This is a genomic window from Buchnera aphidicola (Cinara curtihirsuta) (assembly GCF_900698895.1).
GTDB classification, from domain to species: domain Bacteria; phylum Pseudomonadota; class Gammaproteobacteria; order Enterobacterales; family Enterobacteriaceae; genus Buchnera_F; species Buchnera_F aphidicola_AX.
The window spans coordinates 173,014-288,356 of record NZ_LR217700.1 but is presented as its reverse complement, the minus strand read 5'-3'; the positions used below and the strand labels follow the sequence as shown (position 1 = coordinate 288,356).

Sequence of the window (115,343 nt, the reverse complement as noted above, 5' to 3'; positions counted from 1 at the left end):
TAAAAATTTCATTATATGGTCTTTAATTTTAATTATAGGAATATCTTTATTTCAAAAAATAAATAATTATTATTTAAATAATTATGAAGTTAATTATTCTACTTTTTTAGTAGAAGTTAATAGAAATAAAATTCGTGAAGTTCGAATTAATGGAAATAAAATTTCAGTTATTAGAAAAGATATGTCACATTATATTACATATATCCCTATTCATGATTTTAGACTATTAGATGTATTATTAAGTCATAAGATTAATATTATAGGTGATTATCCTAATAAAGGTCGAGGTATTTTTTTATCTATTTTTATTTCTTGGTTTCCTTCTTTTTTTTTAGTAGGTATATTAATTTTTTTTATAAATTATATACAGGTTAATGGAAGTAAAGGAGCATTTTTATTTGGAAAAAGTAGAGCTAAAACATCATTGAAAAATAAAGTTAAAACTACTTTTTCGGATGTTGCTGGATGCGAAGAAGCAAAAGAAGATGTATCTGAATTAGTTGAGTATTTGAAAGAACCAAATAGATTTAAAAGACTTGGCGGAAAAATTCCTAGAGGGATATTAATGTCTGGCCCTCCTGGAACCGGAAAAACATTATTAGCTAAGGCAATTGCTGGTGAAGCTAATGTTCCTTTTTTCGCAATATCAGGTTCTGATTTTGTGGAAATGTTTGTAGGTGTTGGCGCTTCTAGAGTTAGAGATATGTTTGAAAATGCAAGAAAATGTGCGCCTTGTATAATTTTTATTGATGAAATTGATGCGGTTGGAAGAAAAAGAAGTATACATGCAAATAATAGTCATAGTGAAAGAGACCAAACATTAAATCAAATATTAGTAGAAATGGATGGTTTTGGAGGTAATGAGGGTATTATATTAATTGCAGCTACTAATCGTCCCGATGTTCTTGATCCCGCTCTCTTAAGGCCTGGTAGATTTGATCGACAAGTTACAGTTTCTTTGCCGGATATTAGGGGAAGAGAAGAAATATTGAAAATTCATATACGAAAAATTCTTGTTTCCAATGATGTAATTCCTATTATTATAGCTCGAAGTACTCCTGGTTTTTCAGGGGCAGATCTAGCTAATTTAGTTAATGAGGCAGCTTTATTAGCTGCTAGATTTAATAAATCTGTAGTTAGTATGTTAGATTTTGAAAAATCTAGAGATAAAATCATAATGGGTTCTGAAAAAAAATCTATTATAACAACAGAATTCCAAAGAGAATCTACTGCATATCATGAATCTGGGCATGTAATCATTGGTAGATTAGTTCCTAATCATGATCCTGTACATAAAGTTACAATTATTCCTAGAGGAAATGCTTTAGGTTTAACATTATTTTTACCTTTATCTGACACACGTATTTTAAGTCGTCAAAAATTAGAAAGTAAAATATCTACTTTATATGGCGGACGTTTAGCTGAAGAAATTATTTATGGTTTCAATAAAGTTTCAACTGGTTCTTATGGTGATATAAAATTAGCTACTAGTTTAGCAAGAAATATGGTTACACGATGGGGTTTTTCAGAAAAATTAGGACCTTTATCATATGTAGAAGAAGAAAAAGAAGTTTTTTTAGGTCAGACTATAGAAAAAAATAAATATATTTCAGATAAAACAGCTCAAATTATTGATGAGGAAATAAAGTTACTAATTAAAATCAATTATAAAAGAGCAAAGAAAATTTTAAGTAAAAATATAGATATTTTACATGCAATGAAAGATGCTTTAATGAAATATGAAACATTAGATTCTTTTCAAATCGATGATTTAATGTCTAGAAAACCAGTTCGTGTACCAGATGGGTGGTATTTACGTTAAAAATTATTTTTATAGAAAGAAATTTTTTTATTTTATTAAAAAATTAATTTATTTTATATAGTGATAGTTATTTTTTTTTATAAAAATATAAATATTATTACTTATAATTATTTTTAAAAATAATTTATATAAAATTTATAATTATTAAAAATATTATTATTATAATTTAATGATATCTATTTTTATAATAGATATCATTAATAAATTAACTATTTATAAAAAATATATATTTTTTTATTTTAAAAAAATAATTTCATGTATTTTATTAGATAAAACTGTTTAATAATTACTAAAAAATAAAATTTATACATATTTTATTAAATACTTGTATTTTTTATAAATATTTACTTACATATATATTTTTATAAGAAATTATTTTAATACTTTAAAAGTAAATAAAAATTATTTATATACTATTTTAATTAGTATATACTATTTTTTAATATATAAAATTTTTATAAATTTAAATTAATAATAATTAATTATATAAATATTTTATATAAATTATATTTTAAGTATTAAAATAATATATGGTGCTTTATATGCATTTGTTTTTATTAATAATTTTTGTTTTTATTTCTTTTATATTAATTTCTCTTATTATATTTCAATTTAGTTCTGGAAGTAATTTATCTTCTAATGTCAGTGATTATTCCTCTCAATTATTTACTGAACATTCGAAAAGTTATGTAATGACATATACAATAATAGTATTATTAATTTTATTTTTTGTAATAAGTTTAATTTTATGTAAATTTAATTATTGGACTCAATATAGTTTAAATATATAATTATTTATATAAATCATTTTATTTTTATAATTATGCTTATTTATTAAAATATTTATACTATAATAATAATATAAAGATCTTAACCGAAGTGGTGAAATTGGTAGACACGCTATCTTGAGGGGATAGTACTTAATTTTAAATAAGTATACGGGTTCAATTCCCGTCTTCGGTATAAATTATGTTTCTTTTTTCTTTCTTTTTTTTAATTTTTTATATTAAATATATTTTTTATTAAAATGGAAATTTAATATTTTAACCCCGAAATTTTCGGGGTTTTTTATTACAACTATTTAATAAATAAAAATTTTTCATTAGAAAATATCTATTGTAAAAATTTAGCATATTTAAAAATAATTTTGTGTATAAAAAATCATTTTTTTTATTTTGATTAACAGAATTTCTTTTTCTTTGAATTATTTATTTAGTTGAATATATCCATTTAAATTTAAGGATAATTGATATGAATAAAAAAATATTATCTGTAGTAGATGTTGTTTCGCATGAAAAATCTATTCCCAGAGAGAAAATTTTTGAAGCTTTAGAAAGCGCCTTATCAATTGCTACAAAAAAAAAATATAATCAAGATATAAATGTTAGAGTATGCATAAATCGTAATAATGGTAGCTTTAATACATATCGAAGATGGTTAGTAGTAAAGACTGTATCTAATCCAACAAAAGAAATTACATTAGAAGCTGCTCGATTTGAAAATAATACTATAAAATTAAATGATTATGTAGAGGACTGTATTAATTCTGTAACTTTTGATCGTATTGCAACTCAAATAGCTAAACAAGTTATTATACAAAAAGTAAAAGAAGCAGAAAGAGAAATTATTATTAGTCAGTTTTATGAAAAAAAAGGTCGAATTATTATAGGAATTGTTAAAAAAATTAATCGAGATTATATTATCTTGGATATTGGTAATAATATTGAAGGTATAATTATGCGTGAAGATATGTTACCAAGAGAAAATTTTAGAATTAATGATAGAGTACGAGGTGTATTATATAATATTTCTTGTGAATCTAGAGGTGTACAACTATTTATTAGTAGATCAAGATCAGATATGTTAATTGAATTGTTTCGTATTGAAGTTCCTGAAATAGGAGAAAAAGTAGTAGAAATAAAGGCTATTGCTCGAGATCCTGGTTCAAGATCAAAAATAGCTGTTATGACATATGATAGTAGAATTGATCCTGTAGGTGCTTGTGTTGGAATTCGAGGAGCCAGAGTTCAAGCAGTTTCTAGTGAACTAGGAGGAGAAAGGATTGATATAATTTTATGGGATCATAATCCAGAAAAATTTGTTATTAATTCTATGGCTCCTGCTGATGTATCATCAATTATTTTAGATGATTATAATCATACTATTAACGTGTCTGTTGAAGAATATAATTTAGCTCAAGCAATTGGAAGAAATGGACAAAATGTTCGTTTAGCATCTCAGTTAACCGGATGGGAATTAAATATTATGACTCCAGATACTCTAATAAAAGACAATAAATTAGAAAAAAAAGATTTTTTTTATATTTTTAAAAATCAACTTCAACTTACAGAAAATGATATTTCATTATTATTTCATTCAGGATTTTCTTCTATACAATCCATTGCTGATGCATCTATACATCAATTATTATCAATTAAAGGCATTAAAAATAATATTATTTTAAAAATAAAAAGAAAAGCAAAACTAATTTTAAAAAATGATCAAGAAAAACTAGTAAAAATATTTTGTAAGCATTATTCAAATTCAGAACTATCTTGCTTAAAAAATATTAATGAAGTTGTAATTCAAAAATTAATAGAAAAAAAAATATATACTTTAGAACATTTAGCTGAAAAAAGTATTGATGATTTAAATGATATTTCTATATTAACAGCTATACAAGCAGGTCAATTAATAATGGAAGCACGTAATATTTGTTGGTTTAATGAAAATAAATAAAATAAAATATAATAGTAATTATAATAACAAATTTTTTAAAAAAATAAAATCATTTTTAAAAAATTTGGTAATATTTTTTTAAATAAAAATATATAAATTTTTAATAAAATAATTTTTTTTATTAAGAATTATAAAATGTAGATTATATCAAATAATTTTTTAAAAAAATAGTAATTTAAATATATTTAAATAAATATGTTTTTTATATATATTAAATAATTGAATAAAAAATAGTATTTATTAAATATATTTTTTGATATATTATTTTAATAAAATTTTTATAATATTAATCTTTAATTGAATTTACACTTAAAATAAAAGAGATAATTTTACCAGTGAAATTTAAAAAAACAAGATACAAAAATAACGATCAATTATTACAGAAAGATAAGAAAAAAAAATTATCAATTAATAAAAAAAAATCAACAAATTTAGTGCGTTCTAAGTTTATTGAATCAGATCTTCCTTTTCAAAATATAAATAAAAAAAATACTAGTACTATATTTAAAAAAAAAATAAAGAAGAAAATATCTATTTACAACCCATTAAATAAAAAAAATATTTTAAAAAATAAAAAATCAGATTCTGATATTTTAATAAATGAAAATAAAAAAAATATACAAAATAACCAGGATTCTAAAAAAATAAAAAAAAATTATATTGATAATAAATTAAATAGATTATCTGGTAATAATAAAAATAATAAAAAAAATGTTATTTTTTCTTCAAAAGCATCTGATAAACGTTTTTTAAATTATAAAAAAAAAAATAAAGAATATAGAATAAAAAATTCTATATTACATCAAAAGTTTAATAAACCTTCCAAGAATTTTAATAAGCCAATTATCATTTTTAATGATATTTCTGTATTAGAATTATCTAATAAAATGTCAGTTAAAAGTATTAAAGTTATTAAAAAATTATTAAGCTTAGGTATTTCAGCTACTATTAATCAAATACTAGATAAAGATACAGCTCAATTAGTAGCGGAGGAAATGGGTCATAAAGTTCTTATTCGTCATGATGATGAATTAGAAATATCTTTAATGAAAAATCGTAATTTAGATAATTTAATAAAAAAAACAAGACCTCCTGTTGTTACTATAATGGGACATGTAGATCACGGAAAAACATCTTTATTAGATTATATTCGATCTACTAAAGTAGTTTCAAAAGAATTAGGTGGTATTACTCAGCATATTGGTGCTTATCATGTAAATACACCACATGGAATTATTACTTTTTTAGATACCCCAGGTCATTCTGCCTTTACTGCTATGAGAGCACGAGGAACTAAAATTACCGATATAGTTGTTTTAGTAGTTGCTGTAGATGATGGTGTAATGCCTCAAACTATAGAAGCAATTCAGCACGCAAAAAATGCAAATGTTCCAATTATAGTAGCTATTAATAAAATTGATAAAACTAACGTTTATGTAGAAAAAATTAAAAAAGATTTAGTTAAATATTCTGTTATTTCTGAAGAACTTGGTGGAGAAAATATATTTGTATTAGTTTCAGCAAAAACAGGTTTTGGAATTGATGAGTTATTATCTGTAATTTTACTTCAGTCTGAAATGTTAGAATTAAAATCAGTATATAATGGAATGGCTTCCGGTGTAGTAATTGAATCTTTTTTAGATATAAAATGTGGACCTGTAGCTACAGTATTAATAAAAGAAGGAACTTTACATTTAAATGATATTATCATATGTGGTACAGAATATGGAAAAATAAAATTACTTAGAGATGAATTTCATAAAAATATTTTATCGGCTAGTCCTTCTATACCAGTAGAGATATTAGGATTATCTGGAGTTCCGAATATAGGAGATATATTAACAGTTGTTCATAATGAAAAAAAAGCAAAAGCAGTTTCTATTTATCGAAAAGTAAAAATTAAAGAAAAAAAATTTTTTAATCAAAAAAAAACCGATATAGATAATTTATTTACTAAAATTAATACGAATAAAATATCAGATTTAAATATTATTTTAAAAGCAGATGTTCAAGGTTCTTTGGAAGCAATATTAGATTCATTAAGATTATTATCTGATAAGACTATTAAAATTAATATTATAATGTCTGGTGTAGGAGCTATTACAGAAACTGATGTATATTTAAGTATTACTACTTCATCTATTCTAATAGGTTTTAATATAAGAGCTAATATTTCTGCAAAAAAAATTATAGAATCAGAACGTTTGGATATTCGATATTATTCGATAATATATGATTTAATTGATGATATTAAAAAGATTATGTCTGGTTTGTTAATTCCTATACATAAACAAAAAATTATTGGTTTAGCAGAAGTAAGAAGTATATTTAAATCTCCTAAATTTGGATTAGTTTCTGGTTGTATAGTTATAGAGGGTGTTATTAAAAAGACGAATCCAATAAGAATCTTGAGAAATAATATTGTTATTTATGAAGGAGAGTTAGAATCATTACGTCGTTTTAAGGAAGATGTTGTAGAAGTATATAGTGGAATTGAATGTGGTGTTGGAGTAAAAAATTATAATGATATTCATATCGGTGATATTATTGAGGTTTTTCAAGTAATTAAATAAATAATTTAATAATTTTATACATAAAAATATTGTTATTATTAGTAGGAAATAATATGTTAAAAGATTTTAGTCGATCTATGCGATTAGAACGTAGTTTACATAAAGAAATTGCTACAATTATTCAATTTCGTTTAAAAGATCCAAGAATTAATTTATTAATAACAATTTCGGAAGTAAAGTTATCATTAGATTTAAGTTATGCTAAAGTATTTATTACTTTTTTACAGTATAAAAATAAAAAATATATTGAATTAATATTAAATATATTAAAAGGAGCGGAGGGATTTATTCGTTCATGTCTCAATAAGAATATATACTTACGTATTGTTCCAAGATTATGTTTTATTCATGATGTTTCTTTCATTAATGGTATTTTTATTTCAAAATTAATTAGTAATCGTATATTGAACTAATTAATAATTTAGTATTAAAGTAATATAAATATAGGTTTAAAATGGATTATAGAAACAGTATGAATTATACTGGAATATTATTGCTAGATAAACCAAAAGGAGTTTCTTCTAATTGTGTATTACAGCAGATTAAAAGAATTTTTTTTGCTAAAAAAGTAGGTTATTCAGGTTCATTGGATCCTCTAGCTACTGGTATGCTACCTGTTTTATTTGGTAAGGCAACAAAATTTTCAAAATATTTAACTGATTCAGTAAAAAAATATCATGTAATAGCCAAATTAGGAGAAAGTACTGTTACTGGAGATTTATCTGGAGAAGTATTAGAGACTCAATCAGTATGTGTTAATATTAATGATATAACTGAAATTCTAAAAAATTTTATTGGAGAAATTCACCAGATTCCACCTATGTTTTCAGCTATTAAACATAATGGAATACCATTATATAAATATGCTCGGATAGGTATTACAATTCCTCGTCATAAAAGAAAATTAATAATTTATCAATTAAAATTTATTAAATTTATTAATTGTTTTTTAGAATTTACAGTTGTATGTTCTAAGGGAACATATATTCGTAGTTTAGTATATGATATTGGAAGAAAATTACATTGTGGAGCACATGTAATTTTTTTACGCCGTTTAAGAGTAGGTCCTTATAATTCATCACAATTAATTACATTATCTGATTTATTTTTTATTAATAAAAAATATATACAAAAAGAAAATAAATTATGTATTTTTAATACATTAAATACGTTTTTATTGCCTGTTAGTTCAGTATTTTTAAAATATCCTAAAACAAAACTACTTGAAAAAGATGCTAAAGATTTTCAGAAAAATAAATGTATTTTTTTAATTTTACCTTTTAATACTGGTTTAGTTCGGGTTTTTAAAAAATTAAATAATATATTTTTAGGAATTGGGAGAGTAAATACATCAGGTTTATTAAAACCAGAATGTATTTTTCATAATTAATTATAATTTTTTATAAAAAATTATAATATTATTCTATTTAATAAAAAAGTATATAAGGTATATTTATGTTAAAAGATAAATTAGCAATAAAACATTTAATTATAAAATATGGAAAATTATATAGCAATAGTGGAAATTCTTCAGTTCAAGTTGCATTATTAACTAAAAAAATAAACCATTTACAAAAACATTTTTCTATTAATAAAGATGATCATTGTGGTCGTAAAGGATTATTGAATATGGTTGCTCGCCGTAGAAAATTATTAGATTATATAAAATCTAAAAAACATAAACATTATCTATATTTAATTAAAGATTTAGGTTTACGTTATTAAAATATTAAATAATTGTTATTATATAACATTAAAATATAATAGTAAATAGAGTATAATTATATATATAGAAAAGAGCTTTCACGGCTCTTTTTTTATATCTTTATATTTGTAAGAGATAAAAATATTTTTTTGAATTCTTAATGTAAAGAGTTATTTTTAATAAAATATAAATATTTTTTTAAATCATTTTTAAGGATGTTGATTTTGTTAAAACCAATTACACATAAATTTAAATATGGTAATCATTCTATTGTTTTAGAAACTGGAGTGATAGCTCGGCAAGCTACTGCTGCAGTTTTAGCTAGTATGGATGATACGACCGTTTTAGTTACTATAGTTAGTGATACTTCAGTTCCAATAGGACAAAAATTTTTTCCTTTAATTGTAAACTATCAAGAACGTACTTATGCTGCTGGTAGAATTCCAGGAGGTTTTTTTCGTCGTGAAGGTAGACCTAGTGAAAATGAGATTTTAATTTCTAGATTAATTGATAGACCTATACGTCCTTTGTTTCCTAAGGATTTTTTAAATGAAGTGCAAATTATTGTAACAGTTATTTCAGTAAATCCTCAAATAAGTCCAGATATAATTTCTATTATAGGTTCTTCTGCAGTTTTATGTTTATCAGGTTTACCTTTTCTGGGTCCAATAGGTGTAGCGCGTGTTGGATTGATAAATAATAAATATATATTAAATCCTTCTACAGAGGAAATTAAAAAGAGTTTTTTAGATTTAGTTGTTTCAGGTACTGAAGATACTATTTTTATGGTTGAAGCTGAAGCTAATATATTAGCTGAAGAAGAGATTTTAAATGCTATTTTATTTGGACACGAAAATCAAAAATTATTAATTGATAATATTTATTTATTTTCTAAAAAAGCAAATAAAATTCCAAATATTAATTCTAATATATATAGACCAGATAAAACATTATATAATTTAATTTCTAAAAAAATTAAAAAAGATATTGATCAAGCATATCATATTTTTACAAAAAAAGAGAGATTAAAAAAATTAAGTGATATTAAACAAAAATTAATTATAGATTTATTAAATAATGATAATACTTTAACAGCAGCTAAAATTGAAGAAAATATATATTTATTAGAACGTAATATTGTACGAAAACGTATTTTAAAAGGAAAATTAAGAATTGATGGTAGAGAAAATGATGTAATTAGGTATATTGATGTAAGAACGGGCGTGCTTCCTAGAGTTCATGGATCTGCTTTATTTACTAGAGGTGAAACACAAGCTTTAGTATCTGCTACTTTAGGAACATCTAGAGATGCACAAAATTTAGATGATCTTTTGGGAGACAGGACTGATAATTTTTTATTTCATTATAATTTTCCGCCATATTCTGTAGGTGAAATTGGAATTGTTGGATCACCCAAAAGAAGAGAAATAGGTCATGGAAAGTTAGCTAAACGTAGTTTTTTAGCTGTAATGCCTAATATTGAAGAATTTCCTTATACAATTCGTTTAGTTTCTGAAATTACAGAATCAAATGGTTCTTCTTCAATGGCTTCTGTATGTGGTGCATCTTTAGCTTTAATGGATGCTGGAGTACCTATTAAATCAGCAATTGCAGGAATTGCTATGGGTTTAATAAAAGAAAATGATTCTTATGTGATTTTATCAGATATTTTAGGAGATGAAGATTATTTAGGTGATATGGATTTTAAAGTTTCAGGTAGTAGAGTGGGTATTACTGCCTTACAAATGGATATAAAAATTTCTGGCATTACAATTAATATTATTAGGGACTCTTTGTATAAAGCGAGGGTAGCAAGATTAAAAATTTTAGATATTATGGAAACAACTTTACAAATTCCTAGAAGTGATATTTCAAAATTTGCTCCTAGAATTTATACAATAAAAATTAATCCTGAAAAAATAAAAGATGTAATTGGTAAAGGCGGTTCTATAATTAGAATGTTGACAGAAGAAACTGGAACTATTATTGAAATTAAAGATGATGGAGTAGTAAAAATATCAGCAACTATTGGAAAAAAAGCTAAAAATGCTATTCGTAGAATTAAGGAAATTACTGAAGACATTAAAATTGGAAAAGTTTATTCGGGAAAAGTAACTCGTATTCTTGATTTTGGTGCTTTTGTATCTATTGGTCTAGGAAAGGAAGGTTTAATACATATTTCTCAAATTTCAAATAAAAGAGTAGATAAAGTAATTAATTATTTAAAAATCGATCAAATTATTTCCGTAAAAGTATTAGAAGTAGATCGACAAGGTCGTATTAGATTAAGTATGAAAAATATTAATGAAAAATAAAATAATTTATAATATATACACAATTAATATTTTATATAGTGTATACTATATTATTATATATTTTTATTGTATAATAAATATTTTATTAGTTCATTTAAAAATATTAAGTATTTTAATTTATAGTTTTTTTTTATTAAAATTATTTATTATTTTTTTTAAAAAAATTATATATATTCAATTTAGCCGGTTCATACTCTTTAATGAAAATAGATAGAAATTTTCATAATGAGTTATGTAGTATACTGGCCATTTTCGAAATATAAGAGGCTTATACTTTACATGACTCAAATTCATCATTCTTTTTCCGTTTTTGGACTTAATTCTTTTTTATTAAAATCTCTTGAATCATTAGGATACATTAAACCGTCTCCCATTCAATCTATTTGTATTCCTTACTTATTATCAGGAAAAGATGTATTAGGAATGGCACAAACTGGTAGTGGAAAAACAGCAGCATTTGCATTACCATTGTTAAATAATATAAAAATTTCTTTAAGATCTCCACAAATTTTAATTTTAGTTCCTACTCGAGAATTAGCAATTCAAGTAGCTAAAGCTTTTTCTGATTTTTCTAGATATATTATGGGAATACAAGTACTGGCCTTATATGGAGGTCAGAGGTATGAAATTCAATTACAAGCTTTAAGAAAAGGTCCTCAAATTATTGTTGGAACACCAGGTCGTTTATTAGATCACTTAAAAAGAGGAACATTAAATTTAATTAATTTAAGTAGCCTGGTTTTAGATGAAGCAGATGAAATGTTACGCATGGGTTTTATAGAAGATGTAGAAACTATTATGTCAAAAATTCCTAAGAAACATCAAACTGCTTTATTTTCAGCAACAATGCCTAATATTATTCGTAGGATATCTAGGCGTTTTATGGATTCTCCACAAGAAGTTAAAATACAGTCTACAGGAATTACTCGCCCTGATATACAGCAAAGTTATTGGATAGTACGTGGTAAAAAAACTGAAGCTTTAATTCGTTTTTTAGAAGTAGAAGATTTTTCTGCTGCTATTATCTTTGTTCGTACAAAAAATGCTACAGTAGAAGTATCTGAAGCTTTAGAAAAAAATGGATATAATAGTGCAGCATTAAATGGTGATATGAATCAATTATTAAGAGAGCAGACATTAGAACGTTTAAAAACAGGAAAATTAGATATATTAATTGCTACTGATGTTGCAGCTCGAGGATTAGATGTTGATAGAATTAGTTTTGTTATTAATTATGATATCCCTATGGATGCTGAATCATATATTCATCGTATTGGTCGAACTGGTAGAGCAGGCAGAACAGGTCGAGCATTGTTATTTGTAGAATATCGTGAACGAAGATTACTTTATAATATTGAAAGAATAATAAAACATTCTATTTCAGAAGTAGAATTACCTAAATCTGAATTATTAGTAAAACATAGACTAAAAATTATTTCAGAAAAAGTACAAAACCAATTAAATAGTAATGATTTAGATTTATATAAAAAATTATTATTACAGTTAAATTTAAAAAAAGGCTGGAATTTTGAAGAATTATCAGCTGCTTTATTAAAATTAGCTCAAGGCGATCGTCCATTAATTATCCCACCTGAAAAACAGCATTCTTTTTTATCTTTTAGAAAAAATAATCTTTTATCACCTTATAATAAAGGTAGATTTAGTTATAATAAAAAATCTATAAATAATCGATTTATTAAAAATAATAAAAAATTAGAAGATATGATTATATATCGTTTAGAAGTAGGTCGTAACGACAAAATAGAAGTACGCCATATAGTAGGAGCTATTGCTAATGAAGGGAATATTAATAGTCGTTTAATTGGAAATATTAGATTATTTTCAAATTATTCTACTATTGAATTACCTAGACAATATTCTAAAAGTTTACTAGTACGTTTGTTACATACTCGTATTTTAAATAAACCAATTAAAATTAAACCTGTACTTTTTTCTAATGTATCTTCAAAAAAAAAGACATAATATTAATAAATAATATTTATTATAAAAAATAATAAAATTTAATATAAATAATTGTAATGTAAGATATACAATATTTTTTATTATTAAATTTTATGCCACTAAGTGGCATAAATATATTATATTGATGCTATTGCTTCAATTTCTATATTTACCTTTTTAGGTAATTCTGATACACCTATACACGATCTAGCAGGATACTTATCTGTATATTTGTCAAAAAAATTTTTATAGGATAAATTAATTTCTTTTAATTTATCCATTGTTGTTGTAAATATAGTTGTTTTAATAATATTTTTTATTTTCAATTTATAATTTTTTAATAAAAAATAAATATTCATTAATATTAAATCTGTTTGTTCACTTATTTTTTTTGGTATTATTCCTGTATTTTTATCTATTGGAATTTGCCCGGAAATAAAAAATAAATTATTTATTTGAAAAATAGGTGAATATGGTCCAAATATTTTATTTGACATATTTTTTTCTTTTAACATAACAATCCCATAAATTATATTTATATTTTTTAATAATTTTTAAAAAAAAGATTTTTTTGATAAACAAGACACAAGTAAAGCCTTAATAGTATGTAACTTATTTTCTGATTGTTTAAAACTAAGATTTATATTAGAATTAAATATATCATTAGTAATTTCTAATCCATTATTAATATGAAATTTATTATGTATTTCATATCCTAACATAGATTTTTTATCATGAAGTGCCGGTAAACAGTGTAGTATTTTTATATTTTTATTATTTGTCATTTTTAGCATGTTTTTATTAATTTGATATGGATATAATTCTTTTATTTTTTTTTCCCATATATTTTTTTTTTCTCCCATTGATACCCATACATCTGTATAGATAAAATCAACGTTTTTAACCCCTTCTTTTATATTTTCTGTACATATTATGTTTTTATTTTTTTTTATATATTTTATTTTTTTAAATAGGAATTTTTTTTTAGGCCAGTATATTTTTGGAGCTACGATGTTAATTTTTAATCCTACAATATTAGCTGCTTCTAATAATGTATTTGCTATATTATTTTGAGCATCTCCTACATATGCACATTTAATTTCTTTTAATGATTTTTTAGGTTTGATTTCTTGAATAGTAAGTAAATCAGCTAAAATTTGAGTGGGATGAAATGTATCAGTTAAACCATTCCAAACAGGTATTTTAGAATATTTCTTAAAATCTTTGATAATTTTATCATTATGACCTCTGTATTGTATTGCATCATACATTTTTCCTAATACTTTTGCTGAATCTTGAATAGATTCTTTATACCCGATATGCGTGTCATTAGGTCCTAAATATGTAATATTTGCTCCTTGATCATAAGCTGCTATTTCAAATGCACATCGAGTTCTTGTTGATTCTTTTTCAAAAATTAATACTATATTTTTTCCTTTTATATATTTATTTTCTTTTTTATTGTATTTTTGTTGTTTTAAAAATTTTGATAATTTTATTAAATAAATAATTTCTTTATTTGTATAGTCAGATAAGCTTAATAGGCTTTTTTTATATAATGTTTTCATGATATTTTTCTTATATATTAGAAATTTAAATCTTTTATTAATGAAATTTAATTTTTATGTGAAAAATTTTTAATTATTATAAAATATTTTTTTATATTTATAATATAGATTATATATAATATATTTTATTAAAAATTTTTTTATTTAATTGATAATAATAAAATTTTATTTTACAATATATATTTATATATGTATATAAATGAAAATTTTATTGAAAAATAATTCAATTTTTATATTAAAAATAATTTGTTTTATTATTTTATTTATATTAATTTTAATTATATATATAATTATATTTTATATATATATTTTTTTTAATAAATATATTTCAATTATTATTTTAAATTTACAGTATAATTTTTATTATTTTATTTTAAATAAAAATATACACACAATTGTAGAAAACTATGGATAAAAATTATAATTTTCATTTAATAGAAAAAAAGATACAAAAATATTGTAAAAAAAATAAGTTTTTTTTTCATAATAATAATTTTTTAAAAAATGATAATTTTTGTATTATGGTTCCACCGCCAAATATAACTGGTTATTTACATATGGGTCATGCTTTTCAACAGACTATAATGGATACATTAATACGATATCATCGTATGTCTGGAAAAAATACATTATTACAAATGGGTACAGATCATGCTGGTATTGCTACACAAATGGTAGTTGAACGTTATTTATTAATGAAAGAAGGTAAAGATAAAAATTCATATACTCGAAAAGAATTTATAAAAAAAATTTTTAATTGGAAAAAAAAGTCTGAATTAGTTATGTTTAATCAAATTAAACGTTTAGGTCATTTAATTGATTGGAAAAATGTTCGATTTACATTAGACTCTAATTTTTCAAAAGCAGTAAAAAGTGTTTTTATTACTTTATATAAAGATGGATTAATTTATAGACGTAAAAAATTAGTATATTGGGATCCAAAATTTCAGACAGTAATTTCTGATTTAGAAGTGGAAAATAAAGTATATAAAAATAAAATGTGGTATATTAAATATTTTTTCACAGAAAATTGTGATATTTTTAATAATAAAAAATATCTTACAGTAGCTACTACTAGACCTGAAACATTATTAGGAGATACAGCATTAGCTGTGCACCCTGATGATAAAAGATATAAAAAATATATTGGTTATTTTGTTAAAGTTCCTATATTAAATAGGTCTATTCCTATTATTAGTGATAGATCTATTGATATATCTAAGGGAACTGGATGTATGAAAGTAACCCCGGCACATGATTTTAATGATTATAATATTGGTCAATGTAATAAATTACCTATGATTAATATTTTTACAAAAGATGGTAAAATATTAAAAAAATTAAATATTTTTAATTATAAAGGAAAGAAAGAAAAAATATTTAATGATTTTATTCCTAAGAATTTACATAACTTAGATCGATTTATTGCCCGAAAGAATATTTTATTTTTATTAAAAGAAGAGGGTTTTTTAAGTCGAGTTATTTCTTATAAAATGAATGTTCCATATGGGGATAGAAGTGGTGTAATTTTAGAGCCTATGCTGACTAATCAGTGGTATTTAAGTACTAAAATATTATCTATAGAAGCAATTAAGGCTGTTAAAGAAGATAAAATTATTTTTATTCCCAAGCAATATAAAAATATGTATTTATCTTGGATGAATAATATTCAAGATTGGTGTATATCTCGTCAATTATTATGGGGACATAGAATTCCAGTTTGGTATGATTCATTTAATAATATTTATGTAGGTGAAAACGAGGAATCGATTCGAAAAGAATATTCTTTGAAAAAAAATATTCTTCTTACACAAGATTCTGATGTATTAGATACTTGGTTTTCTTCTAGCTTATGGACATTTGCTGGTTTAGGTTGGCCTGTAGATATGAAAAAAATAAATATGTTTCATCCCACAAATATTTTGGTCTGTGGTTTTGATATTATTTTTTTTTGGATTGCTCGTATGATTATGATGACTATGTATATTTTAAAGGATAAATTAGGTAATTCACAAATTCCTTTTAAATATATATATATTACTGGTTTAATACGAGATGAACAGGGTCAAAAAATGTCAAAATCTCATGGTAATATTTTAGATCCATTGGATATGATTGATGGAATTAGTTTGAAAAAATTAATAGAAAAAAGAACAAAAAATTTAATAAATTCTAAACAGATAAATATAGTTAAAAAAAATACTATAAATAGTTTTCCAAAAGGAATTTTGGCTCACAGTGCCGATTCTTTAAGGTTTACTTTTTTATCTATAGCATCTACAAGTAGAAGTATTAACTGGGATATGAATCGTTTAAAAGGATATCAAAATTTTTGTAATAAAATTTGGCATGCTAGTCGTTTTGTAATAAAAAATATTTCTAAAAATATACTTCAAAAAAAAAATATTTCTTCATTATTATTAAATCAATGGATTTATATTGAATTAAATAAAGTTATTAAAAAATATCATTATTTTTTAAAATTATTTCGATTTGATCAACTATCAATTTTATTATATAAATTTATATGGAATAAATTTTGTGATCAATATTTAGAAATGATAAAACCAATATTACAGTATGGTTCATTATATGAAATTAATTCTATTAAAGTATCTTTGTTTTTTATTTTAAGTAAAATTCTTTTGTTAGTACATCCTATAATGCCATTTATCACTGTATATATTTGGAGTATTTTACAGAAAATAAACACAGTATTTCACCCTATAATAATTTTAAATTCTATACCTCAATATAATAAAAATTTAAAAAATTTATATATTACTAAATTTATAAATTGGTTTCAAAAAGTTGTTTCTGTTTTACGTTCAATTAGAGTAGATTCTAAAGTAGAATATACAAGATTATTAAAAGTTTATTATAAGAATATTTCTTTACGCAAGAAAATTTTTTTACAGGAAAATAACGTAATTTTAAAAAAAATTGCTTATTTAAAATGTATAGTTGAGATTCAATCATCATTAAATTTATCTTCTGTAATAATGCGTATTATTGATGGTGTACAAATATTTGTTTCTATTGATTCATGTTTTGATATTAAAATTGAATTACAGCGTTTAGATAAAAAAATTCTTTTACTTAAAAAGGAAATTCATAAAATAAATTATTTTTTATTAAATAAAAAAATTTTAATGAATGCACCTTCATGTTTTATTTTAGAAAAAAAATCTTTATTAAAAAGTAATTTTGACGTTTTAAAAAAAATTAATAATCAAAAAAAAATCTTATTAAAAAAAATATTAATTTAAATAGAAAAATTGTTTATCTATAAATTATTTTTATTAAATAATATTTAATTTATTTGTTAAATTAGAGTTATCTATTTTATAGTTATTATTTTTTTACTAACAGAATATATTATATATGTATAAAATAAAAAAAATAGTTTCAAATAATAATTTAAAAAATATTTATTCACATTATTTATATAATAAAAGGTTTATTTTATCTTTTTATAAATATTTTTTTATTTTAAATCCTAAAAAATTACTTTTTTTTCTTCAGTTAAATTTAGAAAATAAAAATATTTTAGGTCGTATTTATATTTCAAAAGAAGGAATTAATGGTACAGTTAGTATTCCTTTTGATAAATATAAGTATATTAAACATTTATTTAAAAGCATTCATTCTAAAACGAGAAGAATGTATATTAATTATACTATTGAAAATAAAAGAATGGCTTTTTGGAATTTAAAAATAAAAATTAAAAAACAAATTGTTTCTAGTAAAATTAAAAATTTTTGTTTTTCACGTAAAAAAATTGGAATTTATTTGAATGCTTTTCTAGTAAATAAATATTTTTTTAATAAAAATTTTATTTTTGTTGATATGCGAAATAGTTATGAATATGAAATTGGACATTTTTATAATTCAATAACTGTTCCATCTCGAACATTTCGAGAACAATTAGAAAAATTACCTAAATTTTTAGAATTTTATAAAAATAAAAAAATTGTTTTGTATTGTACGGGAGGAGTGCGTTGTGAAAAAGCTACTGCTTTATTAAAGAATAATGGTTTTTCTAAAATATATCATATTTATGGTGGAATTTTGAGTTATATTAAACAAGTAAAAAAATATAATCTTCCTAATTATTTTCGAGGAAAAATTTTTGTTTTTGATAATCGTTTATCAGAAAAAATTACTAATGATATATTTTCTCAGTGTATTAATTGTAAAAAATATACAGATCGTATACATATAAATTGTTTAAATGATTTTTGTAACCGTTTGTTTATTCAATGTAGAGTATGTTCTATAAAATTAAATTCATGCTGTTGTTTAAATTGTAAAAATAAATTATAAATATGATATTTTTTTAATAAAAAAAATTAATTGTGTTTATATACAGTAATAGAAATTACTTATTAGTAAATTTATTTTTAGATATGTTTATATATAAGGAATTTATGTTTTTATATAAACAAAACTTTTTATTTAGATAAATTTATTTTCAAGAATATAAGTTGTTTTTTTTTTATAATATTAAATTTTAAATATTTATATTTTATATATTAGGAAATAGTTATGAAAAAAATTTCTATATTAGAAATTTATACAAAAAATAATTATTTAAATAAACAAATTACTATTGGTGGATGGGTAAGAAGTAAAAGAATATCAAAAATAGGAATATCTTTTTTAACTATATATGATGGTTCATCTACACGATCTATTCAAGTAATTGCTAAAAAATCTTTATTTAATTATTCTACCGAGATTATTAAATTAACTATCGGTTGTTCAGTAATAGTATCTGGTAATTTAATTTTATCTCCTAGTGATTTACAAACTTATGAAATTAAAGCTAATCATGTTGAAATAATAGGGTGGATAGATCGTCCTGATTTATATCCTATGTCAGCTAAAAAACATACAATTGAATATATTAGATATTTTTGTCATTTGCGTCCTCGCACTAGTTTAATTGGCGTTATTGCAAGAATTAGAAATGCAGTTTTTCAATCTTTAAATGAATTTTTAGTTAAAAATGGTTATTTATGGGTATCAACTCCTATTATTACTAGTATTGATACAGAGGGTTCTGGATCAATGTTTCAAGTATCTATGTTAGATATTAATAATCAAGTTAATATTAAAAAGAACACTAATAAAGAAAATTATTTTTTTGGAAAAAAAGTATTTTTAACTGTCTCTGGTCAATTAACTTTAGAAGCCTATGCTTGCGCTTTATCTAAAGTTTACTCTTTAGGACCTACTTTTAGAGCGGAAAATTCTAATACTAAAAAACATTTAACAGAATTTTGGATGTTAGAAGTAGAAAAAGCTTTTTCAGATATTAATGATATATCTATTTTTGCAGAAAAATTATTAAAAAATTCAATTAACTTTGTTTTAGATAACTGTGTTTCTGAATTATTATTTTTGCAAAAAAAAGTTGATAAAAATATTATTTTTCGTTTAAATAATTTTTTAAATATTAATTTTGTTAATATTGAATATAATGAAGCTATTAATATTTTATTAAAAAATAATCATATTATTAACGAGAAAATCTTATGGGGTGAAGATTTATCTTCTCATCATGAAAAATATTTAGTAAATAATTATTTTAAATCTCCGGTAATTATAAGAAATTACCCGAAATTATTAAAAGCTTTTTATATGCGCATGAATAAAGATAAAAAAACAGTATCTGCATTTGATATATTAATTCCTCAAGTTGGTGAAATTATAGGTGGTTCAGAGAGAGAAGATAGAATAGATTATTTAGAGAATAGAATGATAGAGATGGGATTAAATAAAGAAAATTATAATTGGTATAAAGATTTAAGAAAGTATGGTACAGTTCCTCATTCTGGTTTTGGTTTAGGTTTAGAGCGATTAATATTATTTATTACTGGAATTAAAAATATTCGAGAATCAATTCCATTTCCTAGAACTATAGGACATGCAGATTTTTAAATATTTTTTATATTTTATAATAAAAAACTATAAATAGTAAAATATAAATTTATGTAAATAAAATTTTTTTTTATTTGTTAAAAGTATATAAAAATCATTTTTTAATGTTTTTTTTTATTATGTTTTTATGTATATATTATTTTTTATTTTAAATAATGTATAGAAATTTTTTTTTAATATTTTAGAAAATGTTAAAAAATCTATTTTTAAACATTTTTGAATTAATTTAGCAGTATACCATAATAAATATGGTTGGTTTATTTTGCCTCTATATGGTTCAGGAGATAAATAGGGCGAATCTGTTTCTATAAATAATCTGTTTAAAGGTATAAATTTTAAAATGGATCTTAAATTATGTGATTTTTTAAATGTAATTATTCCAGAAAATGAAATATAAAATCCAATATCTAATAATTGTCTTGCAAAATCTATTGTTCCTGTAAATGAATGTATTATTCCTGAATATAGTTGGTTTTTATGAGTATTTAAAATACTTATTATTTCTTTATCTGCATTTCTATTATGAATAATAATAGGTTTTTTAGTTTTTTTAGATATATAAATATGATGTTGAAAAAGTTCAATCTGTCTTTTTTTTTTTTTTGATCTATAAAAATCTAACCCAGTTTCACCAATAGCAATCACTTTATTATATTTAGATATTAATTCTATATTTTTTAAATCGTTTTTATGATGATTATAATTTGGATGTAAACCACAAGATAAAAAAATATTTTTATAAAAAAAAGTATGTTGAAACATATGATAAAAATCTTGAATAGAAGTTGAAACGGATAAAAATAATCTGACATTTTTTTTATAAGCTTTTTTTAAAATATTATCTATATTGCAGTTTTTTTTACTATTATCTATATTATTAATGTGACAGTGAGTATCAATTAAAAACATTTTTTTTATCCTTATATATTATTTAAATTATATATTAGTATTATTTAATATATCATTAGTTAACAATAGAATTTGTTCTGTAAATATTAATTTTTTATCAATATGATATGAACTAGATAATATTTTTTTACATTGAATCCAAGATCTTAAATGTTGGATTAATATGTTAAAATTATTTTTTTTTGCTATTTTTTTTATTAATTTAATTTGATCTAAATTTTGAACTTTATATTTTTTACATATAATATATTTTATAACATCTAGAATTAGATAACAAACCCATATAATTATTTTTTTTTTTCTATAATTTAATATTATTTTTAATAAATTAATATATTTTTTATTAATCATGTATTTATATATTGCTATCATAAATATGTTTCTTTCATTTAATTTTTTATTATTTAAGAATTTGTGTGTGATTATAGGAGCATTATTATTTATTCGTAAAGCTGTTAATAGTTGAATAGAAGTATAAATTTTGTTTTTTTCTTTTAGCCAATTTAAGGTGTCTTTTTCTCTAGGTAAATTTATATAGTAAATAGTGGATCTGCTTGTAATAGTACTAAGAACTGTTTTTATATTATTTGTATTTAAAAAAAATATAGTATTTTCTGGGGGTTCTTCTAAAATTTTTAATAAAGAGTTTTGTGCTTCTATAGTAAGTCTATTAATAGATGAAAACCAAATAATCTTAGCTCCTCCTTGCTGTGAGGTTTGATAAATGTCATCTATAATAGTACGAATAATATTTATTCCGATATATTTATTTTTTGAATCATAATTAGAATTATAAAAATCAGGATGTTTTTTTTGATTTATTAAGATACAAGATAAACATCTTTCACAGCTTTTTTCTTTTTTTTTATTTGAACACAGAATCCATTGAGAAATATTAAAAATTAATCGTGAAACTCCAAAACCAATACGTGATTGAATTAAAATTATAGGATGTAGTTTATTATTATAATATTTTTTTACTATTTTTTTATATTCGCTAACTAACCAGGGGTAATTTTTCATGGGCAAATTTTCTATTTTTATTTTTTGATTTTTTTTATGATGTACTTTTTAATATCTTTTATTGTTTTAATTTTTTCTATTTCTATGTCAAATAATTCAACTTTAAATTCTTCTTCCAGTAACATGATTAATTCTATAAAATCTAATGAATCCATATTAAAATCTTTTTTTAATTCATTATCTAATGAAATATTTTTTTCTTTTATTTGAAATTGTTTTTTAATTATTTTCTTTATACGTTCAATAATATTATTCATGTGTATATCTCGATGATTATTTTGAATAGTAAAAATTTTTTATAAATATTTTTTATGTAGCAAGGTCAACATACATTCCTCCATTTACATGAATATTTTGACCTGTAATATATGAAGATTTTTCTGATGATAAAAAAGATACAACATAAGCAATATCTTTTGTTTTTCCAAAAACCCCCATTGGTATTTTTTTTAATATTTTTTTTTTATTAAAAGATAAAATTTTTTTTGTCATATCTGTAATTATATATCCTGGAGAAACCAAGTTAACTGTAACTCCTTTTGATGCTACTTCCAAAGCCAAAGATTTTGAGAAACCAATTAAACCAGCTTTTGATGCTGCATAATTTGTTTGTCCTATTTGTCCCGTGTGACTAACCAGTGAACTAATTATAATTATTCTTCCATATTTTTGTTTGATCATTGGTATTAAAATTATTTTTGTTATATAAAATATAGAAGACAAATTAATATTAATTACATTATTCCATTCTGAATTTTTCATAGTAATTAATAATTTATCATTTATAATTCCTGAATTGTGTATAAATATATCAATTTTTTTAAACTTATTAATTAATTTTTTAATTTTTATTTTAATTGTTGAAATTTTTAAAAAGTTTATTAATATTCCAGTTCCATTATTTTGTAAATTTTTTTTAATTATTTCTACGCCTTTTTTTGTAGTAGAAGTACCAATCACAAATATATTTAAAGATATCAATTCTGTTGAAATTTTTTTCCCGATTCCTTTATTGGCTCCGGTTACTAAAGCTATTTTTTTTTTCATAATTTTTTTATTATATCCATAACTAATAATAATTTTTTATACTCATTTGTTGAGTAAGAAAATATATTTTTATTTTCTTTATTTAAATTAGTTAATATATTACCAAGTCCTACTTCGATAAAAATATTTACTCCCATAGAGATAATTTTTTTTATACTTTTATTCCATTGTACTGTTTTATATATTTGTTTTATTAATGAAGAATATATTTCTTTTTTAGATAAAATAATATTTGCATTATGATTACTAATTATAGGATATTTTCCTTTAAATATTTTTATTTTTTTTAAATAATAAGAAAATTTTTCTTTATAATTTTTCATTAATAAGCAGTGAGATGCAATTGACATTGGTAATCGAATTACTTTAGCATAAAATTTTTTTTTAAATATTAAACCGACAGAATATACTACAGAATAATTTCCAGTAATAACTATTTGTTTTTTTGAGTTAATAATAGAAATAAATACTTTTTTTTTTTAGTAGAAAGTAATAAACAAGTTTTTTTAATAAGATTATAATTTAATCCAATAACTACTAATGTTAAAACTCGAGTATTTTTTACTGCTTCTAACATAATTTTATTACGTATTTTAATAATATTAATTGCTTCTTCAAATAATATATTTTTATTACAGACTAAAGCAGAATATTGACCTATACTATGTCCAGATATTATATTTGGTTTAATATTTATTTCTTTTTCTAAAACTCTATATATAGCTACTGAAGAAATAAATGTTAGTAAATATATATTTTTATTATGAAAAATAAAATTATTCTTTTTTTTAAAAAAGTTGTTATATATATTATAATTTAATATATCAGATGCTTTTTTAAATGTTTTTCGAACTATATGATATTTTTTTAAAAATGATTTTAAAAATTCTATATTATATAATCCATATCCGGGGAAGATTACTGAAAATTTTTTCATAAATTATAACTTAACCTTTTTTATTCTATATACTACTACTTATATAGTATATAGAAAAATATTTTTATTATATAGATAATTTTAATTTAATGATTTTAAATATTTATAGTTATAAAAATATTTTAAAAAAAATATTTTTTATTTAAAAAGTATATTTTTAATATAATTATTAATATTTATAAAATTTTTATTATTGATTTAATGTTTTTTCAGATCTTTTATTAAATAAAAATGTTTTTTTTCCTTTATAATATCCACTGTGCGTTATATGATGACGAATGTGTATTTCCTTTGATGTTTTATCTATAGATAACTGATTTTCTGATATAAGATCATGAGATCTTCTCATTCCTCTTTTTGATCTACTTGGTTTACTTTTTTGTACTGCCATTTTTTTTCCTTATTTCTTTAAAAAAATTATTTTTTTGAAAAATATTTTAAGCAATATTTAAATTTTTCATCTAATGGAGCTATTATACAAATTTTTGTTTTTTCTTTTGGATGGATAAAAGAAATTTTATATGAATGTAATAATAATCTATTATTTTTTTTTAAAATATATTTTTTTTCTTGTTCTGTATTTCCATATTTTTTATCAAAAATAATAGGATGTCCAAATTGTGAAGTATGTACTCGAATTTGATGAGTTCTTCCGGTAATAGGTACAGCTGATATTAAAGTAGTATTATTAAAATATTTTTTTACTTTAAATTTTGTTTTTGAAGGTTTTCCATTTTCATGAACATACACTTTTTTTTTTTTTTTAACATCTTTTCTTTTTGATAAAGGCAAACAAATTATTTTGTTTTTATGAGACCAATAACCGTGTGTTAATGCTAAATATTCTTTATATATTTTTTTTTTACGTAAATTTTCATGCATTTTTTTTAAAATAGAACGTTTTTTTGCAAGAATTAGTATGCCAGAAGTATCTCTATCGATACGATGTACGAGCTCTAAAAATGTCAATTTCTTTCGAATTTCTCTAAATATTTCTATTACTCCATAATTAATCCCGCTACCTCCGTGTACTGCAAATCCATGCGGTTTGTTAAAAACGATTAAATATTTATCTTCAAATAATATATTTTTTAAAAATAAATTAATTATTGATTTTTTTAAATAAATTTTTTTTTTTTTATATCTATTATAATAGAGTGTGTTGTAACGCAATCATTGATTTTAAGTTTATAAAACGGTTTTATTTTTTTTTTATTTATTTTTATTTTTCCTATTCTTATACTACGATATATCATACTTTTTGGTAATTTTTTAAAATGTTTAAATAAAAAATTATCAATTCTTTGACCTGACATATTTTTTTGTATTATAATTGATTTTTTTAATAATTCTTTATTATTCATATAGTTTTCTTATATATAAAATATATTAATAAATATATATAATTATATATTATATTTTTTTTTATGTATATTTTTTTTAGATGGTATATCTATATTAAATATATGAAATAAAATTTTATTTTGTAAAATTTTATTTTTTGGTATATTTAATTGTATAGTGTTAAAATCAATAATAGTTGCAATATTATAATATTGCATATTAATAGTGTTACATATTTTTTTTAATAAAGACCAATTATTTCTTATAGATTTTAAAATTATAATTCCGTGATGATATTTATCAAATTTATTAGAAGTAGATTTTTTAATAATTGCTCCGCGAATTATTTTTTTTCTATTTAATAAATCTTTATTATATTTTTTAAAGTATATTTTTTTTTCTTGAAAATTTGTTGATATATTACCTTGAGCAATAGCATAAGTTTTTTTATCTACACCCATTAATGGAGTCATTATTAATGTTCCTCCATTTAAATTGCTAGCATTTCCAATAGAAGAAACTGTAATATCAATCTTTTGTCCGATATAATTTAATGGTGATATAGTAGCGGTTACTATAACGGCGGCTGTGTTTTTTGTTTGTATATTTTGACTATTATTAGTATAAATTCCAAATTTTGTTAACATATTATTTAATGATTGATATGTAAAGGGAATTTGAGCGGTTGTATCACCTGTACCATTTAAACCAACTACTAGACCGTATCCGATAAGTTGAGTATCTTGAATTCCTACAATATTTATTAGATTATGAATTTTTTTTGCAGATATTAAAGATTTGTTATTTAATAAAATATACAGAATAATAATTATATATTTAAATTTTGATATAATTTTCATATAATTTTAATTATATATAGTAATATATATACTATAATTAAATAGTATATATTTTTAATTTTAAAAAATAAAATATTTTTTTAAGTAAAAAAAAATGTTTTTTTTGAAATTTTGATTTGAATACTCAATTTTAAAATTAGAAATTTTAGAAGAGTTTATAGAATTGTTTAAATTGATTTTTTTAGGATTAATTATTCCATAGAATTTTATTTTTTCTATATGATTATTATTAAAAAATTTTTTTTCACCTAAAATTTTTAAATATTTATTTTTTAATATTGCTACCACTCTAACTGATAATTTTAAATTTATATTTTTTTTTATATAAAAATTTTTTTTATTAATTAATTTCTTTATTTTTTCTATATTTCCAATGTATGTATTTATTTTTTTAACAATAAATAATTTAAAATTATATATATAATATGATTGTTTAATTATATATTTTTTTATACTATAATTAATATTATTCTTTTCATTAAATAAAACAGTAATATTATCTCCGATTTTATAATTTTTATAATTTGTAAACCAAGATGAATAATTATTTTTTTTTTTTTTTTATTTTTTTTAATTATTTGAATGGGTTTTAAAAAAATTTTTTTATTTATTATTTTCTTACATGAAAAAATACTATTATTTATAGTAAAAATAATTAGTATTATAAGTATAATATTTTTAAGTATCTTATAAAATGATTTGATCATTAATTATGTTACCTTTAATAACATAAATATATTTTTACTTTAGAAAAAAATTTTTTTTATTTTTTCTATTTTTAGAAATGAAAATGATTATTTTTTATAATTAAATTTATATTTCATACAATAAATATGTAATATATTTTATATATCTAAAATTACTAGAAACTAGTATATTACTAGTTTCTAATTTATTTTATAAAAAATAAAATATAGGTTTTATTGAAAGATAATTAATAAATTTAATATAATTAAAAATTATGTAATTTTTTATCTTTAAAAAATATAAGTATTTTTTTTATATTATTTAATTTTTCTTTAATTTTGACAATGAATTAAATTCATAAGATCTAATTAAATTTATTTTTTTAATTAAACTCCTAGTGGCTTTTTCATTATTTTCAATAATTTCTTTACTAGATAAAAATTGATACTTAATATCTAATTCATTTTGTTTATATTTTTCTAAACCTAAATCATTTAAATCATATACTTTATTATATTTACGTGCCACAACATCATTTTTATTTAATGAAATAAATTTTAATTGTCCTAACACTGTCGGTTTATTTGTTTTTTTATCATCATCTTCTTTTATTACAATTAAACCTTCAGATTTAACAAGTATTTTTTTATTTTCAGGAACTTTAATGACTGTATCTTTAATATTTAATAAAGGATAACCATTCATTGTTACTTCACGATTTTTATTTATTCTTATACGTCCTTCTATTAAAAATCCTTCACATCCTTGATCATCTAAAATAGAAAAAAAACCTATTTCTGAATTATCATTTTCTTTTATATTTTTATTTTCTTGTAATGGTTTAATATGAATAGTATCTGATTCTATATCTTGTTTTTTTATTATTTTTTTATTATCAGAATTTATTTTAATATTGTATACATTTTTTATTTGTAAGTCTGTTTTAACAGAATCTGTTTTTTTTTTTGTTTCAGTATTATCTGGAAGTAGATGTATATCAGTAAATGTAATAATTGGATGTATTGTATTGTTCATATATAACCTCATTTTATAGAAATATAAATATTTTTTATTATTAATATTTTCAAATTTTTTTTAAAAATTATTTTAAAAAGTTATTTTATCATATTTTTATTAAAATAAAAAAGTATTTATTTTAAAATAAAAAAACTTTTATATAGATTCATAATCTCTTTTTTTATATAGTTAATCATTTATTATTTTAATAGTTTTATTTTTTAAATTTATGTTTTTATATACTATGGTATTATTTATATTTGATCTATTTAAAGATTTAATACTTAATAAAATTAAGTAATTTACTTATTATATAAAATATATTATTTTGAATAAATAATTTATAAAATATATTTATTACATTATATAATAATAAAATTTATAATAAAGTATTTATTATTTTATTTTTTAAAAATAGTTTTTATATTTATTATTATAATGATATATTTATAAAAAAAATTTACAAAGAATAAATTTTTTTTTATTAAGAAAAGTAATTTTTATTAATATTTTTTTTATTATTTTAATAAAATATTTATTTAAATCATATGAATAACAGTATAATATAATTTATAATTATATATTTTAAAAAATATTTTTATATATAAATATAAATTATTTATTTTATTTTTAAATTTTTTATATTTAAGACATTAAAAAATATTTTTTATGAAAATTATCTTTTTATTACTTATACATTAATAAAGTAAAATTAATTAAATGTAATAAAATATTAAATTGTATCAATCAATATTAAAATCATTATATAAAATATAAGAGCTAAGGTTACACAAAATGAATCTTTTGAAATCTTTAGCATCAATGAGTCTAGTTACTGCTAGTGGTCGTTTTTTATGTTTTGTACGAGATTTTTTAATCGCATACACTTTTGGCGTATCTTTTGAAACTGATGTTTTTTTTTCAATTTTTAAGATACCTAATTTATTACGTAGAATTTTTACAGAAGGAATAGTTTCTCAAGCTTTTATACCAGTATTGTCAGAATATAAAACAAATCATAAACATTCTTTAACAAAAGATTTTATTTCATGTATATTTGGATTATTAATAATTTTGTTAACAATAATAATGTTTATTGCTATTCTTTTTCCTAATGTAATTGTTATTACAATGTCACCTGGTTTTTTAAACAATACTGTTAAATTAAATTTAGCTATTAAACTTTTTAAAATTGTTTTCCCGTATATTATTTTTGCATCTTTATCTTCTTTTTTTTCATCTATTTTATATATATATGGTGTTTTTTTGGTTCCTTTATTCGCGCCGATTTTATTGAACATTTGTATAATTTTATTTGCTGTATTTAGTATTTATTTTAAAGATATTTATTTATATCCGCAGATTTTGTTTTTAGGTTGGGGGGTAATATTTGGAGGTTTTTTACAAACAATATATCAGTTACCATTTTTAAGTATAAAAAAAATATTAGTATTACCTAGCATTAATTTTAATAATATTGGTTTGAAGAGGGTATTATACAAACTTATACCATCATTATTAGGAGTATCTATAGGACAAATATCTTTAATTATTAATAGTATTATAGCTTCTTTATTTACTTCTGGTTCTATATCATGGTTATATTATGCTGATAGGCTTACTGAATTGCCGGTAGGTATATTAGGTTCCTCTATTAGTACTTTGATTTTTCCAAAATTAATTAAATATTATACATTAAAAAATACTGAAAGTTATTCTAAGTTATTAGATTGGAGTTTACGTATTTCATTGCTTTTATCTTTACCTTGTGCTTCATTATTAATTTTTTTATCAAAACCATTTATTATTTCTTTATTTCAATATGGTAATTTTACAAATATAGATACTTTAATTACACAAAAAATTCTTTTATATTATGCATTAGGTATTATTGCTTTAATAATAGTAAAAATTTTATCAACAGCTTTTTATGCAATAAAAGATGTTATTATACCTATGAAAATATCTTTTTTAACTTTATTGATTACACAAATATTAAATTTATTTTTTGTTTTTTTTTTAAATCAATCTAGTTTAGCTTTATCTGGAAGTATATCTGCTTGGGTTAATGCTATATTATTATTTTTTATTTTATATAGAAAAAAAATTTTTTTTCCTCAGCCGGGGTGGTTTATTTTTTTTAAAAAAATATTTTTATCAACTATAATTATGTCAATTTCTTTACTTTTTTTATCTTATTTTATATCTACTTGGTATGTAGGTAATATATTTATTAGAATTTTACGTATTTTTAGTGTTTGTGTTTTTGGCAGTTTTATTTATATAATATCATTGTGGTGTAATAATATTACTATAAAACAGTTTTATTATGAAGATGAAGGTATATAAAGAATTTATAAAAATTAATTTTATATTTTTTTATATAATACATTATATAGTAATAAAAATTTATATAATTTAAATACTATATAATTGATATATTTAAAAAATAATTTTAATATAAAATATTATGTTTTTTATTAATTAAAAATATTATAGTTATAATTTATAGTAAGTAATATTGAACTATATTAATTTTATCTAATAATTATTTTTAAAAATAATATTCTTAAAAAGTAAATAGAGATTATTAATTTTAATAATAAAGGAATATACATGAAAAAAATTTTTATTATTTGTACGTTATTAATATCTAGTTTTTTTTCAACTGTACATGCAAAACCTGTTTCTAGAGTAAAAAAATGGAATTTTGGAATTCAATTAAATTCATTTAATCCTAAAAAAATATTTTATAAATATAAAAATTTATCTTATAATAATTATCGTCATATTATAAATGGATTTATGTCATTAAATCCAAATATTTTTACAAAGTATAAATTTAATCCTTATGTTAATTTTCAATTAAATTCAAATATATTAGAAAGTATAATTAAAGATTTCAAAAAAAATACAACTGACATATATTTTTCTAGCATGGAATATGCTGTTAATTTTATATATCCTATTAGAAAAAATATTAATCTATATACAAATATAGGAGCTAAATTAACAACTGAAATTAATAGTAAAAAATTATTAGATATTTTTGTTTTATCGAAATATAAACAATTGTCTCCGATTTTTTCTATTGGTTTAGAGTGTTTATTTAATAATTATTTACAAGGTAATTTAAATATTAATTTACATAATAGTTTTAAAAAAATAAATTTTAATAATTTTAATAGAATATTAAATAATATAGATGCTGGTATTTCGTGGAAATTATATCCTAATTTGAATAATTTCCAAAAATATAATGGACAAATATTTTTACAAAAAAATATAAATATTATAAAAAATGAAGATTTAAAAGATCATATGGAACGTTATGTTAATAACCCTATATTATCTGCGGAAGCATTTCGTATTTTGGAAAATTTTAAAAAAACACTAAATAAAGAAGAACAAAATAAAGTTATTTTAATAATTACGGATCATATTGGAATAATAGGAAGAAAAAATATTAATAAAATATTATCTCTAAAAAGAGCTTTAATAATACAGAAATATTTAATGAAAAAGGATTTATTAAGAAAAAATTTTGTTATTACAAAAATTGATACATTAACAAATAAAAAATTTAATACAGATAATCATGTTATATATAATAAAAAAATTACTAATTAATAATTTTTCTGTTTATTAATAGATTAATCAAATTAAGATAATTTTATATATACTTTTAAATAAAAATATATTATTATTTTTTTTTGATTATATTTTTTTAATAAAATATTTAAATTTTTAAAATTGTTTAATTAAAAACGTTTTTTTTTGAAAAGCTTTACTTTTTTTATTTCTTAGTATAATATATTTATTAAGTTTTTATGAGGAGGAATGGCCGAGTGGTTTAAGGCAACGGTCTTGAAAACCGTCGATGAGAAATTATCCGAGAGTTCGAATCCCTCTTCCTCCATATAAAATATAATATATTTATAGGCGCGTTGGCAGATTGGTAATGCATTGGATTGCAAATCCAAAGAATCTGGTTCAATTCCAGAACGCGCCTAAAAGAAAAATATGCCCGGGTGGTGAAATCGGTAGACACAAGGGACTTAAAATCCCTCGGCTTTTATGGCCTTGCGGGTTCAAGTCCCGCCCCGGGTATGAACGTAATTTATAATGTAAATTTAAATATTGTATAATTTTTTTTTCTTAATATTATTTTATAATTTAAATATATTTTTTTTAAAAATATATTTAGAGATATAAAAGATTGTATTATAATTCTTAATTCTCCATTTTTTATTAAATATTTTTTTGCATTTTTTATTATTTTTTTTATTACACTTAAATTTATATCTAAATTATTATGTATAGGAGGATTAGATATAATTAAGTTATATTTTTCTTTTATTTGAGAATAAATATCACTAAAAAATACTTTTCCTTTTATTTTATTATTTATTAAATTATTTTTACTACACCAAATAGCTGCATTATAATTGTCTATTAATGTTAAATCTAATTTAGGATTTTTTTTAGCTAAAGCTATACTTAATATTCCTGTTCCGCATCCTATGTCTAATACTTTTCCTTTAATATTATTTTTAAAAGTTGATATTAATAATTTAGTTCCTTCATCTATTTTTTTATATCCGAACACTCCAGGTAAACTTTTAATTATTATATTATTCCATGTATAAATATTTATAAATATTTTTAGTAAAAATTTTGGTTTATTTTTAATGTATCCTTTATATAAACAGCAATTACGTGCATAATCTATTTTTTTAAATATTAAATAATTATTAAATATTTTATTAATACTATTAATCCCGCTTTTATTTTTACCTATTATATATATATGACAACTATTTGAAATAAATGATAATAAATATGTTAGTTGAAATTTAACTTCTTTTTTATTTTTAACCCAAAAATAAATTAGTTGTTTATATGTATTGAGTTTATTTTTATAACAGAAATTATTTAAAATAATATTTTTATTTATTTTTTTATTTTTTACTTTATATAAATCATAATATTGAATATATATAATAAAATTTTTAAAAAATTTTTTATTAAATAATTGATATGGTATTATTCCAGATAAAATTGTAGATTTATTTTTAAATAATTGAATATTTTTTATTAATAATTGATATTCTTTAGATAAAGATAATGATTGAGAGTACATAGTATTTGTTTTCTTTAATAGATAATAGTAAAAATATTGATAATTATTGATAATTATATATATAATTTTATTTTTTAAATAAATATATATTTTTAAAAAATATCACGTGTATTTACTATAAATATATTTATCTTATAATAGAGGAATATATGAAACTATATTTAGTATATAATATTTAATTTTATTTATATATTAAAATTTATTTTATTTACAATAATTATTGTTATATAATTAATATTATTTATATATCAGGTTAAAATATATGGAACATCAGTTAATTACTTTTGAAAAAAAAAATTTTACTATTTTAGTAATTTATGTAAAAAATATAAAATTTAGTTATTTTAAAGATTTTTTAATTGAAAAAATTCAAGAATCTCCTTCTTTTTTTAAAAATATACCTATTATGCTAAATATAGAAAAATTATCATATAAGTTTGACTGGATTAATATTAAAAATTTTATTTTATCTATTGGTTTATTTTTAATTGGTATAACAGGTTGTAAAAATAAAAATATAGAAAAAATAATTTCAAAATCTGGATTGCCTGTTTTTTCTCTACACAAAAAAATTAAATCAAAAATTTATAAAAATAAAAATTATAATAATAATAATCAAAATAAACATATAAATTCATCTTATTATGATATAAATAATCAAAAAAATTATGTTTTTAATAAATTAGTACGTTCCGGTCAAAGAATATATCTACCTAATACTGATTTAATAATTACTAATAATGTTAGTTCAGGAGCTGAATTAATTTCAGATGGTCATGTCCATATATATGGCGTAATGAGAGGAAGAGTGTTAGCTGGAGCTAACGGGGATATTACTAGAAAAATTTTTTGTACACACCTATTCGCAGAATTAATATCTATTGCTGGAGAATATTTAACAATAGAACAAATACCATTAAAATTTTTAGGGAAAAGTGTTGAAATTAGTTTAATAAATCATATTTTGTGTATAAAAAATTTAATTTAAATATTCTTATATATGATATTATAGAGGTGTTAATTATATGTCTAAAATTATTACTATTACTTCAGGTAAAGGGGGTGTAGGAAAAACTACTTCAAGCGCCTCTATTGCAACTGGTTTAGCTTTATATGGAAAAAAAACTGTAGTTATTGATTTTGATATAGGATTAAGAAATTTAGATTTAATTATGGGTTGTGAACGTCGTGTAGTATATGATTTTATTAATGTAATTAAAGAAGAAGCTTCTATTCATCAAGCATTAATTAGAGATAGGCGTACTAAAAATCTATTTTTACTTCCAGCTTCTCAGACACGAGATAAAGACTCTTTAACAAAATCTGGAGTAGAACGTATTTTACAAATTCTTTTAGATATGAATTTTGATTTTATTATTTGTGACTCCCCCGCTGGTATTGAATCAGGAGCTATTCTTTCTCTTTATTTTGCAGATGAAGCAATAATTGTAACTAACCCAGAAATTTCTTCTATACGAGATGCTGATCGAATTTTGGGAATTATATCTTCTAAATCAAAAAGAGCTGAAAATAATGATTTACCAGTCAAAGAATATTTATTACTAACTAGATATAATCTAAAAAAAGTAACAAAAGGTGATATGTTAAGTGTAGATGATGTTTTAGATATACTTCAAATACCTTTAATTGGAGTTATCCCAGAAGATCCTTCTGTATTAAAATCTTCTAATCAAGGATTATCTGTAATATTAGATAAAATTTCTATTGCTGGGAAAGCATACTCAGATACAGTTCAAAGGTTATTAGGAATAAATATACCATTACGATTTTTTTCAGAGAAAAAAAAAAGTTTTTTTCAATGGTTGTTTAGGAGATAAATATGATTTTATTAGATTTATTTTTATCAAAAAGAAAGTATACAGCTAACTTAGCTAAAAAAAGATTACAGATAATAATAAAAAAACAGAAAAAAAATTCAAAAGAACCAGATTATTTTCCACAATTAAAAAATGATTTATTACTAGTAATTGCAAAGTACATAAAAACTAAACCAAATGAAATATCAATTCAAATAGAAAAAAATAATAAAGATATATTTATATTGGAAGTAAATATACCAAATTTAAAATAAAAAAAACAGAATTATAAATATATTTAATATATAGGGGATAAATATCTTGGATATATTTGCATTATTTTATACTTTTTATTATGTTGTAAATGTTTTATAGAACAGGAAATAATATCTTTAGAGTGAGGAGTGGTAATATGAGTATTAAATAATTTAGTAGATTTTTTAAAATAATTTATTTTTATTTTAAATCCAATAGTAGACCAAATTCCTTTGTAATTTTTTGTTATTTTTTTAATATTATTTATGTTATTGTATAATTTTTCTGTATGTATACCAACCCATAAACCTATTTTGTTTTTTAAATATTTTGCCCAAAAAATTTGATTTTTAGAAATCTGAACAGCAATTAAAACACGATTTATTTTGTTAATATTCCAACTTTGCTCTGATAAAATTTGTAATGTAGAAAAACCAATAATTGGAATTTTATAAATAATTGATATTGTTTGTGATATTCCAATAGAGATTCTAATTCCAGTAAAACTTCCAGGTCCTATGGTACAAGCAATAAAATCTATTTTTCTTAAAGTAGTATTAGCTTTTTTTAAAATTGTTTTAATCATATTAAGTATATATATTTCATGGTTTTTAAAGCTACTTTTAAATAAACTATATATTTTTTTTTTATGTAGCAATGACACAGAACAAGAATATAATGTTGTATCTAAAGCTAAAATTGTTTTAGTAAAATTCATATTTGGTTTAATTCCTTAATACTTTAATATATATTATTCTATTTTTTTTTGTTTTTGGTTATTCTTACTAGATGTATTTGATACAAATTAGATTTTACAATTAAAAAATTATAAGGTTTACTGTAAATTACAGTTCCTGTTTTTGGAATATTTTTATTTTTTTTTATTAAAAAATCAGCTATTGAAATGCAGTCATGATATTTTTTAAAAATATTAATATTTAATATTTTTTTTAAATCATTTAAATATATAGTACCATGCACTATCCAGTTATTGTTGTTAATAATTATTTTTGGTACATTTTTTTTATTTAAAAATTTCCCCGCTATAATATTAAATATATCTATAGGTTTAATTAATCCTTTTATTATACCAAATTCATTACTAATTATAACGCTGTTATTTTTACAATAACGTAAAATATTTAATAAATTAATTGTTGTAATTGTTTCTAGAATAATAAATGGTGGATATTTAATAGATAAATTATATATATCTTTATTATTATTAATTACTTGAAGTAATTTTTTTTTTGGAACAACTCCTATAATTTCGTTTAATTTTTTTTCACATACTGGTATTATATTATGTGAAATTTTTAGTAATTTATTTTTAATACTATTGTAATCTTTTGTAATATCTATCCATACAATTTTTTCTTTTGGAATTATAATATTTTTGATTTTTTTATTATTAAATTTTAACATATTAATAATTATTTTTATTTCATTATTTTTTATTTTTTTTATATTTTTTTTATTATTTATATAATTATGAGTTTTATCTTTTTTTTGAATTAAAGATAAATATTTTTTTTTGTTTATTTTATATTTTTTTTTAGTGTTAATAATACTATATATTTTATTGTATATTTTTTTTCTTATTGGTTTTTTTTCTTTTTGTTGAATTATATTTTTTTTTCTTATCTGATTTATAATTTCAATAAATAAATAAAACCCAATAGATATATATAAATATTCTTTAGGAATATAAAATCTTAATGATTCTAAAATTAAATTTAAACTAATTATTAATAAAAAAATTAAATATAGAATAATTATTTTTTTTTTCCAATTAATAAATTTAATAAATAAATTATATGAAAATATCATTAATATTGTAGATATTATTATTTCTGTCCTTATTACTGATAATTTTTGTGTCATTTCTATAGCAGTCATTATAAAATTAATTGATAAAATTATATTAAATATAATAAGTTGAACAATTATATACCAAAATCTTGATTTTTTATTTTTTTGTTTTTTCTTTTTAACTTTAATGTTTATATAATTAAATAATTCAAAAATTATTTTTATACATAAATATATACCGCTAATTAGTAAAATTATTTCTTTTATAGAAAAGATAAAAATTTTACTTATTAAAATTGGTTTTATTAAATTTATTAAAAATGATGTTTTTATTAAAAAAATAAACCGTATAAATAAAGCTAGTATTAAACTTATATTTCTAGTCTGATTACATTGATCAAGAGGAAATTTTTTAGATGAAAAAGTAATAAATATTGTATTATAAATATTTAAAATTATCTCTAAAAATATTAAAGTAAACAGACCCCCCCAAGCAGACGAATCTAAAAAAAAATACATAAAAGAATACTCCTAAAAAAATTCAATTTTATTAAATTATATATATAATATTTTAACTTATAATTAATATATTAATTAATTGAATTATTTAATTTTAAAATAATTACAATATAATATTAATTTTACTAATAAAATTATATTTACAAAAATATAAATATATATTTAATATTAAATATTTTAGATATGTATTTTATATAAAAATTGAATTTCAATTTTTTTAAAATTTATTTAAAAACTATTTTTAATATAAATAAATATTTTTTTTAATAAAACTTTCCTTAATTTTAAAAATAGTTTTTTTATTTTAAAAATAAATAAAAATTAACAATATTTCAAAGAAATTAAAAATAATTTTTTATTATTCTTATTCAAATAAATTTAACTTTTATAAAAAATATATCTCTATATTTAATTTTATTTATGATTATTAATCATTATCCCATGATCTTTTATCATTCCATAGTAAATCATTTGATGATTTTGGACCCCAAGTTCCAGATGGATAGAATTCTAATAATGATGGATTTTCTTTGTATGCTTGTATTATAGGATCTATCCATTTCCAAGAATATATAATTTCTTTTTCATGAACAAATAAAAATGGATTTCCTTGTATACAATCTAATAGTAGTCGATCATATTCTTCAGGTATAGAATAATTTTTAAAAATCTGTTTGTAATTTAAAAACATTTCACAGGGTTGTAATTTAAAATTTGAATTTAATTCTGGTATTTTATTAAAAAATTTTATTTTTATTCCAAATTCTGGCTGCAAAATTATCGTTATACTATTCGGAATAGTATTTAGTTCTTTTGTATAGAAAATATTATTTTTTATTTCTTTAAAAAAAATAACAATTTTTGAACATTTTTTAGGTAATCTCTTCCCTGTGCGTATATAAAATGGAATATTTTTCCATTGTGTATTATGTATATATAATTTTATAGCAACAAATGTTTCAGTTAAACTGTTTTTACTTGCTCCCTTTTCTTTTGAATATGGCATAATAATATTATTATTGATTTTTCCTTTAGAATATTGTCCTAATGAAATATTATTATGTATATTTTTATTATTAATATGACTTAGAGATTTTAAAATTTTTATTTTTTCTTTTTGAATGTGTTTCTTATTTAATGATTTAGGAGTATTCATAGAAAAAATTGAAATAATTTGTAACATGTGATTTTGTACCATATCTATTATCTGCCCAGTTTTATTAAAATAATCCCATCTTTTTTCTATTCCTAAACTTTCAGATATAGTAATTTGAATATGATCAATATTTGTGTTTTTTAACATATTTTTAAACCAGGGATTAGCGAATTTTAATGAGATGAGATTAAGTATAGTTTCTTTCCCTAAATAATGATCAATACGAAATATTTGTTTTTCAGAAAAATGTTTTTTAATAGATGTATTAATAATATTAAATGTTTTTAAAGAATTACCAATAGGTTTTTCTATAATAATTTTAGATATTTTTGTATTTAATTGAATAGATGCTAATCCTTTACAAATATTAATAAATATATTTGAGGATACTGCAAAATAATTAATTAAAAAGTGTTTTTTTTTTTGAAAAAAATTCATTAATTTTTTAAAATCATAAATTTTATTAACATCTATTTTACAAAAAAAAAGACGTTTTTTAAACTTATTCCATATAGACAATTTTATATTTTCATTTAAAAATTTTTTTAAAAATTTATATATAATGTTTTTATATTCTTTTTTTTTTTTTTGAGATCGACTTATTCCAATAATTCGCATATTGGTTGTTAATTTTTTTTTTTTTTTTAAACGATATAAAGCTGGAAATAATTTTTTTTGAGCTAAATCACCTTTTTTTCCAAAAATTATTAAATCTTGCGGTATTATTTTTAATATCATATTTTAACCCTGATACATTATACATAAGAATATATATAATTATTATATAAATTTTTTTTTAAACAAAAAAATATATTTTGTTAATAAAAAAAATTATATTAAAAATAAAATATTTTTAAATATAAATATATATATTTTGTTTTTTTCATTTATAATTAATTATATTTTATTTTTTAATAAAAAACTAATTATATATAATAAATTTTATAAAATAAAAAAAATAATAAATTATTATATTTATACTAAATATAATTAAAGTATTTTTTTTAATATTAATTATAATAATATTTACATTAAGAAATAAGTAAAGTTAATTATTTTTTTAAAGATTAAATATAACTATAAACAGGATTAATATATAATGAATTCTATTAGAAGAACAAAAATTATTTCTACTTTAGGCCCTTCAACGGATAATGAAAATATTTTAAGAAAAATAATAAGATCAGGTGTAAATGTATTAAGATTAAATTTTTCTCATGGTATAGCTCAAGATCATATTAATCGAGTTAATAGAATTCGATTAATAGAAAAAGAATTAAATTGTTCTATAGCATTAATAGGTGATTTACAAGGTCCTAAAATACGCATTTCTAGTTTTAAAGAAAAAAAAATTTTTTTAAAAAATGGAGATAATTTTTTATTAGATTTAAATATACCTAAAAATAAGGGAAATGAAAATTCCGTAGGTATTAATTACATTAATCTTCCAAATGAAGTATTTCATAATGATATTTTATTACTAGATGATGGAAAAATACAATTAAAAGTTATAAAAACAAATAATACAAAAGTTTTTACAAAAGTAATTATAGGTGGATATTTATCAGATAATAAAGGTTTAAATAAACTTGGAGGGGGGTTATCAGCATCCGCTTTAACTAAAAAAGATAAAGAGGATATAAAATTAGCGGCTATGATTAATGTAGATTATTTAGCTGTATCTTTTCCAAGATCTGCTTTAGATTTAAAAAAAGCTCGATTACTAATAAGAAAAGCTGGTAGTAAAGCAAAAATTATTGCTAAGATTGAACGTGCAGAAGCAATATCTTCTGATCAAATAATGAAAGATATTATTTTGGAATCTGATGCAATTATGATTGCTAGAGGTGATTTAGGAGTTGAAATTGGTGATCATCAATTAATAGGAATACAAAAAAAATTAATTAAAATGACAAGAAAATTAAATCGGATAGCTATAACAGCTACTCAAATGATGGAATCTATGATTATTAATCCTTTTCCAACTCGAGCAGAAGTTATGGATGTAGCTAATTCTGTTTTAGATGGAACTGATGCAGTTATGTTATCAGCAGAAACAGCGTCGGGTAATTTTCCTGAAATTACTATTCAGACTATGTCAAAAATTTGTATAGGCGCTGAAAAGTTACCATGTGTAAATATTTCTAAACATCGTTTAAATGAAAAATTTGATAATATATCTGAAACAATATCTATGTCAGCTATGTATTCTGCTAATCATTTAAAAAATGTTTCTGCTGTTGTTATTATATTAACATCTAATGAAATTGCATTATTAACTTCAAGAATTACATCAGGTTTGCCTATTTTTTATATATCCGATTCCTTTAGAAAACTTCGTTTATCAGCATTATATAGAGGTGTTGTTCCAATATATCTAGACAATAAATTAAAAAATAAATATGCTACTAATACTACAATACAATTACTTAAAGATAAAAAACTATTAAAAAAAAATAATACAATTATTGTGATAAAAAATAATAAAAAATATAACTTTCCATTAGTTAATTCTTATAAAATTTTAAATGTAAAATAAAAATATTTTTATATTCATAGTAAGAACTACATAAATTCTGTTTTGACTAAATATGATTAAACATATTTATTTTATTAAATATAAAAATATAATTAAATATATATAATATTTTATATTAAAAAAATATTTTTTTATAAAATTTAAAATGATATTTTAAAAACAATAATTTTTATTGTAAAAATAATATTTTCAAAAAAAATTTTATAGTATTAATAAGTTTAAATAAAAAATTAAATTGTTTATCATATATAGTCAATTCAGTTAATAATATATATTGAGAAAAATAAAAATATATTTATTAAAAATAATTTTATATAAAAAATAATATGTAAATATTTATAATTAATTTTATAAATATTTTTAGATAAAATTAAAATTAATAATTAATTAATTTAATAATATTGTATTTTTTTTATAAACTCATGTTATGAGTTATATAAATAGTTTCTTTTAATTTTTTTAATGAATTAATCATATTTATTATTTTTTCTCTATTAATAATATCAATATTACGTATTACTTTTGGAGTAATAAGTGTACTTATATTACTAAATATAATAGAATGAGATAAAAAAATATTTTTTATTTTTTTAAATTTTTTTATTTTTATAGTTATTTTAATATAATCTGTATGTTTTTTTTTAGAGAATATAATTTTATTTTCATTGATAAGATTGTAAATAATATTTTTATTATGTGCATTAATCTTAACTTTTATTATATAAAAGAAATTAAATAAATATTTAATATTATTATATTTTGTTAGTTTTCCTTTATTTAAGGAAAATATATTTCTTATTTTTGAAACCGTTCTATTGCTATTATCAGTATTACAATGTATAATAATTACAATTCCATTTGAACTATATCCTGCATATTTCATTGTATGAAAAACATTTTTTTTGTTTCCTCCTTCACCCCTTATTAAGGCTTGTTTTATTAATTTTTTACTTACATTAAATGTATGTGCTTTTTCTAAAATAGTTCTTAATTTAAAATTTTTATTTATATTTGATCCGTATTTCTTACTAGAAAGTGTAATTTCTCTTATTATTTTAGTAAAAATTTTACTTTTTTTTATATCCTGAGCATTTTTTCTATGTTTTGTATTTGCCCATTTGCTATGTCCGGCCATGTATCCTCATTTTTGAAAAAAATACTTTTTAAAGAAAATAAATATATTTTATATTTATATATAAAAATAATAAAAATTATATTTTTTAATTACCTCCTTCTTAACAAGGAGCGCCTGTCATTAAACAAGTTGCAGAATTAGTTTTTGGAAATGCTATTACATCTGTAATAGTATTACTATTTGTTAATAACATAGTTAAACGATCTAAACCTAAAGCTAAACCAGAATGAGGTGGAGTTCCATATTCTAATGCTTTAAGAAAAAAACCAAATTTTTCTTTTTTTGTTCTTTTCTTGATTTTAAGTAAATCAAAAATTTGATTTTGTATTTTTTTATTATTTATTCTTCTAGAACCTCCTCCTATTTCATAACCATTAATAACCAAATCAAATGCACTAGATATAATTTGTAATGGATCAATAGAGAAAATATCTTTAATATTATTTTTAGGAGATGTGAATGGATGATGAACAGATTTTAAATTATTTTTTTTATCTCTTTTAAAGAGAGGAAAATCTATAATCCAAATAGGACATGTTTTTTTTAGATCTGTTATTTTAAAATCAATTCCTATTTTTAATCTTAATTCACTTAATATTTTATTTGCTAAATTTATTTTTTCCGCTATTATAAATAATAAATCTCCATTGTTTACAGAAGTACTAAAAAATATTTTTTTTAATATATTTTTATTAATCTTGATATCAATAATTTGATTAATATTTATAATGTAATTTTTCATATTAATAACTTTCATACATATAAATTGATTTGCTTTTAATTTTTCTGAAAATTTTTTGTAAACATTTATTTTTTTATTAGAAATAAGTTTTATTCCGTGTGAAATTTTAATGGCAATAATTCTATTTATTTGATTGGTTTTTAACCAAGGGAATAAATATTCATAATTTTTATTTAAAAATAAATTACTTAATTCAATGAATTGAATAGGATTTCTTAAATCTGGTTTATCTGTTCCATATTTAAGTAAACTTTCATTATAACTCATTTTTTGGATTTTTTTTAATTGAACTTCTTTTATAGATAACCATAGTTTACAGATTAACTTATTTATTAAGTTTTGTAAAAATTCTGTTTCTTTAAAAGCTATTTCAATATCTATTTGTGTAAATTCTGGTTGTCGATCTGATCTTAAATCTTCATCTCGAAAACATTTTGCAATTTGATAATACCGATCTATTCCTGATATCATTAATAATTGTTTAAATAATTGGGGAGATTGCGGTAAAGCATAATATTTTCCAGGATGTAAACGACTATTAACTAAATAGTCTGATGCTCCTTCTGGAGTAGATTTAGTAAGAATAGGAGTTTCAATTTCTAAAAAATTTTTATTTATGAAAAATTTTCTAATTAATGTAGTAATATCACTTCTTATTTTTATATTTCTTAACATTTTATTACGACGTAAATCTAGATAACGAAATTTAAATCGTATATCTTCTTTATTTATTTTATTATAATCTAAAGGAATAGGTAAGGTACCATTAAAAATTTTTAATTTAAACGCAATTACTTCAATTATTTTTTCTGTTTTTTGTTCTTTAGGAAGCTTTTTTGATTTTTTTATAGTAACTAGACCTTTAATTTGTACACAAAAATCATTTCTTAAAGTTAAAGCTAAATCAAAATAAGAATTATGATTTTTATTAAAAACAACTTGTATGGTTCCAGTTATATCTCTAATATCAACAAAAATTATATTTTTTAATAATCTCTTTTTTTTAACCCAACCACATATTGTAATTATATTATTAACATCTTTTAATTTTATTTCCCCGCAATATTTTGTACGCATAATAATCCTAATTTTTTTAATTTATAAAAAAAATTATATTTTTATAAAAATATAATTTTATATATAGATATAAATTTAATAATAAAAAATAATATTATTATAATATACAATTTATATAAAAATATATTTTATTTATATTTTATAAAATTAAAATTATATAGATAATTTATCTGCTTCTAAAAATAATTCTACCTTTACTAAGATCATACGGTGTTATTTCTAAAGTAACTTTATCACCTGTTAAAATTCTTATATAATTTTTTCTCATTTTTCCTGATATATGAGCAATAATAATATGTTTATTTTCTAATTCAACTTTAAACATAGTATTTGGTAAAGTATCTATTACTACTCCTTGCATTTCTATGTTTTTTTCTTTCATTTAAACTCCTAAAATTAATTTTTAAAAATATATTTAATTATATTTATTAATACTTAAATATTTTTCTACATCTATTGCTGCCATACATCCGCTTGCAGAAGCGGTTATAGCTTGTCTATAAATATTATCTGATATATCACCAGCAGCAAATATACCAGGTATACTAGTTTGAGTTTTCATTAAATCATTATAACCAATTTTTACATAATTATTTTCAATGTCAATATATTTAGAAAATATTTCAGAATTTGGAATATGACCAATAGCAATAAATAAACCAGATACATTAATTGGATATTCTTTTTTTTCAGTTTTAGAATAAATTTGAATTTTATTTACTATTTTATTATTTCCTAATATATCTAAAATATAAGAATTAAAGTGAATTATAATATTATTATTATTTTTTATTTGATTATATAATCTATTAATTAATATCTTATCTGCTCGAAATTGATCACGACGATGAATTAAATGTACTTTTTGAGCGATATTTGATAAATATATTGTTTCTTCAAGAGCTGAATTTCCACCTCCTACAACTGCTATATTTTGATTTTTATAAAAAAATCCATCACATATTGCACAAGTTGAAACTCCTTTACCCATATATACATTTTCTGCGGGAATATTCAATAATTTTGTAGAAGATCCAGTTGCTATAATAATAGATTTACTTAAATAAATATTTTCTTCTCCGTATAATTCAAATGGATATTTTTTAAAATTTACAGATTTAATAATATCATTTTTAATATTAATAGAAAATTTTTTTACATGATTTAACATACGATCCATCAATTTAATTCCGCTAAGATTTTTATAATCACCCGGCCAATTTTCTATTTCATTAGTTTGTATTAATTGTCCTCCAGGTTTTGGACCAGTTATTAACATAGTATTGATATTAGCTCTAGAAGAATAAATTGCAGCTGTATATCCAGCTGGACCGGAGCCTATAATAATTAATTGTACATGTTTATTTTCTGTTTTTTTCATAATGTACCTATTTTTAAAAATGTATTTTTATTTAAAATATTTTTAAATAAAAATAGTTAATATAATAAAATTAGTATTTGTGTATAATAATAGAATTATTATTCTATAATATAATTTTATTATTTTAATATTTTTGTAATAATAAAAATTATGTATTATATATATTTATTTTTATTGAATATTTATTTAAATTTTTATTATAAAAATAAAAAAATATATTTTATTTATTAATTTAATTAATTAAGTAATTTTTATATTTAAAATATATATCTAATAAATACTTATATTTTTCTTAAAAACTTACAGATTAAAAGATCTAGGTGCTATGTTAAATTTTAATAAAATTAAAAAAAATTATTCTTTTTTTAAAAAGCAATTAAAAAAAAGAAATTTTTTATTAGATGTATCTAAACTTAAAGAGTTAGAGAAAAAACGTAAAAAATTACAAATAAATAGTGAAATAAAAATATCAGAACATAAGCGATTATCTAAACATCTATTATATAGAAAAAGTATTTATCATGAAATTGATATTTTTAAAAATCAACTTATTTATTCTCGTAATTTTATTGATCGTTTAAAAAAAAAACTAGAAAAAATTAAAGATAAAATACTTAAAATATTAAGTATTATTCCTAATATACCATATAAAGATATACCTGTTGGTATAGGAGATAAAAATAATAAAGAGATTTGTCATTGGGGTAAAAAAAAAAAATATAATTTTTCTATTATGAATCATATAGAAATTGGAAATAAATTAAAAGGATTAGATTGGAAAACAGCTTCTATTATTTCAGGATCAGGATATACGATAATAAAAGGATCTATTGCTCAGTTACATCGTGCTTTGGGTCAATTTATGTTAGATGTACAAACTAAATTACACGGATATGAAGAAGTATATGTACCTTACATTGTTAAAGAACAATCTATGTATGGTACTGGACAATTGCCTAAATTTAAAAAAGATTTATTTCATACATATTCTATGCATAATAATCATCAAAAAAATAAATATAATAATTTATTTTTAATACCTACATCAGAAGTGCCTTTAATTAACTTAGTACAAAATAAAATAATTTTACCTAATGAATTACCTTTAAAATTTACTTCTTTGAGTTCTTGTTTTCGATCAGAAGTTAATACTTATGGAAAAAATGTTAAAGGATTAATTAGAAATCATCAGTTTGATAAAGTTGAAATTATACAAATTGTACATCCTAAAAAATCTGAGGAAACACTAGAAATATTAACTAAACATGCAGAAAAAATATTACAGTTACTAAAATTACCATATAGAAAAATATTACTTTGTACTGGAGAATTAGGTTTTTCTTCTCAAAAAACATATGATCTAGAAGTGTGGTTTCCAGAACAAAAATTATATCGAGAGGTATCTTCATGTTCTTTAACTGGAGATTTTCAATCTAGACGAATAAATGCTAGATATAAAGATTATAAAAAGAAGAAAAATTGTTTTTTACATACTCTTAATGGTTCTGGATTAGCAGTTGGAAGAACTTTAGCTGCTATTTTAGAGAATTTTCAATGTTCAAATGGTAAAATAGCTATACCAAAGGTATTACAGTATCCATATATGGATGGTATAAAATTTTTAAAATCATTTAAATAAAAATCTTTTATTTTTAATAAAAATAAAATATTTAAAATTTATTTAGAATTTTTAAAAAAATAAAATAATATTGGTGAAAAATATGTCTATAATATATAATTTTAATCCAGGTCCAGCTATTCTTCCTCAATCAGTTTTATTAAAAGTAAAAAAAAATCTTCTTAATTGGAATAATTCTAATTTTTCAATTCTTGAAGTTAGTCATCGTAGTAAAATTTTTATAGAAAAAACAATGCAAATTGAAAAAACTTTTCGAAATATATTAAATATTCCCGAAAATTATAATATTTTATTTTGTCACGGTGGAGCTAGAGGACAATTTTCTGCTATACCATTAAATTTTATTAAAAAATTCATAAAACCAGACTATATTAATAGTGGATACTGGTCTTTGTCTGCTGCAGAAGAAGCAAAAAAATATTGTAGACCAAATATTATTAATGTTCGAAAATTAACAAAAAATAAAAAAATATGTATTCAATCTACTAAATATTGGAAAATTTCATCTAAAAATACATATTTGCATTATTGTCCAAATGAAACAATTGAAGGAATAGAGATTTTTGAAGAACCAGAATTTTATAATAAAATTGTAGTAGGGGATTTTTCTTCTACTATTTTATCACGTAAAATTGATATAAAAAAGTATGGTATTATATATGCTTGTGCTCAAAAAAATATTGGTCCAGCTGGTATTACAGTTGTAATTATTCGTAATAATTTATTATTTAATTTAAATAATAAAATTCCTTCTATTTTAAATTATAATTTGTTAATGCAATCAAAATCTATGTTAAATACTCCTAGTATATTTTCATGGTATGTTTCAGGATTAGTATTTAAATGGATAAAAAATTTAGGTGGTTTAAATATTATAGAAAAAATTAATAAAAAAAAAGCAAAAATTTTATATAAGTATTTAGATTCTACTGATTTTTATAACAACTATATATCATCGCCTAATCAGTCACGTATGAATGTTACATTTCATTTACAAGAAAAAAATTTAACAAATATGTTTCTTGAACAATCTGAAAAATATGGATTATTTGGATTGAAAGGTCATTCTATTTTAGGAGGAATTAGAGCATCTATTTATAATGCTATGCCTATTCAAGGAGTAAAATCTCTTATTAAATTCATGAAATTTTTTGAAAAAAAATTTGGTTAAAAAAATATTTTTATAAAATATATAAGAAATTATTTATTAGAGGATAATATTTTCTATGCAAAAAAGTTTAACTTTAAAATCAATAAAATATGTTAATGGTGAATTAAATTTACCTGGTTCAAAAAGTATTTCAAATCGAGTATTATTATTATCTGCATTATCTACTGGAAATACAATTTTGAAAAATTTATTATATAGTGATGATGTTAATCATATGTTAAATGCATTATTAAAATTAGGTATATCATTTTTTTTAAACAAAGATAAATCAATATGTAAAATAAAAGGTATTTCTGGTCCTTTATTTTCAAAAAAAAAAATTACATTATTTTTAGGTAATGCCGGAACTGCTACTCGACCATTATTGGCGGTATTATCTTTAAAAAAAAATAAAATAATTTTAACTGGTGATGATAGAATGAAAGAAAGACCAATTTTTCATTTGGTAGATTCTTTACAAAAAGGGGGAGCAAATATAAGTTATTTAAATAAAAAAGAATATCTTCCTGTATATATAAAAGGGGGTTTTTCAGGAGGAGAAATAACCGTTAATGGAACTGTATCCAGTCAATTTTTGAGTTCTTTGTTAATAGCAGCTCCTCTAGCTCAGTTAGATACAAAAATTGTTGTAGAAGGTGGTTTAGTATCTAAACCATATATTGATTTAACTATTAATTTAATGAGAAAATTTGGAATTATAGTAGATATTTTAGATAATTATAAATACTTTTATATTAAGGGAAATCAAAAATATATTTCCCCAGGGGAATATTTTATAGAAAGTGATGTTTCTTCTGCTACCTATTTTTTAGCAGCCGCTGCAATAAAAGGAGGTTCTGTTAAAATAAATGGTATAAAAAAAGATAGTATACAAGGAGATATAGATTTTGTTAGTGTTTTAAAGAAAATGGGAGCTTCTATAATTTGGAATGAAAATTCTTTAATTTGTATGAAAAATAATTTGTTTGGTATTACAATAGATTGTAATCATATTCCAGATGCTGCTATGACAATTGCAATGTTAGGTTTATTTTCTAACACATTTGTACATATTAAGAATATATACAATTGGAGAGTTAAAGAAACAGATCGTTTATATGCAATGACTACTGAATTAAAAAAAATTGGAGCTAACGTTCAAGAAGGATCTGATTTTATAATAATTCATCCAGTAAAAAAATTTTTACATGCTACAATAAATACATATAATGATCATCGAATAGCTATGTGTTTTTCTTTAGTTGCTTTGTCTGGAGTACCTGTAACTTTATTAAATCCAACATGTGTAAATAAAACTTTTCCTTTATTTTTTGAAAAATTTTATTCAATTTGTCACTATTAAATTAATATGTAAAATTATTTTAATAAATAATAACTATTTTTAGTTTATATAAAAATATTTTGAAAACATAATAAGTATTATTTTAAAATTTCTTTATATATTTAATTATATAAATTTATTTTTTAATTTTCTAAATAAATAAAAAATTTAAATATTTTTATTTGATAATATTTTAAAAATTTATATATTTGTATATACTTGTATATAATTGTTTTTATAAATATTTTTAAAAATAATTAGATATTATTTTATATAAAAATTATTTAAAAAAATAAATATCTCTTTTTTTAAAGAGAAAATTTTTTTAGAATATTTTTGTGATATTTTTATATTAAAAATTTTTTTATAAAAATAGTTAATTCTATATTAATGAATTTTTTTTAAATAGATAGTATATCATTATTCATATACTTTGTTATTACGCCCCATTTTAAAATATAAATGGTTTTTATTGACTATATTATTTATGTTTAATATATTGTAATATTTTAATTTTAAACATCTATAATTTTATACTGATAGATTATTTTATATGACTATATCTTTTGCGGAGTTATTTGAGGAATCATTAAAGGAAGTAGAAACACGTCCAGGTTCTATTATTAAAGGAACCATAATATCTATAGATAATGATATAGTTTTAGTAGATGCTGGATTAAAATCAGAATCTTCTATTCCTATAGAACAATTTAAAAATTCAAAAGGGAATATAGAAGTAAAAATAGGTGATACTATAGATGTTTCTTTAGATGCAATTGAAGATGGTTTTGGAGAAACTCTTTTATCACGTGAAAAAGCAAAAAGACATGAATCATGGATAAAATTAGAACAAGCTCATAAAGAATTATTAAATGTAATTGGTATTATTAACGGAAAAGTAAAAGGTGGTTTTACTGTTGAATTAAATGAAATAAGGGCTTTTTTACCTGGATCTCTAGTAGATATTCGTCCTATTAGAGAAACTATACATCTTGAAGGAAAAAAACTAGAATTTAAGGTTATTAAATTAGATAAAAAAAGAAATAATGTTGTTGTTTCACGAAAAGCTGTTATTGAATTAGAAAATAGCGCAGAACGTGATCAATTATTAAAAAATTTAAAAGAAGATAATATTATTCAAGGAATAGTAAAAAATTTAACAGATTATGGAGCTTTTATTGATTTGGGTGGTGTAGATGGATTGTTACATATTACTGATATGGCTTGGAGAAGAGTTAAACATCCAAGTGAAGTAGTCAAAATTGGAGATCAAATTAAAGTTAAAATATTAAAATTTGATGAAGAAAAAGTACGAGTATCGCTAGGTTTAAAACAATTAAGTATTGATCCATGGAAAAATCTTTCTAAACGTTATCCAGAAGGAAGCAAGCATACAGGATATGTAACAAATCTAACTGATTATGGTTGTTTTGTAGAAATAGAAGAAGGAGTAGAAGGTTTAGTGCATGTTTCAGAAATGGATTGGACTAATAAAAATATTCATCCGTCCAAAGTCGTTATTTCTGGAGAAAAAATAAGTGTATCAATATTAAATATTGATGAAGAAAAAAGAAGAATTTCTTTAGGAATTAAGCAATGTAAAATTAATCCTTGGAAAAAATTTTTTGATAGCAATAAAAAAGGTTCAAAAGTAGAAGGAAAAATAAAATCAATTACTGATTTTGGAATTTTTATAGGATTAGAAGGAGGAATAGATGGTTTGGTGCATTTATCTGATTTATCTTGGTCAATTACTGGAGAAAAAGTAGTAAAAAAATATAAGAAGGGAGAAAACATAAAAGCAATTGTTTTACAAGTAGACCCTGACAGAGAACGTATATCTCTAGGAATTAAACAATTAAAAGAAGATCCCTTTCATAAATATATTTTAAAAAATAAAAAAAATACTATAATTAATAGTTTAATTAAATCGATTGAAGAAAAAGCTATTTTATTTAATATAGAAAAAGGAGTTCAAGGTTGTTTAAAATTAATTGATATACCTGCTAATTATCGTAAGCAATATATATCACAGATTTCTATAGGAAAAAATTTATTAACACAAATTTTAGGGTTTGATAAAAAAAATAGAATTATCTACTTATCTATTACAGAAGATATACATAATAAAAATATGAAAGAAAAATTATTAGAAGAAAATTTAATTGATACTAATAAAATTGATAATACTACAACAAAAGTATTGGAAAATATAATAAATTAAAAAAAATTATTAAAATATTAAAATATTTGACAGTTTTATTTAGAGGATATATGAAAAAATCAGAATTGTTTGAAAGAATTACTGAAAAAAAAAAATATATTCCAGCAAAAAATATTGAATATATCGTGAAAAATATTTTAGAATACATGTCATTATCTTTAGAAAAAGGTAATAGAATTGAAATTAGAGGTTTTGGTAGTTTTTCTTTACATTATCGATTTGCTAGAATGGGTAGAAACCCAAAAACAGGCGAACAAGTTTATTTAAAAGGAAAGTATGTTCCACACTTTAAACCAGGTAAACAATTAAGGGATCGAATAAATCATATGTACAAAAATAACTAAATTTATTAAAATTCTTGTATATATTATAATATTTAATAAATATTTTTTATAATTTAGCAATTATTAGAGTATATTATACTCCAATAGTTGCTCGTAAGGGGTAGTTAATAAAATGATTAAACCCATCATTATTGGTAACTGGAAATTAAATGGTAATAAAGTATTTATTAGAAAATTTTTTGAACCATTAAATAGATTTTTAAGTAAATATCATAAAAAATGCACTGTAATAATAACACCTCCTGTTTTATATATTTACTTAATTCAAAAAATTTTTTCGTCTAATAATAAAAAATTCTTTTTAGGATCTCAAAATGTTGATAATCATATTTTAGGTCCATTTACAGGAGAAATTTCTTCTTGTATGCTAAAAGACATAGGGGTTAAATATGTTATTATTGGCCATTCAGAAAGACGATTTAATCATAAAGAAAGTAATACAATTATTGCAAAAAAATTTCATATTTTAAAAGAAAAAAAATTAATTCCTATTTTGTGTATTGGAGAAACTCAAGAAGAAAAAATAAATAAAAAAACTAAAGAAATATGTATGGAACAAATTGATGTAATATTTAATATATGTGGTTCTTATGCATTTGATAATTCTATTATTGCCTATGAACCTATTTGGGCAATTGGTTCTAAAAATTCAGCTAAAGCTAAAGAAGTTCAATATATTTCTCATTTTATACGTAATTATATAAAAAGTAAAATTAATCATAAAATTAAAAATTTTTTTATTCAATACGGAGGTTCTGTTACTAGAAAAAACGCAAAAAAATTAATTACTCAAAAAGATGTTGATGGATTTTTAATAGGAGGATCTTCTTTAAAATTAAAAGAATTTACTAAAATTATAGAAATAACAAATATATAATATTATATATATTTTATATTAAAAAAATAAATAAAAAATATAATTTTTTTTTTAAGTTAAATTTTTTAAAAAATAGTTATTTTTAATTGTTTATATAAAAATAAATTATATTTAAGCGCCGGTATACCGGCACTTATTGTAACACCATGATTTATAAAATAAAAATTTATTTATTGCAATTTTTTATTACATTTAATAAATCGTATTCAAAAGATTTTTTCATATTTAATAAAGCATAATTAATATCATGATGAACAATTTTGTTATTTATGATTCCAATACATTTTCCTTTTTTTCCTTTTAATAGCAGTTGTACTGCATATATCCCCATTCGCGATGCTAAAATTCTATCATATGCAATTGGAATCCCTCCCCTTTGAATATATCCAAGTATTGTTGATCGTGTTTCTTGATTAGTTTTTTTTTGAATATATCTTGCTAATTTATTTACATCACATATATTTTCAGTAATTGCGATAATTGCATGTTTATTTCCTTTTTTAATACTTTTTTTTATTTCTAACAATAATGATTTTTTTTTATAAATAATTTCTGGAATAATAACAAATTCACAACCTCCAGCTATAGATGCTGATAAAGTTAAATCTCCACAATAACGACCCATAATTTCTATTATTGAAATTCTTTGATGTGAAGAAGTAGTATCTCTTAACTTATCAATTGCGCCTACTATTGTTTCTAGAGCAGTAAAATATCCTATAGTATAATCAGTTCCTGAAACATCATTATCTATAGTTCCTGGTATTCCAATACATGGGATACCCATTTCTGTTAAGAATTTAGCTCCTATATATGATCCATCACCACCAATAATGATTAAAACATCAATTTTTCTTTTAAAAATATTATTTATAGCTACAAGTCTTATTTTTTCTAATTTAAATTCTAAAAACCTTGAAGAACCCAGAAATGTTCCACCTTTATTAATTAAATTAGAAACATCATTATAATATAAAGGTATCATTGTATTTTTATATAACCCTAAAAAACCATTACAAACCCCCATTACTTCTAAATTATTATTTAAAGCTGTATATACTATAGATCGAATTGCTGCATTCATTCCGGGAGAATCACCCCCGCTTGTTAATACTCCTATCTTTTTAATCATAATAATTATGTAACCTTAATTTTTATATATTTTTTAATAATATAAAAATTATTAATATTTATAATATATAAAGAATATATTATTTACAAAAATCAAAAATATATAAAAAATATTTATATTTTTAATATGTTTGTTTAAATATATTTATATAATAAAATTATTTATAATTTAAATATTTATTTAAATTATAAAAAATTTATTTTAAAAAATATTTTTATAAATAATAATATTTTATTGGTTTATTTGTGCCAGAAAATTCATATACAATAGGAGAACCTGTAGAAATATCTAGATCTGTAATATCAGTATCATTAATTTTATTTAAATATTTTATTAATGCACGTAATGAGTTACCGTGCGCTACTATAATAATATTTTTATTTTTTTTTAATTGTGGAATAATTTTTAATTTCCAAAAAGGAATAACTCGATTAAATGTTTTTTCTAAACTTTCAGAAGTTGGGATTTCATTTTCTTTTAATTTTTTATATTTTTGATCAGATTTTAAATTATTAAATTCTTTAATATTTAAGCTTGGAGGAAAAATTTTAAAGCTACGTCTCCATAACTGTACTTGTCTTTTTCCATATTTTTTTATTGTTTCCTCTTTATTTAACCCTTCTAAGGACCCGTAGTTACGTTCATTTAATTTCCATGATTTATATACTGGTATCCACATACAATTTAAATAACTTAAAATTATATAAGTAGTTTTTATAGCTCTTTGTAAAAGAGATGTAAAAGCAATATCAAAAGAAAAATTATTTTTCTTTAATAATTTTGCTGCATCTAGTGCTTCTTTCTTTCCTTTTTCAGATAACTTTATATCTTTCCATCCAGTGAATTTATTTAATTGGTTCCATTTACTTTCCCCGTGTCTCATTAAAATTATTTTTTTTATATTCATAAATTACCCAAGTTTTTATTTTTATAATGATTTATATTTTTATAAATTTAATATTATATTACAGTGTATATATATATTATTAATATAATAAACATTTTATTATTTTTATAACTATATGTATATATAAATAATATAAATTAAATAATTAATAAATAGTTAACTTTTTATAAATTATTAATTTTTAATAACTCTAATTATATATATTTATATATATAGTAATATTTTTATTTTATTAAAAATAATATATAAATTTTATAAAACTAGAATATTAATATTTATATATTAATAATAATACGTGAAAAATCTTCTATAATATCTTTTATATAATTTAAAAATTGTATTGCTTGTTTTCCATCAATTAATTGATGATCATATGATAATGCTAAATACATCATAGGTAGTATTTTAATTTTATTACATATTACTACTGGTCTATTTTTAATATGATGCATACCTAAAATTGCTACTTGTGGGTAATTAATAATAGGAGTTGACATTAATGAACCAAATATACCTCCATTAGTAATGGTAAATGTACCAGATTCTAAATCTTCTAATTTTATTTTACCGGTTTGGCCTAAAATAGAAAAAGACTTAATTTTTTTTTCAATTTCAAACATAGATAAAGAGTTAGTATTTTTTAAAATAGGAGTTATTAAACCTCTAGGAGTTGATACTGCAATATTTATATCATAATAATTATGATAGATAATATCAGAACCATCAATTGATGCATTTATTTCTGGAAACTGTGTTAATGCTTGAGTTACTGCTTTGACATAAAAAGACATATAACCTAACTTAGATTCATATTTTTTTTTAAAAATATCTTTATATTTATTTCTTAATGAAATAATAGGTTTCATATTTACTTCATTAAAAGTTGTTAACATTGCTGTTTTTTTTTTTGTTAATAATAATCTTTCAGAAATTTTTTTTCTCAATGGATTCATAGAAATTCTAGTATAACTACGTCTATTAATATTTTTTTTATCAAATATTTTTTTTTGATCTATTTTTTTTTTGTCTTTTTTATTTATTTTCTCAATGATAAAATTTTTTTTAGTAATTTTTCCATTTATTTTGATACCTTTTATTTCTTTTTTATTTATTTTATTATATGAAATTAATCTACGCATTTTAGGTGTAAAAAAAAATTGAGAATGATTATTTTTTTTAAATTCATTATTTGCATTAGATATATTTTTTTCTAAATTAATTGATTGAATATATCCAAGTATTGATTTTGATTTAATTATCTGTCCAATTGATAATATTTGTGATGTTAAAATGCCATTTGCGGGAGATGAAATTTCTAAGATAATTTTATCTGTTTCAATCTCAGCGATCAGTTCATCTTCTTTAATATAATCTCCTATTTTTTTATGCCATTTTAACATAATTGCATTATTAACTGATTCAGGTAAGTCTGGAGCTAAAATTTCGATATTTTTTTTCATAAATTTCACTTATTATTTTTTTTATTTATATGGAAAATGCTAATTTTATAATTTTTATTTGTTGTATTTGGTGGTTAAGAAAATTTCCTTCAGCAGTAGAAGATAATTTTGGACGACCAGAATATTTTAATTCTATATTCTTATAATGTATTAAAATATACTTTTTAAAATAAAAATAAATATATGTCCAACTACCTTGATTCATAGGTTCTTCTTGACACCATATAAAATGTTTAATATTAATAAATTGATTTATAATATTATTTATTTTTAAAAAAGGAAAAGGATACAGTTGTTCAATACGTATTATTACTGAATCAGCAATTTTATTTTTTTTATAAAAATCCAATAATTCATAATAAATTTTTCCTGAACAAAAAATAACACGATATATTAAATTTTTTTCTTTATTTGTTTTATTAATTAATATTTTATGAAATTTTTCAATTAATAATTTTTTAATATAAATAAATGTTAATGGATTTCTTAATAATGACTTGGGAGTAAAAATAATTAAAGGTTTTTTAGATAAACTTTTTCCTTTTTTTAATAATATATGATATATTTGAGATACTGTTGTTGGTATATATATTTTTATATTATTTTGAGCGCATAATTGTAAATATCGTTCTAATCTTCCTGAAGAATGTTCCGGACCTTGTCCTTCATAACCATGTGGTAATAAAATTACTAATGGTGAAGAATAACCCCATTTCTGCAAACTTGAAACTATGAATTGATCAATAACAATTTGAGCTCCGTTTGAAAAATCACCAAATTGCGCTTCCCATATATTTAGTAATTTACTAGACACCATAGAATAACCGTGTTCAAATGCTAAAACAGATTCTTCTGATAAAACTGAATCCCAAACATAAAATAATCCGTTTAAATTATTTAAATTTTTTAAAGGAGTATATGTAATATTATTTTTTTGACAAACTATAGAAATATGTCTATGACAAAAAGTTCCTCTACTAACATCTTCTCCTGTTAATCGACATGTAATACCATAATACATTAAAACAGCATATACTAAATTTTCCGCCATACCCCAATCTAATGGAATTTTATTATTTATCATTTTATTTCTATTATAGAAAATTTTTCTTACTTGAGGATGCATAATGAAATTATTGGGTAATTTAAATAAATATTTGACTATTTTTTTTATTTTTTTATAATTAATTTTTTTAATATTTAAATTTTTTAATAAGATATTTTTTTTATATAGTGATATTTTATTTTTTGAATTTTTATTATTATTTTTTAAAATATTAGACAATTTATTCATATAATGTTTATATAATTTTTTATATGAAATTTTTATATTATTTATTATATTAATTATTTTATTAAAATATAAATAACATATACGTTTATGTTGATTAATTATATTATACATTTTTGGTTGTGTGATATACGGGTCATCTACTTCATTATGACCTAATCGTCTATAACAAATTAATTCAATAAAAACATCTTTTTTAAATAAATATCGAAATTTTAAAGCTAACTTAAGAACAAAAATGACTAATTCTGGTTTATCAGCATTAACATGAAATATAGGAGAGTTAATCATTTTAGCAATATCCGTACAGTATGTACTAGTTCTGAGATATTTTGAATTAGATGTAGTAAAAGCAATTTGATTATTTATAATAATATGTATACTGCCAAAAACATTATATGCTGGAACTTGAGACATATTTAATGTTTCTTGTATAACTCCTTGACCAATAAATGCAGCATCGCCATGTATAATCACTGGTAAAGGATTATCTTTATTTTTTGTTTTATCTATAAAAAATTTACAACAACCAATAACAACAGGAGTAATAATTTCTAAATGAGATGGATTATCTAATAAATTAATTTCAATTTCTTTTTCTTTAAATTTAATTATTTTCTTAAATCCTAAATGATATTTTACGTCACCTGTTCCGTTATTATTATTAAATATTTTAGAATGATTTTGAAACATATTTAAAACATTATGCTTTAAAACATTTTGCATAACATTTAATCTTCCTCTATGCGCCATACCTAAAAATATTTTCTTAGTTTTTTTTTTTATACAAAATGTTATGATTTTTTTTAAAAGAGGAATTAAAACATCACATCCTTCTAATGAAAATCTTTTACTACCAGGAAATTTAGTATGAATAAATTTTTCGAAAGTAGTAGATTTAATTAAATCTTTTAATATATTTTTTCTATCTATATCAGATATAGAATTTGTAAAATCATTATTTTCAATATATTTTTGTAACCACTTTTTTTCATTTGAATTATTAATATGCATATATTCAAAACCGATATAATTACAATATTTTTTTTTAAAAAATAAATATATTTCTTTAAAAGAATTAATATTTTTTTTAAAAAATAAAAAATCAAAATATATTAAGGAATTTAATTTTTCTTTTTTTATTTTATAAAATGAACATGATAATTCAGGAATATTATTTTTTATTTTACTTAAAATTAATGGATTTAATCGTGATATGTAATGTCCAAAATATCTATAAGCATTTATGAAACTTAAAAATTTTTCTTTTAAAATTATAGAATTATTATTATATTTTGAATTATTTGAATTATATTTGATATTTTTTTTTTTTAGATCCTTAAATACTTTATCTTTATATTTAAAATTTTTTTGATCTAATAGTTGATTAAATATATTTCTCCACGAGTTATTTAATTTTTCAGAATTAGATAAAAATTTTTTATAAATATTTTCTAAAAATAATTGATTATCTGAATATAACCATCCATTATTCTTAAAGAAGGGTATTTTTTTTTTATTTTTCATATTTATTTTATTTAAATTTTTAAAAAATTAATAAATTAAAATATTAATTAATATTTAATTTTATTAAATGGGGTTATGAATATCAATAAATTTGATATTCAAATCTTTATCTTTTTTAGATAACCATTTACCTAATAAAGAAATTCCTGATTTTTCTGTAGCATGATGTCCTAATGAAAAAAAATGTATATTATTTTCTTCTGCTATATGTATTGTTTCTTCTGATACTTCTCCGGTCAAATAAGCATCAATATTTGAAGATACTGCCTGATTAAAAAAATTTTGTCCTTTTCCTGTACACCATGCTATATTATGAATATATTTTGGACCAGTTTTTCCGTAATAGAATGGTTTTCTTTTTAGTTTTTTTATAATTACCTTTTTTAATGATGCTGCAGTATGTTTTTTTTTAAATTTTCCAATTGGAACATACGGAGAAATGTAATCATAAATAGAAATATTCAATATTTTTCCTAATTGAACGTTATTACCTATTTTAGGATGAAGATCTAAAGGTAAATGCCAACTATATAAATTAATATTATTAGATAATAATATTTTTAATCGATTTCTATACATTCCTAAAATTTTTTTTTCTTGGTTTTTCCAAAAATAACCGTGATGTACAATAATTGCATCTGCATAATATTTTACAGCCATATTTAAAAGATTTTTACAAGCAGTTACTCCAGTTACTATACGTTTAATTTCTGATTTTCCTTCTACTTGTAATCCGTTAGGCGAATAATCATTTTTATATTTATCATTATTTAATTTTTTATTAACTATTTTTTCAAGAAAAAAATTATTCATATTAAAATACTCTATATTTTTTATATATTTATATTTTTATAAAATATTTTTTACTATTTTAGTAAATTAATTTTTAATAAAATAAATATTTTAATTTATAAACTTTAAACCAGTTATTTTCTTATTTTTATGAATTAAATTAATTTATTATAGATTTTATAATAAAAAAATTTATACTTTTATTTTATAAAAAATTTTTTTTATTTATTAAAATTATCTTATAATATATATTTTATATTTTTTATATTTAAAATAAGATTTAATATAAAATTAAATTAATTTTTTTATAAAGATAAATTTGTATCTTACTACATAAAAGTTTATTTTAAATTGATTTATATAATTTTTTAACTTTATTAAATTATTAATATATAATATTTAAATGAAATTTAATTTTTATTTTTCTTTAGAAAATAAATAAATATTCTATTATTTTAGAAAATATTTTTATTAAATAATTTTTCTATTATTAATAAAAATATTAAATATATTTAAATAAAATATTTTTCAAGAAATTATATTTTAAAAAAATTAAAAAATCATTTTTAAAAATTTATTATATTATAATATATAAAATATATAAATAAAATATTTTTCATTTTTTTTATTTTTATAAAAAAATTTCTATTTATAAAAAATAGTAATTTTTTTATAAAACAAGATTTTTAATTATTTTTAAAAATATTAAATTAATATTTTTAAACTATTAAAATTATTTATTTTCATAAATAAATATTTAATTATTAAAAGGTTAACTAATGAAAAAAATAGGAATTTTTTATGGAAGTGATACAGGAAATACTGAAAAAATTTCTTATATTATATATAAAAAAATAGGAATAGATAAATCTGATATATTTGATATTTCTAATACTTCATTAAAAAAAATAGAAAATTTTAATATTTTATTTTTTGGTATATCTACATGGTATTATGGTGAATTACAATGTGATTGGGAAGATTCTTTAAATATGTTAAATAAGATAAATTTAAATAATAAAATTATTGCATTATTTGGATGTGGTGATCAAGAAGATTATTCAGAATATTTTTGTGATTCAATTGGAATTATGTTCAATATTTTAAAAAAAAAAAATGTACACCTTGTTGGTGAATGGCCAATTATAGATTATAATTTTGAATTTTCAAAAGCGAGAAAAAATAAAACACATTTTTTTGGTTTAACAATTGACGAAGATAATCAACCTCAATTAACTAAACAACGTGTTAATAAATGGTTAAAATTAGTATTTACAGAAATAAATAATTTATATAAAAAATTATAAAATTTTTAATTTAAAACTAAAAATAATTCAATCTATTAAATTATAAAATTATTACATTGAACATTTTTTTAATATATTTTTAATATTAATTAAAAATATATCTTGACAGTATCAAAATATATTCTTTTGAATACTGTCAAAAAAAATTATTTAATAATTTTAAATTTATAAAATAAATATGAATTTATCATTTTGAAATCCACTCTGCTAAGTCTAGAACTTTATTAGAATAACCTACTTCATTATCATACCATGAAATTAACTTAAAAAAATTATTATTTAATGATAAACCAGCTTTTTCATCAAATATTGATGTTAAATGTGATCCATTAAAATCACTAGATACCACTTCTTCATTGGTATAGCCAATAACATTTTTCATGTATGTTTTAGAGGCCAGTTTAATTGCTGAACATATATCTTTATATTTTACTTTTTTACTAACTCTGACAGTTAAATCTATTACAGACACATTAGCAACAGGTACTCTAAATGCAATTCCAGTGATTTTATTATTTAACTCAGGAAGTATTTTACCAACAGCTTTTGCTGCTCCCGTAGAAGCCGGTATAATATTTTGTAATGCACTTCGACCACCTCTCCAATCTTTTAGTGATACCCCGTCTACAGTTTTTTGAGTTGCTGTTGTGGCATGTACAGTAGTCATCAATCCTTCAATAATTTCAAATTCATCATTTATAATTTTTGCTAGAGGAGCTAAACAATTTGTTGTACAAGATGCATTTGAAACAATTTTTTGTCCATTGTACTTACTAAAATTAACTCCTTTTACAAACATAGGTGTATTATCTTTTGAAGGTCCTGTTAATATAACTTTTTTTGCTCCAGAAATTATATGTTTAGAAGCAGATTCAGTTGTTAAAAATATTCCAGTTGATTCAATAACAACATCAATGTTTAGAGATTTCCAATCAATTTTTTCAGGTTTTTTTTCTGAAAAAATATAAACTTTTTTATTATTTATAATTAATGAATTATCTTTTTCTTTAATGGATCCTTGAAATAAACCATGAGTTGAATCAAATTTTAACATATATGCTATATATTTTGCATCCGATAAGTCATTTATTGCAACAACTTCCATATTTGATTTACTTTGAGCAATTCTAAAAATCATTCGACCAATACGACCAAAACCATTTATAGCAATTTTAATTTTCATATAAATTATTACCAAACAATTTTAAAGTTTATTTTTAATATAATTATTAAAATTCTAATATTATATAGAAATATATTAAATAAATATATTACTAAGAATATTTTTATATAAATAAAAATTATTTCTTTTATTAACAGTAATTTTAATAATATAATAAAAATTGATTTGATTATAAATAATTCAATTTTTTATAAGAATATATTAAATTTATTAAAAAAAAATAAAATATAGTTTTAAATATAATATTATTTTTTATATTTTATAAAATAAAATTTTAATAAAAAATATATTTATTAAATAAATAAATGTAAAAATATTAAAATTATTAATAATTTTTTATTAAATATTTTATTTAAATAAAAATTTAATAATATATAACAATTAAAATATATAATAGAATTATATAAAATACGGTATTTTATGTAAATAAAAATTTATATATAATATATATAATTTATTTAAATTTTTTTATAAATAAAACTATAAAAAAAAATTTATTATTTTATATAAAAAATAGTATTATTTATTTAAATATAAATATTTTAAATAAAATTTATTGTATAAACATGAATCTACATAATACGTAATAACAATTATGTTATTACTTTTATTTATAAAATCACGGAATATACTCCTTTAATGAAAAAAAACACAGAAAAAAAAATAGAAAAAAATAATTTTTCTAAATTAATTTTGAAAGAAAAAATATTTCAAAAAGATCAATTAGTTATACATACTAAGTATGGTATTGGAAAATACATTGGTTTATCTTCTTTAAATAACAAAGGTATTATAACAGAATATTTTGTAATAATGTATGCTAATCAAGTTAAACTATATGTACCTATAACGTCTTTAAATCTAATTACTTCATATATTCATCCAAATATTTTAGATGTTTCTTTGAATACTTTAGGTAATAAGAAATGGTTAATGGAATGTAAAAAAATTAAAAAAAAGATTTATGATACAGCAGTTCAATTAATCAACACGAAATCTCATAGATCTTTAAAGAAAGGATTTTCTTTTAAAAAAAATTTTTTTAAATATAAAAATTTTTGTGATCAATGTTTATACCCAATAACTAATGATCAAAAAAAATCTATTAAAGAAATCATTCATGATATGGAAAAACCAATTCCAATGGATCGACTATTATGTGGAGATGTAGGTTTTGGTAAAACAGAAGTAGCAATGAGGGCAGCGTTTATAGCTTTAGATAATAATAAACAAGTTGCTTTATTAGTTCCTACTACATTATTAGCACAACAACATTATGATACTTTTAAAAATAGATTTTCTGAATATAAATATAAAATTGATACATATTCTCGTTTTACATTAAAAAAAAAAGAAATATTAATAAAAAAAAAAATAAAGCAAGGATTAATAAATATTTTAATTGGTACTCATAAAATTTTATCAAAATATTTAATTTGGAAAAATTTAGGATTACTAATTATTGATGAAGAACATCGTTTTGGCGTGCATCATAAAGAAAAAATAAAAGAACTGTATATGAATATAGATGTATTAACTTTATCCGCAACCCCCATTCCTAGAACACTTAATATGTCTTGTTTAGGTATTAGGGATATATCTATCATATCTACACCTCCAAAAAAACGTTTGAAAATAAAGACTTATGTAAAATATTTTAATCCTAAAACTATAAGAAAAGTTATTTTAAAAGAATTAAATCGAGGAGGACAAGTATATTATATATACAATATGATTAAGAACATAGAGGAAAAAAAACGATATTTATCTAGTTTAATACCAGAAGCAAAAATTCAGATTAGTCACGGAAAAATTCATAGTAATGATTTATACAAAATTATGTATGATTTTTTAAATAAAAAATTTGATATATTATTATGTACTACTATTATAGATACTGGAATTAATATTAGCAATGTAAATACTATGATTATAGAACATGCTGATAAATTTGGATTATCACAATTACATCAGTTACGAGGTCGTATTGGTAGATCTGAAAAGCAAGCATATGCATTTTTTTTTATATCAAATAAAACAAAAATTAATAAAAAAGCAAAAAAAAGATTAAATCTTATAGAATCTTTTACAGCTTTAGGGTCTGGTTTTACATTATCTACATATGATTCAGAAATTAGAGGAGTTGGTGAACTATTAGGAGAAAATCAAAGTGGTCATATTAATACTATTGGAATTAAATTATATAAAAAATTTTTAAATCAAGCTATTCGTTTAATTCTAAAAAACAAAAATAAAACTTCGTTTGCAGAATTAAATTCTCAATCTATTTCTGTAGATTTAAAATTAAATGTATCTGCAATTTTACCTGAAAATTATATAAATAATATCAATACTAGATTAATGTATTATAAAAAACTTTCATGTATAAAAAAAAATAAAGAATTGAAAAAAATAAAAAATGAAATAAATAACTTGTTTGGTAAATTACCAAGATATGTAAAAAATTTATTTTTATTAACAAAAATTAAAATTCTTTCTGAAAGAATTGGAGTTAAAAAAATTCAGTTTCATGTTAAAAAAATATGTATAGTATTTTGTAAAAAAAATATTTTAAATATTAACTGGTTATATAAAAAAATTATAAAAAAACCTAAAAGATGGAAAATATTACAAAATAAACTATATTTTTATAAGTTATTTATAAATGATAAAGATTTATTAATTTGGATTAAAAATTTTTTACAATTAATTATAGAAAAAAGAGATTAGTTATAAAAAAAATTATTTTTTTATAAAATGTAAATATATATTTAAATAATTTTTATTAATAAAAATGAAATTGTTATATATATTAACTATAATTTTATTATTTTTATTTAAATAATTAAAATATTTTTAAATATAATTTTTTAATTAAAAAATATTTTACTGGAAAATATATGAGAAAAAGTATTTTTATAGCTTGTTCTATTAATAAACATATCGAATATTGGATATTAAAGAAAAACAATATTTTATCTAAAATAAGAATTATTTCTTCAGGTGGTACACCGCAACCATTAAAATATAATAAAAAAAATAAATTATTATATGTAGGTGAAAAAGTAAATAATAAAATTATTACATATAAAATATATTCTAATAATAAAATTAATAAAATACATGAAGTTTCTATATGTAATACACCTAATTATATTTCATTTAATCAAAATAAAAATATATTATTTTGTGCTTCATATCATGGTAATGAATTTTATGTTTTTTTAATAAATCAATTTGGATATATTAAAAAAAATATTTATATTTTTAAAAAAATTTATGGTTGTCATTTTATTAAAATGCATTATAGATATAACTTAATATTTGTCACTTCTTTAAAAGCGGGTAAAATTTATATTTATACAATTATTTATGATAAAAAAAATACAATTAATTTGATTTTAAAAAATGTTATTTTGACTAAACAAAATAGTGGTCCCAGACATATTACTTTTCATCCTTTAAATGATTATATGTATTCTATTAATGAATATAATGGAACTATTGATGTTTGGATAATTTATAATACAATTTTTAAATTAAAATTAATTCAGTCAATTTCGTTAATATTAAAACCTTATACAAATTTACCTTGGGCTTCAGATATTCATATTCATCCTAATGGAAAATATTTATATGCATGTGATCGTGCAAATAGCATTATTTCTTTATTTAATGTTAATTATAATACAGGTACTTTATTATATATTCATACTTATCAAACTGAAATACAACCTCGTTCGTTTAATATTAGTAAGGATGGAAAAATATTAATTGTAGTTGGAGAAATTTCTAATAATATGAGAATTTATGATATTAATTTAGACACAGGTTATTTAATATACAGTAAAATACAACCAATAGGTAAAAATCCTTTATGGATTATAATAGAATAATTATTAATTATTCATATTAAAAATTTGTTAAACAAAATACTATTTAATTCTTTAAAACAATAAAATATATATAATATTTATTATAAATAAAATTTACATAATAAAATTATGTTACATATTATATGTAACATAAAATATTTTTATTAAAATTATTTTTTTTACAATCAATATAAATATATTTTATATAGCATATATTGGATTATTTTTACATATTTTTTTTATTTTTTTTCTTATTTCTTTTATTTGATTTAAATTTTCTGGATTATCTAAAATATCACATATCCAGTGAGTTATTTGAATAACATCATTTATTTTAATATTACGTTTAACTATCGCTGGAGTTCCAATGCGAATACCAGATGTAATAAATGGCGTTTGTTTATCATTTGGAATAGAATTTTTATTAACAATAATTCCTGCACGAGAAAGTAAATTACTTGCTTCTTTTCCTGTTATTTTTTTATTAGATAAATCAATTAAAAACAAATGATTTTCTGTTTTTTTAGATATAACTAAAAAATTTTTTTTTAAAAATATTTTTACCATTACTTTAGCATAATTTAAAATATTCTTTTGTAATTTTATAAATTTTGAACTTAAGGCTTCTTTAAATGCAATTGCTTTTGCTGCAATAACATGCATTAAAGGACCTCCTTGTGTTCCAGGAAATACTGAGGCGTTTAATTTTGAATATAATTCTTTATTTCCGCAATTTGATAATATTAATCCACCTCTAGGGCCTCCTAAAGTTTTATGCGTAGTAGTGCTTATTACATGAGCATATTTAATTGGATTAGGATATAAACCAGAAATAATTAAACCAACAATATGTGAAATATCTACAAAAAAATAAGCATTTACTTTATCTGCAATTTTTCTCATATATTTCCAGTCACATATACCTGAATATGATGAAAATCCACCAATAATAACTTTAGGATGATGTAAAAAAGATAAATATTTAAATTGTTGATAATCTATTTCACCAAATTCATTAACTCCATATGAATATGACTTATATATTTTTCCTGAAAAATTCACAGAAGATCCGTGAGTTAAATGTCCTCCATGATTTAAATTCATACCTAAAATAATATCATATGGTTTTAATAATGCTTGAAAAACAGCAAAATTAGCTTGAGAACCTGAATGAGGTTGTACATTAGCATATTCTACACAAAATAATTTTTTTGCTCGATTAATAGCAATACTTTCTATTTTATCAATAACATTACATCCATCATAAAAACGATTTCCAATATACCCTTCTGCATATTTATTTGTTAGACAAGAACCTTGAGCTTCTAGTATAGAATTACTAGCATAATTTTCTGAAGCAATTAAATTAATACATAATTCTTGTCTATTTTTTTCATCATTAATTAAATTCCAAATTTTTGGATCGAATTTTTTCATTTTTTTGTTTATCATATATGTAATCTACTTATTTTAAGTAATTAAATATTAAAAATGTTTAAAATTTTTTTAAAAATATTTAATTAATAAATTATTTTAATATATATATTAATTCATATAATTAAATATTTTTTTATTTAAAAAATATACACGGATTTTGAAAGATACGATTAATTGATATATTTTTTTTAGTTTTATTAAAAATATTTTTAATTAATACTTTATTTACATTTAAACTATTTGAATTTAAAATTAATAAAAATTTTGATTTTATTTTTTTAGATATACTAAAAAAATTTTTCTTTTTAAAAATTTTTAAATAGGTATTAATTTTTAATTGAGGCCAAATTAAACGTAATTTTTGAGATATATATATAGCAAATACTGAATATATTGATTCTAAAAAAATAACGTTAATATCAATAAAAATATTGTTACAAGGAAGAGGGTTAATTAGTTTTTTTAAAATTAATAATCTGTCTATTCCAAAAGCCAAACCAATTGCTGGATTATTTTTTCCTCCTAAATGTTTTATTAATGTATCATATCTTCCTCCAGCACAAACGGCATTTTGTGTACCTAATAAATCTGACTTCCATTCAAATACAGTATCATTATAATAATCTAATCCTCTAACCAACTGATTATTAATAATATAATCTACTTTTGATTGATTTAATAGATTACATAATTTTTTAAAACGATTATATGAATATAAATTTAAATAATTATTCAGTAATGGAGCTGATTTTAATAATTTAATTATATTATCATTTTTGCTATCTAAAATTCGAATAGGATTTTTATATAATAAATTTTTTTCATATTTATTTAATGTAAATTTATTTTTTTTAAAAAATTTTTTTAAATCTAATGAAAAAATTTTTCTATCTTCTAAGCAACCTATTGAATTAATTTCTAGTTTTAGATATTGTAATAAATTTAATTTTTTCCAAATACTTATAGTTAACATAATTATTTCATAATCAGATATAATATTTTTTAAACCAAAATATTCTACCCCTAATTGATAAAATTGTCTAAAACGTCCTTTTTGAGGTCTTTCATAACGAAACATAGGACCGTAATACCATAATTTTTGAATTTTAGAACTGTAAAACATATTATTTTGTATACAAGCGCGAATACAACTAACAGTTCCCTCAGGTCTTAGAGAAATTTTTTTTTTTTTTTTATCATAAAAATTATACATTTCCTTATTAATTATATCTGTTTGATTTCCAATAGTTTTTTCAAATAATTCTGTTTTTTCAACAACGGGAAAACGAACTTCAAAATATGCATAATTATATAAAATTTTTTTTATCTCTTCCTCAATTATACTAAGATAATGAGTATCATAAGGAAGAATATCATGCATACCTCTAATTGATTGATGTTTCATTCCCATATAATATTAAATATCCTTTTATTGAGATTGTTAATTTTTTATTTTTTTAAATTTTTTTTAAAAATATTTTACTTGCTAATTAATTGCCCACAGGCAGCATTAATATCAGATCCCCTATTTTTTCTGATAGTAACAACAAAATTTTTATTTTTTAAATAATTAGAAAAGTTAATAATTCTATTATAAGTACTGCATTTATAAAGAGAGTTCTTAATGGGATTCCAAGGAATTAAATTAATTTTACATGGTATATCTTTTAATAAATAAATCAACTCTTTAGCATGATGTAAACTATCGTTAATGTTTAATAACATTACATATTCTATTGTAACTATACCACGATTTGCTGTAGATTTACTTAAATAATTTTTAACTGATAATAGTAATAAATCAATATTATAAATTTTATTAATAGGCATAATCATATTGCGTATATGATTATTAGGTGCGTGTAAAGAAATTGCTAATGAAACATCTATTTTTCCAGCTATTTTATTTATTGCAGGGACAATCCCGGAAGTTGATAATGTTACTTTATTTTTGGAAAAATTAAAACCATAATTACTTAATATAATATTTATTGCTATTATAATATTTTTTAAATTTAATAATGGTTCCCCCATACCCATCATAACAACATTAGTTATTGTGGGTAAAATTAAATTTTTTAATTTGTATTGATTTAATTTATTTATAACAAACCATATTTGACCAATAATTTCTGATACTCGTAAATTACGAGTATATCCTAATTGACCTGTAGCACAAAACCCACATTTTAATACACAACCAGCTTGAGATGAAATACATAAAGTAGCACGTTTTTTATCTGGAATGTATACTGTTTCAATTAATTCAGTATTAAATAAAAAATTCCATTTGATTGTTCCATCTAATGATTTTATTTTTTTAACATATTTTGGTATGTCTATAATAGACAAATCATTTAATTTATCTTTTAAAGTATTACTTAAATTACTCATTTTATTAAATTTTATACAATACTTTTTATAAATCCATTCCATTATTTGTATTGCTCTAAACTTTTTTTCTCCTAATTTTAAAAAAAAATTTGTCATTTTTATTAAATCAAAATCAAGTAAGTTAATTTTTTTTTTTTTATTTTTTTCTAAAAAGTTTTTTTGTAACATGATTATTTTCCATTTTATTTTATTAAATTTTTTTCATTTTAAAATAAAAAATAAAGTTTTTAATTTTATTAAAAATAAGTATATAATAACTATTTATTTTTATAAAGAAATCAATTTTTATAAAAATTTATATTTATAAAAATAAACAAAATAATATTATAAAAGAGAATTACTATATGAATCCAATATTAAATATTGCAATTAGAGCAATTCGAATTGGCGGAAAAATTATTACTCAGAATTATGACTCAAAAGATATAGCTTATAATTCTGAAAAAAAAAAAAATTTATATTATATAAAAAAAATAAAAGAAAAAATTTTTTCTACTATATATTCTATTATATATCAATCATATCCTGAACATACTATTATTAATGTATATTCTAAAAAAATAATTATTTTAAATACCATCCAGTGGTTAATTAATCCTTTAAATGGAACAACAAATTTTATTAAAAAAATACCTCATTTTTGTTTATCAATACTTATTAAAGAAAAAAACCAACCTTATATATCAGTAATTTACGACCCTATTAAAAATGATTTATTTACAGCTGTTAAAGGTCAGGGGGCGCAGTTAAATGGTATTAGAACAAGATGTTGTGAATATAATAATAGTTTACATAATAAAATTGCTGCGCTTTACTTTCAAGAAATAAATAAAAATAATATGTATCTATATATGATATTAATTCAATATCTTTTAAAAGAACAAATATCTTTAAGAAAAACAGGATGTTCTATTTTAGATTTAGCATATCTATCTTCTGGAAAAATTAATATTTATATTGGATTTAATGAAAAATATTTACATATTATTTTTGGAGAACTACATATTAGAGAATCAGGAGCATTAATAACTGATTTTGTTGGCGGTCATGATTATATTGCTAGTAAATTACTATTAGTTGGTCAAGCTAATATTTTAAGATATATTTTAAAAAAAACACGAACATTAAGTGATGAATATTTAAAAAAAATTAGTAAATAATTAATATATTTATATTATATAAATATATATTTTAGTATATTTAAAAATTAAAAATATTATTTATAATCTTTAATTATTTTAAATAAAAATAAATATATAAAAAATTATACAAAAAATTTAAATAATTATTATAATAAAAAATTTATTAAACATCATTTTTGTTCTATCATATGTAGATATATTTTATATATTATAAATTTACTGAATTAAAAATTTTTTTTATATCATTGGAATTTAATTCTAAAAAACATCCAGATTTCAATTTTTTAGGTAATATTATTTTACCATACCGAATACGGATTAGTCGATTAACTTTTATACCAACAGATGACCATAGTAAACGTACTTCTTTGTTTTTTCCTTGTAGTAATGATACTTTAAACCATTGATTTTTTTTTTTATAATTTAAATTAATAATTTCGTAAAATTTTGAAATAGAATTACCTATTTTGATTCCTTTTTTTAAAATAAAAATCTTTTTTTTTGATACTTTTCCAAAAATTCTAACTAGATATTCTCGTTTAATTTTATAACTAGGATGCATTAATCTATATGCTAACTCACCATAATTTGTAAATAATAATAGACCTGATGTATTAATATCTAATCTTCCTACATTTATCCATTTAGAATAATATAATTTAGGTAATTTATTAAAAACAGTAATTCTTTTATATGGATCTTTATTAGTACATATTTCTCCTATTGGTTTATTATAAATAATAATTTTTATTATATCTTTTTTTAAAATAATTTTTTTGTTTTTTAACAAAATATATTGAATATCTTTTTTTACAAAACGTTCTCCTAATAATACAATTTTTCCATTTACTCTAATAAGTTTATTACATATTTTTTTTTCAATATTACGGCGTGAACCTAATCCAGAATTAGATAATATTTTTTGAATTTTTTCTTTCATATCATTTTCCAAATATATATTTATAATATTAAATATATAATTAATTATTTAAAAAAAGGAATTTATAAATCTATATTTTATTATATATAAATAGTTTTTATTTATATAAATATTTTTTTTATAAAAAAAATGTTATTATTATAAATATAATAAATAATATTTATATTTATTAAAATAAATAATTTTTAATTATCATATTAATAATTTTTATAAATAAAATTATTAAAAATTTTTTAAATAAAAATATATTATATTTTTGATAATATTAATATTTTTAAAAATACAAATTTTATTAATATAAAAATTATTTTTAATAAATTTATATTAAGTATTTATTTATATATATAAAATACATATTATATAGTATATTTTGTATCTCAATTATTATTAAAAATAATTTTTATGTTATCATGTTATAATAAAATAATTTTATATAGAAATAAAATGAAAAAAATTCTAAAAAAAATATATAATGGAATTTATTTAAATAAACAAGAAAGTTTTATACTATTTAATCATATTTTAAATGAAAAGCTTAATAGTATGCAAATATCTGCTATACTTGCTATTATGGCGTCTCGAACAGAAACATATGAAGAAATTATAGGTGCAAGAAAATCAGTTATACAACATATGAAATATTTTCCAAAACCTGATTATATGATATCTGATATAGTTGGTACTGGAGGAGATCAAAAAAATAGCTTTAATATATCTACTGTTAGTGCGATTGTTGCAGCAAGTTATGGTATAAAAATTGTAAAAATGTGTAATATAAATTCATCTAGTAATTCCGGATCTGCAAATTTATTACAAAAATTAAAAATAAATTTAAAAATATCATCAGATAAATCTATAAAATGTTTAGATAAATTTAATATTTGTTTTTTATTAGCTAATTTTTATGTAAAAAGTTTTAAAAAAATATCTAAAATTCGTAGTTTGTTAAAAACAAAAACAATTTTTAATATTTTAGGACCCTTATTAAATCCTTCTAAACCTGATTTTGCATTAATAGGTGTATATAAAAAAGATTTAATGTCTATGTATGCAAAAATATTGTCTAATTTACAATATAAAAAAGTTATTATTGTAAATAGTGGAGGAATAGATGAAGCTACGTTATATGATGATACTTATATAGTAGAAATAAATAATAAAAAAATTATGAAATATATTCTTTCTCCAAAAGATTTTGGTTTAAAAAAATATTCTAAAAATTTTATTTTAAAGAAAAATAAAGTAGAAAATTATATAGAAACTATGAAATTATTTAAAGGAAAAGGAGAGCCTGTATATGTAAAAACAGTAGCAATTAATGTAGCATTATTAATGAAAGCATTGGGATATGATAATTTATCTGAAAATACATTAAATATTTTAAATTTTATTAATACAGGTAAAATTTATAATTTTGTTCTTCAATTATCTAAATTGTTTAATTAAATCATATTATGAATAATAATTTTATTTCAAAAATATTAAAAAATACACATGACTGGGTTAAATATAAAAAAAATAATTTTCCTTTAAGTTCTTTTTATAATAAAATTGAAAAATCAAGAAATTGTTTTGAAAAAATATTAAAAAAAAATAATCCATCATTTATATTAGAATGTAAAAAAGCATCACCATTAAATGGTATTATTAAAAAAAATTTTAATATTTCAAAAATAGTAAAAATATATAATAAATATGCTGATATTATTTCAATAATAACAGAAGAAAAATTCTTTCATGGTAATTTTAAATATTTATTACAAGCTCGTAATGAAACAAAAAAACCATTACTATGTAAAGATTTTTTTATTGATCCATATCAAATATATTATGCGCGTTACCATAAAGCAGATGCAATTTTATTGATGTTATCTATTTTAGATGATTCAAGTTATATTAAATTATCAAATATTGCAAAAAATATGAATTTAGGTGTTTTAACAGAGATACATACATTTAATGAACTAAAACGAGCTCTATTATTAAATGCTTCAGTTATTGGAATAAATAATAGAAATTTGAAAACTTTATCTATTGATAAAAATAATACAAGAACATTAGCACCATTAATTCCTAAAAATAAAATTATTATTTGTGAATCAGGTATTAATAATTATAAAGATATTCGTTCTTTATGTAATAAAGTAAATGGTTTTTTAATAGGAACACATTTAATGTGTTCTAAAAATTTAGAATTTTCTACTCGAAAATTAATTTATGGTGATAATAAAATTTGCGGGTTAACAAAAAATAGAGATGCTCTATTAGCAGAACAATCTGGTTGTGTATATGGAGGATTAATTTTTATTCCTCACTCTCCTAGATATATTCATGATAAAAAATGTAAAAAAATTATTAAAAATTCTTTATTAAAATATGTTGGTGTTTTTTATAATGAACAGTATAAAAATATTCTTATAAAAGTTGATAAATTTAATTTATATGCAATTCAATTACACGGAGAGGAAAATCAGGAATTTATTCAAAAATTAAAAATATTATTACCTAAGCATGTACGTATTTGGAAATCTATTTCAGTGAGTAAACATACTGTAATAAATAATATTATTCATGTTAATCGTTATTTATTAGATAATAGAAAAGGAGGATCAGGAAAAACATTTGATTGGACTTTAATTAAAAAATTTAATGTATCTAATATGATGTTAGCGGGCGGATTAAACTTAAAAAATAGTTTTTTAGCATCTACATTAGGTTTTTGTGGATTAGATTTTAATTCTGGTTTAGAAATATTACCAGGAGTTAAAGATCCTAATAAAATTAAATCCGTATTTAAAATACTAAGATATTATCCTAAAAAATAAAATTTTATTTAACTAAATAATTAAAAAAATGACTATATTAAATCCTTATTTTGGAAAATTTGGTGGAATGTATGTTCCTCAAATTTTAATTCCGGCGCTAAATGAATTAGAAAAAGTGTTTGTTGAATCAAAAAAAGATAAAAAATTTAAAAAAAAATTAAATCATTTATTAAAATCTTATGCAGGAAGACCTACTCCATTAACTTTGTGTAAAAATATTACAAAAAATACAAATACTAAAATTTATTTAAAAAGAGAAGATTTATTACACGGAGGAGCTCATAAAACAAATCAAGTATTAGGACAAGCGCTATTAGTTAAAAGAATGAAAAAAAAAAATGTTATTGCAGAAACTGGAGCTGGTCAACATGGAGTTGCTTCTGCTATAGCTTGTTCTTTGTTAAATTTAAAATGTCGAATATATATGGGAGAAAAGGATATTCAGCGACAATCACAAAATGTATTGAGAATGAAGTTACTAGGAGCTGAAGTTATTTCAGTATCATCAGGATCAGCAACTCTTAAAGATGCTTGTAATGCTGCAATGAGAGATTGGTCAAATAGTTATTCTGATTCTCACTATATGATTGGCACATCAGCTGGACCTCACCCATATCCTACTATTGTTAAAGAATATCAAAAAATAATTGGACAAGAAACAAAAAAATATTTCTTATTAAAAAAGAAAAATTTACCTAATTTTATTATTGCCTGTGTAGGAGGAGGTTCCAATGCTATTGGTATATTTTCTTCATTTTTTAATGATAAAAGTGTAAAATTAATTGGAATAGAACCCGCTGGCTTAGGTTTAGATACTGGTAAACATGGTTCTCCTATATATTCTGGAAAATTAGGAATTTATTTTGGAATGAAATCATATCTTATGCAAAATAATGATGGACAAATTAAAAAGTCTTGGTCAATTTCAGCTGGTTTAGATTTTCCTTCTGTAGGACCTGAACACGCGTGGTTAAATTATACAAAAAGAGTTCAATATAAATCTATTACTGATAAAGAAGCAGTAGATGCTTTTTTAAAATTATCAAAATTAGAAGGAATTATTCCTGCTTTAGAATCATCACATGCTATTGCATATGCATTAAAATTAATGAATAAAAATCCTAATAAAAAACAAACAATTGTTGTTAATTTATCTGGTCGGGGTGATAAAGATCTTGATACTATTAATAATAAAATAAATAAATATGAGTAAAAAATGAAATCAAGATATAAATCTTTATTTAAAAATTTGTCTTATAAAAAAGAATGTTGTTTTATTCCGTTTGTAGTATTAGGAGATCCTTCAATAAATATTTCTTTAGAAATTATTGATATTTTAATTGATAATGGTGCTGATGCATTAGAATTAGGAATTCCATTTTCAGATCCTATAGCTGATGGAATAATCATACAAAATTCACATATAAGAGCATTAAATAATAATATAACAATTGAAAAATGTTTTGATATTATATATCAGATAAGAAAAAAACATTTTAATATCCCAATTGGATTATTAACATATGCTAATATTGTTTTTTATAAAAAGTTACCAGTTTTTTATTCATTATGTCACTCAAATAAAATTGATTCTGTTTTAATTGCTGATCTTCCAGTAGAGGAATCATATATATTTCGTAAAATAGCAAATGAAAATAATATATCATCAGTATTTATTTGTCCTTCTGATGCAAAAAAAAATTTTCTTAAAAAAATTACTATTTTAAGTAAAAGTTATATATATCTTTTATCTAGACCTGGCATTACAGGAATGCAACAAGTGCATTCACAAAAATTATTAATAAATATAATAAAAAAATTGAAAAAATATAAATCTTCTCCAATTATACAAGGATTTGGAATTTATAAAGTTAGTCAAATTAAAAATATTATAAAAAGTGGTGTACAAGGTATTATATGTGGTTCATGTATTGTTAAAATAATAGAAAATAATTTGTCTAATAAAAAAAAAATGTTTACAAAAATAGCTAAATTAGTACAAAAATTTAAAATAGAAACAAAATATTAGGTTTAAAAAAAAATAAAACGATAAAATACTTAGTATAAAATAAATAGTCTTATTATAATTAATACTTAAGAATATTATTTTTTAATATGTACATACATTGTTTGTTTTTTACAGGAGGATATATGTTATTGAATATATATATTATAACGTATGATGCATATAAATTTTTTTATAAAAATATAATAAATATATTTGTATATTCTATTATAAGTTCATTAATAAATATTATTTTACAGAATATTTTTAGTATTAAACTGGTTGAATTATCTATTTTATATAAAAGTTATTTTTTTAAGAAAGAATCTTTATTAAATATAATTAATAATATGAATATTAATCAAAAAAAAATTATTTTTTATATAAAATTTATAAAAATACTTTGTTTAACTATTAGTAATTTTTTTTTATTTATTTCTATATTATATTTAATACATTTTGTTTCATCTTCAATTTTAAAAAACATTTATTATACAATAATAAGAATATTTCAATCTTTTTTTTTATGTATACCTCTTTTATATTTACAATTTTTATTAATAGAAACAAAATTTAATATTTCTATAGTACCTAAAATATTAATATCTCTTTTATCATTTTTATCTCTTATTATATTTTTAATAGAAAAAAAAAATATCTTTTATTCATTAAGATATAGTATGAAAATACTTTTTTATGATATATATATAATTATACCGATTATTTTATTAAATTTAATATTTAAAAAGTTGATTCTAATATTTTTTAAATTATTTTTTATTTTTCCAATGTATGTAAATATTTTTTTATTAAATTTTTTTATAAATATATATTTTTCTTATATAACAATATATTTATTTAGATTTTATATTTATTCTAAAGTTAGAAATGTTATTAATTAATTATTTTTTAATATTTTAATAATTATTAATATACTTTATATAAAAAATAATTATTATTATTAACTTTTTAAAATATAATATTTGAATAATTTTAAAAATATTAAATAAATTAATTTTAAATATATATTTAATTAAATTTAAAAATTTATATAATTAAAAAAATATAATTTTTATAAAATTTTTTTTAAAAAAAAATTTCTAAATCTTATTTAGTGAGTAAAATGTTAAAAAATAAAAATGTTAATATTATCTATGACAAAAACTTAATGTTAAAAACAATTACTATGCCTTCTTATAAAGATGTTAATATTGTTTGTAATAAAAACTTAATGTTAAAAACAATTGCTATGCCTTCTCATAAAAATGTTAATGGAACCATTTTTGGAGGATGGATCATGTCTCAAATGGATATAGGGGGTGGTATTTTAGCTAAAGAAATTTCTAGAGGAAAGGTTTCTACTGTATATGTAAAATATATAAATTTTTTAAAACCAGTATTATCTGGAGATATAGTAAATTGTTATGCTAGCTGTATTAAAATAGGTAATACTTCTATAACTATTAGAACAGAAATTTGGGTTAAAAGAATAAATCCTTTTTCTCATAATATATTGTATTGTACAAATTCTGCTGTCTTTGTTTATGTTGCCATAAATAAATATGATGAATCTAGAGTATTACCAACACTTAATAATTTATAATATTAAATATAATTAAACATTATATCTTTATATTAAATTTAAATTAAGTTAAAAAGAATAATTACTTTTCATAAAATTATTTATAAAGTTTAAAAAAATAAAAAATATATATTATTTAATATAGAGAGTAATTTAATAAACATATTATATAAAAATATTTTTTTATAATTAATTTTGTATATGATTTAATTTATGCTAAATATTTATTTAAATTTTTATTAAAAAATTTATAATTTTTGTTTATAAATAAATTTTTAAAAAATATTTAATTTTTATAATGATTTTTATTATTATTTAATTTTTTAAAAATATAATATAATTAACAGGGTTCATTGATAATATGAATAAAATTTTAAAATTTATAATGCAAGTATTTAAATGTATAAATAAGATATTAAATATAATAAAAGAAATATTTTCACACGCAATATTATTACTAATAATTGGTTTTATATTTTGGGTATCTTTTAATTTTAAAAAAAATACTTATACTCCAGTACCAACGGAAATAAAACCAAAATTATTAATTATGAGTTTAAATAATCGAATAGAAGAAACAACAGATTTAGATTCTTTAACAAAAAAAAACAGTTACTCTTTTTGGAATCAAAAAATAAAAAAAGAAAAAGTTACTTCTGTTTTTGAAATTACTGAAAAAATTACACAAGCTAAAAATGATCCAAATATTATTGGATTAATGTTGAGAATAGAAAATGATTTTTCTGCTAATCAAGTTGTTTTAAAATATATGGGAAAAAAAATAAATGAATTTAAAAAATCCAAAAAACCTGTTGTTACTATAGGTAATAGTTTTTCACAAAGTGCATATTATTTAGCAAGTTTTTCAAATAAAATTTTTTTATCAAAAAATGGAAATATTCAGATAAACGGAATTACTACTAATAAATTATATTTAAAAAAATTTTTAGATTTAAACAATATTAATATGCATATTTTTAGAATAGGAAAATATAAATCAGCCGTTGAACCTTTTTTAAGAAATTCTCCATCAAAAGAAAATAAAAAAATAGATCAAGAGTTAATAAAATATAAATGGGAAAAATTTTTACAAGAAATAGCCGATAATAGAAAAATTTTAATTAATCAAATATATCCTAACCCTGATTATATAATTAAATATTTAAAACATCATAACAATAATTATGCAAAATATGCATTAAAAAACAATTTAGTAGATTATATTGTAGATAGTAATAATATTAATAAATACTTACTTGATATTTTTTATAAGAAAGAAAAAAATCCTACTTATGAAGCAATTGAAATTGATGATTATAAAATTAATAAAAAAAATATATCCCCAAATTCTAATAAAATTGCAGTTATATTAGCAAATGGAGTTATTGAAAATAATTCTAGTTCATCTTCATCTATGGACGTTAAAAGTATTATAGAACAAATACATATAGCAGAACACAATAATAATATTAAAGCAGTTGTATTAAGAATTAATAGCCCGGGAGGTAATGTTGAAGTTTCAGAAATAATAAGAAAAAAATTAATTAAATTACGTAAATATAAAAAACCGCTCGTAATTTCTATGGGAGAAACTAGTGCTTCAGGAGGTTATTGGATTGCTACAGCTGGTGATTATATCTTTGCACATAACACAACAATAACTGGATCTATAGGTATTTTTTCTATTGTACCTACTTTTGAAAAAGTATTATCAGCTATAGGGATAACAAACCAAACAATTAGTACTAAATACAATAGTAGTTATAATATATTTAATGATCTTTCTAGTCAAAATAAGAAAAAAATCAATTTAGAACTTTCTTGTGGATATAAAAAATTCATTGAAATCGTAGCTCAATCAAGAAACAAAACGATAAAAGAAATTCATAAAATTGCACAAGGGCGTGTTTGGTTAGGAAAGGATGCAAAAAAAATAGGATTAATAGACCAAATTGGTGATATTGATTCCGCTATTGAAAAAGCTGCTCAATTATCTAATGTTAAAAACTATAATGTCTTATGGTTACAAGATTCAAATTCATTAATTAATCTTATAAAAGAAAAAATAAATTTGTTAAAAAAAGAAATATTTAAAAATGCTTTATATACATTGTTTTCTAGAGAACTTGTTAATAAAATATTTGTATTTTATAGAAATATTTCTTATGTAATAAATACATTAGAATTTAATAAACTAATGTCTCTTTATTTGAATGATTATCAAATAAAATAAATAAAAATATATTCAATAAACAAAAACACCAACAAAAGAAATTAAATTATATTTTGTTTGGTGTTCTTATGTTTAATAAATAGACTTTAAAAAAATTTTATGTAAATAAAAGTAATTTTTATTCAAAACAAATATTATTTTTATTTACAAATATTAAATTATTTTGTATAAATAATATTTTTATTAAATAAAATAAATAAAATTTTAATATTGCAATTATAAATATTTTTAATAGGATAAATATTGTTTATCAGCGTGATAGGAAGATCTTACTAAAGGACCAGAGAATACCTTAGAAAAACCTAAAGATAATGCTATATTTTGAAAAATTATAAATTCTTGAGGTGTAATATATTTTTGAACTGATAAATGTTGTTTGCTGGGTTGCATATATTGTCCTATTGTAATAATGGATACACCTACTGATTTTAAATCTTTTAATACAGAAATAACTTCATTTTTCTTTTCACCTAAACCTAACATTAGTCCAGATTTTGTAGGTATATTAGGGCATATTTTTTTAAATTCATATAATAAATTTAAGGATTTTGTATAATCTGCTCCAGGACGTACTATTGAATATAATCTAGGGACATTTTCAACATTATGATTAAATACATCAGGTGGATATTTATTAATTTTATTTAATGCTATTATTTCTTTTCCCCTAAAATCAGGTACTAGTATTTCTATTTTTATATTCTTTTTTTTTCGAATAGTGTAAATACATTTAGAAAAATGCCCCGCTCCACCATCTTTTAAGTCATCCCTAGATACTGATGTTAGAACAACATATTTTAAATTTAATTTTAAAATTACATCAAATATTTTTTTCGGTTCGTTTATATCTATTTTTAAAGCTCTTCCTTTTTTTACCGCACAAAAAGGACATTTACGAGTACATATAGAACCTAGTATCATAAATGTTGCAGTACCATTATTAAAGCACTCTGGTAAATTTGGACAATGAGCTTCTTCACATACAGAATGAAGTTTATTATTTTTTAATATATTTTTAATTTTATTAATTTTATATAAATTAGAAGGTAATCTAATTTTTAACCAGTGAGGTTTTTTTAAAACAGATGTAAATTTGTTAGAAGATGATATTGTAGATATAATATGTATATCTTTTTCTTTTTTATAAGATATACTTATTTTTTTTTTCTTAAACATATTTATTTTTCTCTAATTTATATTTATAAATTAAAATAAGTTAATAAAATTATATATTTGAATATATATATAAAATATAAAAAATAACTACTTTTATATTAATTTATAATTAAAAAACATACAAAATTGATTTATAAAGATTTTCTTTATTTTTTGTATACTAATATTTTTATTAAAATCTTTTATTTGTGTCATTATAATATTTTTACTTCCACACGGGTCAATATATGTAAAAGGTTTTAAATTCATATTTACATTTAATGCTAAACCGTGTAAAGAACAACCGTTGATGATTCTAAATCCTAATGAACAAATTTTTTTTTTTTAACATACACACCGGGGCGATTATCTCTTGTATATGATGATATTTTTATTTTTTTTAATAATTTAATAATTAATATTTCAACACTTTGTACTAATTTATAAAATTTGATTTTTTTTCTTTGTAAATTAATTAATAAATATATAATTAATTGACCTGGCCCGTGAAAGGTAATTTTTCCACCTCTAATTGATTGAAATACCGGTATATTATTAATATGTGAAAAACAATATTTTTTTTCTGAAGCGCCATAAGTAAAAACTGGATAGTGTTCTAAAAACCATAATTCATCAATTGTATTTTTATTTCTATTTAGTGTAAATTTCCTCATACTTTTTTCTATATCAACCCAATGACATAAACCTAAATCTCGTATAATAATATTCATTTTTTTTTATATAAAAGTTAAATAAATTTAAAATTTAAAATTATATTTTGAAATATATTTAAATATTTTAATTAAATATGATAAAAACAATAGATTTTTTTTATAATAATATTATAAAATTAATATATAAATTATAATTATTATATTTTTTTATAATCTATTTAATAGAAATAAAAATATTATTATAATTAATATAATAAAAAAATTCAAATATGTTGGATTTAATTATTTAATTTATTTTTTTATAATTTTATACATCTATTGTAAATAAAAATATTGGTATAATACTAATTATTTTTATATTATTAAATAGTTTAGTAAACAATCAAATAAATCAATTTAAAATTTGAAAATTTTATATAAATTTTATTATTAATTTATCATTAATAATTTATTTAATATTTATAAATATTAAATAAAATATATATACAAATATGTAGTTATATTTTAATTGATTTTAATTAGCTAGAGATGCAATAATTGTTTTAGTATCATAATTTATAATTAATGAATGTACTATTATATTATCTGATACTTTATAATGAATTTTATTTTTTATATATACAACTCCTGATTCTGGATAAAAAATCAATTCATGACGCACGTTATGTATATGTGGAGCAGGAATAAAAATAAAAGCACCATTTTTTAATAAACGAGCGCGAATTCCTCCCTTTAAAATGTCAATAATATCTGCTTGATAATGTGTATTATGAAAATTTTGTTTATAAAAAAATTTTATATATAACCATTCTTCTATTTCTCTAACCGCCATACGTGTTTTTCTCTTGCGATCAATAATATGTGATAATAAAATATTATCAGGCGGTATAATATTATTTTTTTTATTTATAACAGACTTAATTAATCTATGATTAATCATATCACTATATTTTCTAATTGGGGAAGTCCAAGTAGCATAAGAGGATAATCCTAAAGAGAAATGAGGTTTTGAAAAAATACTTATCTCTCCGAAAGATTGAAATCGATAAATTCTATAATTAACATACTCGTTACATAATTCATCTAATGATCTTCTTAATTTACAAAAACCAGATAAAGTCATAATTTCTTCTACTTTATAAAAAATATTATATTGTTTTAAAAATTCAATAACATTTTTTGCATTAAATATATTAAAACCAGAATGTGTATTATATAAACCAAAACCTAATTTTTTATCTAAAAAATTGGCCGCGCAAATATTAGCTGTAATCATAGATTCTTCAATAATTTTATGTGCAATTCTTCTTTTTTCTATAGAAATATTTAATATTTCCCATTCTTTAGATATATTAAATCGATATTCTAAACGATCTTTAAATACTAAAGCATTTTTTTTTCTCCAAAGATTACGAATTATATATATTTTTTTTAATAATAATATTTGTTGTTCAATTTTTTCATTGTCAGGTCTCCAATTTCCCTTTTTTTCTAGCCAGTCTGATACTCTTTCATATGACAATTTACTTTTTGATTTGATCCAAGCTAAAAAAAATTCTGTTTTTTTTATTATAATATGACCATTACTATCAATAATTATTCGACATGCTAATACCGGTCTTTTTAGAAAAGGTTGTAGAGAACAAATATTCTCAGATAATTCTTTTGGTAACATAGATATATTTAATCCAGGTAAATAATTAGTAAACATACGTTTTTTAGCTATATTATCTATTTCAGTATCCTCTAATATATATTCTGTAGGATCTGCAATTGCTATCGTTAAAATAAATTTATTATCCTCTGTTTTTTCTACAAAAAGAGCATCATCAATATCTTTAGTATTAGAACTGTCTATAGTAATAAAATCTAAGCATGTTAAATCTATTCTATTATTATTTTCAATAATATGTGGTGATAAATTTAACAAACTAACTGTCGGTGACTTCTTTTCTAAATTATGCCTGGTTAATATAACATACCATGGTAATAATGGATTATCTTTTTCAGATATGAATTTTATAATCTTTATACTAAAGTAATTATTATCACGTAAACTATGTTTTTTTAATTCTGCTATTATCCAATCTCCATTTTTCCATGATCTTTTTAAGGAAGTTTTATATCTATAAAATATTGTGTTTCGTATATATGGATAATTTGACTGTATATAGATACAATTGTTTTTTTTATATATAGAACCTATAAATCTTTTTAAAAAAGGTTCTATTAATTTTTCTGGATATACAATTTCTTTATCATTTTCTTTTTCAATTAAAGCTATTATCTTATCTCCATGAATAACTTTTCTCATATTTTTAGATGGAATAAAATATGTTTTTTTAGAATCAACTTCTAAAAATCCAAAACCTTGACTAGTACTTTTTACGATTCCTTCAACTCTAGGTTTTTTTTTATGTAATTTATTTTTTAACTGTATAAGTAAAGAATTATTTTGAAACATAATATAATAACCTAATAATTTTATTTTTATTGAAAAAACAAATCTAAGTAAATACTTTATATATTTTATTATAAATATTTTAAATAAATAAATTTTTTATTTTTTTTTAATTAAAAAAAATATTTAATTTATGTTTTTTTTATTAAAAAATAAATAATTGTTATACTTCTAAAACAGTAAACTACTTGTAGTAACCTGTTACATAATATTTCTTCCGGCATCTACATATATAACTTGTCCTGTAATACCACTAGATAAATCAGAACATAGAAAAGCAGCTACATTTCCAATTTCTTGAGCAGAAATATTTCTATTTAAAGGTGAACAATTTCTATCTGTACTAATTATTTTATGAAAATTTTTTATTATATAAGATGCTGTCGTTTTAATAGATCCAGAAGAAATTGCATTAACTCGTATATTTTTTTTTCCTAAAGAAACAGATAAATATCGTACACTTGATTCTAATGCAGATTTTGTAATACCCATAATGTTATAATATGGTATAAATTTTATAGAACCGATATAGGTTAAAGTTAAAATAGAAGATTTTTTATTTAAAAATTTTATAGCTACTTTTATAATTGCTATTAAACTGAAAGTATTAGTTTCAAAAGCATTTAAAAAATCTATACGATTACTTATTTTAATAAAATCTTTATTTAATTGAATTTTAGGAACATAGGCTATTGAATGTACAATTCCATCAAACATACCCCATATATCAAATAATTTTATAAATAATTTTTCTATTGAATCATCTGAATTAATATCACATTGTAGAATAATTTTAGATTTTACTGCTTTTGCAAGTGGCATTATTTTTTTTTTTGATTTTATATTATGATAAACAAATGCTAATTTAGCTTTTTGTTTATACATAGATAAAGCTATCCCCCAAGCAATTGAAAAACAATTTTTAACTCCAAAAATTAAAATTTTTTTATTTTTTAAAAAAGCCATATATTATAACACCCATATTATATAAATTATAATTAAATACATAAATGTTAGTTAAATTAATTTAAGAAAATTAATTATTACATTTTTTAGAATTTTTTTATTTATTATTAATTTTTAATTTTATATATTTTTAAATTAATATTAATTTAATATCATGGTAAATATGATATATTTTTTTTTATAATAGAACCTCCGAGACATAAGTCATGATAATAAAATACTGCTGATTGTCCTATTGCAATGCATAAATTAGGTTTATTAAAAAGTACTTCTATATAATTGTTTTTTTTATTAAAATTAATTTGACACATAATAGGATTATATCTATATCTAATTTGCACCATACATTTAAAATTTAATAAATTTGGTTTATTATTAATCCAATGAATTTTATTTGTTAAAAATCCGCATGATAATAAATAAGGATTACCATTTCCTTGAACTACTCTAATAATATTAGAATCTATATCTTTTTTTACTACATACCACGGGTACATATTTTTATTTTTTTTTCCACCAATCTTTAATCCTTTTCTTTGCCCGATAGTATAATACTCATAACCTATGTGTAATCCAATAAATTCTCCTGACATAGTAAGTATTCTTCCTATTTTATAAGGAATATAACGATTTAAAAATAAATTAAATTTTTTAGGTTGAATAAAACAAATTCCAGTTGAATCTTTTTTTTTATAAACAGATAATTTTATTTTTTTAGCTATCATTCGTATTTTATGTTTTTTCATTTGAGATAATGGAAAAAAAATTTTAGATAAGATATTTGATTTTAAAGTATATAAAAAATAACTTTGATCTTTTTCTGTATCTGCTGCTTTGTATAAATAAAATTTATTTTTTATTCTCTTAATAGAAGCATAGTGTCCAGTAGAAAAATAATCTGCTTTTAAACATTTAAATGCAAAATTTAAACAGATATTAAATTTTATAAATTTATTACATAAAATATCTGGATTTGGTGTATATCCTTTTTTATATTCTGAAATAAATTTTTTAAATACTTTATTCCAATATTCTGTAGAAAAATTAATTTTGTGTAAAAAAATACCTAATTTTTTGCAAACAGATTTTGCATCAATTAAATCAATTTTAGCAGAACAATAATTATCAGAATCATCTTCATCCCAATTTTTCATAAATAAACCTTCTACATCGTATCCTTTTTTTAATAATAACCAGGCTGAAACAGAAGAATCAACTCCTCCTGACATAGCTAAAATAACTTTTTTTCTTTTCATTTTTTTTCACTATATAAATAATTATATTTAATTTTTATTTTTTAAATATAAACTAATTAATAATTTTAAAAATTTTTAAGATTTATATAATCTGTTATATTATGTAACATATCAATTTTATTATAAATAAATAAATTATATAAAATAGATAAAACTTTTTATAATTATATATAACATATATAATTAATTATATATAATTATAAAAAGTTTTTATTAAAAATTTTTAAATATATATATCAAACATTTTTTAATAACAAAATTTATTAGATCAAAACTAAAACAAATGGTACACTAGTTATATGATGAAATATATAAGAAATTTTTCTATTATTGCCCATATAGATCATGGGAAATCCACTTTATCTGATCGATTAATACAGATTTGTGGAGGTTTATCTAAAAGAGAAATGTCGAATCAAGTTTTAGATACTATGGATTTAGAACGTGAGCGCGGTATTACAATTAAAGCACAAAGTGTAACAATTAATTATACTTCGAAAAAAGGAAAAAATTTTTATTTGAATTTTATTGATACACCTGGGCATGTTAATTTCGCTTATGAAGTTTCACGCGCATTATCTGCAAGTGAAGGAGCTTTATTAATAATAGATGCAGCTCAAAGTGTACAAGCTCAAACAGTTGCAAATTGCCTTAGCGCTTTAAAAATGAACTTATCAATTTTGCCAATTTTAAATAAAATTGATTTACCTAATGCTAGACCAAAACAAGTATGTCAAGATATAAAAGATATTATTGGAATTTCAACAAAAGATATTGTTTTATGTTCTGCAAAAACAGGTCAAGGAATACCTGAATTATTAGAAAAAATTATAACAGTTATTCCTTCTCCAAAAGGAAGTGCTGATAACCCCTTACAAGCATTAGTAATTGACTCTTGGTTTGATAAGTATTTAGGTGTAGTATCATTAGTACGTATAAAAAATGGTTTTATAAAAATAAAAGATAAAATACTTATTTTAAGAACTAAAAAAGTATATCAAGTAGAGCAATTAGGTATTTTTACACCAAAAAGAATTTTAAAACCAATGTTATCTTGTGGAGAAGTAGGATGGATGATTTGTGGCATTAAAAATATTCACTCTATACTAGTTGGTGAAACTATTACATCATTTAAAAATCCTTCTACTAATTTAATACCAGGTTTTCAAAAAATTAAACCAAAAATATATGCTGGTTTATTTCCAATAAAAACTAATCAATATAATCAATTTAAAGAAGCTCTAAATAAACTTCAATTAAATGACTCTTCTTTATTTTATGAACCTGAAAATTCACAAGCATTAGGATTTGGATTTAGATGTGGATTTTTAGGAATATTACATATGGAAATTATACAATCCAGATTAGAGCGAGAATACAATATAGAGATTATTTTAACAGCCCCTACTGTTATATATGAAGTTATTTTAATAAAAAATAAAAAAATAATTTATTTAGATAATCCTGTAAAATTTCCTCATACTAATTTAATCCATGAAATTAGAGAACCAATAGCTTTTTGTAATATTTTAACACCTACAAAATATATTGGAGAAATTATTAATTTATGCATTAAAAAAAGAGGAATACAAAAAAACTTAATATATCATAATAAAAAAACTGTTATTCAATATGAAATTCCATTATCAGAAGTAATTTCAAATTTTTTTGATAAATTAAAATCTGTTTCTAGTGGATATGCTTCATTAGAATATAATTCTATCGGTTTTAGAAAAAGTGATTTAGTTAAAATTGATATTTTAATTAATTCTATAAAAATTGATGCATTATCATCTATTTGTCACAGAAAAAATTCTATTTGTTTTGCAAAAAATATAATAGAAAGAATTAAAAAAATAATACCAAGACATCAATTTAATGTACCTATTCAAGCCGCTATTGAAAATAATATTATTTCTAGAGTAAATGTTAAACAACTTAGAAAAAATGTACTGTCAAAATGTTATGGAGGTGATATTAGTCGTAAAAAAAAATTATTACAAAAACAAAAAAAAGGAAAAAAAAGAATGAAAATTATTGGAAATGTAAAAATTCCTCAAGAAATATTTTTTTCTATATTACAACTTGATTAACTATTAAAAATAGGATTTTTAAACATATATGAAATTTTTAATAAAAAATATAGTTATTTTTATAACTAGCACATTAATTTTTCTTTTTATATTTAATAATATAAATAATTTTTATATTTATATTTATAAAAAAGGTATAAAAAAAAAAATATAAAAAAATTATTAATAGAATTAATACAATACTTTCTTATTATAGTTTTTATTTTTAGTATACAGTTATTTTTTTTTCAATCTTTTTCTATTTCTTCAAATTCAATGAAACCATCTTTATTTGAAGGTGATTATATATTAGTTCAAAAACTTTTTTACAATACACAAAATTTAAATAAAAAAATTAAATTTAATAGTTATAAACCCAAAAGAAATGATGTTGTTGTTTTTAAATATCCAAAAAATAAAAATTTAAAATATATTAAACGTATTATTGGTTTACCTGGAGATATAGTTTTTTATCATCCTTTTACAAAAAAAATATATATTTTTAATAAAATTAATAATAAATATTCTATTATTAAAAAAAAAAAAAAAGAAATTAAATATATTATTTCTAATCAAATTAAAAATAATAAAAAATTTTATAATAAAAATATTCATACATATCGCTCATTAATAAAAGAAAGTTACAAAGAAATATTTAAAAATCATGTACATGATATAATTGTATTTCATGGTATAAAAAATTATTTATATTTATATAATATAAAAAATAAAAATCAAAAAAAATGGACATGGATAATTCCTAAAGATCAATATTTTGTTATAGGAGATAATAGAGATAAAAGTTCAGATAGTAGATTTTGGGGTTTAGTGAAAAAAGAAAATATATTAGGAAAAGCAAAATATATATGGTTTAGCATGAATTATAAAAGTAAAAAATGGTTTCATATAATATATTTTAGGAGAATTTTTAAAAAAATTCAATAAAATTATTATATATAATAAATATTAAATTTAATAATATTTTTTAAAATAAATACATTAATTGTTTTAATTTTTAACTGGTGTAATATGAATCTAATAGTTATAAAAAAAATACAAAAATTTCTTGGATATAAATTTACTAACATATCTTTATTAAAACACGCTTTAACCCATAGAAGTGCTAGTAAAAAACATAATGAAAGATTAGAATTTTTAGGAGATTCTATTCTTAGTTTTATTATAGCCAAAGCATTATATCATCATTTTCCTAAAGTAAATGAAGGAGGGATGAGTAGAATGAGAGCAACATTAGTTAGAGGAAATACATTAGCGGAAATCGCATCTGAATTTTCTTTAGGTAGTTATCTTAAATTAGGACAAGGAGAAAAAAAAAGTGGGGGATTTAAACGTGAATCTATATTAGCTAATGCTATAGAAGCTATTATAGCTAGTATATTTTTGGATAGTAATATTTATACTGTAGAACGAATAATTTTAAAATGGTATAAAAAACGTTTTAAAGAAATGAGTCCAATTGGAACAAAAAAAGATCCAAAAACTAGATTGCAAGAATTTTTGCAATCAAAACACTTTCCATTACCAATATATCATGTAGGACAAATATACGGAGCTGCACATAATCAAATTTTTACTATTTACTGTAAAATAAATGGATTATCAGAAATATTAATTGGAATTGGAGCTAGTCGTAGAAAAGCCGAACAAGATGCAGCTCAAAATGCATTAATTAGATTAGAGGCAGAATAAGATATTTATGAAAAAAAATACTTTTTTTGGAAGAGTACTTATAGTTGGTCGAACTAATGTAGGTAAATCTACTTTGTTAAATCAATTAATAAAATCAAATATTTCTATTATATCACATAAAAAAAATACTACTCAAACTCATATAACAGGGATTTATACTGATAATTTAATACAATTTGAAATAATTGATTCTCCTGGATTAAAAAATAATTATTCTAATAAAATTGAAAAAAAAAAATTAAGAGACACTTTTAATCTTATAAATGAAACAAATATAATAATTTTCTTAATTAATAGTTTTATTTGGACTCAAGAAGAAAATGAACTTTTAAGATATATTAAAAAAAATAACAATAATTACATAATGGTAATCAATAAAATTGATCTTATATATAATAAACAATTATTATTACCATTTATTTCTAAAATTAATAAATTAATTTATAATAAAGAAATTTTTTTAATTTCAGCAAGAAAAAATATATATTTAAATAATTTATTAATTTATATAAAAAAAAAAATACCAATATCAAATCATAAATATTTATATAATCAAAAAACTACTTGTAAAAAAAAATTTTTAGTTTCTGAAATAATAAGAGAAACATTAATTAATCTTTTAAATCAAGAATTAGTATATTCATTTACTATATTTATTACAGATTTTTATCAAAATATAAAAAATAAATATATTATTTCAAGTTTAATTTTTATTAAAAATATACGACATAAAAAAATTATTATAGGAAAAAAGGGGGTAAAAATAAAAAAATGTAAAATACAATCAAAATATCAAATAGAAAAATTATTAAAAAAAAAAATATATTTAAATATTAATGTAAAAATAAGGTAATTTTTTATATTTTAATAGGAAATAAAATGTCAATAATAAGTATTGGAATAGATTTAATAAATGTTAAAAGATTCAAAAAATTAATTTTTCGTTATGGTATTAAAATACCTAACAAAATTTTATCAGAAAAAGAATTATATGAATATAAAAATACAAACTATAAAGATAAATTTTTAGCTACAAGATTTACAGCAAAAGAAGCAGCAGCCAAAGCAATTGGGGTTGGTATATATAAAAAAAATTTTTTAAAAAATTGTGAAATTATACATAATATATATGGTAAACCAAAATTGAATATATTTGGTTACGCCGGCATAATTTTAAAAAAGTTAAAAACTAAAAAAATTTTTTTAAGTATTACTGATTCTAGTAAATATGTACAATCTGTTGTTATACTAGAAAAATAAATAAAAAAATAATTATTTTTAATATAAATTTAATTTATCTTTTTTTTTTAAAAAAATTTTTTAATAAATTTGAGCATTCATATAATAGAACACCAGATTTAATATCTTTTATATGATGCTTAATATTATTAATATATAATAAATTCATAAAGTATGAAAAATCATGTTTCTTTGTACTATAAGAACCATATACTACTCTACATATTCTAGAATTTATAATAGCTGCAGAACACATAAAACAAGGTTCATGTGTTACATATAAAACAGTATTATATAATCTATAATTTTTTAGTTCTTTTCCTCCTTTTCTAATAACTAAAATTTCAGAATGAGCGCTGGAATCAAATAAAGAAACACAAGAATTATAAGATGAACTAATAAGATAGTTATTTTTTACTAAAACAGCACCAATTGGAATTTCCCCTCTTTTTTCTCCCTTATATGCTTGATTTAATGCTATTTTCATCCAATAATTATCTATTAATTTCATTCTAACAAAATCCCATTTCATAAAAATATTTACTATTATACTATTTATTTATAGATATACGTTTAAATATAGTAGATTGTTCAATCTTCCATGAATTGTTTTTTTTATCTAATCTTTTATCTTGAATAGATTTACCTTTTACAATTCCTATTTTAACTTTACACCAAGATCTACTCCAAAATAATTTTATAGGAATAATTGTATATCCTTTTCTTTTACTATAAATATATAAATCGTGAATTTCTTTTTTTTTTAATAATAACTTTCTAATACGATTTGATTGACAGCTGATAAAATCAGATGTATTTAATAATGGTTGAAAATATACTCCACTTAAATAAGCTTCATTTTTTTTAATATAAATATGTCCTTCAGTAATTTGAACAAAACCTAATCTAATTGATTTTACTTCCCATCCTTTTAAAATAATTCCAGAAATAATAGTTTTTTTTATATGAAAATTATATTTAGCTTTTTTATTTAAAAATGTTTTTTTTTTTGTTATTTTTTTTTTTCTATTAATATTCAAATATTTTTTCCTTATATAAATAAGTATTTAATATTGTAATTAATAATATAAAAGTTATAAAAAATATTAATAAATAATATATAGTTTAATTTTTTTTGATTTGTGATACAGATACTAATGCAGGTCTTAATAATCTATTATTTAATGAATATCCTTTTTGAATAATGGATGAAATAAAATTATTTTTATATTTTCCAGAAAAATCAATTGATATTGCTTGATGAAAATCAGGATTGAAGGGGGTATTAATAGAGTTAATAATTGAAATACCATATTTTTTAAATACATATAAAAATTTTTTTTGAATATCTTTTAATACCACATAAATCTTAGAATTATTATCATTAGAATTATCTAATACATTAATAGTAGCTTCAATACTATCAATAATAGGTAAAACTAATAAAAAATCTTTCTCTAAAAAAAAATTATATGTATTATAAATTTTTTTTTGTAATCTATTTTTAATTTTTAATACTTTATCTTTGTATATAAGAGATGTGTTTAAAATATCTTTTTTTAAATTTAATAATTTTAATTTACTTTTCTTTAATAATTTTTTATCAATTATTACATCTTTATTTAATAAAGTATTATTTTTTACATTTGAAGATGAATTACCAATAATATCATTACAATTCATAATTATATTTCCAAATTTTTTATATAAAAAAATATTATTTATAAAAAAATAAATAAAAAAATATACATAAAAAAATAATTTTACGGTGCGGACGGGATTCGAACCCGTGACCCCCGGCGTGACAGGCCGATATTCTAACCAACTGAACTACCGCACCAATATTTAATTTATTAAAATACAAATTTTATATTTATTTATTATTATAGTCAAGAAAAAAAATAAATAACTATTAATTTGAAAAATTTTTTTTAATTATATTTATATATTTTTTATGTTTTTTATTTTCTAAATTATTTGCAAATAAAATTTTTGACGGTTGAAATACTGTACTTTTTTTTAAAAAAGGTAAATTTATTGAATATAAATTTTTTAAATTAAATTTAATTTTTTCTTGTTTACTTGTCATATATAAATATAATTTCATTAATATTTTAGCATCTAATAATGCACTATGTAATTCTCTATTAATATTAATTATTTTATATCTTTTACATAAAGCATCTAAACTATTTTTTTTTCCAGGAAATATTTTTCTTGCAATTAATAAAGTATCTGTAATAGTACAAAATTTACTAATTTTTTTAATTCCACAATTTAAATTTCTAAATTCATAATCTAAAAAACTAATATCAAATATTGCATTATGTACTATAATTTCTGATTTTTTTATAAATTTTAAAATATCTATATACTTTTCTTTAAAAGTTGGTTTATCTAATAAAAAACTTTCAGAAATTCCATGAATTTTATATGCTTCTTTATCTATTTTTCTATTAGGATTTAAATAAAAATGTAGATATTTTCCAGTATAATTTCTATTAATTACCTCAATTATACCTATTTCAATAATTTTATGATTAAGATATAAACAACCATGTTTATTCATACCTGTTGTTTCTATATCTAGTATTACCTTTCTATCTTTATGTATATAACTCATATTTAAAAATATTTAAAATAGATTAATTCAGATAAATTTTATATATATAATTTATAAAAAATTAAATTATTAAAGTTTTTAAAATGAAAAATTATTTATAAAATAAATAAATGAAATTAATAGAAGTGAAATAAAAATATTGGAGCTAAGCGGGATTGAACCGCTGACCTCCTGCGTGCAAAGCAGGCGCTCTCCCAGCTGAGCTATAGCCCCTTTTTTTAAATGGTAGGCCTGAGTGGATTTGAACCACCGACCTCACCCTTATCAGGGGTGTGCTCTAACCGGCTGAGCTACAAGCCTGTTTTACTATAAATCAAAAAATTTATGTGGGCACAATCCAATTAAATATTTTTTATTTTAAGGAGGTGATCCAACCGCAGGTTCCCCTACGGTTACCTTGTTACGACTTCACCCCAGTTATGAACCACAAAGTGGTAGGCGCCCTCCAAAAATATGGTTAGGAAACCTGCTTCTTTTGCAACTCACTCCCATGGTGTGACGGGCGGTGTGTACAAGGCCCGGGAACGTATTCACCGTGACATTCTGATTCACGATTACTAGCGATTCCGACTTCGTGGAGTCGAGTTGCAGACTCCAGTCCGGACTACGATACACTTTATGAGGTTTGCTTATCTTTGCAGAGCTGCTTCTCTTTGTATGTACCATTGTAGCACGTGTGTAGCCCTGGTCGTAAGGGCCATGATGACTTGACGTCGTCCCCACCTTCCTCCGGTTTATAACCGGCAGTCTCTCTTGAGTCCCCAGCCGAACTGATGGTAACAAAAGATAAGGGTTGCGCTCGTTGCGGGACTTAACCCAACATTTCACAACACGAGCTGACGACAGCCATGCAGCACCTGTCTCATAGTTCTCGAGAGCACTTTTATATTTCTATAAAATTCTATGGATGTCAAGACCAGGTAAGGTTCTTCGCGTTGCATCGAATTAAACCACATGCTCCACCGCTTGTGCGGGCCCCCGTCAATTCATTTGAGTTTTAGCCTTGCGACCGTACTCCCCAGGCGGTCAACTTAATGCGTTAGCTTCAGAAGTCATTTCTCTACGGATACAACCTCTAAGTTGACATCGTTTACAGCATGGACTACCAGGGTATCTAATCCTGTTTGCTCCCCATGCTTTCGCACCTCAGCGTCAGTTTTCATCCAGGAGGTCGCTTTCGCCACAGGTATTCCTCCAGATATCTACGCATTTCACCGCTACACCTAGAATTCTACCTCCCTCTACGAAACTCTAGCTATTCAGTTTCAAATGCAGTTCCTAGGTTAAGCCCAGGGATTTCACATCTGACTTAAATAACCGCCTACGCGCTCTTTACGCCCAGTAATTCTGATTAACGCTCGCACCCCCCGTATTACCGCGGCTGCTGGCACGGAGTTAGCCGGTGCTTCTTTTTCAGGTAACGTCAATTAATAATGATATTAGCACTATTACTTTCTTTCCTGACGAAAGTACTTTACAACCCGAAGGCCTTCTTCATACACGCGGCATAGCTGCATCAGGCTTTCGCCCATTGTGCAATATTCCCCACTGCTGCCTCCCGTAGGAGTCTGGACCGTGTCTCAGTTCCAGTGTGGCTGGTCATCCTCTCAGACCAGCTAGAGATCGTTGCCATGGTAAGCCTTTACCTTACCATCAAGCTAATCTCATCTGGGTTCATCTAAACGCGCAAGGTCTTCTTTTAATTAAAAATAGAAGATCCCCTACTTTAGTTTCTCAACATTACGCGGTATTAGCCATCGTTTCCAATGGTTGTCCCCCTCATTTAGGTAGATCCCCAGATATTACTCACCCGTTCGCCGCTCGCCGGCAAAAATATAAATATTTTTCCGATGCCGCACGACTTGCATGTGTTAGGCTTGCCGCCAGCGTTCAATCTGAGCCATGATCAAACTCTTCATTTACGTATAACCTTTTTACTACAAAATTAATTTTTTTTAATTAAAATTAATAATGAATAATTTGTATCTGAATATTTAATTTTCATGTGCCCACATAAATTTTCTGAAATATTTTTTTAAAGAACATTTTTGTTACAAGATCTATATTATCGTTTTTTGAAAAAAAGTCAACATATTTTTTCAATTTAAAAAAAATTATTATATTATTAACAATTTATATTATTAATTAATTAAACTAATCAATTTAATTTTTATAAAAATAATTTTTTTTAAAAAAAATTATTTACAAAAATTATATATATTTAAAAAATTAAATAAAGATATATATATTTTTACAACTTTAATTAATTATTATATAATAATTTTTATATAATTTACAATGATTATATTAAAAATATACATAAATTAATATTTTATAATTAAAAAGGTAAATATATGAATATTCAAATATTTTTAACAAAAAAAATAAAAAAGATATGTATAAAATATGGAACTCCTAAAAATTTTGATCCTATTATACGAAAAAATACCAAAAATAATGAAATTGATTATCAAATAAATGGAATTATTAAATTTAAAAAAAAAATGTTATTATCTCCACATGAATTATCAATAAAAATTTCCAATCATATGAAAAAATATAATATGTTTAAAAAAATATTTGCTCCTAAACAGGGGTTTATTAATATAAAACTAAGAAATAATTGGTTGTGTAAATATATAAATAAAATGTATAATTCAAAAAATTTTAATATCCCTATAAAAAAAAAAAAAATAGTAATTATTGACTATTCTTCACCAAATATGGCAAAAGAAATGCATGTTGGACATTTAAGATCTACTATATTAGGAGATGTAACAGCTCGAGTAATGAAATTTTTAGGAAATAAAGTTATTAGACAAAACCATATTGGTGATTGGGGGACACAGTTTGGAATATTAATTACTCAATTAAAATTAAAATCATATAAATCTATTGATAATTTTGAAAAATTTTATAAAAAAGCATATTCATTATATAAGAAAGACCAAAATTTCATAAAAGAAACAAAAAAAAATGTAGTGAAATTACAAAATAAAGATAAAAAATGTATAAAAATATGGAGTAAATTAGTTAAATTAACTATAAAGAAAAACAATTTAATATATAAAAAACTCAATGTTTTACTTAAAAATAGTGATATTAGAGGAGAAAGTTTTTATAATTATATGTTACCGGAAATTATTTCTGATTTAAAAAATAAAAAAATAGCAGTTAATTATAATGGATCAGTTATTGTTTATTTAAAGGAATTTAAAAATCGATTAGGTAAAAATATGGGAGTAATTATACAAAAAAAAGATGGAGCATTTTTATATACTACTATAGATCTTGCTTGTATAAAATATAGATGTAATGTATTAAAAGCTGATCGAATTATTTACTACACTGATAGTAGACAAAAACAACATTTATTACAAGTATGGAATATAGCTAAAAAAGCAAAATATGTAACAGAAAAAACATCACTGGAACATCATTCTTTTGGAATGATTTTATGTAAAAATAATAAACCTTTTAAAACACGTGAAGGAAAAACAATTAAATTAATAGATTTATTAAATAAAAGTATTTTAAAAGCAAAAAAATTGATTAATAAAAAAAACAAAAATATCAGTGAAAATAAAATAAAAAAAATATCAGAAAATATTGGTATAGGTGCTATAAAATATTTTGATTTATCTAAAAATAGAATGTCTGATTATCAATTTGACTGGAAACAAATACTATCATTAAATGGGAATACCGCTCCTTATATACAATATGCATATACTCGCATTCAGTCAATTATTAAAAATAATAAATCAGATTTTAATACTAATCTATATCATATAAAAATATTTACAAATTTTGAAAGACAATTAATATTAACAATTTTGCAGTTTGAAGAAATTATATTTATTTTAGAAAAAAACGGAACTCCTCATTTAATGTGTAACTATTTATACGATATAGCTGGAAAATTTTCAAACTTTTATGAAAACTGTCCTGTTTTATCTGTAAAAGAGCAACACATTAAGATAAGTAGAATAAAATTGTCTATTTTAACAGCGAGAATTATTAAACAAGGTTTATATTTATTAGGAATAAATACAGTAAAAATAATGTAAAAAAATTTTATTTTTACAAACTAGTTTTTTTATTTACCAATAATATGAATAAATTTTATAAATCGATCTTCAGCAATTTCTAAAAACGATAATACTGTTAAATCAGGAATATTAAGAGTAAATAATTTTGATAAGAGAACACGTAATTCAGGAAGAACTAATAGAACAATTGGTAAATTATCTTTTTTTTGAAGAGAAACAGACAATTGAGTTTGTTTAATTAATTTTTCAGAAAAAGTAGGTTCTAAAACATGATCTTTGTCATTAACAAATTTTAGTAATATTTTTTCAATATTAGAGCTTAATCCAATGACATTAATATTTTTATTTTTTAAAAAAAATTTTTGAGTAATAAAATTTCGTAATGAAATACGAACAATATCAGTTAATTTTTCTATATCATTTTTTAAACTAGAACCATGCTTTATTAAAGTTTCTAAAATAGTTCTAATGTCTTTAATTGATATATCATCTTTTAATAAATTTTGTAAAATATTTTGTAAAACAGTTACTGAAATTATATTAGGTATCAAATAATTAATTAATTTTGGATAATTTTGTGATATACGATCTATTAATTGCTGAGTTTCTTGAAAGCCAAATAACTCATGTAATTTTTTTCTAAGAATTTTATCAAAATGTGTAATAATAACAGTAATAGGATCTATAATTACTAGTTTATTTTTTAATATATCTTTTTTAAAATCAGAATCAATCCATAATGAAGGAAGGTTAAAAACAGGTTCTATTACTTTTATACCTGGAATTTTAATAATATTATTAGATTTATCTATAACTAAAAATTTATCTAAATAAACTTGACTTGAACTAATTTCTACTCCTTTTATTAATATTTTATATATTCCGTTTTCTAACTTATGATTATGAATTAAGTTAATTTCAGGTAATAAAAAACCAAAATCCTGAGCAATATTTTTTCTTAATTGATATAAATCTTGTAATAAATTATTATATTTATTTTTATAAACAGATTCTAAAAAAACAGAACTTAACTCTAAAGTAATCAAGGATTCAAATTGAATATCATTCCAAGTTAAATTTAATATTTTTCTTTCTTGAGAAACAGATTTTTTATAAAAATTCTTTTTGATACACTGCTGACTATATATATACCATGATAATATAAACAAATTAATTGTAAAAAATAGAAAAATAAAATTTGGCATACCTGGAATTAAACTAAATATAAAAAAAATAATTCCACTAAAAAAAATTACTTGAGGATTGTTAAATACTTGACTAATTATTTGTTCACTAATATTAATTTTTTCAGAACCAACTCGGGTTAAAATAACACCCGAAGCAATTGATATAATTAAAGAAGGAATTTGAGAAACTAAACCATCTCCAATAGTTAAAATGCTGTATATTTTAGCTGCTTGTAAAAAAATCATATTGTGTTGAGAAATTCCTATTATTAAACCACCTACAATATTTACTATCATTATTATAATTCCAGCAATAGCATCCCCCCGAATAAATTTACTTGCTCCATCCATAGAACCATAAAAATCAGCTTCTCTATGTACATTTATTCGTCTTTTTTTTGCTTCTTTTTCAGAAATAATACCAGCATTTAAATCAGCATCTATAGCCATTTGTTTTCCAGGCATTGCATCTAAAATAAATCTAGCTCCAACTTCTGCGATTCTTCCAGAACCTTTAGTAATTACTAAAAAATTTATAATAACTAAAATAATAAAAATAATAATACCAATAAAAAAATTTCCACTAATTAAAAAAAAACCAAATGATTCAATAACATGTCCAGCAGAAAAAGAACCAATATGACCGTTTAATAAAATAATTCGTGTAGAAGCAATATTTAATGACAATCGTAATAATGTTGAAAATAATATTACAGAAGGAAAAGAAGAAAAATCTAAAGTTTTTGTAGTAAATAAAGCAACAATCAAAACAATTATAGAAATAGCAATATTTAAAGTAAAAAATAAATCTAAAATAAAAGAAGGAAGAGGTAAAACAAACATACATAAAATAATTAATATCAGTAATGGAGCAAATAAAGAACTTAATATATTATTATTAATTTTTTTAAAACTATGAAATAAAAAAAATATTTTATTTATCAACAATTTTTCTCCTAAAAATAACTTACTAATTATCAAAAAATATAATAGGCTTAACTGGATATATACCGCCGTATTTTCTCCAATATTTTAATTGCCAAGCCCATGCTAAAATTTTTGCAATAGATATATATAAATTACTAGGAATATAATCTCCAATAGAAGAATTATTATATAAATATATAGCTAAATCACTAGAAATAAATATAGGAACGTTATTCCTTTTTGCAACTTCTATAATTTTTATAGATAAATATCCAGTTCCTTTAAATAATACTTTAGGTAAAGACATATTTTTTATATCATAATGTATTGCAACTGCACAATTTATAGAATTAAAAATAATTACATCAGATTTTTTTAACTTAAAAATAGAATATTTTTTTGATAATTGTTGAGTTAACATTCGAATTTTTTGTTTAATTAAAGGATTTCCTTCTAATTCCTTATATTCATCTTTTACTTCTTGAATAGTCATACGCAAATTATTTAAATATTGAAAATATTGTAAAATTGCATCTATAACAGCTATAAAAAAAACAAATAAAATTAAAATACGAACAAACTTAAAAATAAAAAAAAAACCACAGAACACGCTATATAATAGTGAATAAGAGTTAAATTGATTTATTTTTAAAAAATTATTCCATATATAATAAAGAGAAATTAAAACAATTATTATTAATTTTGATAAAGTTAAACAAAAATCAGTAACTATATTTGAAATTTTTTTTTTTTTAAATTATTTATAACATCTATAAAATTTAAATTAATTTTAATAAATTTTATTCTTACTGTTTCTCCATAAATTAAAATAGGTGAAAAAATTAATATAAAAAATATTCCAAAAAATAATATTGAAAAAAATAAAATAAAATTTTTTATATGTTGTAATAAGAAAATAAATAATCTGTGATGTTTATCGATTATATTATTTTGAAAAGTTAAACTAGATATAAATAATTTTAAAAAATATAAAAAAATTATTTTTTTATTTATAAATATAAAAAAGAAAAAAAATAATAATATAAAAAAAGAGTTTAAATCATATGAATATTTTATTTCTCCATTTTTCTTATATTTTTCAATTTTATATGGAGTTGCATCTTCAGTTTTATCTTCATTTAAGTTATAATTCATAAATTATACCTATTTAAAAATCTATTGATTATTTTTTGTGAAAAAATTATTAATAACACAATTATATTTATTTAATTTAAAATAAAATTAAATTATTTATTTTTTATAAATTATATTTAAAAATTAATATACTGTAAAACATAAAAAAATAATATTTTATTTATTTAAAATTTTAAATAAAAAATCTAAACAATAAAAAAGAAGAATAAAAAAAATTATATTTATAATTTATAAAAATAAATTATATTATTTACTTTATTAAAATTATTTTTTTAATTATCATAAATTTTTGTAATTATAAAAAAATACAACTATTATTAATTATTTTTATGGTTATTTTTATATAAAATATATAAGATAATACTTAGTCAAAAAAATATATTAAATAATAATTGTCTATTAATAAATTCATATTAAATAAAAATTTAATTAATCTATGTATTTATTATAAATAAAATTTAATTATCTATTTTATATTCTGGATACTATATATGTACACTACAAAATATTTACTTGCAACCATTAAAGAAACACCGAAAAAGACAGAATCTATAAGTCATCAATTGATGTTAAGATCTGGAATGATCCGTATGTTATCTGCAGGAATATATACATGGTTACCAACGGGACAAAGAATTATAAAAAAAATTATAAATATAATTTCAAATATAATGGATCAATATGGATATATGGAGATTTGTATACCTATTATACAACCCAAAAAATTATGGGACCAAAGCGGAAGAACTAAATTATATGGAGAAGAATTAATTAATATTATCGATCGTAGAAAAAAAAAATGTATATTAAGTCCTACTAATGAAGAAGCTATAAATTATATTTTTTCTCAAGAAATTCAATCATATAAACAATTACCTATTGTTTTCTATCAAATACAAAAAAAATTTAGAGATGAAATAAGACCAAGATTCGGGGTAATAAGATCTATAGAATTTCTTATGAAAGACGCTTATTCTTTTCATATTAATAAAAAATCATTAAAAAAAACGTATGAAAAAATGAAAAAAATCTATATAAAAATATTTAAAAAATTAAAACTGCATTTTAAAATTGTTAAAACAAATTCAAAAATTATGGGAGGATCTGTATCACATGAATTTCATGCTATATCTAGAATTGGAGAAGATAAAATTATTTTTTCCAAAAAATCTAACTATGCAGTACATAATAACCAATTTAATATTCAAAAAAACAAAATAAAAATTTATTTAATAAAAACAAAAATAAATCAATCAAAATATAATTTAGCTGTATTATTAATGCGTAAAAATGATCCTTTAAATGTAAAAGACTTACAAAGTATAAATATATTAGAATATCCTTTAAAATTTATAAAATCTAAAAAAACAATTTTATCATATAAATTAACTAATGATAAAAAATTTTATTTTAATAAAAAAATATTTATTTTAGCAGATTCTAAAATAATAAAAATGCCATATTTTATATTAAAAAGAAACCCATCACATTTAAATTTTATACCTATTTTATGGAATAAAAAAATTATTTTTAATAAAATTGTTAATATACAAAATATTAATAAAGTTTTTTATTACAATACAAAAAAAGAAATATTAAAAAAAAAAAATAGTATAGAAATTGGTCATATTTTTCAAATTGGGAAAAAATATTCTAAAAACATAAATTTTATACTTCAAGATCAACACAACAATAAAAAATTACTAAATATGGGTTGTTATGGAATAGGAATTAATAGAATTATATCATCAATTATAGAACAAAATTATGATAAAGATGGAATTATCTGGCCTAAATGTATAGCTCCTTTTCAAATATTTATTATTCCAATTAATATGCATAAAAATAATGAAATAAAAAAAACAGCAAAATTAATCTACAAAAAATTAATAAATAAAAAAATTGATGTTTTATTTGATGATAGAAAAGAAAATATAGGAAAAATGTTTGCTGATATGAATTTAATTGGTATTCCTTATGGAATTATTATTAGTTATAAAACAATAAAATCTAAAGAAATTGAATTTTATTCAAGAAAAAACTATTTCAAAAAAAGAATTCTTATTTCTGATATAATTGCATTTATAGATAAAAAAATAAAATAATTTTTTGTAAACTTAAATAAAATATATATAAAAATATATTTAAATAAATAATTATTAATTTTTATATATATAAAAAATTTTTAAAAATGTTTAATAAGATTTTTTATATTAAATATTTACTTAAAAAAATTTAATTTAATTATTATATTTTTTTTAAATATTTTTAAATAATTTAAAAAATCATTATCAGGATATATCATGTATTTTATATTAAACAACTTATGTTGTATATTATGTTTTTCAGGTTGGATAAATTTTAAAAAAACAGTTCCTTTATTAACTCTATTTGTTAAATAATCATATAAATAATTAAATATATTTTTATTATTTATATAATTATTTTTAATATATACCTTTATAATATGTATTTTATTAGCTCGAAATTTTTCAATATTATATATTTTATTCACTAATACCCTTGATCTATTACTAAAAGAATCAAATGATAATTTTCCTATAATTACAACAATCATATTTTTTTTATAATATTCTTTATCTAATAAATTGTTATAATTATCAAAGAAAAAAACATCTAAACGACTATATGAATCTTCTAAAGTAATAATATAAAATTTATCTTTATTTTTAGTAAATGACAATTTAATAGAAAAAATCATACCTGAAAGTATAATATTACTATTTTTATTTTGTAATATACAATCATATAATCTTATTCCGCTAGTATAATAGTACATTTCTTTTAAAAAATTCTTAACAGGGTGAAAAGTAAGATAAAAACCTAAAATTTTTCTTTCCCATTTTAATATTTTTGAAATAAAATTATAAAAATTTATTTCGTTTACTGTTTTTTTCTTGTTATTATTTTGTATTAATACTTCTTTTAATATAAAATCATTTAATTTAAATAAATCATTTTGTTTCGAATAAATAGACAAAATTTTTTGCTTCACAATTTTTATTGTATATTCAATGTTATTAAATAATTCAACACGACATACGTTAAAACAATCACACGCACCCGACATAACTAAAATTTCAAAAACATGTCGTGTTATTTTTTTTAAATGTAAACGCATACAAAAATCTAAAAAATCAGTAAATAAATTATTATTTTTTTTTCTTTCACTAAGAATAATATCAATAGATGATTTTCCTAACCCTTTTATTGCTCCTAAACCATATACTATTTCTTTCTTTTTATTAACAGTAAAATGATAATTACTAATATTTACATTTGGAGGAATAATAATTAATTTCATTCTACGAGCATCATGAACTAAATTAACTATTTTATTAGTATTCATCATATCTAATGTCATAGCAGAAGCCATAAATTCAGAAGAATAGTTTGCCTTTAACCATAATGTTTGATAAGCTAATAATGCATAAGTAACTGAGTGTGATTTATTAAAACCATAAGCAGAAAATTTTTCTAATAAATTAAAAATATTTTTTGACAAATTTAAACAAATAGAATTTTTTGAAGCGCCTAATTGAAATAAGTTACGTTGATTATTCATTTCTATAGGATTTTTTTTTGCCATAGCTCTTCTTAAAATATCTGCTTCACTGGGAGTGAATCTAGATAACGCTTGAGAAATTTGCATAACTTGCTCTTGATATAAAATTATCCCATATGTCGATTTTAATATAGGTCTTAATAATTTATGCTGCCATCTATAATCTGGATACGAAATTATTTCTTTTCCATGTTTACGATTTATAAAATTATCCACCATACCTGATTGTAAAGGACCTGGACGATATAAAGCAACAAGAGCAACGATATCTTCAAAAGAAGATGGTTTTAATCGTTTAATTAAATTTCTCATACCCATAGATTCTAATTGAAATACAGCTGTTGTTTCAGATTTATTTAATAATAAAAAACTTTTTTTATCTTTTAAATTAATTTGATTAAGAATAAACTTTTTTTTTTTATATTTATTTCGCGTATTAATAATGTTAATGATCATTTGAATCATAGTTAATGTTTTTAAACCTAAAAAATCAAACTTAACTAGACCTATAAATTCAAGATCATTTTTATCAAACTGTGTAACTTGATTTTCTCCCTTAGAATCACATAATATAGGTACAAAATCAGAAATTTTTGTAGGAGAAATAACAACACCTCCTGCATGTTTTCCAATATTACGTATTACTCCCTCTAATTTCTTAGCTATATCAATTAATATTTTAATATCATTATTATGATCATATAAATCCATTAATTCTTTTTGAATAGAAAATGCTTTTTTTAAATTCATTTTAGGATCTAAAGGAATTAATTTAGAAATTTTATTTATTAAACCATAAGGATAACCAAGAACTCTACCTACATCTCTAACAACTGCTTTAGCTGCCATTGTTCCAAAAGTAATAATTTGAGAAACAGAATTGCGTCCATATTTTTCTGATACATGATCGATTACTAAATCTCTTTTTTCCATGCAAAAATCAACATCAAAATCTGGCAAAGAAACACGATCAGGATTTAAAAAACGCTCAAATAATAAATCAAATTGTAAAGGATCTACCTCTGTAATATTCAAAGAAAAAGATACTAAAGAACCAGAACCGGAACCTCTACCAGGACCTACTGGTATATCATTATTTTTAGCCCATTGAATAAATTCCATAACAACAAGAAAATAACTAACAAATCCCATTTTTTTTATAATATATAATTCATGTTTTAATCTAGAAAAATATATTTTTTTATTAATTAATCTTTGAGATTTATCTGGAAATATACTTATTAAACGCAAATTTAATCCTTGTTTAGCCTTTTTTACAAAAAACTGATAAAGATCTATAGATCCTGTAGGAAATACCGGTAAAAAATAAGACCCAGAAGGTATAATTACATTACAACGTTTTGAAAGTTCAACAGTGTTTATAATTGATTCAGGAAAATCATAAAACATATTAATCATTTCATTTTGACTTTTTAAAAACTGATTTTTAGTGTATTCATATATAAATTTTGGATCAGTAATAGTTTTTTTCTTATAAATAGCTACTTTTATTTTATGAACTTTAAAATCATTTCTTTTTAAAAAAACAACTTCATTAGTAGCAATAACTGGTAAAGAATACCTATAAGAAATATATTTAACATATTCAATATATTCTTCTTCTCTAATTTTACCCAATCGAGAAATTTCTAAATAATAGTTATTTGGAAAATATTTTTTATAAAATAAAATACAGTGATGTAATGAATTTATATCATTATTTAATATGCATTGACCAACATCTCCTTTCATACCTCCTGATAAAATTAATAAACCCTTTCTAAATTTTAATAAATTATCTATATTTATTATTAATCCAGAATTATCATCATATCCTAATTGATATGACTCAGATAATAATTCAATAATATTTTTATAACCATAATTATTTTTAGCTAATAAAGTTAAATTAAATTTAAAATCAGTAATAATATTTGATAAAACAATAATATCTATACCAATAATAGGCTTAATACCTACTTTAAAAGCAGAAGAATAAAATTTAATAACTCCATGTAAATTATTTAAATCAGATATTCCTAATGATTGCATATTTATTTTTTTAGCACATTCTATTAACTTTTCTGGTTTAATAATTCCATCTATCATAGAATAATCACTGTGCACTCTAATATGTACAAAATTTTTCACGTCTTTATTTAACCTAAAAATAATAATAAAAATTAAATACAAAATAAATATTTAAATAAAATAGTTGTATATTATAATTTTAGTAAAAATATAAATATAAAAAAATATATATTTCATAAAATAATTAATATATTTAAAAATTTCATTAAAATTAATTATTTAATTAAAATATATTTTTAATTCAAGATTAAAGATTAATAAATAATTATTCAAATAAATATTTACTATCCTAATAGTTTTAATTTTAGATAAATATCTAAATTATATAAATATTCAATTTTATAAAAAATAGTTGTTATAAAAAAGATAATGAAATAGTAGATTTACATACTATAATATTATTAACTAAAACAACACCATAAAAAAAATAAACCTCTAATAATTTTCTTTTAAAAAATACTTCTACAATCATTTGATCACCCGGATATACTGGATGAATAAAAGTAGTATTATTTACTCCAGCTAAACAACATGTTTTTTTACTTTTTTTAACATTATTTTTATAATAAAAAAGAAGAACACTACTAGATTGAGCAATTGATTCTATAATTAAAACACCAGGAAAAATAAATTTTTCTGGAAAATGACCGAAAAAAAAAAAATCATTAGCAGTAATATTTTTTAAAGTATGTATATATTTTTTCTTTTTATAATCTAATATTTTATCAATTAATAAAAAGGGAAAACGATGTGGTAAAATTTTTAAAATATCATTTATATTTAAAATATATTTTAAATCTTTCATATCTTTCATAATAATATCTCTTATATAAAAAAAATTTATAAAAAATTTTCTACTAAATATAACTTTATTTTAAATCAACACTAAATCTATTTACACAATGATTATAAATATCATATGGATGCAAAGGAAGTGCAAATGTAAAAGTTATAGGGCCAAAAAAAGAATCAAGACAAAAAAATGTCCCGAGAGATAAATGAACTTGTCCAGGATCACTAAATTTTAAAGAATTTTTAATAGAATATAAAAAAGTTCTATTTTTCCATTGAGTATTCCAAATATTAACTGCATCTATAAATATTCCGCTTTGAAATGATTTTAAAAATTTCTTTGATATTTCAAAAGGTGGAAATAATAATTCAGTATTAGCATGCAAAATCGTATCTCCTCCTATAAATTCAGTAGAAGGAAAAAAATTTGATTTTACTTTTTCTTGATTATGAAAATGTTTATCAATATTACGTTTATAATATATTGCTGTAGGACCAATAGAATTATCATTAAAACCACTTTTTAATTTTTTTTTATAAAATTTATAATTTTCATAAAACGGTGTAACATGTTTACCTATTGAAAAAACAGAACCAAATTCTAAATAATTATGTAACATAATATTATATATACTTTCTAAAGGAAGATACTGATTTAAACTAAAAAAAATTTTATGATAAAAGTTATCAGAAAAAGGTAATATCAATTTACCTAAAAATTTTGCATGTAAACCCATTTTAATAAAACCTTTTTCTTTTATATTATTAAAATCAAATATATATTTAATAAAAAAATCATTAATAAAAAAATTATTTATTTTATATTTTAAGAAAAAATCTTTTGGAAGTGATAATAAATATTCTAATAAAGAAACATGTAAAATATTATTTAATACTTGTATTTTTTCATATCCACAAGAAATAGAAAATTTTTTATTCTTAATAAATGGCGTATATATAGATGTATAAAAACCATATATTTTATTAATATGACTATTTGAATCAAAATATTTTTTCTTAAAAGAATTTAAAAAAGCATCTGATTTTAAAAAAAAATTTTTTAATAATCCTAATCTTTTTATTGAACAAATATTTATATCTGTATCAGAAAAATTTTTTAAAATTTTAACATATAATTCAGTTCCAGTTCCAACTAAATTTTTTTCAATAAAAAGCAATCGTAATAATAGCCCCCTTTCTTTTTCAACATTAGTAGATATATTTATATCTCTAGTATTATTATTTTCTGTAAAAAAAAGATAAATATTTAATAAATTTTTACTATTTTCTTGTTTATTTACAAGTACTTTTATATTACTAAATAAACCAGTATTAAATAAATTTCTACAGTAATTTTTAATAGCATTAATATCAAAAAAATTATCTTTACCTTTTCTAATAAAACTATTTATAAAATTATTTTGTATATTAGCATTGCCTGTATAATAAATTTTATTAATAAAATATGTCTCTTTAAAATTAGCTAAAAAATACAAAAATACTTGTTTATCTTTTTTATCAATATCAAAATGAAAAAAAACATCACAATTAAATAATCCTAATTTTAAAAAATTATTCTTAACTTTATTTTTTATATGATTAACAGCATGTTTATTATAATAAGTATTTAATAAACCGTGAACAATCTTATATATTTTTTTATAATTATATAATTCACTAAATTCATTCATAAAAATTTTTTTAATCTTATATTGTTTTCCTTCATAAAGATTAATTTTTATATAAATATTTTTTCTATTTTTAGATAAATATTTTTTTATTTTATTAATTTTAAAATCATAGTATCCATTATTTATATAAAAATTATACAAATCATGTAATGATTTTTTAAATTTAAAACTATCGTATGTATGATATAAAAAAAAATTCCATAAAAGACTATTGTTATATGTAGATGCGTGTTTTAATAAATTTTTTTTTAAAAAAAAACTATTACCTTTAATAAAAATATTTGATACAGATGATACAGGTCCTTCCTGAATCATAATCTTTAAGTGTAATTTATTATTAGATAATTGTTTTTTAATTAACGTACAGTGAATATTAAAATATCCTTTTTCTTCATATTTTTTTCTTAAAAAATAAAAAAAATTCTTAAAATTAACAGTATTAAAATATTTTTTTTCTTGTAAATTAAATTTTTTAAGTAATGCAATAAAATACTGATCTGAAATATTTTTATTACCACAAACACTAATTTTATTAATAAACGGAAATTCTTTTACTAAAATAATTAATGTATCTTTAAACTTTGATGCACTAATTTTATTAAAAATATTTTTATTAAATAAATATTTAATTTTATCAGATATATCAGTTAATTTATTATCATTAAATGAATTAGATGAAAAAATTTTTATAATATTATCAGGAGATATATTTTGAACCCCGTGTATTGTAATATATCTAATACTATTTATTTTAGTTGCAGAAACAGATAAAGAAAAAAATAAAAAATATATAAAAAAAATTTTTTTAAATAACATTTTTTACTATATTCCTATATAAAATATTTAAGTACATTAATTAATAAATCTTATAATTTTAAATATAAACAATTTTGTTATCAAAATTTATTATATTTAATTCAATCAAATAGTTAATAATTCTTTTTCTTTCATTAATAAAATAGAATTTATTTTTTTAATAAATAAATTTGTATTTTTTTGAATATTTTTTTTAGCTTTTTTCTCTAAATCTTGAGTTATTTCTTTTTTCTTTAATAAAAATTTAATATGATCATTTGCTTCTCGTCTTATATTTCTAATAAATATACGAGCATTTTCTGTATCATTTCTAATAATTTTAATTAAATCTTTTCTTCTTGACTCTGTTAGTTTTGGGATAGGAACTCTAATGCAAGAATCGGAAGAAATTGGATTTAATCCTAATTTAGAATTCATAATAGATTTTTCAACAATATTCTTTATAGAAGTATCAAAAAGTGTAATTTTTAATATATTATAATTTTCAATAATTATATTAGATAACTGATTTAAAGGTGTAGATGTACCATAATAATCTATAAAAATATCATCTAATAATGAAGTAGTAACATGGTTTGTACGAATTTTATTTAAATCATTTTGAAATAAAAGAAAACATTTATTCATTCTAATATAAACTTTTTCTTGTATTGTATTTATCATAGTATTATTCTCTTACTAATATAAAAAAATTATTAATATTTCATACTGAAATTAAAGTTCCAATTCCTTCTTTACCTATTATTAAATCATATAAAATTATAGGATTATACATATTGAAAACTATAATTGGCAATTTATGTTCCTGTGCTAAAATTAATGATGTATCATCCATGATTTTTATTTTTTTTTGCAAAACTTCTTTATATTTCAATTTTTTATACAATGTAGCAAGTGGATTGATAAATGGATCAGATGAATAAACTCCATTTACTTTTGTACCTTTTAAAAAAATATCTGCTTTTATTTCAATTCCATATATACAAGCAGCAGAATCAGTAGTAAAAAAAGGAACACCAAGACCAAAACAAAAAATCACAACATAACCATCGTCTAAAGCTTTATTAACTTCATCTAATCTATAACGTTCACAAACTCCTTCTAAATTAGAAGATGAAAAAATTCTAGTATTAATATTATTCTTATACATTAATTCATATATAGATAAACCATTAATTACAGTTGATAACATTCCAATTTGATCTGATATTGTTCTTCTCATTCCAATTTTTTCTAAATCAGACCCTCTAAATAAATTTCCCCCACCAATTACTAATCCAATTTGAACACCTAAGCTTAATAATTTTTTTATTTGTATAATTAATTTTTCAATAAATATAATATTTATACTACATTCTTCATTTCCTTTTAAAAATTCTCCGCTAATTTTCAATAAAACCCGATTATATTTAATTTTTTTTTTCATAATAAATTATAAATACCTATATTATATTTTTACCATTAAGTTATATAAAAACATTTCATAAAAATTTAAGTAAAATATTTATATTATTAAATATAATAATAATTTTATAAATGTTCTCCTACTTGAAAACGTACAAAAGAATTAATAAAAATAGAATTTTTACTTAAAAAATCACTTATTTTTATTTTAGGATCTAAAATAAAATTTTGACGTAGTAATGTAATTTTATCCTTAAATTTATTCATACGACCATTTACAATAGACTTTAATACATGAGAATTTTTTCCAGTTTTTTTAGCAATCTTTTTTTGAATATTTTTTTCCCTTTTTAAAATTTCTTTAGGAATATTTTGATCTGATAAATACAAAGGACAAGAAGCAGCGATATGCATAGAAATATTTTTAAAATATTCTTTATACCTATTCATTGATTCTAATAAAACTTTTCCAGATATGATAACTCCAATTTTCCCTAGATGAATATATGAATCAATATAATCACCTCCTGTAAGATACTGTATTCTACGTATAACTATATTTTCACGAACTTTAGAAATAAAAGAAATTTTTTTTAAATTAAAAATATCATTTAAAGATTTTAAACTAAAAATTTTATTTATACCTGCATAATTAACAATTTCTTGTCCAAAATTTTTAAATTCATCATTATTTGATACAAAATCTGTTTCTGAATTTAATTCTAAAAGAACACCATAATTTTTATCTTTATATAAAAATATACGCCCAAATTTTGTTTTACGTAATATTTTTCTACTCGCTATATATAATCCTAACGTTCTCAAATAATCAACTGCCCTTTTAATATCTCCATTAGATTTCTGTAAAGCAGTTTTACACTCCATAAATCCTGATCCTGTTTTAATCCTTAATTCTTTTATTTGTTGTATTGAAATTTTCATTGTATATTACCAACAGTTAATATTATTATAATTGTATATAAAATAATTTAATTATTGTTCTTGTAATCTTTTTTTTAAAATATTAGATTCTTTTTTTTCACGATAACATTTTGATAAAGCATCAGACAATATACTTAAATATAAATTAATCGATCGAATAGCATCATCATTTCCAGGTATAATATAATTTACACCTTCAGGACTAGAATTGGTATCAACAATAGCAAATATAGGTATTCCTAAATGATTAGCTTCTTGAATTGCTATATGTTCATAAGTAGTGTCAATGACAAAAATTGCATCTGGTAAACCACCCATATTTTTAATTCCACCTAAACTATTTTCTAATTTATTTAATAATCTAATACGTAATAAAACCTCTTTTTTTGTTAACTTATCAAAAGTACCGTCAGTTGATTGTCTTTCTAAATCCTTTAATTTACTAATAGACTGTCTAACTGTTTTCCAGTTGGTTAACATTCCACCTAACCAACGATGATTTACATAAAATTGATGACATGATAATGCAATTGATTTTATAGCTAAACTAGCTGCAGGTTTGGTACCTACAAATAAAATTTTTCCATTATTATGAATAATTTTCTCTAAAGCTACAATTGCTAATTTAAATAATGGTAATGTTTTTTCTAAATTAATAATATGTACTTTATTTTTTACACCAAAAATGAAAGGTTTCATTTTTGGATTCCAATATCGTGTTTGATGTCCAAAATGAACGCCAGCTTTAATCATATTTTTCATTAAATTAATATTCATAATTACACTCCTATAATTTTTTAAATAAAAAAAAAATATGTTAATATAAAAATATCATTCATAATAAAATAAAATTTTATTAATAATAAAAAAATATTTTTTATATATAAAACAATTAATATAAATAAA

Annotated in this window: 91 protein-coding genes, 7 tRNA genes, 1 rRNA gene and 2 pseudogenes (1 of these 101 running past the window's edge); 46 read left to right on the top strand and 55 right to left on the bottom strand. The window is 20.1% G+C overall.

Translation table 11 applies throughout. The features are described 5' to 3' along the window. The 10 genes from ftsH to BUCICURT3053_RS01195 all read left to right on the top strand — a co-directional run. Positions 1 to 1,822 carry the 3' portion of an ATP-dependent zinc metalloprotease FtsH gene (gene ftsH, locus BUCICURT3053_RS01240; RefSeq protein ID WP_154061206.1) on the top strand. 14 nt of this gene lie to the left of the window's left edge, so 1,822 of the gene's 1,836 nt are visible here — the last part of the coding sequence; its start codon lies off the left edge, out of view; the stop codon is at positions 1,820 to 1,822. 530 nt (positions 1,823 to 2,352) lie between these two features. After that, positions 2,353 to 2,613, top strand: coding sequence for a preprotein translocase subunit SecG (secG, locus tag BUCICURT3053_RS01235; RefSeq protein ID WP_154061205.1), 261 nt, complete (start codon positions 2,353 to 2,355; stop codon positions 2,611 to 2,613). 82 nt (positions 2,614 to 2,695) lie between these two features. Beyond that, a tRNA-Leu gene (locus BUCICURT3053_RS01230) sits at positions 2,696 to 2,785 on the top strand. A 288-nt stretch (positions 2,786 to 3,073) separates the two neighbouring features. After that, entirely contained in the window at positions 3,074 to 4,561 is a 1,488-nt protein-coding gene (gene nusA, locus BUCICURT3053_RS01225; RefSeq protein ID WP_154061204.1) for a transcription termination factor NusA, read from the top strand. Between the two features lie 335 nt (positions 4,562 to 4,896). Continuing rightward, a complete protein-coding gene (gene infB / locus BUCICURT3053_RS01220; protein WP_232037247.1) occupies positions 4,897 to 7,134 on the top strand; it encodes a translation initiation factor IF-2 in 2,238 nt (745 codons plus the stop codon). A gap of 53 nt (positions 7,135 to 7,187) precedes the next feature. After that, entirely contained in the window at positions 7,188 to 7,547 is a 360-nt protein-coding gene (gene rbfA, locus BUCICURT3053_RS01215; RefSeq protein WP_154061202.1) for a 30S ribosome-binding factor RbfA, read from the top strand. A 41-nt stretch (positions 7,548 to 7,588) separates the two neighbouring features. After that, positions 7,589 to 8,524, top strand: coding sequence for a tRNA pseudouridine(55) synthase TruB (gene truB / locus BUCICURT3053_RS01210; protein ID WP_154061201.1), 936 nt, complete (start codon positions 7,589 to 7,591; stop codon positions 8,522 to 8,524). A 65-nt stretch (positions 8,525 to 8,589) separates the two neighbouring features. After that, the gene (gene rpsO / locus BUCICURT3053_RS01205; protein ID WP_154061200.1) at positions 8,590 to 8,859 is read left to right on the top strand and encodes a 30S ribosomal protein S15; all 270 of its coding nucleotides are present in this window, start codon (positions 8,590 to 8,592) and stop codon (positions 8,857 to 8,859) included. Positions 8,860 to 9,063: 204 nt separating this feature from the next. Further along, complete coding sequence (pnp, locus tag BUCICURT3053_RS01200) at positions 9,064 to 11,154, top strand: polyribonucleotide nucleotidyltransferase (protein WP_154061199.1); 2,091 nt, start codon at positions 9,064 to 9,066, stop codon at positions 11,152 to 11,154. Between the two features lie 279 nt (positions 11,155 to 11,433). Then, the gene (locus tag BUCICURT3053_RS01195) at positions 11,434 to 13,137 is read left to right on the top strand and encodes a DEAD/DEAH box helicase (protein ID WP_154061198.1); all 1,704 of its coding nucleotides are present in this window, start codon (positions 11,434 to 11,436) and stop codon (positions 13,135 to 13,137) included. Between the two features lie 116 nt (positions 13,138 to 13,253). On the opposite strand, the gene BUCICURT3053_RS01190 is transcribed toward BUCICURT3053_RS01195, so the two are convergent. Together BUCICURT3053_RS01190 and argF are read right to left on the bottom strand one after the other, a co-directional pair. Further along, positions 13,254 to 13,631, bottom strand: a complete 378-nt coding sequence (locus BUCICURT3053_RS01190) for a Rid family detoxifying hydrolase (protein ID WP_154061197.1) — start codon at positions 13,629 to 13,631, stop codon at positions 13,254 to 13,256. A gap of 39 nt (positions 13,632 to 13,670) precedes the next feature. Continuing rightward, positions 13,671 to 14,684, bottom strand: a complete 1,014-nt coding sequence (gene argF / locus BUCICURT3053_RS01185; RefSeq protein ID WP_154061196.1) for an ornithine carbamoyltransferase — start codon at positions 14,682 to 14,684, stop codon at positions 13,671 to 13,673. Between the two features lie 407 nt (positions 14,685 to 15,091). Here argF and BUCICURT3053_RS01180 point away from each other — a divergent pair, with 407 nt between their 5' ends. From BUCICURT3053_RS01180 to asnS, 3 genes are all read left to right on the top strand, one after another. After that, positions 15,092 to 17,953: a valine--tRNA ligase gene (locus tag BUCICURT3053_RS01180; protein WP_154061195.1), complete on the top strand. Its 2,862-nt coding sequence runs from the start codon at positions 15,092 to 15,094 to the stop codon at positions 17,951 to 17,953. A gap of 115 nt (positions 17,954 to 18,068) precedes the next feature. After that, positions 18,069 to 19,010, top strand: a complete 942-nt coding sequence (locus BUCICURT3053_RS01175) for a rhodanese-related sulfurtransferase (protein ID WP_154061194.1) — start codon at positions 18,069 to 18,071, stop codon at positions 19,008 to 19,010. Positions 19,011 to 19,232: 222 nt separating this feature from the next. Then, entirely contained in the window at positions 19,233 to 20,630 is a 1,398-nt protein-coding gene (asnS, locus tag BUCICURT3053_RS01170; protein WP_154061193.1) for an asparagine--tRNA ligase, read from the top strand. Between the two features lie 117 nt (positions 20,631 to 20,747). Here asnS and BUCICURT3053_RS01165 read toward each other — a convergent pair whose 3' ends face one another. From BUCICURT3053_RS01165 to BUCICURT3053_RS01115, 12 genes and pseudogenes are all read right to left on the bottom strand, one after another. Further along, positions 20,748 to 21,539, bottom strand: a complete 792-nt coding sequence (locus BUCICURT3053_RS01165) for a TatD family hydrolase (protein ID WP_154061192.1) — start codon at positions 21,537 to 21,539, stop codon at positions 20,748 to 20,750. A 27-nt stretch (positions 21,540 to 21,566) separates the two neighbouring features. Continuing rightward, positions 21,567 to 22,562, bottom strand: a complete 996-nt coding sequence (locus BUCICURT3053_RS01160; protein WP_154061191.1) for a DNA polymerase III subunit delta' C-terminal domain-containing protein — start codon at positions 22,560 to 22,562, stop codon at positions 21,567 to 21,569. A gap of 17 nt (positions 22,563 to 22,579) precedes the next feature. Further along, a complete protein-coding gene (gene acpP / locus BUCICURT3053_RS01155; RefSeq protein WP_154061190.1) occupies positions 22,580 to 22,819 on the bottom strand; it encodes an acyl carrier protein in 240 nt (79 codons plus the stop codon). A 52-nt stretch (positions 22,820 to 22,871) separates the two neighbouring features. Continuing rightward, positions 22,872 to 23,609, bottom strand: a complete 738-nt coding sequence (gene fabG / locus BUCICURT3053_RS01150) for a 3-oxoacyl-ACP reductase FabG (protein WP_154061189.1) — start codon at positions 23,607 to 23,609, stop codon at positions 22,872 to 22,874. Beyond that, positions 23,606 to 23,959 (bottom strand): hypothetical protein, encoded by a 354-nt coding sequence (locus tag BUCICURT3053_RS01145; protein ID WP_154061188.1) that lies wholly within the window; start codon positions 23,957 to 23,959, stop codon positions 23,606 to 23,608. Before BUCICURT3053_RS01145 ends, fabG begins: the two co-directional genes overlap by 4 nt. Positions 23,960 to 24,042: 83 nt before the next feature. Further along, the gene (locus BUCICURT3053_RS01140) at positions 24,043 to 24,546 is read right to left on the bottom strand and encodes a hypothetical protein (RefSeq protein WP_154061187.1); all 504 of its coding nucleotides are present in this window, start codon (positions 24,544 to 24,546) and stop codon (positions 24,043 to 24,045) included. A 190-nt stretch (positions 24,547 to 24,736) separates the two neighbouring features. Then, a complete protein-coding gene (gene rpmF, locus BUCICURT3053_RS01135; RefSeq protein WP_154061186.1) occupies positions 24,737 to 24,937 on the bottom strand; it encodes a 50S ribosomal protein L32 in 201 nt (66 codons plus the stop codon). 26 nt (positions 24,938 to 24,963) lie between these two features. Then, on the bottom strand, positions 24,964 to 25,719 hold the full coding sequence (locus tag BUCICURT3053_RS01130) for an RluA family pseudouridine synthase (RefSeq protein ID WP_232037245.1): 756 nt from the start codon (positions 25,717 to 25,719) through the stop codon (positions 24,964 to 24,966). After that, complete coding sequence (locus tag BUCICURT3053_RS02095) at positions 25,665 to 25,910, bottom strand: S4 domain-containing protein (protein WP_232037243.1); 246 nt, start codon at positions 25,908 to 25,910, stop codon at positions 25,665 to 25,667. The genes BUCICURT3053_RS01130 and BUCICURT3053_RS02095 overlap by 55 nt, the downstream gene beginning before the upstream one ends. A 42-nt stretch (positions 25,911 to 25,952) precedes the next feature. Next, the gene (locus tag BUCICURT3053_RS01125; RefSeq protein ID WP_154061185.1) at positions 25,953 to 26,750 is read right to left on the bottom strand and encodes a flagellar basal body P-ring protein FlgI; all 798 of its coding nucleotides are present in this window, start codon (positions 26,748 to 26,750) and stop codon (positions 25,953 to 25,955) included. 60 nt (positions 26,751 to 26,810) lie between these two features. After that, positions 26,811 to 27,290 (bottom strand): annotated as a pseudogene (locus BUCICURT3053_RS02120) (flagellar basal body L-ring protein FlgH); the annotation flags it as partial. A gap of 468 nt (positions 27,291 to 27,758) precedes the next feature. After that, positions 27,759 to 28,472, bottom strand: a complete 714-nt coding sequence (locus BUCICURT3053_RS01115) for a hypothetical protein (RefSeq protein ID WP_154061184.1) — start codon at positions 28,470 to 28,472, stop codon at positions 27,759 to 27,761. 777 nt (positions 28,473 to 29,249) lie between these two features. Between BUCICURT3053_RS01115 and murJ the strand changes: the two genes are divergently transcribed. From murJ to BUCICURT3053_RS01090, 5 genes are all read left to right on the top strand, one after another. After that, positions 29,250 to 30,803, top strand: a complete 1,554-nt coding sequence (gene murJ, locus BUCICURT3053_RS01110; RefSeq protein WP_154061183.1) for a murein biosynthesis integral membrane protein MurJ — start codon at positions 29,250 to 29,252, stop codon at positions 30,801 to 30,803. A gap of 267 nt (positions 30,804 to 31,070) precedes the next feature. Further along, complete coding sequence (locus BUCICURT3053_RS01105) at positions 31,071 to 32,084, top strand: hypothetical protein (protein ID WP_154061182.1); 1,014 nt, start codon at positions 31,071 to 31,073, stop codon at positions 32,082 to 32,084. A gap of 204 nt (positions 32,085 to 32,288) precedes the next feature. Beyond that, positions 32,289 to 32,373: transfer RNA gene (locus BUCICURT3053_RS01100), tRNA-Ser, on the top strand. Positions 32,374 to 32,395: 22 nt separating this feature from the next. Beyond that, a tRNA-Cys gene (locus BUCICURT3053_RS01095) sits at positions 32,396 to 32,466 on the top strand. Positions 32,467 to 32,479: 13 nt separating this feature from the next. Then, positions 32,480 to 32,564 (top strand) — tRNA-Leu (locus BUCICURT3053_RS01090). A 10-nt stretch (positions 32,565 to 32,574) separates the two neighbouring features. On the opposite strand, the gene rsmC is transcribed toward BUCICURT3053_RS01090, so the two are convergent. After that, on the bottom strand, positions 32,575 to 33,597 hold the full coding sequence (rsmC, locus tag BUCICURT3053_RS01085; RefSeq protein ID WP_154061181.1) for a 16S rRNA (guanine(1207)-N(2))-methyltransferase RsmC: 1,023 nt from the start codon (positions 33,595 to 33,597) through the stop codon (positions 32,575 to 32,577). Between the two features lie 262 nt (positions 33,598 to 33,859). Between rsmC and minC the strand changes: the two genes are divergently transcribed. Genes minC through minE form a run of 3 tightly spaced genes read left to right on the top strand, consistent with a single transcriptional unit; the run spans position 33,860 to position 35,689 of the window. After that, positions 33,860 to 34,585 carry a septum site-determining protein MinC gene (gene minC, locus BUCICURT3053_RS01080; RefSeq protein WP_154061180.1) on the top strand — a complete coding sequence of 242 codons (726 nt, stop codon included), beginning with the start codon at positions 33,860 to 33,862 and terminating at the stop codon, positions 34,583 to 34,585. A 37-nt stretch (positions 34,586 to 34,622) separates the two neighbouring features. Continuing rightward, positions 34,623 to 35,435, top strand: coding sequence for a septum site-determining protein MinD (minD, locus tag BUCICURT3053_RS01075; protein WP_154061179.1), 813 nt, complete (start codon positions 34,623 to 34,625; stop codon positions 35,433 to 35,435). Positions 35,436 to 35,437: 2 nt separating this feature from the next. Beyond that, a complete protein-coding gene (gene minE / locus BUCICURT3053_RS01070) occupies positions 35,438 to 35,689 on the top strand; it encodes a cell division topological specificity factor MinE (protein ID WP_154061178.1) in 252 nt (83 codons plus the stop codon). Between the two features lie 23 nt (positions 35,690 to 35,712). Here minE and tsaB read toward each other — a convergent pair whose 3' ends face one another. From tsaB to zwf, 3 genes are all read right to left on the bottom strand, one after another. Beyond that, complete coding sequence (gene tsaB, locus BUCICURT3053_RS01065; RefSeq protein ID WP_154061177.1) at positions 35,713 to 36,387, bottom strand: tRNA (adenosine(37)-N6)-threonylcarbamoyltransferase complex dimerization subunit type 1 TsaB; 675 nt, start codon at positions 36,385 to 36,387, stop codon at positions 35,713 to 35,715. A gap of 38 nt (positions 36,388 to 36,425) precedes the next feature. Then, on the bottom strand, positions 36,426 to 38,000 hold the full coding sequence (locus BUCICURT3053_RS01060; RefSeq protein ID WP_154061176.1) for a TerC family protein: 1,575 nt from the start codon (positions 37,998 to 38,000) through the stop codon (positions 36,426 to 36,428). A 427-nt stretch (positions 38,001 to 38,427) separates the two neighbouring features. Then, positions 38,428 to 39,894: a glucose-6-phosphate dehydrogenase gene (zwf, locus tag BUCICURT3053_RS01055; RefSeq protein ID WP_154061175.1), complete on the bottom strand. Its 1,467-nt coding sequence runs from the start codon at positions 39,892 to 39,894 to the stop codon at positions 38,428 to 38,430. Between the two features lie 358 nt (positions 39,895 to 40,252). Between zwf and pyk the strand changes: the two genes are divergently transcribed. Continuing rightward, positions 40,253 to 41,695: a pyruvate kinase gene (gene pyk, locus BUCICURT3053_RS01050; protein ID WP_154061174.1), complete on the top strand. Its 1,443-nt coding sequence runs from the start codon at positions 40,253 to 40,255 to the stop codon at positions 41,693 to 41,695. A 412-nt stretch (positions 41,696 to 42,107) separates the two neighbouring features. Here pyk and BUCICURT3053_RS01045 read toward each other — a convergent pair whose 3' ends face one another. From BUCICURT3053_RS01045 to trxB, 4 genes are all read right to left on the bottom strand, one after another. Beyond that, positions 42,108 to 42,830, bottom strand: coding sequence for a YebC/PmpR family DNA-binding transcriptional regulator (locus BUCICURT3053_RS01045; protein WP_154061173.1), 723 nt, complete (start codon positions 42,828 to 42,830; stop codon positions 42,108 to 42,110). A gap of 100 nt (positions 42,831 to 42,930) precedes the next feature. Beyond that, positions 42,931 to 44,649, bottom strand: coding sequence for an aspartate--tRNA ligase (gene aspS, locus BUCICURT3053_RS01040; protein WP_154061172.1), 1,719 nt, complete (start codon positions 44,647 to 44,649; stop codon positions 42,931 to 42,933). 166 nt (positions 44,650 to 44,815) lie between these two features. After that, entirely contained in the window at positions 44,816 to 45,031 is a 216-nt protein-coding gene (gene infA, locus BUCICURT3053_RS01035; protein WP_154061171.1) for a translation initiation factor IF-1, read from the bottom strand. A gap of 33 nt (positions 45,032 to 45,064) precedes the next feature. Beyond that, on the bottom strand, positions 45,065 to 46,030 hold the full coding sequence (trxB, locus tag BUCICURT3053_RS01030; protein ID WP_154061170.1) for a thioredoxin-disulfide reductase: 966 nt from the start codon (positions 46,028 to 46,030) through the stop codon (positions 45,065 to 45,067). Between the two features lie 325 nt (positions 46,031 to 46,355). Here trxB and serS point away from each other — a divergent pair, with 325 nt between their 5' ends. The 6 genes from serS to tpiA all read left to right on the top strand — a co-directional run bounded on the left by serS (position 46,356) and on the right by tpiA (position 53,606). Then, positions 46,356 to 47,669, top strand: coding sequence for a serine--tRNA ligase (gene serS, locus BUCICURT3053_RS01025; protein WP_154061169.1), 1,314 nt, complete (start codon positions 46,356 to 46,358; stop codon positions 47,667 to 47,669). Between the two features lie 82 nt (positions 47,670 to 47,751). Beyond that, positions 47,752 to 48,840 carry a 3-phosphoserine/phosphohydroxythreonine transaminase gene (gene serC / locus BUCICURT3053_RS01020; protein ID WP_154061168.1) on the top strand — a complete coding sequence of 363 codons (1,089 nt, stop codon included), beginning with the start codon at positions 47,752 to 47,754 and terminating at the stop codon, positions 48,838 to 48,840. Between the two features lie 55 nt (positions 48,841 to 48,895). After that, positions 48,896 to 50,182 carry a 3-phosphoshikimate 1-carboxyvinyltransferase gene (gene aroA / locus BUCICURT3053_RS01015; RefSeq protein WP_154061167.1) on the top strand — a complete coding sequence of 429 codons (1,287 nt, stop codon included), beginning with the start codon at positions 48,896 to 48,898 and terminating at the stop codon, positions 50,180 to 50,182. A gap of 532 nt (positions 50,183 to 50,714) precedes the next feature. Beyond that, positions 50,715 to 52,385 (top strand): 30S ribosomal protein S1, encoded by a 1,671-nt coding sequence (gene rpsA, locus BUCICURT3053_RS01010; RefSeq protein WP_154061166.1) that lies wholly within the window; start codon positions 50,715 to 50,717, stop codon positions 52,383 to 52,385. 26 nt (positions 52,386 to 52,411) lie between these two features. After that, positions 52,412 to 52,729 (top strand): integration host factor subunit beta, encoded by a 318-nt coding sequence (gene ihfB, locus BUCICURT3053_RS01005; protein WP_269471954.1) that lies wholly within the window; start codon positions 52,412 to 52,414, stop codon positions 52,727 to 52,729. A 112-nt stretch (positions 52,730 to 52,841) separates the two neighbouring features. Continuing rightward, on the top strand, positions 52,842 to 53,606 hold the full coding sequence (gene tpiA / locus BUCICURT3053_RS01000; RefSeq protein ID WP_154061165.1) for a triose-phosphate isomerase: 765 nt from the start codon (positions 52,842 to 52,844) through the stop codon (positions 53,604 to 53,606). A 166-nt stretch (positions 53,607 to 53,772) separates the two neighbouring features. On the opposite strand, the gene pfkA is transcribed toward tpiA, so the two are convergent. From pfkA to BUCICURT3053_RS00975, 5 genes are all read right to left on the bottom strand, one after another. Next, a complete protein-coding gene (pfkA, locus tag BUCICURT3053_RS00995; protein ID WP_154061164.1) occupies positions 53,773 to 54,738 on the bottom strand; it encodes a 6-phosphofructokinase in 966 nt (321 codons plus the stop codon). Positions 54,739 to 54,952: 214 nt separating this feature from the next. Beyond that, positions 54,953 to 55,645, bottom strand: a complete 693-nt coding sequence (gene gpmA / locus BUCICURT3053_RS00990) for a 2,3-diphosphoglycerate-dependent phosphoglycerate mutase (protein WP_154061163.1) — start codon at positions 55,643 to 55,645, stop codon at positions 54,953 to 54,955. Between the two features lie 275 nt (positions 55,646 to 55,920). Further along, the gene (sucB, locus tag BUCICURT3053_RS00985) at positions 55,921 to 57,105 is read right to left on the bottom strand and encodes a dihydrolipoyllysine-residue succinyltransferase (protein ID WP_154061162.1); all 1,185 of its coding nucleotides are present in this window, start codon (positions 57,103 to 57,105) and stop codon (positions 55,921 to 55,923) included. A gap of 25 nt (positions 57,106 to 57,130) precedes the next feature. After that, the gene (locus tag BUCICURT3053_RS00980; protein ID WP_154061161.1) at positions 57,131 to 59,923 is read right to left on the bottom strand and encodes a 2-oxoglutarate dehydrogenase E1 component; all 2,793 of its coding nucleotides are present in this window, start codon (positions 59,921 to 59,923) and stop codon (positions 57,131 to 57,133) included. Positions 59,924 to 59,986: 63 nt separating this feature from the next. Continuing rightward, entirely contained in the window at positions 59,987 to 60,736 is a 750-nt protein-coding gene (locus tag BUCICURT3053_RS00975; RefSeq protein WP_154061160.1) for a Nif3-like dinuclear metal center hexameric protein, read from the bottom strand. Positions 60,737 to 61,494: 758 nt separating this feature from the next. Here BUCICURT3053_RS00975 and fldA point away from each other — a divergent pair. After that, entirely contained in the window at positions 61,495 to 62,022 is a 528-nt protein-coding gene (gene fldA, locus BUCICURT3053_RS00970) for a flavodoxin FldA (protein WP_154061159.1), read from the top strand. A 187-nt stretch (positions 62,023 to 62,209) separates the two neighbouring features. On the opposite strand, the gene gap is transcribed toward fldA, so the two are convergent. Continuing rightward, positions 62,210 to 63,214 carry a type I glyceraldehyde-3-phosphate dehydrogenase gene (gene gap, locus BUCICURT3053_RS00965; RefSeq protein WP_232037264.1) on the bottom strand — a complete coding sequence of 335 codons (1,005 nt, stop codon included), beginning with the start codon at positions 63,212 to 63,214 and terminating at the stop codon, positions 62,210 to 62,212. 630 nt (positions 63,215 to 63,844) lie between these two features. On the opposite strand from gap, the gene mfd reads away from it, so the two are divergent. Together mfd and BUCICURT3053_RS00955 are read left to right on the top strand one after the other, a co-directional pair. Beyond that, positions 63,845 to 65,935, top strand: coding sequence for a transcription-repair coupling factor (gene mfd, locus BUCICURT3053_RS00960; protein ID WP_154061157.1), 2,091 nt, complete (start codon positions 63,845 to 63,847; stop codon positions 65,933 to 65,935). 170 nt (positions 65,936 to 66,105) lie between these two features. After that, positions 66,106 to 67,101, top strand: coding sequence for a beta-propeller fold lactonase family protein (locus BUCICURT3053_RS00955; RefSeq protein WP_154061156.1), 996 nt, complete (start codon positions 66,106 to 66,108; stop codon positions 67,099 to 67,101). A gap of 180 nt (positions 67,102 to 67,281) precedes the next feature. On the opposite strand, the gene glyA is transcribed toward BUCICURT3053_RS00955, so the two are convergent. From glyA to rlmN, 3 genes are all read right to left on the bottom strand, one after another. Next, on the bottom strand, positions 67,282 to 68,532 hold the full coding sequence (gene glyA / locus BUCICURT3053_RS00950; RefSeq protein ID WP_154061155.1) for a serine hydroxymethyltransferase: 1,251 nt from the start codon (positions 68,530 to 68,532) through the stop codon (positions 67,282 to 67,284). A 118-nt stretch (positions 68,533 to 68,650) separates the two neighbouring features. Continuing rightward, a complete protein-coding gene (hisS, locus tag BUCICURT3053_RS00945) occupies positions 68,651 to 69,928 on the bottom strand; it encodes a histidine--tRNA ligase (protein WP_154061154.1) in 1,278 nt (425 codons plus the stop codon). A 68-nt stretch (positions 69,929 to 69,996) separates the two neighbouring features. Further along, entirely contained in the window at positions 69,997 to 71,079 is a 1,083-nt protein-coding gene (rlmN, locus tag BUCICURT3053_RS00940) for a 23S rRNA (adenine(2503)-C(2))-methyltransferase RlmN (RefSeq protein ID WP_154061153.1), read from the bottom strand. Positions 71,080 to 71,255: 176 nt separating this feature from the next. Here rlmN and BUCICURT3053_RS00935 point away from each other — a divergent pair, with 176 nt between their 5' ends. Beyond that, positions 71,256 to 72,071 (top strand): inositol monophosphatase family protein, encoded by an 816-nt coding sequence (locus BUCICURT3053_RS00935; protein WP_154061152.1) that lies wholly within the window; start codon positions 71,256 to 71,258, stop codon positions 72,069 to 72,071. Positions 72,072 to 72,261: 190 nt separating this feature from the next. Here the strand turns inward: BUCICURT3053_RS00935 and BUCICURT3053_RS00930 are convergent, their stop codons facing one another. Next, positions 72,262 to 72,993: a pseudouridine synthase gene (locus BUCICURT3053_RS00930; protein WP_154061151.1), complete on the bottom strand. Its 732-nt coding sequence runs from the start codon at positions 72,991 to 72,993 to the stop codon at positions 72,262 to 72,264. Positions 72,994 to 73,437: 444 nt separating this feature from the next. Here BUCICURT3053_RS00930 and trpD point away from each other — a divergent pair, with 444 nt between their 5' ends. The 7 genes from trpD (at position 73,438) to sppA (ending at position 81,638) form a co-directional block, all read left to right on the top strand. Continuing rightward, the gene (gene trpD / locus BUCICURT3053_RS00925) at positions 73,438 to 74,439 is read left to right on the top strand and encodes an anthranilate phosphoribosyltransferase (RefSeq protein ID WP_172598438.1); all 1,002 of its coding nucleotides are present in this window, start codon (positions 73,438 to 73,440) and stop codon (positions 74,437 to 74,439) included. 8 nt (positions 74,440 to 74,447) lie between these two features. After that, on the top strand, positions 74,448 to 75,818 hold the full coding sequence (gene trpCF, locus BUCICURT3053_RS00920; RefSeq protein ID WP_154061149.1) for a bifunctional indole-3-glycerol-phosphate synthase TrpC/phosphoribosylanthranilate isomerase TrpF: 1,371 nt from the start codon (positions 74,448 to 74,450) through the stop codon (positions 75,816 to 75,818). A gap of 28 nt (positions 75,819 to 75,846) precedes the next feature. After that, positions 75,847 to 77,031, top strand: coding sequence for a tryptophan synthase subunit beta (gene trpB, locus BUCICURT3053_RS00915; RefSeq protein WP_154061148.1), 1,185 nt, complete (start codon positions 75,847 to 75,849; stop codon positions 77,029 to 77,031). Positions 77,032 to 77,034: 3 nt separating this feature from the next. Then, positions 77,035 to 77,847 (top strand): tryptophan synthase subunit alpha, encoded by an 813-nt coding sequence (gene trpA, locus BUCICURT3053_RS00910; RefSeq protein ID WP_154061147.1) that lies wholly within the window; start codon positions 77,035 to 77,037, stop codon positions 77,845 to 77,847. 86 nt (positions 77,848 to 77,933) lie between these two features. Continuing rightward, positions 77,934 to 78,725, top strand: coding sequence for a YciC family protein (locus BUCICURT3053_RS02115; protein WP_154061146.1), 792 nt, complete (start codon positions 77,934 to 77,936; stop codon positions 78,723 to 78,725). Between the two features lie 284 nt (positions 78,726 to 79,009). After that, positions 79,010 to 79,426: a hotdog domain-containing protein gene (locus tag BUCICURT3053_RS00900; RefSeq protein ID WP_154061349.1), complete on the top strand. Its 417-nt coding sequence runs from the start codon at positions 79,010 to 79,012 to the stop codon at positions 79,424 to 79,426. Positions 79,427 to 79,766: 340 nt separating this feature from the next. Continuing rightward, positions 79,767 to 81,638, top strand: a complete 1,872-nt coding sequence (gene sppA / locus BUCICURT3053_RS00895) for a signal peptide peptidase SppA (RefSeq protein WP_154061145.1) — start codon at positions 79,767 to 79,769, stop codon at positions 81,636 to 81,638. Positions 81,639 to 81,866: 228 nt separating this feature from the next. Here sppA and lipA read toward each other — a convergent pair whose 3' ends face one another. The 5 genes and pseudogenes from lipA to mnmA all read right to left on the bottom strand — a co-directional run bounded on the left by lipA (position 81,867) and on the right by mnmA (position 88,150). Then, positions 81,867 to 82,814 (bottom strand): lipoyl synthase, encoded by a 948-nt coding sequence (gene lipA / locus BUCICURT3053_RS00890; RefSeq protein WP_154061144.1) that lies wholly within the window; start codon positions 82,812 to 82,814, stop codon positions 81,867 to 81,869. Between the two features lie 93 nt (positions 82,815 to 82,907). Beyond that, positions 82,908 to 83,467, bottom strand: a pseudogene (gene lipB, locus BUCICURT3053_RS00885) (lipoyl(octanoyl) transferase LipB). Between the two features lie 514 nt (positions 83,468 to 83,981). Beyond that, entirely contained in the window at positions 83,982 to 85,931 is a 1,950-nt protein-coding gene (locus BUCICURT3053_RS00880; protein WP_154061143.1) for an exoribonuclease II, read from the bottom strand. A 198-nt stretch (positions 85,932 to 86,129) separates the two neighbouring features. After that, positions 86,130 to 86,894 (bottom strand): enoyl-ACP reductase FabI, encoded by a 765-nt coding sequence (locus BUCICURT3053_RS00875; RefSeq protein ID WP_154061142.1) that lies wholly within the window; start codon positions 86,892 to 86,894, stop codon positions 86,130 to 86,132. A 152-nt stretch (positions 86,895 to 87,046) separates the two neighbouring features. Beyond that, on the bottom strand, positions 87,047 to 88,150 hold the full coding sequence (gene mnmA / locus BUCICURT3053_RS00870; protein ID WP_154061141.1) for a tRNA 2-thiouridine(34) synthase MnmA: 1,104 nt from the start codon (positions 88,148 to 88,150) through the stop codon (positions 87,047 to 87,049). 302 nt (positions 88,151 to 88,452) lie between these two features. Between mnmA and lepA the strand changes: the two genes are divergently transcribed. The 5 genes from lepA (at position 88,453) to acpS (ending at position 93,192) form a co-directional block, all read left to right on the top strand. Next, entirely contained in the window at positions 88,453 to 90,243 is a 1,791-nt protein-coding gene (gene lepA / locus BUCICURT3053_RS00865) for a translation elongation factor 4 (RefSeq protein WP_154061140.1), read from the top strand. Between the two features lie 150 nt (positions 90,244 to 90,393). After that, complete coding sequence (gene lepB, locus BUCICURT3053_RS00860) at positions 90,394 to 91,167, top strand: signal peptidase I (protein WP_154061139.1); 774 nt, start codon at positions 90,394 to 90,396, stop codon at positions 91,165 to 91,167. 84 nt (positions 91,168 to 91,251) lie between these two features. After that, a complete protein-coding gene (gene rnc, locus BUCICURT3053_RS00855; protein WP_154061138.1) occupies positions 91,252 to 91,932 on the top strand; it encodes a ribonuclease III in 681 nt (226 codons plus the stop codon). Positions 91,933 to 91,939: 7 nt separating this feature from the next. After that, positions 91,940 to 92,785, top strand: coding sequence for a GTPase Era (era, locus tag BUCICURT3053_RS00850; RefSeq protein WP_154061137.1), 846 nt, complete (start codon positions 91,940 to 91,942; stop codon positions 92,783 to 92,785). Positions 92,786 to 92,811: 26 nt separating this feature from the next. Then, positions 92,812 to 93,192: a holo-ACP synthase gene (gene acpS / locus BUCICURT3053_RS00845; protein ID WP_154061136.1), complete on the top strand. Its 381-nt coding sequence runs from the start codon at positions 92,812 to 92,814 to the stop codon at positions 93,190 to 93,192. A 34-nt stretch (positions 93,193 to 93,226) separates the two neighbouring features. Here the strand turns inward: acpS and tadA are convergent, their stop codons facing one another. From tadA to BUCICURT3053_RS00805, 8 genes are all read right to left on the bottom strand, one after another. After that, the gene (gene tadA, locus BUCICURT3053_RS00840; RefSeq protein WP_154061135.1) at positions 93,227 to 93,682 is read right to left on the bottom strand and encodes a tRNA adenosine(34) deaminase TadA; all 456 of its coding nucleotides are present in this window, start codon (positions 93,680 to 93,682) and stop codon (positions 93,227 to 93,229) included. A 40-nt stretch (positions 93,683 to 93,722) separates the two neighbouring features. Further along, positions 93,723 to 94,211 carry an SsrA-binding protein SmpB gene (gene smpB / locus BUCICURT3053_RS00835; RefSeq protein WP_154061134.1) on the bottom strand — a complete coding sequence of 163 codons (489 nt, stop codon included), beginning with the start codon at positions 94,209 to 94,211 and terminating at the stop codon, positions 93,723 to 93,725. A gap of 85 nt (positions 94,212 to 94,296) precedes the next feature. Then, positions 94,297 to 94,854 (bottom strand): nucleotide exchange factor GrpE, encoded by a 558-nt coding sequence (locus tag BUCICURT3053_RS00830; protein ID WP_154061133.1) that lies wholly within the window; start codon positions 94,852 to 94,854, stop codon positions 94,297 to 94,299. A gap of 83 nt (positions 94,855 to 94,937) precedes the next feature. Beyond that, positions 94,938 to 95,011, bottom strand: a tRNA-Asp gene (locus BUCICURT3053_RS00825). 72 nt (positions 95,012 to 95,083) lie between these two features. Beyond that, the gene (gene dnaQ / locus BUCICURT3053_RS00820; RefSeq protein WP_154061132.1) at positions 95,084 to 95,794 is read right to left on the bottom strand and encodes a DNA polymerase III subunit epsilon; all 711 of its coding nucleotides are present in this window, start codon (positions 95,792 to 95,794) and stop codon (positions 95,084 to 95,086) included. 140 nt (positions 95,795 to 95,934) lie between these two features. Next, positions 95,935 to 96,007, bottom strand: a tRNA-Ala gene (locus BUCICURT3053_RS00815). A gap of 10 nt (positions 96,008 to 96,017) precedes the next feature. Next, positions 96,018 to 96,094 (bottom strand) — tRNA-Ile (locus tag BUCICURT3053_RS00810). Positions 96,095 to 96,152: 58 nt separating this feature from the next. Beyond that, positions 96,153 to 97,716, bottom strand: a 16S ribosomal RNA gene (locus BUCICURT3053_RS00805). 432 nt (positions 97,717 to 98,148) lie between these two features. Here BUCICURT3053_RS00805 and argS point away from each other — a divergent pair. Beyond that, complete coding sequence (gene argS, locus BUCICURT3053_RS00800) at positions 98,149 to 99,864, top strand: arginine--tRNA ligase (RefSeq protein ID WP_154061131.1); 1,716 nt, start codon at positions 98,149 to 98,151, stop codon at positions 99,862 to 99,864. A 29-nt stretch (positions 99,865 to 99,893) separates the two neighbouring features. Here argS and BUCICURT3053_RS00795 read toward each other — a convergent pair whose 3' ends face one another. Genes BUCICURT3053_RS00795 through BUCICURT3053_RS02105 form a run of 3 tightly spaced genes read right to left on the bottom strand, consistent with a single transcriptional unit; the run spans position 99,894 to position 103,115 of the window. Then, positions 99,894 to 101,975 carry a flagellar biosynthesis protein FlhA gene (locus tag BUCICURT3053_RS00795; RefSeq protein WP_154061348.1) on the bottom strand — a complete coding sequence of 694 codons (2,082 nt, stop codon included), beginning with the start codon at positions 101,973 to 101,975 and terminating at the stop codon, positions 99,894 to 99,896. Positions 101,976 to 102,003: 28 nt separating this feature from the next. Beyond that, complete coding sequence (locus tag BUCICURT3053_RS02110) at positions 102,004 to 102,642, bottom strand: EscU/YscU/HrcU family type III secretion system export apparatus switch protein (RefSeq protein WP_331865592.1); 639 nt, start codon at positions 102,640 to 102,642, stop codon at positions 102,004 to 102,006. Between the two features lie 47 nt (positions 102,643 to 102,689). After that, positions 102,690 to 103,115, bottom strand: coding sequence for an EscU/YscU/HrcU family type III secretion system export apparatus switch protein (locus BUCICURT3053_RS02105; RefSeq protein ID WP_154061129.1), 426 nt, complete (start codon positions 103,113 to 103,115; stop codon positions 102,690 to 102,692). A gap of 491 nt (positions 103,116 to 103,606) precedes the next feature. Between BUCICURT3053_RS02105 and proS the strand changes: the two genes are divergently transcribed. Then, positions 103,607 to 105,220, top strand: a complete 1,614-nt coding sequence (gene proS, locus BUCICURT3053_RS00780) for a proline--tRNA ligase (protein WP_154061128.1) — start codon at positions 103,607 to 103,609, stop codon at positions 105,218 to 105,220. Between the two features lie 116 nt (positions 105,221 to 105,336). Here the strand turns inward: proS and dnaE are convergent, their stop codons facing one another. From dnaE to rpsB, 7 genes are all read right to left on the bottom strand, one after another. Further along, positions 105,337 to 108,810 carry a DNA polymerase III subunit alpha gene (gene dnaE / locus BUCICURT3053_RS00775; RefSeq protein ID WP_154061347.1) on the bottom strand — a complete coding sequence of 1,158 codons (3,474 nt, stop codon included), beginning with the start codon at positions 108,808 to 108,810 and terminating at the stop codon, positions 105,337 to 105,339. 337 nt (positions 108,811 to 109,147) lie between these two features. Next, on the bottom strand, positions 109,148 to 109,606 hold the full coding sequence (fabZ, locus tag BUCICURT3053_RS00770) for a 3-hydroxyacyl-ACP dehydratase FabZ (protein ID WP_154061127.1): 459 nt from the start codon (positions 109,604 to 109,606) through the stop codon (positions 109,148 to 109,150). A gap of 55 nt (positions 109,607 to 109,661) precedes the next feature. Beyond that, positions 109,662 to 112,091 (bottom strand): outer membrane protein assembly factor BamA, encoded by a 2,430-nt coding sequence (gene bamA / locus BUCICURT3053_RS00765; protein WP_154061126.1) that lies wholly within the window; start codon positions 112,089 to 112,091, stop codon positions 109,662 to 109,664. A 105-nt stretch (positions 112,092 to 112,196) separates the two neighbouring features. Further along, positions 112,197 to 112,754, bottom strand: coding sequence for a ribosome recycling factor (gene frr / locus BUCICURT3053_RS00760; RefSeq protein WP_154061125.1), 558 nt, complete (start codon positions 112,752 to 112,754; stop codon positions 112,197 to 112,199). Positions 112,755 to 112,794: 40 nt separating this feature from the next. Continuing rightward, positions 112,795 to 113,517, bottom strand: a complete 723-nt coding sequence (pyrH, locus tag BUCICURT3053_RS00755; protein WP_154061124.1) for a UMP kinase — start codon at positions 113,515 to 113,517, stop codon at positions 112,795 to 112,797. A 104-nt stretch (positions 113,518 to 113,621) separates the two neighbouring features. Then, a complete protein-coding gene (tsf, locus tag BUCICURT3053_RS00750; RefSeq protein ID WP_154061123.1) occupies positions 113,622 to 114,437 on the bottom strand; it encodes a translation elongation factor Ts in 816 nt (271 codons plus the stop codon). 51 nt (positions 114,438 to 114,488) lie between these two features. Then, positions 114,489 to 115,214, bottom strand: coding sequence for a 30S ribosomal protein S2 (gene rpsB / locus BUCICURT3053_RS00745; RefSeq protein ID WP_154061122.1), 726 nt, complete (start codon positions 115,212 to 115,214; stop codon positions 114,489 to 114,491). Positions 115,215 to 115,343: the final 129 nt, after the last annotated feature.

Excerpts from the sequence above, each read along its gene's own strand:
- truB (WP_154061201.1), top strand. The coding sequence starts at position 7,589 with ATGGATTATAGAAACAGTATGAATTATACTGGAATATTATTGCTAGAT.
- pyrH (WP_154061124.1), bottom strand. The coding sequence starts at position 113,517 with ATGAAAAAAAAAATTAAATATAATCGGGTTTTATTGAAAATTAGCGGA.
- trpA (WP_154061147.1), top strand. The coding sequence starts at position 77,035 with ATGAAATCAAGATATAAATCTTTATTTAAAAATTTGTCTTATAAAAAA.
- BUCICURT3053_RS02115 (WP_154061146.1), top strand. The coding sequence starts at position 77,934 with ATGTACATACATTGTTTGTTTTTTACAGGAGGATATATGTTATTGAAT.
- trpB (WP_154061148.1), top strand. The coding sequence starts at position 75,847 with ATGACTATATTAAATCCTTATTTTGGAAAATTTGGTGGAATGTATGTT.
- trpD (WP_172598438.1), top strand. The coding sequence starts at position 73,438 with ATGAAAAAAATTCTAAAAAAAATATATAATGGAATTTATTTAAATAAA.
- tsaB (WP_154061177.1), bottom strand. The coding sequence starts at position 36,387 with ATGAATTTTACTAAAACAATTTTAGCTTTAGATACAACATTATATTCT.
- BUCICURT3053_RS01115 (WP_154061184.1), bottom strand. The coding sequence starts at position 28,472 with ATGAACAATACAATACATCCAATTATTACATTTACTGATATACATCTA.
- BUCICURT3053_RS01125 (WP_154061185.1), bottom strand. The coding sequence starts at position 26,750 with ATGAAAATTATATCAAAATTTAAATATATAATTATTATTCTGTATATT.
- BUCICURT3053_RS01195 (WP_154061198.1), top strand. The coding sequence starts at position 11,434 with ATGACTCAAATTCATCATTCTTTTTCCGTTTTTGGACTTAATTCTTTT.
- BUCICURT3053_RS02105 (WP_154061129.1), bottom strand. The coding sequence starts at position 103,115 with ATGAATTATAACTTAAATGAAGATAAAACTGAAGATGCAACTCCATAT.
- BUCICURT3053_RS01145 (WP_154061188.1), bottom strand. The coding sequence starts at position 23,959 with ATGTCAATTGCATCTCACTGCTTATTAATGAAAAATTATAAAGAAAAA.
- BUCICURT3053_RS00980 (WP_154061161.1), bottom strand. The coding sequence starts at position 59,923 with ATGAAAAATAAAAAAAAAATACCCTTCTTTAAGAATAATGGATGGTTA.
- frr (WP_154061125.1), bottom strand. The coding sequence starts at position 112,754 with ATGATAAATACAATACAAGAAAAAGTTTATATTAGAATGAATAAATGT.
- lipA (WP_154061144.1), bottom strand. The coding sequence starts at position 82,814 with ATGTTTAAGAAAAAAAAAATAAGTATATCTTATAAAAAAGAAAAAGAT.
- secG (WP_154061205.1), top strand. The coding sequence starts at position 2,353 with ATGGTGCTTTATATGCATTTGTTTTTATTAATAATTTTTGTTTTTATT.
- trpCF (WP_154061149.1), top strand. The coding sequence starts at position 74,448 with ATGAATAATAATTTTATTTCAAAAATATTAAAAAATACACATGACTGG.
- zwf (WP_154061175.1), bottom strand. The coding sequence starts at position 39,894 with ATGATATTAAAAATAATACCGCAAGATTTAATAATTTTTGGAAAAAAA.
- rnc (WP_154061138.1), top strand. The coding sequence starts at position 91,252 with ATGAATCTAATAGTTATAAAAAAAATACAAAAATTTCTTGGATATAAA.
- BUCICURT3053_RS00955 (WP_154061156.1), top strand. The coding sequence starts at position 66,106 with ATGAGAAAAAGTATTTTTATAGCTTGTTCTATTAATAAACATATCGAA.
- BUCICURT3053_RS00880 (WP_154061143.1), bottom strand. The coding sequence starts at position 85,931 with ATGTTTCAAAATAATTCTTTACTTATACAGTTAAAAAATAAATTACAT.
- acpS (WP_154061136.1), top strand. The coding sequence starts at position 92,812 with ATGTCAATAATAAGTATTGGAATAGATTTAATAAATGTTAAAAGATTC.
- aroA (WP_154061167.1), top strand. The coding sequence starts at position 48,896 with ATGCAAAAAAGTTTAACTTTAAAATCAATAAAATATGTTAATGGTGAA.
- BUCICURT3053_RS02095 (WP_232037243.1), bottom strand. The coding sequence starts at position 25,910 with ATGAATAATAAAGAATTATTAAAAAAATCAATTATAATACAAAAAAAT.
- BUCICURT3053_RS00975 (WP_154061160.1), bottom strand. The coding sequence starts at position 60,736 with ATGAATAATTTTTTTCTTGAAAAAATAGTTAATAAAAAATTAAATAAT.
- BUCICURT3053_RS01165 (WP_154061192.1), bottom strand. The coding sequence starts at position 21,539 with ATGTTTTTAATTGATACTCACTGTCACATTAATAATATAGATAATAGT.
- minE (WP_154061178.1), top strand. The coding sequence starts at position 35,438 with ATGATTTTATTAGATTTATTTTTATCAAAAAGAAAGTATACAGCTAAC.
- murJ (WP_154061183.1), top strand. The coding sequence starts at position 29,250 with ATGAATCTTTTGAAATCTTTAGCATCAATGAGTCTAGTTACTGCTAGT.
- argS (WP_154061131.1), top strand. The coding sequence starts at position 98,149 with ATGAATATTCAAATATTTTTAACAAAAAAAATAAAAAAGATATGTATA.
- BUCICURT3053_RS00875 (WP_154061142.1), bottom strand. The coding sequence starts at position 86,894 with ATGGCTTTTTTAAAAAATAAAAAAATTTTAATTTTTGGAGTTAAAAAT.
- glyA (WP_154061155.1), bottom strand. The coding sequence starts at position 68,532 with ATGATAAACAAAAAAATGAAAAAATTCGATCCAAAAATTTGGAATTTA.
- serS (WP_154061169.1), top strand. The coding sequence starts at position 46,356 with ATGTTAAATTTTAATAAAATTAAAAAAAATTATTCTTTTTTTAAAAAG.
- fabG (WP_154061189.1), bottom strand. The coding sequence starts at position 23,609 with ATGAAAAAAAAAATAGCTTTAGTAACCGGAGCCAATAAAGGAATCGGG.
- fldA (WP_154061159.1), top strand. The coding sequence starts at position 61,495 with ATGAAAAAAATAGGAATTTTTTATGGAAGTGATACAGGAAATACTGAA.
- trxB (WP_154061170.1), bottom strand. The coding sequence starts at position 46,030 with ATGAAAAAAACAGAAAATAAACATGTACAATTAATTATTATAGGCTCC.
- rpsO (WP_154061200.1), top strand. The coding sequence starts at position 8,590 with ATGTTAAAAGATAAATTAGCAATAAAACATTTAATTATAAAATATGGA.
- rpmF (WP_154061186.1), bottom strand. The coding sequence starts at position 24,937 with ATGGCAGTACAAAAAAGTAAACCAAGTAGATCAAAAAGAGGAATGAGA.
- BUCICURT3053_RS00935 (WP_154061152.1), top strand. The coding sequence starts at position 71,256 with ATGAATCCAATATTAAATATTGCAATTAGAGCAATTCGAATTGGCGGA.
- sucB (WP_154061162.1), bottom strand. The coding sequence starts at position 57,105 with ATGAAAAAAAATATCGAAATTTTAGCTCCAGACTTACCTGAATCAGTT.
- minD (WP_154061179.1), top strand. The coding sequence starts at position 34,623 with ATGTCTAAAATTATTACTATTACTTCAGGTAAAGGGGGTGTAGGAAAA.
- BUCICURT3053_RS01060 (WP_154061176.1), bottom strand. The coding sequence starts at position 38,000 with ATGTATTTTTTTTTAGATTCGTCTGCTTGGGGGGGTCTGTTTACTTTA.
- tpiA (WP_154061165.1), top strand. The coding sequence starts at position 52,842 with ATGATTAAACCCATCATTATTGGTAACTGGAAATTAAATGGTAATAAA.
- hisS (WP_154061154.1), bottom strand. The coding sequence starts at position 69,928 with ATGGGAATGAAACATCAATCAATTAGAGGTATGCATGATATTCTTCCT.
- argF (WP_154061196.1), bottom strand. The coding sequence starts at position 14,684 with ATGAAAACATTATATAAAAAAAGCCTATTAAGCTTATCTGACTATACA.
- fabZ (WP_154061127.1), bottom strand. The coding sequence starts at position 109,606 with ATGAAAGATATGAAAGATTTAAAATATATTTTAAATATAAATGATATT.
- mnmA (WP_154061141.1), bottom strand. The coding sequence starts at position 88,150 with ATGAAAAGAAAAAAAGTTATTTTAGCTATGTCAGGAGGAGTTGATTCT.
- lepA (WP_154061140.1), top strand. The coding sequence starts at position 88,453 with ATGAAATATATAAGAAATTTTTCTATTATTGCCCATATAGATCATGGG.
- aspS (WP_154061172.1), bottom strand. The coding sequence starts at position 44,649 with ATGCGTACAAAATATTGCGGGGAAATAAAATTAAAAGATGTTAATAAT.
- acpP (WP_154061190.1), bottom strand. The coding sequence starts at position 22,819 with ATGAATAATATTATTGAACGTATAAAGAAAATAATTAAAAAACAATTT.
- gpmA (WP_154061163.1), bottom strand. The coding sequence starts at position 55,645 with ATGAATATAAAAAAAATAATTTTAATGAGACACGGGGAAAGTAAATGG.
- rlmN (WP_154061153.1), bottom strand. The coding sequence starts at position 71,079 with ATGTTACAAAAAAACTTTTTAGAAAAAAATAAAAAAAAAAAAATTAAC.
- BUCICURT3053_RS01190 (WP_154061197.1), bottom strand. The coding sequence starts at position 13,631 with ATGTTAAAAGAAAAAAATATGTCAAATAAAATATTTGGACCATATTCA.
- proS (WP_154061128.1), top strand. The coding sequence starts at position 103,607 with ATGTACACTACAAAATATTTACTTGCAACCATTAAAGAAACACCGAAA.
- BUCICURT3053_RS01180 (WP_154061195.1), top strand. The coding sequence starts at position 15,092 with ATGGATAAAAATTATAATTTTCATTTAATAGAAAAAAAGATACAAAAA.
- tsf (WP_154061123.1), bottom strand. The coding sequence starts at position 114,437 with ATGAAAATTTCAATACAACAAATAAAAGAATTAAGGATTAAAACAGGA.
- era (WP_154061137.1), top strand. The coding sequence starts at position 91,940 with ATGAAAAAAAATACTTTTTTTGGAAGAGTACTTATAGTTGGTCGAACT.
- asnS (WP_154061193.1), top strand. The coding sequence starts at position 19,233 with ATGAAAAAAATTTCTATATTAGAAATTTATACAAAAAATAATTATTTA.
- pfkA (WP_154061164.1), bottom strand. The coding sequence starts at position 54,738 with ATGATTAAAAAGATAGGAGTATTAACAAGCGGGGGTGATTCTCCCGGA.
- BUCICURT3053_RS00900 (WP_154061349.1), top strand. The coding sequence starts at position 79,010 with ATGCCTTCTTATAAAGATGTTAATATTGTTTGTAATAAAAACTTAATG.
- nusA (WP_154061204.1), top strand. The coding sequence starts at position 3,074 with ATGAATAAAAAAATATTATCTGTAGTAGATGTTGTTTCGCATGAAAAA.
- dnaQ (WP_154061132.1), bottom strand. The coding sequence starts at position 95,794 with ATGAGTTATATACATAAAGATAGAAAGGTAATACTAGATATAGAAACA.
- rbfA (WP_154061202.1), top strand. The coding sequence starts at position 7,188 with ATGTTAAAAGATTTTAGTCGATCTATGCGATTAGAACGTAGTTTACAT.
- sppA (WP_154061145.1), top strand. The coding sequence starts at position 79,767 with ATGAATAAAATTTTAAAATTTATAATGCAAGTATTTAAATGTATAAAT.
- dnaE (WP_154061347.1), bottom strand. The coding sequence starts at position 108,810 with ATGATAGATGGAATTATTAAACCAGAAAAGTTAATAGAATGTGCTAAA.
- BUCICURT3053_RS01140 (WP_154061187.1), bottom strand. The coding sequence starts at position 24,546 with ATGAAAAAATTTTCAGTAATCTTCCCCGGATATGGATTATATAATATA.
- infA (WP_154061171.1), bottom strand. The coding sequence starts at position 45,031 with ATGAAAGAAAAAAACATAGAAATGCAAGGAGTAGTAATAGATACTTTA.
- BUCICURT3053_RS00830 (WP_154061133.1), bottom strand. The coding sequence starts at position 94,854 with ATGAATTGTAATGATATTATTGGTAATTCATCTTCAAATGTAAAAAAT.
- BUCICURT3053_RS01045 (WP_154061173.1), bottom strand. The coding sequence starts at position 42,830 with ATGGCCGGACATAGCAAATGGGCAAATACAAAACATAGAAAAAATGCT.
- rpsB (WP_154061122.1), bottom strand. The coding sequence starts at position 115,214 with ATGAATATTAATTTAATGAAAAATATGATTAAAGCTGGCGTTCATTTT.
- mfd (WP_154061157.1), top strand. The coding sequence starts at position 63,845 with ATGAAAAAAAACACAGAAAAAAAAATAGAAAAAAATAATTTTTCTAAA.
- serC (WP_154061168.1), top strand. The coding sequence starts at position 47,752 with ATGTCTATAATATATAATTTTAATCCAGGTCCAGCTATTCTTCCTCAA.
- minC (WP_154061180.1), top strand. The coding sequence starts at position 33,860 with ATGGAACATCAGTTAATTACTTTTGAAAAAAAAAATTTTACTATTTTA.
- bamA (WP_154061126.1), bottom strand. The coding sequence starts at position 112,091 with ATGTTATTTAAAAAAATTTTTTTTATATATTTTTTATTTTTTTCTTTA.
- BUCICURT3053_RS01160 (WP_154061191.1), bottom strand. The coding sequence starts at position 22,562 with ATGAAAAATTACCCCTGGTTAGTTAGCGAATATAAAAAAATAGTAAAA.
- BUCICURT3053_RS01175 (WP_154061194.1), top strand. The coding sequence starts at position 18,069 with ATGTATAAAATAAAAAAAATAGTTTCAAATAATAATTTAAAAAATATT.
- rpsA (WP_154061166.1), top strand. The coding sequence starts at position 50,715 with ATGACTATATCTTTTGCGGAGTTATTTGAGGAATCATTAAAGGAAGTA.
- BUCICURT3053_RS00930 (WP_154061151.1), bottom strand. The coding sequence starts at position 72,993 with ATGAAAGAAAAAATTCAAAAAATATTATCTAATTCTGGATTAGGTTCA.
- tadA (WP_154061135.1), bottom strand. The coding sequence starts at position 93,682 with ATGAAATTAATAGATAATTATTGGATGAAAATAGCATTAAATCAAGCA.
- BUCICURT3053_RS01105 (WP_154061182.1), top strand. The coding sequence starts at position 31,071 with ATGAAAAAAATTTTTATTATTTGTACGTTATTAATATCTAGTTTTTTT.
- rsmC (WP_154061181.1), bottom strand. The coding sequence starts at position 33,597 with ATGTACTCTCAATCATTATCTTTATCTAAAGAATATCAATTATTAATA.